The 115,343-nt window shown below is 65.0% G+C and carries 98 protein-coding genes, 2 pseudogenes and 1 riboswitch (1 of these 101 running past the window's edge); of the genes and pseudogenes, 27 read left to right on the top strand and 73 right to left on the bottom strand.

Features of this window, described 5'->3' with window-relative positions; all coding sequences use genetic code 11:
* The 3 genes and pseudogenes from AC628_RS12145 to AC628_RS12135 all read right to left on the bottom strand — a co-directional run.
* A protein-coding gene (locus tag AC628_RS12145) for an amidohydrolase (protein WP_074127039.1) crosses the window boundary here: on the bottom strand, positions 1–1,062 show its 5' portion. Its footprint begins 606 nt before the window's first position; only the first 1,062 of its 1,668 coding nucleotides appear in the window; it begins with the start codon at positions 1,060–1,062; its stop codon lies beyond the left edge, outside the window.
* 173 nt (positions 1,063–1,235) lie between these two features.
* Positions 1,236–1,763: pseudogene (locus AC628_RS12140) on the bottom strand (gamma-glutamyltransferase); the annotation flags it as partial.
* A 369-nt stretch (positions 1,764–2,132) separates the two neighbouring features.
* Positions 2,133–2,807 carry a helix-turn-helix transcriptional regulator gene (locus AC628_RS12135; protein WP_074127038.1) on the bottom strand — a complete coding sequence of 225 codons (675 nt, stop codon included), beginning with the start codon at positions 2,805–2,807 and terminating at the stop codon, positions 2,133–2,135.
* A gap of 222 nt (positions 2,808–3,029) precedes the next feature.
* On the opposite strand from AC628_RS12135, the gene AC628_RS12130 reads away from it, so the two are divergent.
* Positions 3,030–4,232 (top strand): serine hydrolase domain-containing protein, encoded by a 1,203-nt coding sequence (locus tag AC628_RS12130; RefSeq protein WP_074127037.1) that lies wholly within the window; start codon positions 3,030–3,032, stop codon positions 4,230–4,232.
* A gap of 16 nt (positions 4,233–4,248) precedes the next feature.
* Here AC628_RS12130 and AC628_RS12125 read toward each other — a convergent pair whose 3' ends face one another.
* From AC628_RS12125 to AC628_RS12085, 9 genes are all read right to left on the bottom strand, one after another.
* Entirely contained in the window at positions 4,249–5,652 is a 1,404-nt protein-coding gene (locus AC628_RS12125) for an amidase (protein ID WP_074127036.1), read from the bottom strand.
* Positions 5,653–5,738: 86 nt separating this feature from the next.
* Complete coding sequence (locus AC628_RS12120; protein WP_074127065.1) at positions 5,739–6,500, bottom strand: SDR family NAD(P)-dependent oxidoreductase; 762 nt, start codon at positions 6,498–6,500, stop codon at positions 5,739–5,741.
* Between the two features lie 60 nt (positions 6,501–6,560).
* Positions 6,561–7,271 carry an ABC transporter ATP-binding protein gene (locus AC628_RS12115; protein ID WP_074127035.1) on the bottom strand — a complete coding sequence of 237 codons (711 nt, stop codon included), beginning with the start codon at positions 7,269–7,271 and terminating at the stop codon, positions 6,561–6,563.
* The gene (locus AC628_RS12110) at positions 7,261–7,980 is read right to left on the bottom strand and encodes an ABC transporter ATP-binding protein (RefSeq protein ID WP_074127034.1); all 720 of its coding nucleotides are present in this window, start codon (positions 7,978–7,980) and stop codon (positions 7,261–7,263) included. The genes AC628_RS12115 and AC628_RS12110 overlap by 11 nt, the downstream gene beginning before the upstream one ends.
* 3 nt (positions 7,981–7,983) lie before the next feature.
* A complete protein-coding gene (locus tag AC628_RS12105) occupies positions 7,984–9,057 on the bottom strand; it encodes a branched-chain amino acid ABC transporter permease (protein ID WP_074127033.1) in 1,074 nt (357 codons plus the stop codon).
* Positions 9,058–9,070: 13 nt separating this feature from the next.
* Positions 9,071–9,937, bottom strand: a complete 867-nt coding sequence (locus AC628_RS12100; protein WP_074127064.1) for an ABC transporter permease subunit — start codon at positions 9,935–9,937, stop codon at positions 9,071–9,073.
* 94 nt (positions 9,938–10,031) lie between these two features.
* Complete coding sequence (locus AC628_RS12095) at positions 10,032–11,270, bottom strand: urea ABC transporter substrate-binding protein (RefSeq protein ID WP_074127032.1); 1,239 nt, start codon at positions 11,268–11,270, stop codon at positions 10,032–10,034.
* A gap of 36 nt (positions 11,271–11,306) precedes the next feature.
* Entirely contained in the window at positions 11,307–12,302 is a 996-nt protein-coding gene (locus AC628_RS12090; protein WP_074127031.1) for an acetamidase/formamidase family protein, read from the bottom strand.
* Positions 12,303–12,320: 18 nt separating this feature from the next.
* Positions 12,321–13,721, bottom strand: a complete 1,401-nt coding sequence (locus AC628_RS12085) for an amidase (protein ID WP_074127030.1) — start codon at positions 13,719–13,721, stop codon at positions 12,321–12,323.
* Between the two features lie 433 nt (positions 13,722–14,154).
* On the opposite strand from AC628_RS12085, the gene AC628_RS12080 reads away from it, so the two are divergent.
* Together AC628_RS12080 and AC628_RS12075 are read left to right on the top strand one after the other, a co-directional pair.
* Positions 14,155–15,318 carry a transporter substrate-binding domain-containing protein gene (locus tag AC628_RS12080; protein ID WP_074127029.1) on the top strand — a complete coding sequence of 388 codons (1,164 nt, stop codon included), beginning with the start codon at positions 14,155–14,157 and terminating at the stop codon, positions 15,316–15,318.
* A complete protein-coding gene (locus tag AC628_RS12075; protein WP_074127028.1) occupies positions 15,315–15,902 on the top strand; it encodes an ANTAR domain-containing response regulator in 588 nt (195 codons plus the stop codon). Before AC628_RS12080 ends, AC628_RS12075 begins: the two co-directional genes overlap by 4 nt.
* Positions 15,903–16,338: 436 nt before the next feature.
* Here the strand turns inward: AC628_RS12075 and AC628_RS12070 are convergent, their stop codons facing one another.
* From AC628_RS12070 to AC628_RS11955, 24 genes are all read right to left on the bottom strand, one after another.
* Positions 16,339–23,340 (bottom strand): filamentous hemagglutinin family protein, encoded by a 7,002-nt coding sequence (locus AC628_RS12070; protein ID WP_143201558.1) that lies wholly within the window; start codon positions 23,338–23,340, stop codon positions 16,339–16,341.
* A 73-nt stretch (positions 23,341–23,413) separates the two neighbouring features.
* Entirely contained in the window at positions 23,414–28,309 is a 4,896-nt protein-coding gene (locus AC628_RS12065; protein ID WP_168193354.1) for a two-partner secretion domain-containing protein, read from the bottom strand.
* 145 nt (positions 28,310–28,454) lie between these two features.
* Positions 28,455–29,450, bottom strand: coding sequence for a FecR family protein (locus tag AC628_RS12060; protein WP_168193353.1), 996 nt, complete (start codon positions 29,448–29,450; stop codon positions 28,455–28,457).
* Between the two features lie 88 nt (positions 29,451–29,538).
* Positions 29,539–30,042 (bottom strand): RNA polymerase sigma factor, encoded by a 504-nt coding sequence (locus AC628_RS12055; RefSeq protein WP_074127025.1) that lies wholly within the window; start codon positions 30,040–30,042, stop codon positions 29,539–29,541.
* 10 nt (positions 30,043–30,052) lie between these two features.
* Positions 30,053–30,727, bottom strand: a complete 675-nt coding sequence (locus AC628_RS12050; RefSeq protein ID WP_074127024.1) for a secretin and TonB N-terminal domain-containing protein — start codon at positions 30,725–30,727, stop codon at positions 30,053–30,055.
* Between the two features lie 208 nt (positions 30,728–30,935).
* A complete protein-coding gene (locus AC628_RS12045; protein ID WP_074127062.1) occupies positions 30,936–33,224 on the bottom strand; it encodes a nitric oxide reductase activation protein NorD in 2,289 nt (762 codons plus the stop codon).
* A gap of 14 nt (positions 33,225–33,238) precedes the next feature.
* A complete protein-coding gene (locus AC628_RS12040; protein ID WP_275945287.1) occupies positions 33,239–34,051 on the bottom strand; it encodes a CbbQ/NirQ/NorQ/GpvN family protein in 813 nt (270 codons plus the stop codon).
* A gap of 49 nt (positions 34,052–34,100) precedes the next feature.
* Positions 34,101–35,120, bottom strand: a complete 1,020-nt coding sequence (locus AC628_RS12035) for an alpha/beta fold hydrolase (RefSeq protein ID WP_074127023.1) — start codon at positions 35,118–35,120, stop codon at positions 34,101–34,103.
* 34 nt (positions 35,121–35,154) lie between these two features.
* Positions 35,155–36,489 carry a purine-cytosine permease family protein gene (locus tag AC628_RS12030; RefSeq protein WP_074127022.1) on the bottom strand — a complete coding sequence of 445 codons (1,335 nt, stop codon included), beginning with the start codon at positions 36,487–36,489 and terminating at the stop codon, positions 35,155–35,157.
* Positions 36,490–36,570: 81 nt separating this feature from the next.
* Positions 36,571–37,608 (bottom strand): aliphatic amidase, encoded by a 1,038-nt coding sequence (locus AC628_RS12025; RefSeq protein ID WP_016845713.1) that lies wholly within the window; start codon positions 37,606–37,608, stop codon positions 36,571–36,573.
* A 33-nt stretch (positions 37,609–37,641) separates the two neighbouring features.
* Entirely contained in the window at positions 37,642–38,334 is a 693-nt protein-coding gene (urtE, locus tag AC628_RS12020) for an urea ABC transporter ATP-binding subunit UrtE (RefSeq protein WP_074127021.1), read from the bottom strand.
* The gene (urtD, locus tag AC628_RS12015; protein ID WP_074127020.1) at positions 38,327–39,079 is read right to left on the bottom strand and encodes an urea ABC transporter ATP-binding protein UrtD; all 753 of its coding nucleotides are present in this window, start codon (positions 39,077–39,079) and stop codon (positions 38,327–38,329) included. Before urtD (AC628_RS12015) ends, urtE (AC628_RS12020) begins: the two co-directional genes overlap by 8 nt.
* Positions 39,076–40,215: an urea ABC transporter permease subunit UrtC gene (gene urtC, locus AC628_RS12010; RefSeq protein ID WP_074127019.1), complete on the bottom strand. Its 1,140-nt coding sequence runs from the start codon at positions 40,213–40,215 to the stop codon at positions 39,076–39,078. The genes urtD (AC628_RS12015) and urtC (AC628_RS12010) overlap by 4 nt, the downstream gene beginning before the upstream one ends.
* Positions 40,216–40,231: 16 nt before the next feature.
* Positions 40,232–41,101 (bottom strand): urea ABC transporter permease subunit UrtB, encoded by an 870-nt coding sequence (gene urtB, locus AC628_RS12005; RefSeq protein ID WP_074127018.1) that lies wholly within the window; start codon positions 41,099–41,101, stop codon positions 40,232–40,234.
* Between the two features lie 127 nt (positions 41,102–41,228).
* Positions 41,229–42,479 (bottom strand): transporter substrate-binding domain-containing protein, encoded by a 1,251-nt coding sequence (locus AC628_RS12000; RefSeq protein ID WP_074127017.1) that lies wholly within the window; start codon positions 42,477–42,479, stop codon positions 41,229–41,231.
* Positions 42,480–42,607: 128 nt separating this feature from the next.
* On the bottom strand, positions 42,608–43,249 hold the full coding sequence (locus AC628_RS11995; protein ID WP_074127016.1) for an ANTAR domain-containing response regulator: 642 nt from the start codon (positions 43,247–43,249) through the stop codon (positions 42,608–42,610).
* The gene (locus tag AC628_RS11990; RefSeq protein ID WP_074127061.1) at positions 43,246–44,400 is read right to left on the bottom strand and encodes a transporter substrate-binding domain-containing protein; all 1,155 of its coding nucleotides are present in this window, start codon (positions 44,398–44,400) and stop codon (positions 43,246–43,248) included. The genes AC628_RS11995 and AC628_RS11990 overlap by 4 nt, the downstream gene beginning before the upstream one ends.
* Before the next feature lie 274 nt (positions 44,401–44,674).
* Positions 44,675–45,124: a Zn-ribbon domain-containing OB-fold protein gene (locus AC628_RS11985; protein ID WP_074127015.1), complete on the bottom strand. Its 450-nt coding sequence runs from the start codon at positions 45,122–45,124 to the stop codon at positions 44,675–44,677.
* Positions 45,121–46,317, bottom strand: a complete 1,197-nt coding sequence (locus AC628_RS11980) for a thiolase C-terminal domain-containing protein (RefSeq protein ID WP_074127014.1) — start codon at positions 46,315–46,317, stop codon at positions 45,121–45,123. Before AC628_RS11980 ends, AC628_RS11985 begins: the two co-directional genes overlap by 4 nt.
* Positions 46,314–47,597, bottom strand: a complete 1,284-nt coding sequence (locus tag AC628_RS11975; RefSeq protein ID WP_074127013.1) for a CaiB/BaiF CoA transferase family protein — start codon at positions 47,595–47,597, stop codon at positions 46,314–46,316. Before AC628_RS11975 ends, AC628_RS11980 begins: the two co-directional genes overlap by 4 nt.
* A gap of 54 nt (positions 47,598–47,651) precedes the next feature.
* Positions 47,652–48,875, bottom strand: a complete 1,224-nt coding sequence (locus AC628_RS11970) for an ABC transporter substrate-binding protein (RefSeq protein WP_074127012.1) — start codon at positions 48,873–48,875, stop codon at positions 47,652–47,654.
* A gap of 23 nt (positions 48,876–48,898) precedes the next feature.
* A complete protein-coding gene (locus AC628_RS11965; protein ID WP_074127011.1) occupies positions 48,899–49,849 on the bottom strand; it encodes a PDR/VanB family oxidoreductase in 951 nt (316 codons plus the stop codon).
* Positions 49,846–51,165, bottom strand: a complete 1,320-nt coding sequence (locus AC628_RS11960) for a Rieske 2Fe-2S domain-containing protein (RefSeq protein ID WP_074127010.1) — start codon at positions 51,163–51,165, stop codon at positions 49,846–49,848. Before AC628_RS11960 ends, AC628_RS11965 begins: the two co-directional genes overlap by 4 nt.
* A 13-nt stretch (positions 51,166–51,178) precedes the next feature.
* Positions 51,179–51,502: a hypothetical protein gene (locus AC628_RS11955; protein WP_074127009.1), complete on the bottom strand. Its 324-nt coding sequence runs from the start codon at positions 51,500–51,502 to the stop codon at positions 51,179–51,181.
* Between the two features lie 172 nt (positions 51,503–51,674).
* Here AC628_RS11955 and AC628_RS11950 point away from each other — a divergent pair, with 172 nt between their 5' ends.
* Entirely contained in the window at positions 51,675–52,193 is a 519-nt protein-coding gene (locus tag AC628_RS11950; RefSeq protein ID WP_245321134.1) for a MarR family winged helix-turn-helix transcriptional regulator, read from the top strand.
* Positions 52,194–52,201: 8 nt separating this feature from the next.
* On the opposite strand, the gene AC628_RS11945 is transcribed toward AC628_RS11950, so the two are convergent.
* The 4 genes from AC628_RS11945 to AC628_RS11930 are packed head-to-tail and all read right to left on the bottom strand — an operon-like array spanning position 52,202 to position 57,385.
* Complete coding sequence (locus tag AC628_RS11945) at positions 52,202–53,395, bottom strand: CaiB/BaiF CoA transferase family protein (protein ID WP_074127007.1); 1,194 nt, start codon at positions 53,393–53,395, stop codon at positions 52,202–52,204.
* Between the two features lie 10 nt (positions 53,396–53,405).
* Positions 53,406–55,643: an acyl-CoA dehydrogenase family protein gene (locus AC628_RS11940; RefSeq protein ID WP_074127006.1), complete on the bottom strand. Its 2,238-nt coding sequence runs from the start codon at positions 55,641–55,643 to the stop codon at positions 53,406–53,408.
* A gap of 9 nt (positions 55,644–55,652) precedes the next feature.
* On the bottom strand, positions 55,653–56,462 hold the full coding sequence (locus AC628_RS11935) for an enoyl-CoA hydratase/isomerase family protein (protein WP_245321133.1): 810 nt from the start codon (positions 56,460–56,462) through the stop codon (positions 55,653–55,655).
* 56 nt (positions 56,463–56,518) lie between these two features.
* Positions 56,519–57,385, bottom strand: coding sequence for a FadR/GntR family transcriptional regulator (locus AC628_RS11930; RefSeq protein WP_083632790.1), 867 nt, complete (start codon positions 57,383–57,385; stop codon positions 56,519–56,521).
* 15 nt (positions 57,386–57,400) lie between these two features.
* Here AC628_RS11930 and AC628_RS45230 point away from each other — a divergent pair.
* The 3 genes and pseudogenes from AC628_RS45230 to AC628_RS11920 form a co-directional block, all read left to right on the top strand.
* A pseudogene (locus tag AC628_RS45230) lies at positions 57,401–58,030 on the top strand (acyl-CoA dehydrogenase family protein); the annotation flags it as partial.
* Positions 58,031–58,052: 22 nt separating this feature from the next.
* Entirely contained in the window at positions 58,053–58,607 is a 555-nt protein-coding gene (locus AC628_RS45225; RefSeq protein ID WP_245321132.1) for an acyl-CoA dehydrogenase family protein, read from the top strand.
* Between the two features lie 52 nt (positions 58,608–58,659).
* Positions 58,660–59,859 carry an ABC transporter substrate-binding protein gene (locus AC628_RS11920; protein ID WP_502689713.1) on the top strand — a complete coding sequence of 400 codons (1,200 nt, stop codon included), beginning with the start codon at positions 58,660–58,662 and terminating at the stop codon, positions 59,857–59,859.
* A gap of 45 nt (positions 59,860–59,904) precedes the next feature.
* Here AC628_RS11920 and hutU read toward each other — a convergent pair whose 3' ends face one another.
* Genes hutU through hutI form a run of 3 tightly spaced genes read right to left on the bottom strand, consistent with a single transcriptional unit; the run spans position 59,905 to position 64,364 of the window.
* Positions 59,905–61,575, bottom strand: coding sequence for a urocanate hydratase (gene hutU / locus AC628_RS11915; protein WP_074127004.1), 1,671 nt, complete (start codon positions 61,573–61,575; stop codon positions 59,905–59,907).
* 18 nt (positions 61,576–61,593) lie between these two features.
* The gene (gene hutH / locus AC628_RS11910) at positions 61,594–63,153 is read right to left on the bottom strand and encodes a histidine ammonia-lyase (protein ID WP_074127003.1); all 1,560 of its coding nucleotides are present in this window, start codon (positions 63,151–63,153) and stop codon (positions 61,594–61,596) included.
* Entirely contained in the window at positions 63,150–64,364 is a 1,215-nt protein-coding gene (gene hutI / locus AC628_RS11905) for an imidazolonepropionase (RefSeq protein ID WP_074127002.1), read from the bottom strand. Before hutI ends, hutH begins: the two co-directional genes overlap by 4 nt.
* Positions 64,365–64,449: 85 nt before the next feature.
* Between hutI and AC628_RS11900 the strand changes: the two genes are divergently transcribed.
* From AC628_RS11900 to AC628_RS11880, 5 genes are all read left to right on the top strand, one after another.
* Positions 64,450–65,808, top strand: coding sequence for a formimidoylglutamate deiminase (locus AC628_RS11900; protein ID WP_074127001.1), 1,359 nt, complete (start codon positions 64,450–64,452; stop codon positions 65,806–65,808).
* A complete protein-coding gene (gene hutC / locus AC628_RS11895; RefSeq protein ID WP_074127000.1) occupies positions 65,805–66,548 on the top strand; it encodes a histidine utilization transcriptional repressor HutC in 744 nt (247 codons plus the stop codon). The genes AC628_RS11900 and hutC overlap by 4 nt, the downstream gene beginning before the upstream one ends.
* Before the next feature lie 135 nt (positions 66,549–66,683).
* On the top strand, positions 66,684–67,628 hold the full coding sequence (locus AC628_RS11890) for an ABC transporter substrate-binding protein (RefSeq protein WP_074126999.1): 945 nt from the start codon (positions 66,684–66,686) through the stop codon (positions 67,626–67,628).
* Positions 67,628–68,401: an ABC transporter permease gene (locus tag AC628_RS11885; protein ID WP_074126998.1), complete on the top strand. Its 774-nt coding sequence runs from the start codon at positions 67,628–67,630 to the stop codon at positions 68,399–68,401. Before AC628_RS11890 ends, AC628_RS11885 begins: the two co-directional genes overlap by 1 nt.
* Complete coding sequence (locus AC628_RS11880) at positions 68,398–69,183, top strand: ABC transporter ATP-binding protein (RefSeq protein WP_074126997.1); 786 nt, start codon at positions 68,398–68,400, stop codon at positions 69,181–69,183. The genes AC628_RS11885 and AC628_RS11880 overlap by 4 nt, the downstream gene beginning before the upstream one ends.
* Before the next feature lie 116 nt (positions 69,184–69,299).
* Here AC628_RS11880 and AC628_RS11875 read toward each other — a convergent pair whose 3' ends face one another.
* The 7 genes from AC628_RS11875 to urtA form a co-directional block, all read right to left on the bottom strand.
* Positions 69,300–69,650 carry an FmdB family zinc ribbon protein gene (locus AC628_RS11875; RefSeq protein ID WP_050421886.1) on the bottom strand — a complete coding sequence of 117 codons (351 nt, stop codon included), beginning with the start codon at positions 69,648–69,650 and terminating at the stop codon, positions 69,300–69,302.
* 99 nt (positions 69,651–69,749) lie between these two features.
* Entirely contained in the window at positions 69,750–70,979 is a 1,230-nt protein-coding gene (fmdA, locus tag AC628_RS11870; RefSeq protein WP_050400074.1) for a formamidase, read from the bottom strand.
* Between the two features lie 89 nt (positions 70,980–71,068).
* Complete coding sequence (urtE, locus tag AC628_RS11865) at positions 71,069–71,758, bottom strand: urea ABC transporter ATP-binding subunit UrtE (protein WP_074126996.1); 690 nt, start codon at positions 71,756–71,758, stop codon at positions 71,069–71,071.
* Between the two features lie 189 nt (positions 71,759–71,947).
* Positions 71,948–72,703 (bottom strand): urea ABC transporter ATP-binding protein UrtD, encoded by a 756-nt coding sequence (gene urtD / locus AC628_RS11860; RefSeq protein WP_074126995.1) that lies wholly within the window; start codon positions 72,701–72,703, stop codon positions 71,948–71,950.
* Positions 72,704–72,715: 12 nt separating this feature from the next.
* Positions 72,716–73,849 carry an urea ABC transporter permease subunit UrtC gene (urtC, locus tag AC628_RS11855; RefSeq protein ID WP_074126994.1) on the bottom strand — a complete coding sequence of 378 codons (1,134 nt, stop codon included), beginning with the start codon at positions 73,847–73,849 and terminating at the stop codon, positions 72,716–72,718.
* A 17-nt stretch (positions 73,850–73,866) separates the two neighbouring features.
* Entirely contained in the window at positions 73,867–74,793 is a 927-nt protein-coding gene (gene urtB, locus AC628_RS11850; RefSeq protein WP_074126993.1) for an urea ABC transporter permease subunit UrtB, read from the bottom strand.
* A 122-nt stretch (positions 74,794–74,915) separates the two neighbouring features.
* A complete protein-coding gene (gene urtA / locus AC628_RS11845; protein ID WP_074126992.1) occupies positions 74,916–76,178 on the bottom strand; it encodes an urea ABC transporter substrate-binding protein in 1,263 nt (420 codons plus the stop codon).
* Positions 76,179–76,347: 169 nt separating this feature from the next.
* Here urtA and AC628_RS11840 point away from each other — a divergent pair, with 169 nt between their 5' ends.
* Both AC628_RS11840 and AC628_RS11835 read left to right on the top strand, forming a co-directional pair.
* A complete protein-coding gene (locus tag AC628_RS11840) occupies positions 76,348–79,716 on the top strand; it encodes a hybrid sensor histidine kinase/response regulator (protein WP_074126991.1) in 3,369 nt (1,122 codons plus the stop codon).
* The gene (locus AC628_RS11835; RefSeq protein WP_074126990.1) at positions 79,706–80,632 is read left to right on the top strand and encodes a response regulator transcription factor; all 927 of its coding nucleotides are present in this window, start codon (positions 79,706–79,708) and stop codon (positions 80,630–80,632) included. The genes AC628_RS11840 and AC628_RS11835 overlap by 11 nt, the downstream gene beginning before the upstream one ends.
* An 8-nt stretch (positions 80,633–80,640) precedes the next feature.
* Here the strand turns inward: AC628_RS11835 and AC628_RS11830 are convergent, their stop codons facing one another.
* Positions 80,641–81,603 carry an AraC family transcriptional regulator gene (locus AC628_RS11830; protein WP_074127058.1) on the bottom strand — a complete coding sequence of 321 codons (963 nt, stop codon included), beginning with the start codon at positions 81,601–81,603 and terminating at the stop codon, positions 80,641–80,643.
* A 134-nt stretch (positions 81,604–81,737) separates the two neighbouring features.
* On the opposite strand from AC628_RS11830, the gene AC628_RS11825 reads away from it, so the two are divergent.
* From AC628_RS11825 to AC628_RS11815, 3 genes are all read left to right on the top strand, one after another.
* Positions 81,738–82,274, top strand: a complete 537-nt coding sequence (locus AC628_RS11825) for a carboxymuconolactone decarboxylase family protein (RefSeq protein WP_074126989.1) — start codon at positions 81,738–81,740, stop codon at positions 82,272–82,274.
* A gap of 35 nt (positions 82,275–82,309) precedes the next feature.
* Entirely contained in the window at positions 82,310–82,816 is a 507-nt protein-coding gene (locus tag AC628_RS11820; protein ID WP_074127057.1) for a YkgB family protein, read from the top strand.
* 363 nt (positions 82,817–83,179) lie between these two features.
* Entirely contained in the window at positions 83,180–83,371 is a 192-nt protein-coding gene (locus tag AC628_RS11815) for a hypothetical protein (protein ID WP_050421878.1), read from the top strand.
* Positions 83,372–83,398: 27 nt separating this feature from the next.
* Here AC628_RS11815 and cobF read toward each other — a convergent pair whose 3' ends face one another.
* From cobF to cbiE, 6 genes are read right to left on the bottom strand one after another with little or no spacing between them, the layout of a single operon-like run.
* A complete protein-coding gene (gene cobF / locus AC628_RS11810) occupies positions 83,399–84,148 on the bottom strand; it encodes a precorrin-6A synthase (deacetylating) (RefSeq protein WP_074126988.1) in 750 nt (249 codons plus the stop codon).
* A gap of 7 nt (positions 84,149–84,155) precedes the next feature.
* Positions 84,156–84,884 (bottom strand): uroporphyrinogen-III C-methyltransferase, encoded by a 729-nt coding sequence (gene cobA / locus AC628_RS11805; RefSeq protein ID WP_074126987.1) that lies wholly within the window; start codon positions 84,882–84,884, stop codon positions 84,156–84,158.
* Positions 84,881–86,191, bottom strand: coding sequence for a cobyrinic acid a,c-diamide synthase CobB (locus tag AC628_RS11800; protein WP_074126986.1), 1,311 nt, complete (start codon positions 86,189–86,191; stop codon positions 84,881–84,883). The genes cobA and AC628_RS11800 overlap by 4 nt, the downstream gene beginning before the upstream one ends.
* Positions 86,188–86,985, bottom strand: a complete 798-nt coding sequence (gene cobM, locus AC628_RS11795) for a precorrin-4 C(11)-methyltransferase (protein WP_074126985.1) — start codon at positions 86,983–86,985, stop codon at positions 86,188–86,190. Before cobM ends, AC628_RS11800 begins: the two co-directional genes overlap by 4 nt.
* Positions 86,982–87,350 (bottom strand): cobalamin biosynthesis protein, encoded by a 369-nt coding sequence (locus AC628_RS11790; protein ID WP_074126984.1) that lies wholly within the window; start codon positions 87,348–87,350, stop codon positions 86,982–86,984. Before AC628_RS11790 ends, cobM begins: the two co-directional genes overlap by 4 nt.
* Complete coding sequence (gene cbiE, locus AC628_RS11785; protein ID WP_074126983.1) at positions 87,347–88,528, bottom strand: precorrin-6y C5,15-methyltransferase (decarboxylating) subunit CbiE; 1,182 nt, start codon at positions 88,526–88,528, stop codon at positions 87,347–87,349. Before cbiE ends, AC628_RS11790 begins: the two co-directional genes overlap by 4 nt.
* Here cbiE and AC628_RS11780 point away from each other — a divergent pair.
* Complete coding sequence (locus AC628_RS11780; protein WP_074126982.1) at positions 88,527–89,276, top strand: cobalt-precorrin-6A reductase; 750 nt, start codon at positions 88,527–88,529, stop codon at positions 89,274–89,276. The two genes, cbiE and AC628_RS11780, sit on opposite strands and share 2 nt — an antisense overlap.
* Here the strand turns inward: AC628_RS11780 and cobJ are convergent.
* Genes cobJ through AC628_RS11745 form a run of 7 tightly spaced genes read right to left on the bottom strand, consistent with a single transcriptional unit; the run spans position 89,252 to position 97,159 of the window.
* Positions 89,252–89,986, bottom strand: a complete 735-nt coding sequence (cobJ, locus tag AC628_RS11775; protein ID WP_074126981.1) for a precorrin-3B C(17)-methyltransferase — start codon at positions 89,984–89,986, stop codon at positions 89,252–89,254. The two genes, AC628_RS11780 and cobJ, sit on opposite strands and share 25 nt — an antisense overlap.
* Positions 89,983–90,714: a precorrin-2 C(20)-methyltransferase gene (locus tag AC628_RS11770; RefSeq protein WP_074126980.1), complete on the bottom strand. Its 732-nt coding sequence runs from the start codon at positions 90,712–90,714 to the stop codon at positions 89,983–89,985. The genes cobJ and AC628_RS11770 overlap by 4 nt, the downstream gene beginning before the upstream one ends.
* 2 nt (positions 90,715–90,716) lie before the next feature.
* A complete protein-coding gene (locus AC628_RS11765; protein WP_074126979.1) occupies positions 90,717–91,346 on the bottom strand; it encodes a precorrin-8X methylmutase in 630 nt (209 codons plus the stop codon).
* The gene (cobG, locus tag AC628_RS11760) at positions 91,346–92,509 is read right to left on the bottom strand and encodes a precorrin-3B synthase (RefSeq protein ID WP_074126978.1); all 1,164 of its coding nucleotides are present in this window, start codon (positions 92,507–92,509) and stop codon (positions 91,346–91,348) included. Before cobG ends, AC628_RS11765 begins: the two co-directional genes overlap by 1 nt.
* On the bottom strand, positions 92,506–95,754 hold the full coding sequence (gene cobN, locus AC628_RS11755) for a cobaltochelatase subunit CobN (protein ID WP_074126977.1): 3,249 nt from the start codon (positions 95,752–95,754) through the stop codon (positions 92,506–92,508). Before cobN ends, cobG begins: the two co-directional genes overlap by 4 nt.
* Positions 95,754–96,788, bottom strand: a complete 1,035-nt coding sequence (gene cobW, locus AC628_RS11750; RefSeq protein WP_074126976.1) for a cobalamin biosynthesis protein CobW — start codon at positions 96,786–96,788, stop codon at positions 95,754–95,756. Before cobW ends, cobN begins: the two co-directional genes overlap by 1 nt.
* Positions 96,785–97,159, bottom strand: coding sequence for a DUF1636 family protein (locus tag AC628_RS11745; protein ID WP_021082135.1), 375 nt, complete (start codon positions 97,157–97,159; stop codon positions 96,785–96,787). Before AC628_RS11745 ends, cobW begins: the two co-directional genes overlap by 4 nt.
* Before the next feature lie 94 nt (positions 97,160–97,253).
* Positions 97,254–97,468, bottom strand: a riboswitch (cobalamin riboswitch).
* Positions 97,469–97,504: 36 nt separating this feature from the next.
* On the opposite strand from AC628_RS11745, the gene cobO reads away from it, so the two are divergent.
* Positions 97,505–98,158, top strand: a complete 654-nt coding sequence (gene cobO / locus AC628_RS11740; RefSeq protein WP_074126975.1) for a cob(I)yrinic acid a,c-diamide adenosyltransferase — start codon at positions 97,505–97,507, stop codon at positions 98,156–98,158.
* A gap of 11 nt (positions 98,159–98,169) precedes the next feature.
* Entirely contained in the window at positions 98,170–99,618 is a 1,449-nt protein-coding gene (locus AC628_RS11735; RefSeq protein ID WP_074126974.1) for a cobyric acid synthase, read from the top strand.
* A gap of 54 nt (positions 99,619–99,672) precedes the next feature.
* Here AC628_RS11735 and cobD read toward each other — a convergent pair whose 3' ends face one another.
* On the bottom strand, positions 99,673–100,638 hold the full coding sequence (gene cobD / locus AC628_RS11730) for a threonine-phosphate decarboxylase CobD (RefSeq protein WP_074127056.1): 966 nt from the start codon (positions 100,636–100,638) through the stop codon (positions 99,673–99,675).
* Between the two features lie 11 nt (positions 100,639–100,649).
* On the bottom strand, positions 100,650–101,573 hold the full coding sequence (gene cbiB / locus AC628_RS11725; protein WP_143201561.1) for an adenosylcobinamide-phosphate synthase CbiB: 924 nt from the start codon (positions 101,571–101,573) through the stop codon (positions 100,650–100,652).
* 169 nt (positions 101,574–101,742) lie between these two features.
* On the opposite strand from cbiB, the gene cobU reads away from it, so the two are divergent.
* The 6 genes from cobU to AC628_RS11695 all read left to right on the top strand — a co-directional run bounded on the left by cobU (position 101,743) and on the right by AC628_RS11695 (position 105,365).
* Positions 101,743–102,246, top strand: coding sequence for a bifunctional adenosylcobinamide kinase/adenosylcobinamide-phosphate guanylyltransferase (cobU, locus tag AC628_RS11720; protein WP_074126972.1), 504 nt, complete (start codon positions 101,743–101,745; stop codon positions 102,244–102,246).
* A 46-nt stretch (positions 102,247–102,292) separates the two neighbouring features.
* Entirely contained in the window at positions 102,293–102,925 is a 633-nt protein-coding gene (bluB, locus tag AC628_RS11715) for a 5,6-dimethylbenzimidazole synthase (RefSeq protein WP_074127055.1), read from the top strand.
* Positions 102,903–103,247, top strand: coding sequence for a hypothetical protein (locus AC628_RS11710; protein WP_074126971.1), 345 nt, complete (start codon positions 102,903–102,905; stop codon positions 103,245–103,247). The genes bluB and AC628_RS11710 overlap by 23 nt, the downstream gene beginning before the upstream one ends.
* Complete coding sequence (locus AC628_RS11705) at positions 103,244–103,435, top strand: CbtB domain-containing protein (RefSeq protein WP_021082128.1); 192 nt, start codon at positions 103,244–103,246, stop codon at positions 103,433–103,435. The genes AC628_RS11710 and AC628_RS11705 overlap by 4 nt, the downstream gene beginning before the upstream one ends.
* Positions 103,436–103,445: 10 nt before the next feature.
* Positions 103,446–104,183, top strand: coding sequence for a CbtA family protein (locus AC628_RS11700; RefSeq protein ID WP_074126970.1), 738 nt, complete (start codon positions 103,446–103,448; stop codon positions 104,181–104,183).
* 135 nt (positions 104,184–104,318) lie between these two features.
* Positions 104,319–105,365, top strand: a complete 1,047-nt coding sequence (locus AC628_RS11695; protein ID WP_074126969.1) for a LacI family DNA-binding transcriptional regulator — start codon at positions 104,319–104,321, stop codon at positions 105,363–105,365.
* Between the two features lie 13 nt (positions 105,366–105,378).
* On the opposite strand, the gene AC628_RS11690 is transcribed toward AC628_RS11695, so the two are convergent.
* Together AC628_RS11690 and AC628_RS11685 are read right to left on the bottom strand one after the other, a co-directional pair.
* Positions 105,379–105,789, bottom strand: coding sequence for a (R)-mandelonitrile lyase (locus AC628_RS11690; RefSeq protein ID WP_074126968.1), 411 nt, complete (start codon positions 105,787–105,789; stop codon positions 105,379–105,381).
* A gap of 151 nt (positions 105,790–105,940) precedes the next feature.
* Positions 105,941–107,572, bottom strand: a complete 1,632-nt coding sequence (locus tag AC628_RS11685) for a flavin-containing monooxygenase (RefSeq protein WP_083632786.1) — start codon at positions 107,570–107,572, stop codon at positions 105,941–105,943.
* A gap of 175 nt (positions 107,573–107,747) precedes the next feature.
* Between AC628_RS11685 and AC628_RS11680 the strand changes: the two genes are divergently transcribed.
* Positions 107,748–108,974 carry an ABC transporter substrate-binding protein gene (locus AC628_RS11680; RefSeq protein ID WP_074126967.1) on the top strand — a complete coding sequence of 409 codons (1,227 nt, stop codon included), beginning with the start codon at positions 107,748–107,750 and terminating at the stop codon, positions 108,972–108,974.
* 602 nt (positions 108,975–109,576) lie between these two features.
* Here the strand turns inward: AC628_RS11680 and AC628_RS11675 are convergent.
* The 5 genes from AC628_RS11675 to AC628_RS11655 form a co-directional block, all read right to left on the bottom strand.
* On the bottom strand, positions 109,577–110,410 hold the full coding sequence (locus AC628_RS11675; RefSeq protein ID WP_074126966.1) for an inositol monophosphatase family protein: 834 nt from the start codon (positions 110,408–110,410) through the stop codon (positions 109,577–109,579).
* Between the two features lie 57 nt (positions 110,411–110,467).
* Positions 110,468–111,658: a multiple monosaccharide ABC transporter permease gene (gene mmsB, locus AC628_RS11670; RefSeq protein ID WP_074126965.1), complete on the bottom strand. Its 1,191-nt coding sequence runs from the start codon at positions 111,656–111,658 to the stop codon at positions 110,468–110,470.
* Complete coding sequence (gene mmsA / locus AC628_RS11665; RefSeq protein WP_074126964.1) at positions 111,655–113,235, bottom strand: multiple monosaccharide ABC transporter ATP-binding protein; 1,581 nt, start codon at positions 113,233–113,235, stop codon at positions 111,655–111,657. Before mmsA ends, mmsB begins: the two co-directional genes overlap by 4 nt.
* Before the next feature lie 57 nt (positions 113,236–113,292).
* Positions 113,293–114,360, bottom strand: a complete 1,068-nt coding sequence (chvE, locus tag AC628_RS11660) for a multiple monosaccharide ABC transporter substrate-binding protein (protein WP_074126963.1) — start codon at positions 114,358–114,360, stop codon at positions 113,293–113,295.
* Positions 114,361–114,968: 608 nt separating this feature from the next.
* On the bottom strand, positions 114,969–115,343 hold a 375-nt coding region (locus AC628_RS11655; protein ID WP_143201553.1), incomplete at its 5' end, for an HAD family hydrolase.

The raw sequence follows: 115,343 nt of genomic DNA, 5'->3' as shown, positions 1-115,343 counted from the left end.
CGCGCAATGGATCTTCGCCGCCAGGCCGAGCTTCTCGCAACGCCCGAGCCAGCGGATCAGGTCCGGCACGGTCAGCATGGTCGCGCCGCGGAAGCAACAGCCGCGCACGGGATCGGCGACATACGGCTCGTGGAAGGCCGCGGTCTTGGCGCCGGGCACGCCGTCGAGGAACACCTTCACATAGTCCGGCTTCACATGGGCGCCGCGATACTGCTCGCGCAACGCAAACAACTCCTCGCCGGCCTTGCCGAACATGAAGCCGGGCTCGACCACTGGCATCGCGCAGACCGCCCAGGCGGTGAGCTCGCCGCGGTCGTCGAGCCCCTTCAGCGCCGCCATGATCGGCTGCATGCTGGCAGCATCGATGAATGCCGTGACGCCATAGGTATTCAGCACCGAGATCGAGCGCGCCACCGCCGCGCGGTCCATCTCGGCCGTGTAGTGACCGGAGGCGGCGAGCGCCCGCTCCACCAAACCCGAGGCGGCCTCGATCATGATCCCGGTCAGAGTCCCGGTCTTGAGATCGCGGCCGATCTCGCCGTCGGTCGGATCAGGGGTATCGGCCTGCACGCCGGCGAGCCGCAGCGCCGCCGAGCTCGCCCAGCGATTATGATAGGTGTCGTCGCGCAGCACGACGGGGTGGCCGAGGCATGCTGCGTCGAGCAGCGCGCGGGACTGCGCAGTGTTCATCTCGTTCAGCAGATTGTTACCGAACTGCCCGCCGACGATCCAGGCGCCGGGCGCTGCCGCCGATGCGGCCTTGTGCAGGGTCTCGGCGATCCTTGGAATGCTGTCGGCGTTGGAAAAACGAAGCTCGTAGAGATCGGCCTGACCGCCCATCATGATGTGATTGTGGATGTCGACGATCCCCGGCATCGCCATCCGCCCGCCCAGATCGACGGTTGCAGTCCCCTCGCCGATCAGCGACGCGACGTCGCGCTCCTCGCCGACGGCGATGAACCGGCCGGCCTTGACCGCCGCGCATGCCACCCAGGGCTGCCCTCGGTTCGACGTGTAGATCCGGCCGTTGCGGAAGACCGTGTCGGCGAATGTCCTGTTCATGCGGATCAACTTCTCGATTGGGAAGGCCTGAAGCGATCACTGTGCGATGCACAGCGGCCGCACCGCGCACGACACCAGCGTGACGCCAAACGTTCGGCATGTCGGCAATTGGAACAATCCACCGTCCGGTGGATGCTCCGCCGCCTCCCGCAACACGGCTAAGCGGCAGCAGCTTAGAACCCCAGCGCCAGGCCGTCCTTGCGGTGGTCGGAGGCGCCGAACAGAACGCCCCTGGCGTGGTCGATGCGGATCGCCTGGCAGCCGCCGATCGGCTCCTCGGAGAAGCGGGCCTCGTGACCGCGGGCGCGCAGCTCGTCGCGGATATCGGGAGAAATCGTCGTCTCCAGCGACAACGCGCCGTCGAAGGCAAAGGAGCGCGGTGCCTCGGCCGCCGCCTGGATGTCCATCTTCAAATCGAGGATGTTCGAGATCAGATTGGCATGGCCCGCGGCCTGGTAGTGCCCGCCCATCACCCCGAACGACATCACGGTCCTGCCGTCCTTGCGGACGAGGCCCGGGATAATAGTGTGCATCGGCCGCTTGCGCGGTCCGAGCGAATTGAGGTGCCCGGGCCTGGCGCGAAAGCTCCAGCCGCGATTGTGCAGCAGGATGCCCGATTTCGGCGCATAGATGCCGCTGCCGAACGGATAGAACAGCGAGTTGATCAGCGAGACCGCATTGAGGTCGCGGTCGACCACCGAGCGGCCGATGGCCATGAAATCACGCATGCCGCTTCCTCTGATGTTGCGAGCGGCAGCCGCTCGCCAACATTGTCGAATACGACACCGGTCCTCGGGGAACCTTCGGTTGGCGGTGCGGCAGGGAGCAATCCACCTAACGGTGGATCAAGCAGATCACGCCGCAAGAATTTGGATGTATGGCCTACAGACCCTGCGCCAAAATTCGATGTCGTCCCGGCGAAGGCCGGGACCCATAACCACAGATGGTCATTGTTGCGATGGGTGGAACGACGAATCCCGCTCACAATATCCGCTGCGGAGTATGGGTCCCGGCCTTCGCCGGGACGACAGGAGGAACGAGCCGCGGACTCGCAATCTACAACCGACGCTTCAATGCGGCCGCGACATCATCGCTACCACCGCCGACCGCGTCTCGACGCCGAGCTTCTCGAAGATGTGGATCAGGTGCGTCTTCACCGTCGCGAGACCGATGTTCAGGCATTCGCCGATCTCGCGGTTGGTCCGGCCGCAGCACAACAGCTCGACCACCTCCATCTCGCGCGAGGTCAGGCCGTAGCGCGCCGGCTCGTCGGGGTTCGAGGACAGGCGGCTGGTCAGGTTGAACTCGAGATAGTCGTGGATCTTCTCGGCAATATGCATGCTGCTTTCGGGGATCGCGCAGCCCGGCGCCCAGAGCACGCTCATGCCGGCGACGATCCGGTCGTTGCGGCGGAAGAAGAACTCGATCATGTCGGCGACGCCGCATTGGCCGGCGAAGGCGCGGTAGGTCGCCGCCTCCTGGGACGCGCATTGGGCGAGCGCTGTGCTCAGCCGGGCAATCGACCGGTTGCTCGCGGAGCGAGGATGCAGCGGATCGAGCCGGTTCATGCCGGCAAGATACTGGTCGTGGAAACTCGGCGGGACGTTGCTGGAGAGCACAAAGCGGTTGAGGGTCAGATTGCCGTCGACCTCGTAGAACGCGGTCGCGGACCCCTCGAGAATCCCGCGCGCGAACTGAATGGCCTGCGTGGTTGCCGGATCCGGTCGGCCCAGAAGCGCGATCATGACCTACCTCCCGATGTTTCCCGATGGCGAACGTCTGCGCGTCGCATGCCCGGCACGCTGGGGCAGACGCAGGGCGTAGTCAAGCAATTTGCGGGCCAAGCGCACATCCTGGAAACGGTTACGCCGGAGTAACCTCAGACCCCCCTCCACCATCCGGTTGATTGCGGACGGCGCGACCCATGCGGAACTTTCGCACCTCCCCATGTCATCATTGGATCAAGAATGAATTCGCGTCGCATCATGGCCGCCTTCCCGTCGGCGGCCGACGAACAAGTCACCCTCGCCAACTGGCGTCAGCATCCCTATAACGAGTGGGCATTCCGCAATGTCCGCGAGCTGCTGCCGACCGCGAACATCGCACGCGCCGCGGCGCCGGCGCCGCTGTCCTTTGCGCCGCGCTATCTCGACGACGTCAGCTTCGCCGATCCGCGCGGCGAAACGGTCGGCGTCGGCCAGGCGCTGCGCGCCAGCCACACCGACGGCATCGTGGTGTCGCACCGCGGACAGGTCGTGTTCGAATGGTATGCCCACGGCCTTACACCGGACACCCCGCACCTCATCTTCTCCGTCAGCAAGTCGGTCGCCGGAACGCTTGGCGGCATCCTCGCCGATCACGGCAAGCTCGACCCGGACGCGCCGGTGACGCGCTATATCCCGGAGATGGAGGGATCGGTCTATGGCGGCAGCTGCACGGTGCGCCACCTGCTCGACATGAGCGTCGGCATCCGCTTCGACGAAGACTACATGGCGCGCGACGGCGACATCATGAACTACCGCCGCTCGACCGGCTGGGAGCCGCCGGATCCCGCGATTCCGCCAAGCAATCTGCGCGACTATCTGCGCACGCTGCGGCCAAACGGCGCGCCGCATGGCGAGACCTTCCACTACGTCTCGACCAACACCGACGTGCTCGGCTGGGTCTATGAGCGCGCCTGCGGCATGTCCTATGCGAAGATCCTCTCGCAATATCTGTGGCAGCCGATGGGCGCCGAGCACGACGCCTACATCACGGTCGATTCCCGCGGCGCAGCGCGCGTCGCCGGCGGCATCTGCGCGACGGTGCGCGACCTCGCCCGCTTTGGCGAGATGATGCGCAATCACGGCATCAGCAACGGACGCCAGGTGGTGCCGGGCTGGTGGGTCGACGACATCAGGCAGAACGGCAACGCCGAGGCCTGGTCGCGCGGCGACCTGACCAAGGTGTTTCCGAACGGCAATTACCGCAACAAGTGGTACACGCTCGACCGCGGCGAAACGCCGTTCGCGGCCGTCGGCATTCACGGCCAGTGGATCTACATCGATCCGGCCAACGAGACCGTGATCGCGCGCGTGTCCTCGCAGCCGCTGCCGATGGACCTCGATCTCGACCACATGTGGATGCGCGGCTATCGCGCGATCGCGGTCAGGCTTGCCGGCAAGGACTGACCGGTCCACAGTGACCTCATTCGACAGGAGGCCGCCGCGTATGCCAGTCCGTCACCGACTGGAACGCGGCGCCAGCGCGGACCAGCACGTCCTCGGAAAGATGCGGACCAACCAGCTGCATGCTGAGCGGCATCTGGTCCGAGGCCATCCCCATCGGCAGCGTGATGGTCGGGCTGCCTGAGAAGTCGAACACCGCGGTGAAGCGCAGGATGCTCAAGAGCACATTGGGGTCGGCGCCGTACTCGCTCATCTTGGTGAGCGTTGGGATCGGCACCGGCATCGTGGGAATCAAGAGCAGATCGATATCCTCGAACATCGCGGCAAGGCTGCCGCTGAACTTCAGCCGCTCATGATGGATCGCGGCAATGTCGACGCCGCTCATCGCCCTGCCCTGCTCGATCAGCTGCGCGAGGTCCGGCCCGTATTCCGACTTCCGCGACGGGTAAGTGTCGAGATGCGCCTCCGCCGTCTCCACCGAGCACATCGCGATCCACTGGCTGACGAGCTTCTGGTACGGCGGGACATGCACTTCGCGGATGTCGGCACCGAGATCGGCGAGCGTGCGCTCGCCTTGCACCAGGGCGGTCACGACCTGGCGGTCGATACCCTCCTGGGTGTACCTGCGATCAACGCCGATCCGCAGTCCCCTGATGCCCTCGCCTGCCCCGGCCAGATAGTTCGGCACCGGCGCCCGCAACGCGGTCGGATCATCGGCATCGGCACCAGCGATGACGCCGAGCATCGCCGCGGCGTCGGCAGCGCTGCGGCACATCGGCCCGACGTGATCGAGCGAGTCCGCCAGCGGGAAGATGCCGTGCCGGCTGACGCGGCCCCAGGTCGGCTTGATGCCGGTCAAGCCGCAGGTCGCCGATGGAAACCTGATCGAGCCGCCGGTGTCGCTGCCGATCGAGCCGTAGCAGAGGCCGGCCGATGTCGCGACGCCCGATCCGCTCGATGACGAGCCGACCCAATAGTTCACGTTCCACGGATTGAGCGGGGCCTCGACGGCCGGATGGTGGCTGGTGTAGGCGCCCTCCGTCATCTTGAGCTTGCCGAGCGTCACCGCGCCGGCAAGCTCGAGCCGGTCCACGATCGTGGCGTTGAAGGACGGCACGAACTTGGCATGGATCGTGGTGCCGCCCGTGGTCGGCGCAAACGTCGTGTAGCAGAGGTCCTTCAGTCCGATCGGAACGCCGTGCAGCGGGCCGCGCCAGATGCCCCTGGCGATCTCCGCATCGTGCTGTTTCGCCTGCGCCATGGCGCGCTCCGAAAGGACGTGCGCGTAGCCGTGAAACTGCCCATCCAGTTTGGCGATTCGGCCGAGGATCGCCTCCGTGATCTCCGAAGACTTCACCTCGCCGCGGCGGATGAGCCCGGAGATCTCTGTGATCGACTTGTAGTGCAATGGATCCGCTGACATCTGACGCCCTGCTGTTTTCGGAAAATGCCTTCCCGGACCGCCGCTCCGGGCGGCGGTCTCGTCACTGTGCTGACGGCGTGCTGCGCCTAGAACTGGACGCCGCGCGTCAACGCTCCGTCCACGACGAGGTTGGTCCCCGTGATGAAGCTCGCCGCCCTGCTCGCGAGAAATACGGCGGCGTTCGCCATCTCCTGCGGCGTGCCCATGCGGCCGGTCGGGTTGAGCGCCAGCGCGGACTTGTACAGTTCGGGATTGCCGTCCTTGATCATGTTCCAGACGCCGCCCTCGAAATAGGTATTGCCCGGCGACACCGAATTGGCCCGGATGCCCTTGGCGGCGAGCTGGTAGGCAAGCCCCTGCGTGTAGTGGATGATCGCGGCCTTGAACGTCCCGTAAGGACCGCTGGCAAAATCGACCTCGCGGCCCGAAACGCTGGAGATGGTGACGATCGCTGCCGCCTTGCTCTTCTCGAGATACGGCATCGCCGCGTTGACGAGCCGCACCGTTCCCATCATGTCGGTGGAGAATTCCTTCTCCCAGCTCTCCTCGTCCTGTCCGATCGACAGCGCGCTGACATTGGCAACCACGACATCGATGCCGCCGAGCTTGGATGCCATGTCGGCAACCCAGGCCTTCAACACCGGTCCGTTCGAAACGTCGACCGCGCCGCCGAACGCCCCAACGCCCTTGGCCTTGATCGCGGCAACAGCGCTCTCGACATCCGCCTGGTTGCGCGCGCAAATGCCGACATTGGCGCCTTCGGCGGCGAACGTGTCGGCGATGGCCCTGCCGATGCCCTTGGTGCTGCCGGTGACGAGAACCTTTGCTCCCTTGAGTCCCAGATCCATGTCCATTCCCTCCGTTATTATCGATTATGGAAACCGCTATTCACCACATGGCGCAGCCGATCAGAGCAACAGCTGCGCGCGAACATTGTCTTCGTTGACCTCCTCACCGGCCAGCGACCGCGTGATCTTGCCCTTCTCCATGATGTAGCAGCGCTGGGCGACGGCAAGAATCGTGTCGAGGTTCTGCTCGACGATGATGATCGTCGTCCCGAGCTCGGTGCGGAACGACTTCAGCGCTTCGCAGATATGCTGCACGATCGAGGGCTGGATGCCTTCGGACGGCTCGTCGAGGATCATCAAGGATGGATTACCGATCAGCGCGCGGCCGATCGCAAGCTGCTGCTGCTCGCCGCCAGACATGGTGCCCGCGATCTGCCGCCGGCGCTCCTTCAGGCGCGGAAAATACGCGTAGACGAGTTCCGGGAGCTTCTTTCCATCCGGCCCGCCGATCAACTCGCCGACCTGCAGATTCTCCTCGACGGTCATTTGCGGAAACACGTCGCGGCCCTGCGGGATGTAGCCGAAGCCGGCACGCGCGCGGGCATCGGCCTCGAGCTGCGTGACGTCCTGATCCATGAAGGTGATGGTGCCGCGCCAGCTCTGCAGCAGGCCGATCAGGCAGCGCATCAGCGTCGACTTGCCGACGCCATTGCGGCCAATCACGCCGACGATCTCGCCGCGCGCGACCTGCATGCTGACGCCCTGCAGGATCGGCGTCGCGCCGTAGCCCGCCCAAAGTCCCGAGACGTCCAGAATGCGATCAGTGCGCATGGGTCTTACCCAGATAGATTTCCGCGACCTTCTCGTCCTCCAGAATGGCCTCGAGGCTGCCGCGCGCGAAGATCTTGCCGAGATGCAGAACGGTGATGCGCTGCGCGACCTGGCGCACGAACGCCATGTCGTGCTCGACCACCAGCACCGTCATGCCCTCGGCATTGAACGACTTGATCAGTTCGCCGGTCTTGTAGGTCTCCTCCGGCGACATGCCGGCGGTCGGCTCGTCCAGCAGCAGGAGTTGCGGCTGCAACGCGAGCGCCATCCCGATCTCCAGCCATTGCTGCTGGCCGTGCGACAGCGCGCCTGCAAGCTTGCCGCCGTCATCGGCCAGATCGAGCAGCGCCAGCAACCGCTCCTCTTCCTCCATGCGCTCGGCGCCCGAAAGGCGTTCCTGCAGCGCGATCTGGATGTTCTGCCGCACCGGCAGCTCCTTGAACACGCTCGGCGCCTGCATCTTGATGCTCATGCCACGCTGCACCCGCGCGTAGGGACGCTCGGCGGTGATATCGACGGAGTCGAAAAAGATGCTGCCCGTGGTCGGCAGATAGAGGCCGACGATCAGCTTGAACAGCGTGCTCTTGCCGGCGCCGTTGGGCCCGATCAGGCAGTGGACCTCACCGGCATTGACCGTCAGGTCGACATCGGAGACCGCGGCTAATCCACCGAAACGCTTGGAGACGCCTTTCACATCGACCAGTGCCATGGATCAGGTCTCATCCGATTGCAGACGGCTGGTATCGGCAAGCGCAGGAGCCTCGTCTCGCCGCCGGCGCCTGCCCCACCAATCGACCACGAGCTTGCCGATACCGAGCACAAAGCCCTGCGGCGCCAGCATCACGGTGGCGAGCAGCAAAACCCCCATCAGCACCAGCGCCGCCTGCTGGCTGTAGACCGTGATGGTCTGGAAGCCGAACAGCAGCAGGAACGATCCGACGAGGGTTGCGGTCAGATCGTTGCGGCCGGAGAACGCGACCCACACGATCGGCATCGCCGCCGCCGGCAGGCCGATGCTGGACGGCGTGATGAACTGCCCCCACGACGTGTACAGCGCGCCGCTGAGGCCCGCGAGGCCGCTGCCGATCACGAAGGTCAGGAGTTGATATTTGCGGACGTCGTAGCCGAGCATCTCGGCGCGCTGCGGATTTTCCCGCGTCGCCACGATCACGTTGCCGACGCTCGAGTTCACCAGCATCCGCAGCGCGATGTAGACGATCACGATCAACGCGATCATGAGATAATAGAGCGCCGATCCCTCGATGTCGAAGCTGCCGACGGTGAGCGGGTCCATCCCTTTCATGCCGTTGAAGCCGTTCAGCCGCGCCGGGCCGATATGCCATTCCGGCCCGGCCGTCTGCCCGAGGAAGAAGGCAAGGACCAGCGTCGCCGACAGCGTCACGATGCCGAAGAAGATGCCGCTGATGCCGCCCCAGATCATGAAGTAGCCGAGGATCCCCGCTGCGATCATCGCGACGACAACCGAGAGGACAAGCGCGGCGATCGTGGTCGTTCCGCCGCCCATGTTGATGGCGAGCACGCCATAGCCGTAGCCGGCGATACCAAAGAAGAAGGTCTGGCCGAACGACAGCATGCCGCCATAGCCCCACATCAGGCAGAGGCCGAGCGCCATGAATATCCAGATCAGGAAGTAAGCGAAGTTGCCGACGTCGTAGGAATCGGCGAACAAAGGATAGATCAGCGCACCCGCCAGCACGGCAAGGAAGCAGGACCAGAAGATCCTGCCACGTCCGAGCGTCTGCGGACCGTCGAGCAGCTTCAACATCACAAATTCCCGTCTAGCGCCCACGACGCACCAATACGCTGGATAGCCCTTCAGGCAGCACACGTATGATCAGGATCACGGCAAACAGCATGCCGATCTGTCCGATGATCTGGCCATAACTCGCATTGAGCGCCATCCGTATCATCGCCAAGAACACCGCGGCAGGCGCGGTTCCGAGCAGGACGTTGGCGCCGCCGATCACGACGGTGACGAAGCTCTCGACCACGAAGGTCGCGCCCATGGTCGGGATCAGCGTCATGGTCGGTGCATAGAGCGCGCCGCAGAGTCCCGCGAGCGCCGTGCCGATCCCGAAGCTGATGGAATAGATGCGCCCCGTGCGCGCGCCGAGCGCCTTCGCCATCGCCGCGTTCTGCATCGTCGCCCGCGCGATCACGCCGAAGCGCGTCTTCATGAAGATGATGTAGAGCCCCGCCAGCACCGCCACCGCACAGAAGAACAGCACCAGGCGGTAGGTAGAGAACGTGTAGCCGCCGATCGCAAAGCTTCCCTCCGGCGTGCCAATGCCGCGCACTGCGGAGCCGACGGTCAGCAGCATCGACTGGGTCACGATCAGGCTGAGGCCCCAGGTCGCGAGCAGTGAGTCGAGCGGGCGCTTGTAGAAGCGCCGCACGACGAGGTACTCGACGATCATGCCGATGATCCCCGCAGTCAGCGCCGCCAGGATCTGTGCGATCGGCAGCGGCACGCCGAGATTCACGAGCCCGACAGTGACATAGGCCCCGCACATGATGAACTCGCCATGCGCCATGTTGATGACGCCCATCATGCCGAACACGATGGCAAGGCCCGCCGCGGACAGGATCAGGAACGCGAAGACGTCGGCGAACTGATAGAATACCGAGAAGAGTTCAGCCGACATTCCGCTCTCCGTGATCACGGCGCCGCATCATCGCGGCGCCGTCTCGCTTCAAATTCGAGCTGCAAAACACGAGCAAGATTCGTGCCCGTGCGCATCACGATTTGCTGGGAAGATGACTCGGCGTGTACTGATCCTTGTCGTTCTTCTTGGTCAGGTCGCAGCCGATCTCGCCCAACCAATACGGCTGGATCGTGCCGTAGTCCTTCTCGACGGTCACCTCGTGCTTGGGCCCGACCGAGATCAGGCGCATGCGGTGCGAGGTATGCTGGCTCTTCGGATCGATGCACACCTTGCCCTCGGGCGCGTCGATGCAGGCATCGCCTGATGCGATCACCTTGCGCATGTCCTCGAGCTTGGTCGACTTCGCCTTCTCGACCAGCGCCTTGTACATGTAGAGTGCATTATAGGCGTTGTAGCCCATGTCGTTGATGTAGAGCTCATCGGGGAACTTGGCGTGCCAGCGCTTCTTGAAGTCGTTGGCTTCGGGGGTGTCGATCTCCTCGAACCAGTTCGCGGTCGCATGCATGTTGTTGAGCGCCGGCGGCTTGAACCGCTTGTGCTCGAATCCGAGCATGATCTTGATCGAGGACCCCATCGGCAGATTGAGATTGGCCGCGGCCGCCTGCTCGAAGAACGAGTCCTGGGCGGCGCCGACATTGATCGTCAGCAGCCAGTCCGGCTTCGCCTTCTGGATGTTCTGGATCGTCTGCGCGAATTGCGACACACCGAGCGGGATGAATTCTTCTCCGACGACCTCGCCGCCGAGATCCTTCATGATCTTCCGGTTCCACTCCGCCGAGATCTGGCCGAAATTGTAGTCGGCGGCGATGACGTAGACCTTCTTGCCGAACTTCTGGACCATCCAGGGGATCAGGGTCGAGAACTGCTGCTCCGGCACCGCACCCATGCTGATCATGCTGGCGTCGCAGACGCCACCTTCATACTGGTTGGTATAGAAGTACGGCGTGGTGGTGCGATCGACGATCGGGCGCAACGCCTCGCGCGAGGCCGAGGTGATGCCGCCGATCAGCACATCGACCTTGTCGCGATTGAGCAGCCGCCGGCCGAACTCCTGATAGCGGGCGTTGTCGCCCTGGGGATCAAGATGGATCAGCTCGATCTGGCGTCCGAGGACGCCGCCGCTCTTGTTGATCTCCTCGACCGCCAGCTGCGATCCGTGCAGCTTCGGCATGCCCATGAAGGCGAGATCGCCGGAGACGTCCTCCAGCAAGCCGACCTTCAGCGGCGGTTCTGCCGCCTGCGCGCTACCTATTGCCGCGATGCCAAGCACCGCACCAAGCAAAGCCCTTCCAACTATTCGCCCCGAATTCATCGCGATGTTCCTTGTCGTTGAATGATTGTTGGAAGTTCACGCCTTGAGGTAATTCTTCAGGATCGACGCCCCCATCGTGTATTTGGGGTCGACCATGTTGCCGAGCCGCATGCGGCCGGCCTGGCTGAGCAGCATGTAGGCGTCGATCTCATCGAAGCCGTAATCGGCGCTCATCCACCGCACCAGCTCGCGATAGGCGATCCGCGCCGCGTCCTCGAGCGGACGCGCACTGCCGATCGTCATGATGAAGTCGCGCGTCTCGAGCCGCGGCCAGGCAAAGCTCCAGTTCTTGATCAGGTCGATCTGCAGCGTCACGGTGGCGCGCTGTTCGAGCGCGACCCCCGAAAGCTCGCCATCGCCTTGCGTTGCGTGGCAATCGCCGACATAGAGCAGCCCGCCCTCGGCATGCACCGGCAGATAGATGATCGCGCCGGGCGCGACGTCAGGCAGGTCCATGTTGCCGCCGTGATAATCAGGCTGCAGCGAGGAGATCGCCTCGATCTCGGGTGACACGCCGATCGTGCCGATGAACGGCTCGTAGGGCAGCGTGATCTTGTCGTTCCAGCGCACGCCGTTGCGATCGACATGCAGCTTCTTGACGCGCTCCGGCAGCGGCGGATTGAGCAGTGCCGTCGATGCGGTGCCGACCAGGCCGCCGAACTCCGGAATGATGCAGGTGGTTCCGGCCGGCTGCGCGCCGCGGGTCTCGACGTCGCGGATATAGACCGCGAGACAATCGCCCTTCCTGGCGCCCTTGACCGCGATCGGCCCGCATTGCGGATTGAGGTACGGGAAGTTCAGTTTCGCCGTCGGGCTGTCGCTTTCGCTGGTGAGCACGCCGCCGAAGGCATCTTCGGTCTCGACGACGACCACCCCGCCGGGATCGATCGACAAGGTCGGCTTGGCATAGGGTCCATAGACGTAATGGAAACCGCCCTGCTGCTCGATCGTCAGACTGTGGGTCGTGCCCGTCGCGCCCTTGGCGACTGCAAGCTTGGCCATGATGGAACTCTTCAACCAATCTTCGGTCATGCGAACGGGCTCCTCAACTCAGATCGCGGGATGACGCTTGTGCCAGTCGGTGACGCGCTGGAAGGCATCGCCCGCACGAACGAGACTTGCTTCGTCGAAGTGACGGCCGACGAACTGGAAGGCGACCGGACCACCGTTCGGCGCGAAGCCGCCGGGCAGCGTCACGGTCGGACTGCCGGTCATGTCGAACGGACAGGTGAAGCGCAGCAGCCCGGTGATCAGCGACGGGTCCTCACCCAGCACCGCCATCTTGGCCAATGTCGGCGCAGCGAACGCCTGGGCCGGAACCGCAATCAGATCGACGGTCTCGAACAGCAGCCGCACCGCGCCGCGGAACGCCTCGCGCCGCAGCACGATCTTCTGATAGTCCATGCCGGATTGCGCCCGGCCGAGATCGAGCAGGCCAGCGAGCGCCGGACCGTATTCGTCCTTGCGCGCGGGATAGGTTGCTTCGTGCGCGACCGCCACCTCGATGCCGCACAGCGGGAACCAGTCCTCGATGACGGCCTTCGGGTCGGGGAACGTGATCTCTTTGATCTTCGCGCCGAGGTCGGCCGCGACGCGCAGGCCTTCGCTGAGCACCTTGCCCGCAGCCTCGTCGGTGCCCTCGCTGGTCCAGTGCCGATCAACCCCGATCGACACGCCGCGCAAATCCCCCGTCAGGCCTGCGAGATAATCCGGCACGGGCAGCGGCACGGAGGTGGTGTCCTTGGGATCCTGCCCCGCGATCACCGCAAGCATCGCGCCGCAATCGGCTGCGTTGCGTGCCATCGGGCCGATGTGATCGAGCGTCGCCGCGAGTTCGAACGCGCCGTAACGGCTGACGCGTCCCCAGGTCGGCTTCAATCCGGTGATGCCGTTGGCGGCCGAGGGAAAGCGGATCGACCCGCCGGTATCGGTTCCAAGCGAGCCAAAGCAAAGCCCCGCCGCTGTGGCGACGCCGGAACCGCTCGAGGACGCGCCGGACCACAGATCGGCATTCCAGGGATTCTTCGGCGGATCGATCTTCGGGTGATGGTCCGCATAGGCGCCCTCGGTCTGCTGCAACTTGCCGAGGATGACCGCGCCGGCATCCTTCAGCCGCGCGACGACCGTGGCGTCCTCATTCGGACGGAAATCGCGATGAATGGTCATGCCGTGCGCGGCGGGCGCGCCCTTGGCCCAGCACAAATCCTTGACCGCGATCGGCACGCCGTGCAGCGGTCCCTTGATCTTGCCGGATTCGATCTCCTTCTCGGCCGATGCAGCGTCGGCAAGCGCCGCCTCGCCCATCACGTGGGCGTAGCTCTTGAGCTTGCCGTCGAGCTGCTCGATCCGTCCGAGCATCGCCTTGGTCACCTCGACCGGCGAGAGCTTCCTGGCCTGGATTTGCTGCCCGACCTCAATCAGTCCGAGATAGTGAAGATCCGTCGTCGGCATCGTTTCTCATCCCCGCACTTGGCACCGCACTTGGCACGACGCAAGCGCAGGCACTGCCCATCACCGCGCATGCGCCTCCGGCTTGGCGACACGGGCGTGTCGCCAATTTGTTTGGCGGCAAAAGCAAAAAAGCCACCCGCCCCTCCGAAACGAAGGTGACGAATGGCCCAAATGCCGCGGCTATGATCTATCGCAAGGGACCGTGATCGAACGGAGCACTCTGCGCGGCGATCGGGACGTCATCGGCCAGATCGACGCACGCAAGGTTCGACAGGAAGCCCTGTAGGAGAAAATTCTAAGGAGGTGTGCAGCGCGTTGTCAACGAGGCTGGCTGCACAAATTTCGCAAGGTGCATGCGCAGCAAATCGGCATGACGTCTTGCACCGACATCTGCGAAGATGATTTCCTTCGCAAGTCGCCCTGAAAGTCGTCGATGACAAAGCCGTCCATTCCCGTTGGCATTATCTGCTCGCAGCACGGGCCTTATCAGGCCATGGGACGCGAGATCCTGAAGAGCGCCATGATGGCGGTCGACGAGATCAATGAGCAGGACGAGTTCGACTTCTCGATATCGGCGCATGTCCGCGATCCCCGCGGCATCATTTCGGAATACCATACGGTCTGCGACGACCTCATCCGCAATGTCGGGGTCGAGCACATCATCGGCTGCTACACCTCGGCCTCGCGCAAGCAGGTGTTGCCGATCGTCGAGCGCACCGACCGCCTGCTCTGGTATCCGGCGCGCTATGAGGGGTTCGAATGTTCCGACAACGTCATCTATGTCGGCGCCTCGCCCAATCACAACGTGCTGCCGCTGGTGCGTTACGTGCTCGACAATCTGTCGCGCGAGATCTTCTGTGTCGGCTCCAACTATGTCTGGACCTGGGAAACCAATCGCGTCACCCGCGAGCTGGTGACGGCGGCGCGGGGAAAGATCCTCGCGGAACGCCTGCTTGAACTCGGTGAGAGCGCGGTCACGCACATCGTCGACGAGATCGTGCGGCGCCGGCCGCCGGTCGTCTTCAACACGCTGGTCGGCAGTTCGAGCTATGATTTCATCCGCGCCCTCCATGCGGCGACGCTTGCCGCGGGTCTCGACATCCCGATGCTGAGCTGCAGCCTGTGCGAGCCCGAGCTGAAGATCGCGGGCCCCGCATCGGCCGGGTGCATTACGTCGTCGGCCTATTTCGAAAGCATTCGGCTGCCCGAGAACCAGGCCTTCGTCGCGCGCTGGAAGGCGCGTCACGGCGAGCACTCCAGCCCGTCGGTGGACGGGCAGTCCGCCTATGTCGCGGTCTATCTGCTGGCCCGCGCATTGCAGCGCGCCGGCACATCCGACATCGGCGAGGTGCGGCGCGCCGCCGCCGGCTATCGCTACAATTCGCCGCAAGGTCCGGTCTGGATCGACGGCAGCAACAACCACTGCGTCCTGACGCCGCGGCTCGCCGTCTCCAACGCCGAAGGACAGTTTGACATCTTCTGGGAAGCTGAAGCGCCGGTCAGACCGGATCCCTATCTGACGCAGCTCGACATCGCCGCCAGCCCTGCAAGGGACGGAACGTTGCCGAATGCGCCACATCTGCGGGTGGTGAAATGAGCAAGCCGTCGTCGTTCTCGCTGCGCGGACGCAAGGCGCTCGTCGCCATCAAGGACGAGCGCGACGCCATCATCGTGAGGCGCCAGTTCGAGCGCCTCGGGATCGACATCGTCATATGGGATGGCGGCGCCACGATCGACTGCCGGCCGGACGTGACGCTGATCGACGACGAGTTCCTGCCGCTCACCTCACCGGCGCAGCGCGCCTCGCTTGGACGCAGCCCGGTGATCGCCCTGCTGGGCACGGAAACGCCGAGCCGCCTGAAGCTGGTGCTCGACCTCGATCCGGCATCATTCCTGGTCAAGCCGCTGCGCTCGGCCGGCATCTATGCCGCGCTCGTGCTGGCCTTCGAACGACGCGAACGCACCAACGAGCTGAAGCAACAGGTGGTGAAGCTCGAACGGCGGCTTCGATCGCGCCGCGTCGTGCTCGCCGCGGTGCTTCAGGTCATGCACACCCACGCGCTGGCCGAGCCGGCCGCTTTTGCGCTGATCCGGCGCGCCGCCATGGAACAGCGCAAGACCATCGAGGAGCTCTCGGCCGAGATCACGGCCAAGGGCTCCCTGCCCCGGGCGGCCGGTTAGTCGGTGCAGCTACCAAAACAGCGAAAACAACCCCATGCAAAGGAGCTGGCGGCTGCCGTTCGACAGGGCAACTTGACACGTCGGGCAACTCAGGGGTACATTTCCAATATTCCGAAATCGTGCAAGCACCCCTCGCCCGCAAGTGCGGGGCGAGGTGAAGCGGAGCCTGCTCGATTCAGAGACAAGTCATCGCGCGTTAAAGCGGGATGAGTTCTGGTTGAATCGGCTTGTCGCGATCTCGGTTCACCTCTCCCCGTTGGGGAGAGGTCGGATTGCGCTCGGCGATGCGAAGCATCGTCCGGGAGCAATCCGGGTGAGGGCTCTTGCCCTCTCGATAGACCGTAACCCCTCACCCGATTTGCTGCGCAAATCGACCTCTCCCAAGGGAGAGGTGAACGTCCGACGCCGTTCCAGTTCAACCTAATCTCATCATGCTTTAGTTCACCACCTGCTGGCGCTCGTCCGGGGTCAGCTTCTTCAACTGCTCCGCGTTCAACTGACCGTCGCCGATCAACTGAAAGGCGCTGTTCGGGTCGTACTGGCTTTGCTTGTCGCTGCCGCGACGCTTCTGTTCATCGCCACCGTCGCCGCCGCCGTAGCCGAGCACTTCGACGATGATGACGGAGGGTTGCTCGTTGGCGCTCGGCGGCGGCACTGCGGCCTGCTTGGCAGCGGCCCCCGCCGTGTTCGAAGCTTCGCTCAGCGCGCCCATGTTCGGCGCCTGGACCTGCGGCACGCCGATCACGCCGCCCTGCGCCTGGATGTTGGCGGCGTTGACGATATGCAATGCGGCGATGTTGACGAAGCTCGACGCGCGGATGCCGGCCTCGCCCGCATCGACGGTTCCGAGCGGCGCGATCAGATCGACCGTGCCGCGCGGCACCTCCGGGATCGGTTGCAGCGTCGCGATGCCGGCGCCGCTGGACGGCACCACCGGCGAGATCGTGATGTTGCCGTAGCTGTCGTAAGCGCGCTTTGGCGGCGTGTAGAGCACCGTGGTCTTGGCGCCACGGCCGGCGTTGATGTCACCCTCGGCCGACCAGATCACGATATTTCCGCCGAACGTCGTCATGATGCGCGACAGGCCCATCAGCACGCTGTTCTGCGAATAGATCTGGATGTTGCCCGCGCCCTGCGTGATGAGGCCCGCATCGGCGCCCGGCAACAGCCCCTCGGTCCCGATGGTGACGGCACCGCCCGGCGTGAGGAACTGGATGTCGCCACCGAAATCGGTGTGAACGAAGCCGCTTTGGACCTTGTAGTTCGCCGCGCCCGCCGTGCCGGAGGCCGCGGTAAACATCGTGATGTCGCCGCGATATGCGGACGGGTCCGGGAACAGCGCAGCGATCGCCTCGCGTCCGCGCAAATAGGAACCGGCGCGCGGACCACCGGTCTGGTTGTATTCCCGCCCGCTCGCGGTCAGCTCGGCATAGTAGACCTGGCGCAGGAAGATGCGCTGCTGCGCATCCGGCAGTGCGAGGAAGTAGCCAAGCGCATCCGCCTTGGTCCCGCCATAGCCGAAACGTTCTGTGAGCCAGTCATAAAGCTCGTCGCCGTAGGTCTTCGCCACTTTGCCGTGCTGGTCAGCGAGCGGCCCGGCGCCTGCGAGATTGCCCGGAGCGAGATAGAGCCTGGCAAAACCGGTCCAGTCGACTTGTCCAACACCAACATCGCCCGTGCCGACGCCGGCCTGCATGACGACACCAGCGCCGGGCCGCTTGTCGCCGGCGGCGAGAGCCCCGATGCTTTCGACCGTCGCGGTCGATCCCTGATAGATGTTGCCGGCCGCCGTGATTTCGAGCGTGCCCGGGCCGGCGATCAGCCAGCCTGGTTTTGCGCTGGGATCAAGCCCCGGCCAACCTGCATAAATGATGCTGCCACCCGCCGCGATGGTCGAGACATCGTTGGCATCATCGTGCAGGATCAGGCCCTTGGTATCGACAATGCTGCCGCCGGCCAGCATCCGCAGCGGCCCTGCCGCCTCATAGTAAACACTGTCCAAGGCAATGTTGCCAACGTAGCGGCGCACCGTGATGGCCTGCCCGTATGTGATGCTCGTGATGTCACCGTTCACGGCATAGATGCGTGACACATTACCCAGATCCTGCACGGCGCGATCCTTCACCGTGTTTGCATCAAAGACGAAGGGGTGCCCGCCTCGATCCCAGGAGTAGGTGGCTCCGTTGGTGGCTCTATCGTTCACGGCGGTGTAGTCACCCCAATAATTGGAGGCCGTTATGGTCAGCCCCGTGCGGCTGCCGAGCAGACTTGCCCAGCCCGGCCGGAACGGTGTCGCGAGAGCCGACATCGATGTCGTCAACGGACCCATCACGAGTGTGTCGCCAAGGATGGATCCTTGCGCCAGCACCTCGAGCTCGCTGTTTTGTGAGGGCAGCATCATCCCGCCGCCCGGATTGTAGATGTTGCCGTTCGCGGCGATCTGCCGGACGATCGAGGGGAAGAAGCGGGAGTCGCTCGGAGCGTTGGCCGATGCGAGGGAGCCGCCGGCCGCGAACATGTTCGCCGCGGTGCTCCCCGTCCACAGCGTGAACCAGCTCGCACCCTCGCCGCTCGTGGAGCCGCTGCCGATGTCGGTCAAGCCGGTCATGCCGACGATGCCCGGATCGAGAATCGCTCCCATGGCCAGATCGCCGCGCGCACGAAGGTCGATCACGCTGTCGCCCAGTGCAAAATCGCCACCGACAAGCGTCGTCATCGAATAGACAGTCAACGGATTGATCGGCCGCGGATCCGACCCGCCATCGTTGCGGAAATTTGATGCGACCAGGCTGCCGAAATCGCCGGTCGCGATGTCGATCCGTCCACGCAGGTTCACGAATTGATTGCCGCCGGTACCGATATCGCCCGCCTTCACCGACAGCACGCCACCGCCCGTCTGCACCAGACTCCCATCTGCCATCACCCGGCCACTGCCGCCGACGGCGACGATGACGCCGCGACCAACATCGCCGACCGTGCCACCCGCTTGCAGCGTGACGTTGCCGCCGCCGAGCGTGCCGAGACCGGAGAATGCCGATATCCCGAGCGACAGAATGCTGGGGTCGCGGATCTGATCGTAGGTATAGCTGCCGAAATTGATGCCCCAGGCAGTCTGCTGGCCGATCTCCGAACCACCCTGGCGCCATAGCCAGGATCCGATCTGGGTCGATCCCGTCCGCAGCGTGCCCTTAACGTCGCCCTGCGTGACAAGCAGGAAATCGCCACCATGTTCGGGGTAATACATCCGCTCGGAGCCGAGTGTCGGTTCGTAGTTGGCGTTGGCCGAGCCAAGCAAGGTGCCATCGGTCAATCTGCCGCGGCCGAGGTTGTAGGGATCGTTCTGCGCCGTCCCGGTCTCCCTGATCGCGGTGCCGGCCGTGTAGACACCGAATGGGGATTGCTGGTCGTAATTGCCGCCGGCGAGAATTTCGAGATCGCCGGTGCCGGTACGCAACACGCTGACGCCTGATGACGTCGGCTTGTTGACGGTGACGTTGAACGGATCATTCAACACGACGTTGCCCGAGCCGGCGAGCGCGTCGGCGGTCTGCAGCGTGCGGCTGTCGGCGCTCGCAAGATCGGCACCGCCCACCAGCCGGAACGACCAGGATTGCGTGCCAGGCGTGAGCATCGGAGCGATCGCCCAGACCTGGCGGTCGCCCGGCCCGATCAGATTGACGTTTGACATGTTGGCCGGCAGCACCGTGCCCTTGGGAAGCAGCGTATCGGCGGCGAATGTGTACCCGCCGAATACATAAAGGCTGGCGCCCGCCGGCAGCCTCAGCGGCTGGAGAACCAGACTGTTGAACGTATTGATGAAGGCCGGCCCGGTAAAGTAAACACCCTTTTCGAACACGGTGCCGGCCGGAAATTCCGTGTTGGTCAGCAGCGTATCACCTGGATTGTAGGTCCTATCCGGCGTGATGATATGCCCGCCATTCAGCTTCCTGGTCTGAACATTGGGTCCTCTGACGGTGAAGTCCTCCGCCAAGGTGACCGTGGCGGGCAGCGGATGCGCGGCGCTCGGGCTCAGCTTGACCGTGCCGTCAACGAGATCGAGCTCCATGTTGACGGTGGCACTGATCGGAATGGTCGAACCACTGCCGATGACCACACCATCAGTCGTAACGGTGTAGGCGGATGTCAACGTGCCGGTGGCAATCACCGTCACCGCATCTGGGGAAGCGGGCGGTGGTGCGAAGCCGTCATTGATGCTGCCGTTGATCTTGAGATCGCTCGCGGCGCGGACCACGAGCACGCCCGGCTCGCCGGAGCCGCGCACCGCCGGATCGGCATTCGGCCCATAGCGATAACCGGAGAAGTCCAGATCGCCCTTGGTCGACAGACCACCGCTCGAGGTGATGGCAACGCCGGGCCGCAGATGGAAGGCCGAGCCATAAGCCGCGAGCCCGGAAAGGCGATTTCGCAAGTCACTGTTCTGAAGCGCAGCGTTGATGAACTGAGTGCTGTCGACATGCAGACCGTCGAGATAGGCCTGGTCGATGGTGCTGCCGCCCGGCAGGTCGTAGGTGCGGAAGCCGTTCACTGCGATGCTGCTTGCACCGCGAATGTTGAGCGAGCTACGCGCATCGATGCCGATGTCGTTAGCGCCCGCACCGTCTCCGTCGGTGCCCCCACGGCGCGGCGCGCTCAGCTCCAGCTTGCCGCGCGACACGCCATCCGGCGACGTCATGTCGATGGTCGCGCCGGTGGCCAGCGTCATGGTGCCGTGCGTGGTGGTGAGCTCGACATGCGCGGTGTTGTTAGGCTCGATCGCCGCCCCGTAGCTGTCGGTCTGGAGTACGTTGCCATGGACATCGAGCACGGCATTCGACGCGAGGCCGAGATCGCCACTCGCGGACAGGCGGATGGTGCCGGGCTTCGCCCCGCTCGCGTCGATCCGGCCGCCCACCGTGAGGTTGCCCTGATCGACCGAGACGGTCACGTACCGAGCCTTGACGCCATCACCGATGACGAGGCTGCCCTGGCGGAGATCAAAGCTGCGGGCGTTGAAGAAACCGGCATCGTTGAGCTTGGCATTCAGCGCAGCAAACTCGCCGAAATTCTGGGCAGCTACCGTGAACTGGCCGCTATCGAAATCGCCCGTCGATGATCCCTTGAGCGTGCCGGCGAACGAAACCTGCCCATGGGCGGCGTCGATCGCCTTGGCCGAGATCGAGCCAGCCGCATTGTAGGCAGCCGAGACATCGATAACCGAACCCGCACTCTGGATGATATTGCCGGTGCCGGAGCTCAGGGTGAGATCACCGCCCCAGCTGAACTTGGTGACGTCAAAGAAAGCGATGCCGCGGCCGGAGAGGTCAATGGTCGCGTTCGCACCGAGCACGACGTCGTGCGTCGCATTCAGCGTCAGCTTGCCGGACGGTAAGGCGAATGCGGTGTCGACAAGGACGCTGTCGCCGGTGAAAGACAGCGTGCCGCCGAGATCCGTCACGCCATGCGTATCGGAGGAAGCGGCCCCCACCGGCGCGACCAGGCGCAACGCGGCTCCCGCGCTGACATCGAGCTTGGACCCGTTACTCGCCGTGATCAGCGGGGTTGCGATGGTGAGCGCACCGCCCTGCAAGGCGCCGGTGCCGTCCTGGCTCAGCCCCACCTTCAGCGTGCCATTGCTGTTCGCGGTGATCTGTTTCGCCGCGCTTAGCGTGACATCGGAGAAGCCGAGCGCCAGGCGGCCCAGCGTTGCGCCATCGGTCGGCTTGCTCAATGATGCGTCAAAGCCGAACAGAATCTCATTCGCCGTAATGGCGAGATGCCCCGATCCGGTGCCGGGCCCACCGGGCAGGACAGGCCCAGGCGCCTGATTGCCGTACGGGCTCGCGAAAGTGCCGCTGCCGGTACGGATGCCGTTCCAGACCAGCGTGTCGGCGGTGATGCGGGCCGCGTCGCTCGCGGAACCGAGACCATAAATGGCCGGCGTATTCAGAACGAATTTGAGAGAATCGGACGAGGAGCCGCCCTGGCGCGTGGTGTCGAGGTCGACGCTGCCGATCAGATTGAAGGAGCCACTTGCCGTGATGATGAGTTGCTCGAGCGCGGGGGTGCCGGCAGTCGTGGAAGGCCGCAGCAGCTTGTCGAGCACGCCTTGGGTGAGATTCCAGCCCGTTGGCAGTCGGCCGGTCGCCTGCGCCGCAGCAAGCGCGGCCTCGGTGCCGACATTGACCTGCTCCTGCGTGACGTTGAGATAACGCGCGCCGAAATTGACGTCGCCCATAGTGAGCCCGCCCGGCGCGGCGAGCACCACACTGCCATCGGTGAGCAGCGAGGCACCGCTCGCGATGCTGATCTTTCCGGGTCCGACGGCATCCAGAAACTGATACCAGCCATTGGCGACAGCGAGCACGGCCGGACTGTCGGCGGGATTTGCCGACGAATAAGGGCCGATGTTGCCATAGACGTAACCGAGCGTCGAATCCACGATCCCATTGCCCAGTCCGCGCGCATCGATCGTCGCGCCGCCCGACATGCTGATGGCCTTGGCGACCAGGAAAACCTGGCCGGCACGGATGGTGGCGCCATCGAGCAGATTGACGGTCGCGGTCAACCCTCCGTCAAAATAGATCTTGGCGCCGGCTCCCGGATTGTCCTCCTTGTAGTATGTGCTCGTGCCCCCCAGCAGTAGCGTCGGTGCCTTGAAGGCATTGATGTCGTCGCTCGATACGGACGTATGTCCGGCAATCGGCGTAGCCCCTGACGCCGTGATGTCGAGCACGGCAGGGCTCGACGAGACGGTCAACGGCCTGATGATCAATGCACCGTCAATGCCGTCCTTGGCGCCGTCGAACGACGCGGTGCCGGCAAAGGACAGCGATTTGCTGCCATCAAGCGGCATGCGAAGACCGATTTCGAGCACCTTGCCATCGTCCGGCAGACGCAGCCGGAAGCCGCCGAACTTGGCCGCCTGCGCACGCGCGAAATCGGCATAACTGGTCTCGTTGTACTGCGAATAAAGCCGCGTGGTCTGGCCAGGGGTGAGGATCACCCGCGTCGGCAATGTGTCCAGGATCGCCGTATTGGCAACTCCGAGATAGCCCGACGAGACGATGGAGCCGTTGCCTGCCGTCACCGGAGCCATCATGGTTGTTCCGGTCGCGCCAAGCTCGACGCGATAGCCGCCTGGCAGCAGCGCATAGCTCGAGGGCAGCAGCGTGTAGGTGCCCGCGGGCAACCCCGGCACGCCCGTGGAAAGCGTGATCTGCTGGCCGATCGCGGGATCGCCGGCGCCATTGGTCGCGATCGCCGCCGCATAATTCGCCGCATAACCTGGCAGGATGGCGTAGACCTTGTTACCGGTCGCGCTGTAATTGTTGATCGGGTTGGCGTTGACGAGCGCCGTCTTCAGCACATCGACCGAGCCACCGCGGCCGGAGATGAAACCCGTGCCGGTCAGCGTGCCGCCGCCGGTCAGATCGATCACGGCTCCGGCCTCACCCACGAACGATGTGGCACCGATCGAAACGCCGCTCGCGATCTTTGTGTTTCCCGAGGGATCAACAATGGAGGCGCTCGCCAGATTGAGCAAGGGTGCCGTCCGCACCTTGATAGGTGATGCCGTCCGAGGTCCCGCCAAAAGGCATGATCAGGCCGGCAGCGCTCGCGGAGGTGATGCTGCCGCTGCGGAATGTGACATGCGGATTGGGCAAGCCATTGGCGTAGGCTTGAACGTAGTTGTCGAACCAGATGCGCCCCAGCGGCGCGCGAACGACTCCACCCTGGTCAATGGACGGAGCGATGAAGACCAGTTCGCCAAAGACTGAAGCCGGGACCGCCGGCGTCGCGTCGTCATTGCGCCGGATAACGAGACGGGCATCCGGATCATAGGCGGAATCTAGCCCGCTTGAATGAAGCCCAACCTTGATGAGGGCGACTGCGCCGCTCAAGGGATAGACCTGGTCGGCGGTCAGCGCGAGATTTTCAACATCGAGACCTCCGTTGCCGAACCGGATGTCGCCAGTGCTCTGCAACGCGACCTGCTGAAAGCCGCGAGCATCGAATAGAATGCTGACGGGTCGTCCCAAGTTCACGTCGCCACTGCCCTGTTTGCCGGTGGCTCCGAACTGGACGTTGCCGTAGACATCGATGAGATCGCCGAAGACCGTGAAACTGCCGCCGTTCGCCGTGTTGCGAACGTGAAGATCGTTGATCCCGGGCGAATACCCCACCTGCGCTTGCGCCTTTGCCGCGTCGTAGACGCCATCAAAGCGAACATAGGACGCGGACAGGCGGATCGTGCTGTTTGGCGTATCAGGCGCCGCGGCGATGACGCCGCTGGAAAGGTGCAGGCTGCGCGACAGGCTGAGATCGACATTGCCGTCAAAGACGAGAAGATCGCGCGTATAGAGCGAAAGCGATCCAAAGCCGCCCTTCTGGATCTGGTCGACGCCGATGACCGCCCGCCCGAATTGCATGGCCGGATCGGCCTCGCCGGGCAACAGATCGGCGCTCAGGCCACTGCCTGGGGCGCTCTGCACCAGCGTGATATCGCGCGACCGCTGGAAAGCCGCGGGCAGATCGCCCACGGCATAGGGCGCGTTCGCGCTTGGCTGCCCTGCGATATAGCCGCGGCTCGACATGGTCAGGTTGAGCGACCCACCGGAGGCGCCGCTGCCACCGGCCGCTGCGCGCATGGTGCCGTCCAGCGCCATGCCGAAGCTGGAATACAGCGAGATCGTTCCGCCATCGCTCGCGGCAAATGTCGGGATATAGGTCTTGCCGTTCTGGACCTGGACCACCGCAGAGGTACCCGACGCATCGATCAGCGCGCCCGGGCGAACGATCACGAACGCATCGCTGACGACGGGATAACCGTCCGCATCGAGCGCGCCGGTGCCGCCGATGCGGATCGTGCCGCCGTCCGGCACGGCCGCGTAGGAGATCCCCCGCTCGTCGCGCCCGACCGCACCGCGCGCCGAGACGTCCAGCACCGCGTCGTCGCCGATCCAGAACGAACGCGTCAGACCGAACTCGCCGTAACCGGAATTGTACCTGTTGTCGCCGGAGGCGTCCTGCAGGCTCGTGATCAGGATGTTGCCGGCGGGCGCCGTGATCGTGCCGTCGATGACCGTCTGGCGATTGGCGTAGATCGAAACTGAACGCCCCGGATCGACATTGATGGATGCGCCCTTCGCCAGCGTGAAATCATGCAGGCTCCAGAACGTCACATCGGCGCCGATGCGCTGCGTGGCGCCATGCGTGAAGGAGTTGACCGCGAAGCGCGGCGGCGTCCAGAGCGTCGCGGCATCCGCAACGAGGCTGCCGCTGGGCGCGCCGAAGCTGCCCTGGGTGAAGCGATAGACCGGCACCTCGGCGTCCACGCGCGTGCCTTCGCCGATCTGGATGCCGGTGTTGCTGCTGATGTTGTAGGCCGTGAAGCCGGACTGGAAGATCGCAGGATCGAGCACCAGCGCGTCGGCCACGGCCTCGCCGATCGCGATCTCCTGGCCCGCGTTCAGCGTCAGCTTGCCGCCGCCGGCAAAGCCATAGGCGCGGATCGTGCCATCGAGGACGAGCGGATTGGTGAAGAACTGCGTCCAGGTCAGATGCGAATAGTCGTTGGCCACCAGGCTGACATTGCCGCCCTTGCCGCCTTTCGTCTTGCCGGTCGCCAGGATGGCGCCACCCGAGGACACATCGATCAGCGATCCATTTGCAAGCGTGATGCCGCCGGTCGTCGAAACGGTGAAGTTGCCGCCATCCACATGCGCCTGACCGGACACATCGCTTCCGGTCAGTCCGTTGCTCCACAACCCGCTGAGATCGACGGCGACGTTCTGGCCGATCGTGACCTGCGCCTTGCCGTCCGCGTCGCGAAGCGCCCACCATTGCTCGTTCTGGTTCTGGCCGAGCACCGCATGCATGAGATTGGTCAGCATCACGCTGCCGCCATGCACCGTGACGTTTGCGCCGATATCGACATGTGGCGCCGCGAAGATCACCTGCGCGCCGGGCGCGAGCTCAAGCGGCGCCTCGACGAGGATCTCCTTGCTGCTCGCAACATTGAGCCCGCCCAGTTTGGCGGCATTGAGCGCGTCCGAGTTGAAGAATGCGGTCCCGATGCGATCGTCGGGCAAGACCGACGTAACGTTCAGCGCGCCCGATATCTCCGGGGGCCGACCGAAGGCGACCCGCGCCGCGGATGCATCGGTGAGGCCCAGTCCCGAATAGCCGCCGAGCGCGAGCTTGCCCTGCAGCGGGGCGACATTCTGCGACAGCTTGTAGCCATCGGTCGTGCCATCAGGCCGAGCCGTCGTCTGGCGTGAGCTGGTGACGACATCAGCGACGATATCAGCTTCGAAGACCGCCGTCGGCGTCGACAGGATGAGAGAGCCGGCGTCGCGGCCGATGGTGTAGCCGTCCTCCCAGCGGGTCGTCACGCGCCCCTTGCCGAACGGGCTGGTCCAGATTTCGGTCAGGTTGGGTGCAACCTTGCCGCCGAGCTTGTGCTCGCGAATGAAGCCCGCGCCAACGCCGTAGAACTGCATGTCGGCGCGGGCCTGGCTGGCGCTGTAGAGGCGGCCGTCCGCGCCCAGGAAGTTGGTGGTCCGGATGTAACCGCCCTGGAAGCTCACCGAACCGCCGGAGACGTCGAACACGGCCCCCTTCTGGGCCACGACTTCCGGCGCCGACAGCGTGACGCTGCCGCCAACCGCGGCCCATTCGCCGATCCGGTGCGCAGTATTGGCGAGATAGCCGGAAACCTCGAGCAGGCCCCCCGGCGTATAGTAGCGATCGGTCGCATAGCCGCCGGTGCCTGCCGGCACCAGCACCAGGTCGCGGGCATCGATCCAGACATCCGCGTTCTTCAGATTGTCCTGATCGCGGTTGACGGGCGAGTCGCGCAGCTCGTTGCCCTGCACGTTGATCAGGAGGTTGTTGGTCGACATCGGCAGCAGCACGCCGCGCACGCCCGAGACGTCGATAACAGATCCGCTCTCGGCGAAGACGCGGTGACCGGCATTGACCGCCACCTGGCCGCCCTGCGCCTGCGTGGTCGAGCCGGCCTTGAAGTTGACGGTGCCGCCGCTGACGATCTCGATGCGCCCCTGATCGAGCCGGTCGGAGAGCTGCGAAAGATTGTCGAACTGGGCGTTGGCGACCGGGGCGTGGGTGAAGACCTTGGAATCGGCGACCAGTTGGTTGCGTTGGCTGTCGAGCGCGGTGTCACTGCTGTCGAGCTCGGGCAGGATCGCGGTCAGGCTGCCGCTCGCGAGCGTGATGCTGCCCGCGGCATCGGAGGCTGCGTTCAGCAAATGGATCGTGCCGCGGGTGTTGACCGAGGTGGTGGCGACAAGCGCCCCCTCCTGGCTGACGCTGCGGCCCGCGAGCGTGATGTCGCCTTGCTGGGCGAAGATCAGGCCGGAGTTGCCGACGGCCGCGATCGCGTCGCGCACGATCGGCGAGATCTCGTTGCCGCGCGTGGTCGAGCCCTGGTTGGCGTCCGTGCCGTAACCCGGCCGCAGCAGAAAGTCGTTGCCGGCCGCGAGTTGCACCTGGCCTCGCGGCGCGCTGATCGAGCCGGCATTGCTGACCTCGGTTCCCATCAGCAGGACGAAACCACCCCCTTGTGTCACCGAGGACGGCGCGTTGGTCGAGATCAGCGCGCCGGGCTCGATCCTCACCGCACCACGGGCATCCGTGAAGCTCGGCACATATCGGCCGCCGGCCTGCTGCGCGTAGATGCCGCTGGTGAGGAACTGGGTATCGGTGATGGTGGCGGCCGAGGCGATCAGCGCGCCGACATTCACCTGGCTCGCACCGCCGAAGATGATGCCGTTCTGGTTGATCACATAGACCGAGCCGTCGGCCTTGATATTGCCGAGGATCTGGCTCGGCGCTGTGCTGCCGACCACGCGATTGAGCGCCACCCAGTTCGCATTGCCCTGCTGGTCGAAGGTTAGCGTGGTGCGGGCGCCGACGTTGAAGGAATTCCAGTTGAGGATCGCCTGCGCCCTGGTCTGCGCGATGCCGACCTGGGTCTGGCCGGCGGCATCGACCGCCTGCGTCGGCGCGCTCGCTCCCTGCCATCCCGGCGCCGCCTGCAGGCCGCCGGGGGCAAGGCCATTGGGTACGGCAACCTGCGGCAGCGTCACCGAACGCTGCGAGGCCTGCGCCGCGCTGCGCGCCGCGTTCTGCAAGCCCTGGATCGCCTGGATGGCGCGCGTGGCCCGCGCCATTGCATCCTGGCCCTGCCTGGCGGTTGCCGCCGCATCCTGCGCGGCCGACTGCGACGCCGCCATCGCGGCGGCCGACGGTGACACCGTCCAGCTTGACCCAAACGGGCGCGCGACCACCGGCGTACTGGCCAGCAGCGCCACGACGCTGACGCTGCCAAACAATGCGGTGCGAACCGTCGCGCGGGATAGGGATCTGGAGAGGCGGGGAACCATGGGATCGCTTTCTTGCGCCGGGCGGCAACAGCCGAACATTTCGCGTCTCAGCGCCAGCACCGAGACCCTCGCGGCTGAGACGATCCCGAACGGGGCGACCCGCACGCCGGATCGGAATTTTTTTGCCGCCTCGCCCGAAGCCTCCTCAGCTCAGCAGCACAATGCCGCCGGGAAGCGTTTTCGCCTTGACGCCAAATGCTTGCTCGAGCTGCACGAGAACTTCGTCGATCCGGTCGATATGGAAGCGGCCGTTGATCAGATGGGTGTTCAGCCCGGCATTGACGATGAAGATCCGGCCCGATCGGTACCTGTTCACCTCTTCCACCACCTTGGGCAGCGGCGTGTAGCGGAAGACGAGCAAACCCTCTTGCCAGGCCGCTTCGACGGCCGGATCGATCGCAACGATATCGCTCATGCGCCGCTCGTCGTAGGCGATCTGCTGCCGCTCACGAACGGTGCGGGCATTGCCCTGATGCTCGACGCGAACCTCGCCTCCGAGACAGGTGACGCGTACCTCGGCGCCGAGGTAGCGCACGTCGAACGAGGCCTGCGTTGCAACCGCTTGGCCACGCGACGCAATCACAGTCACCGGTCTCGACTGTTGCGGGGTCGTCGCAATCGACGCCTGCCCTGTGATCAACTCGATCCGGCTGCTGTCACCATGATCCGGGCGCAGCGCGATGCTGGTCCTTGTGTCCAGGTTGATCGACACGCTGTCGTTCAGCGCAAGCTTGCGCTGCTCTCCCGTGCCCGTCCGGTAGTCCGCAGCAAGCTCGGACCATGACGGCCAGAGCTCGAGCGGAGGACGCAGCGTCACCGCTCCGACAGCCGCGGCGGCGGTCGCAAGTCCGCCGCCGAGCACCAGCCTGCGGGTCATCACGCGCCTTGCTTCACCATCAAGCAGCGCGCCAACCGATGCCGGGTCATAGCGGAGGTTCTGGCCGGCGCTGCCGACCGTCTCCCAAAGCTTGCTTGCCTTCGCAAACGCGATCGCATGGGCGGCGCTCTGCTCGCGCCACACCTGGAACGCATCGGCGTCTTCGACCGTCGCGTCGCCGGACGTCAAGCGCCTGACCCAGGCATGTGCCTCCCGCTCCATCGCGCCGAGCCCCATCGTCGATTTACCGCCTTTGCTCATCATGCAGGCTTGCCTCGCAGCGCCCCCCCGCCTCCGCAGCCGGGTCGTCCGCTTGTCCATTTGACGTTCGCCATAGCCATCAACCGCACAACTATTTTCCGAGCTTCAGCGCGCAGTGTTCCTGGGCGAGGCGGAGTTCCTTCTCGACCAGGCGCAGCGAGACTCCGAGCCGGCTGGCAATTTCCCGCTGCGGCATGCCTTGGAGCCGTGCGGCCAGCAGGATGACCCGGCGGCGCGGCGTCAGCTCCGCGATCGCCTTCTCCAGGGCCTCGATCTCGAAGCGGGCCTCCGCAATCTGACCCGGCCCCGGCGCATCGTCCACAATATGGAGCAGATCCTGAACCTCGTTGTGCGCCAGGCGCCGCTTCTCGGCCCGCTGCCGGTCCATTGCGACGTTGAAGGCCATCCGGAACAGATACGCGGCCGGGCTTTGTACCGCCCCCGCCACTTCGGCCCGGTCGAGACGCACGTAGGTGTCCTGCAACGCATCGCTGGCAAGCTCCGCCGAGCCCAGACGACGGCTCAGCCGCAGCTTGAGATCATCGTAGCGGGCAGCCAGGAAGCTGCGGAGCATGGTCCGGTTTGCGTCGCTCATCCCGGCACGCTCAGTTCGCCTCGCCGCTGGTGCGGATTGCGTCAATCCCGGCGCAGTCCTGCGTCTGTTCCGGCGGACGCGGCGCAACGACCATCGTGAGGGGTTGCGAGATGCCCTGCGGCGGCGCCTCCTTGATTCTCAATCCACGAAGCGTCGTCTCGATCGCACGATCGATGCGGTCATCGCCGGTCTTGCTCAAAAGCCGGGTCTGTTGCACGGATCCCGTTGGAGCGATCCAGAACTGCACGGCGACCCGATACCGCCCCGGCCGCAACAGGCTGTCCCTGCAGAAGGCGTCCCGAACGCGCTCCTGCACCTGCGCATAGTAACGGGCGCGAATAACCGGATCGCCCTTCTTCGCATCGACGTCAGACGTCGTCGGCTGGCCGGCGGCCGGAGACGAGGGCACCACCACCAGCGCATTCTCCGACGTCAGACGGCCGACCAGGCCGGTGCCATCGAGCAGGATCTGCAAGGCTTCGGACGGCGCGAAAACGCCCCTCACCTCGCTCGAGCGACGGCCGGTCGCAAGCTGGGCGTCATAAAGCACCTCACGCCGCGCCGTGGCGCCGTAGCTTTCCAGCGCGGATGTCAGAGGTTGAGACGGAATATCGAAGGTGATGCGCGCCGCCGAGGCGTTCGGGTTCTCTTGGCCCATCGCGAGGTCGGCGCCGGCGCCCAGCATGCAGAGGCAGATCAAAACGCACAATCGACAAGCGTCTGAGGGGCGCCTTGCCCGGCCCCTCGAAAGATATCCAATGCTCATCGTGTCCGCGTCGATTGTTCCCAGGCGGGCCGCTGTGTCCAATCTGCAACGTTAGCGTCGAAGTGTGACAGCGGTGCGCAGGCGTGTGGACGACGATCTAGGTCGGCTCCGTGACGGCAGGCCCCCTTTATTTCTTCAGTTCGGCGTAGAGCTGCATCACCCGGTGCGGCAACACCTCGATACGCGGCACGCGGAGCGCGTTGCGCTCGCCGAAAATGCGATCGAGCTGGGAAAATCTGTGTTCTCCGACACCGAAAGCAAAAATATCGGTGCCTCGCCGTCGCAATTGCTGTGCGGCCCGGCGCGCGTCCTCCACCAGGTATTGCGGATCGGGCACATCGACGTCGGACGGTTCGCCATCGGTGAGCACCAGCAGCACCTTGCGGAACGCACGTCGTCCCGCAAGGTCGTCCCCGGCATGGCGCAAGGCCGCGCCGAGCCGGGTGGAATGGCTGCTGCCGAGCCCCGCGAGGCGCGAACGCACCACGGCGTCCACCGGCTCGTCAAAGCCCTTGATGCGCAGATAACGCACGCGCTCGCGGCCGTCGGAGCTGAAACCATGCACCGCGATCGCGTCATTGGCGGCCTCGACCGCCGCCGCCATGATCGCGGCCGCCTTGCGCTCGACGTCGAGAACCGTCCGGCCGCGACGGTCACGATCTGCGGTCGATTGCGACAGGTCCAGCAGCAGCAGAATGGCAAGATCGCGCGGTCCCGGCGCATCGCGCTGGTAGACCCTTGGCTCGCTGATGCTGCCGGCGCGACGCTCGATGGTCAGCGCGGTCGCCGCGTCGATATCGAGCGCGTCGCCGTCGCGCTGGCCCTTGTGCCTGATACGGCGGCCGATCGACGCGTCGCGGGTCAATCTCGTGATCCAGCGGGTCGTCTCGGTGTCCGTCGGCAGATCGAACGGCTGCGCGGAGACGGCGGCATCGGCTTCCAGGATCGTCGTCCAGTCCGCTCGCTCGGTCCGCGCGGCGTAGTCCCATTCCGGATAGGTCGCGACCGGAAATCCGTCCAGCAGCGCGACCGCGCTGGCCTTCGCGCGCAGCGTCTCGTCGGGCCTTGCGTTGTCGTCGGTGGACTGTCCATCGGCGTCCTCGCGACGCTCCATATGCACGGAATCGATCGCAAGTTCGATCGTCTCGGTCGGACTGTCCGGCTGATCGCCAAAATCCCAGAGCGCCAGATTGTCGTCGCGGTAAGCGGGCTCGACGACGTAGCTCTTGGCGTTGAACTGCAGCCGCATCTGGCCGATGTCGTTGCCGAGCAGCCCGCCGATCTCGCGGCTGATGGCGGGATCGGTGCAGCGGCCGGCGGCATCGGCGAACAGCGTCCGCCCCTTGGTCACCCACGCATCCGGATCCAGATAGTCCGGATCGATCAGCGCCCGCGCCAAGCGCATCATCAGTCCGGCCGCGGTTGCCTGGCCGGATGGCGTCGCGCTGTGAAACGGCAGCCACAGCCGGCGCATCCCGGGCATCTCGCGAAGCGCCAGCGTCTCGACCCTGGCATCCTCGATCAGCGAGACCAGCGCGATCTGCAACGCCTTCAGCCGCCCCACGGGAAAGCGCACAGTGGAATGCACGAGGTGGGCTCCGGCATGCGCGACCGCCGCGAGATAGATGGTGTCCGCCGCCTCGCCTACAAAGCCGGGAAAGGTCTCGGGCAGACCGATGAAGCCGGCAGCGAGCGAGGTACGCCGCGGCACCGGCGTCGGCGCAGCGGCAAGCTTGCGGAAGCGAGGCCTTCTGTTCCAAAGGGCGATCGTTGTTGCAGCGAGGCGTTTCTCCAGCCGTGCAAAGTCATCGCCGGTCCGCCCCACCGCGAACAGCCGCACCGAAAGTGGATCGTCGAGCGCGAAATAGGCGCGCCGGCGCGATGCGCGACCGCCGCTTGCGCGCAAGCCCGCGGAAACCCAGGCGGAGAAGTCATCGCCCCCGGCATGCGCCAGCAGCGGCTCTAGCCGGCCGATCGCAAGGCCTACCGATTCCGGGCCTGCATCTGCGAGTTGGCGGAGCGCAGCGAGAACGGCGGTGAGTTCTCCAGCACCGGCAAGCCGCGGCAGCACCTTGGACAATTCGGTCAGCAACCCATGGGCGGCGCGGCTTCCGGCGCTGCGGCCGATATCGCCGGCGGTGCGTCCGATCGCGATCAGATCATCGGTCGATCGCTGCGCCGGCCATTGCTCCGACAGCCTTAGAAAGCCCAAAACCACGGCATGGCCAAGATTGGCCCCGAACAGCTCGTGGACGGCCTCGTCCCAGGCCGCGAGGTGATCGATCGACCCTGCGCGCTGCAATGCGGCCCGCGCCGCCTGCACGGCCGAGCCGATCTCATCATGGCCGCGCAGGAGCGCCGCAAGCCGGCGCCCGGATCGGAAGCTATCGAGCGAACTGATTTGCGCGACCGCCACCTGCGAGCGTCCATTCACGCAGAGGCCGAGATCACGTCGCGCAACGTGTTCCTGGTGTCCGCATCGTCGGTCAGCGGGACCACGATCGTGGTCTCGCAGGCTTTCTCGAGGCTGATGCCGCAGCCGATCAGGCGGCCGGCATTGACCAGCATCCGGGTCGACGCGCCTTCATCGAGCCCCTGTCCTTTCAGGTTGCGGCTGTGCTGGGCGATCTTCACCAGGAGGTCGGCAAGGTTCGGTTCGATGCCGGCCTCGCGCGACACCACCTCGGTTTCCGCCGACCGATCAGGGTAGCCGAAGTCCAGCGCGGCGAAGCGCTGCTTGGTGGATTCCTTGAGGTCCTTGATCGCGCTCTGGTAGCCCGGATTGTAGGAGATCACGAGCTGGAAGTCGGAATGGGCGTGGATCAGCTCGCCCCGCTTTTCCAGCGGCAACACACGGCGGTCGTCGGTCAAGGGATGGATCACGACCGTGGTGTCCTGACGCGCCTCGACGATCTCGTCGAGATAGCAGATCGCGCCGAGGCGCACGGCCGTCGTCAGCGGCCCGTCGCTCCACACCGTGCCCTCCGCATCGAGCAGCCAGCGTCCGACCAGATCCGCCGCGGTCATGTCCTCGTGACAGGCGACCGTGATCAGCGGACGGCCGAGCCGCCATGCCATGTATTCGATGAAGCGGGTCTTGCCGCAGCCGGTGGGGCCTTTCAGCATCACCGGCATGCGGTTCGCATAGGCCGCACCGAACAGTTCGACCTCATCCTTGAGCGGCCGGTAATACGGCTCCTGGCGGATGCGGTACTGGTCGAGCAGCAAAGCGGGATTGGACAAGCTCACGCCTCCCATGATCGCGCAGGCAGCCGTTCGCAATCGTTCGAACTCACGATGCGAGCAATTCCTTGAGCTTGGTATCGATGAAGGCGACATCGACAGGGTTGGTCCCCGGCCCGCCCGCGAAGTGGCCCCAGATCGACGGCACCGGCACGAACTTGGCGTTCGGCATGTTCGCGACCTCGTTCTCGCTGTCTTCAGGCGGGAAGTAGAGATCGGTCTGCCCCGGCATGACATAGGTCTTGGCCTTGATCGCCCGCAGCGCGGCCTTGAAGTCGCCGTGGTAGATCTCGTTGGCGCTGATGTCGCCGTTCTGCCAGGTCCACAGCATGGTGAGCAGATTGTTGGGATCCTTCGGCAGGAAGAAACCTTCCCAGAACGCCACCAGGAAATCCTCCAGCGAGGAATAGCCCATCGTCTTGATATCGAGCTGCTCGCGATAGAACGCCTGCGAGAAGCCCCAGCCGGCATAGACCCGTGCGGCGGCGCGCAGGCCGCGGGCCGGCTTGTCGGTGTACCAGCCCTCCTTCCAGGCGGCATCCGCGGTCAGCGCAGCCTTGACGCCTTCAAGGAACACATAATTGTGCCGCGAGCATTTCGCCGAGCCGCAGAACGGCGCCAGGAGATCCATCATGTCGGGATAGAGCGCACCCCAATGGAAAGTCTGCAACGCGCCCATCGACCAGCCGACCACCAGGCGGATGTGCTTGATGCCGAATTTCTCGGTCACCAGCCGGTGCTGGGCACGCACATTGTCATAGGCCGTCACCTGCGGAAACCGCGGCCCGTTATACGGCTCCGGCGTGTTGCTCGGCGACGACGACAGGCCGTTGCCGAGCATGTTGGGGATGATGATGAAGTATTTCGCCGGATCGAGCGCCATGCCCGGCCCGATCAGCCACTCATTGTCGTAGTGCTGGCCGGAGTACCAGGTCGGATAGACGATCACATTGTCCTTGGCCGCGTTGAGCTGGCCAAACGTCTTGTAGGCGAGCTTGCAGTCGCGGATGGTCGCGCCGCACTGCAAGGTCAGATTGCCGAGATCATAGATCTGATAGTCGACGCTCATTGATGTACCCTTCTTGCTTGATTGAGCTGATCGCTTAGGCGGGACGCGCCACCTTCTCTGCCGAAGACTCCACCCGCGCGATCGCCCCGTACACGATGCCGGCGACCAGCGCGGCTGAGATCGCAGTGGACAGCCCCGGCATCAGGTTCTCAACTGCAAAGGCGCACAGCGACCCGATGCCCCAGGCGATGAACGGCTTCGCACGCCAGTCGGTGTCCGCGCGCGCCCCGGTCCGCAGCAGATACTGATCGACCAGGATGATCGCACCGATCGGCGGCACCAGGATGCCGAGCAGCGACAGCCACTGGATGAAGAACGCCCAGACGTTGCCCGCGGCGACGACGATGCCGATGGCGCCGAGGATCACGGCCATTAGCCGCATATTGGTGCCGAGGATGCGCGACCAGCCGGTCGCCGCATTGTACAGGCAGTGCGAGCAGACCGAACCGAGATTGGCGTAGAGGAAGATGAACGCGAGAATGCTGAGCCAGGTCAGCTGCTTGCCGTTCATGAAGCCGAACATGTTGTCGACACCGAACGGATTGGCGTTCGGCACCGCAAGCGCAGCCGTCATCACGCCGCCAACCAGCATCGCCACCAGATTGGCGAACGGAAACGCGCTGAACGTGGCGAACAGCGACGCCCGCGGGCTCGGCGCCCAGCGGTTGAAGTCCGCAGTCACCGTGCCGGCGTCGATGAACAGTGCCAGCACCACGGTGAGGCCGACGCCCATCGACATGCTGGCGACGCCATTATTGCCGGCATAGCTGAAAATCGCGGCTGCGGTAGTGGTCGATGCCGCATCGGCGGCGACCCAGAGGCCGAGGACGACAAACAGCGGCACCGATGCCAGCCCGATATAGTGCAATCCCTTCACACCGACGAAGGTGATCCCGATATAGAGCACGCCGGCGACGATGGTCATCGCCACATAGTTGAGGCCGTAGGTCGATGAGATCAGTGCGCCGGTGATGCCAGTCTGCACCGCATACCAGCCGAGCAGCAGGGTCGACAGCAGGCCCGACGCCAGTACATAGCCCTTCTTGCCGAATACGATGCTCGCGATCAGCGCGAAGTTCATGCCGCGCCTGGTGCCGATCAGGCCAAGCGCGCCGACATAGGCGAACATGATCAGATTGCCGATGATCATCGCCACCAGCGCGTTCTTGAACCCCATGCCCAGCACGAGCAGCGATCCCGTCATCGCGCCGGTGATGATCATCGGAAAGCCCAGCCACACCATGGTGACCGAGAAGGCGCTGCGCCGGGCAGTCATTGGCACCGGCTCGTGCTCGAATTCATGACCGAGAAGGTCGTCGATCTGTCCCTCGGCCTGATGAACCAGTCCGTTATTCGCTTGGCTGCTCATGGTAACCCCCGTTTCCCCTTGCAACAGTTTCAGAACCGCGCCGGCGCAAATGATCGCGCCGGCGCAGCTCGAGTTCTCCGATCAACGATGTGCGACTTTCTGGTTCGGAATGCCCTCGATCGGACATTCGTCGGTCCCGACGGTCGGACGGGTCATGGCCTCGACCATCTCCCGCGTGCCTTCCGGGTCCGTGATCCAGTTCTTGTAGAAGGTGTACGGACAGACCGCGTGGCCGCGGTCGCCGTCTCCGGAGTTGATCAGGCCGGTGTAGCCGCGGTGCATCAGCTTGAAGAGATGGTTCTGCGACTGCATGTTGCGGCGGGCGTCGCGGATCAGCGACACCGAAAGCTGCGCGTACTGGATGCCGTTCTCCTCAGTGCCGCACTCGCCGAGCGTCCGCCCGTCGAAACCGATCAGCGCCGAATGGCCGAAGTAGGAATAGACGCCGTCGAAACCGGATGCGTTGGCGACCGCGACGTAGCAGTTGTTGGCCCAGGCCATCGACTTCGAGATCTGGATCTGCTGCTCCTTGGCCGGATACATGTAGCCCTGGCAGCGGACGATCAGCTCGGCGCCGCGCATGGCGCAGTCACGCCAGATCTCCGGGTAGTTGCCGTCGTCGCAGATGATCAGGCTGATCTTCAGGCCCTTCGGCCCCTCCGAGACGTAGGTGCAGTCGCCCGGATACCAGCCTTCGATCGGCACCCACGGCATGATCTTGCGATACTTCTGCACGATCTCGCCCTTGTCGTTCATCAGGATCAGGGTGTTGTACGGCGCCTTGTTGGGATGCTCCTCATGGCGCTCGCCGGTCAGCGAGAACACGCCCCAGACCTTGGCCTTGCGGCAGGCGTCGGCGAAGATGCGGGTCTCCTCGCCCGGTACCGACGACGCCGTCTCGTACATCTCCTTGGAGTCGTACATGATGCCGTGGGTCGAGTATTCCGGGAAGATCACGAGGTCCATGCCCGGCAGGCCGAGCTTCATGCCCTCGACCATCTTGGCGATGTTGCGCGCGTTATCCAGCACCTCGGCCTTGGTGTGCAGACGCGGCATCTTGTAATTGACCACGGCAACGCCGACCGTGTCCTTGCTGCTCGATATATCTCCATGCAACATGTCTCGACTCCCTTTCCTGAACGATAATTCCCGCTACACGGCCATGTGCAGCTGGATGAGATCATCGGTGAGTTCACCGATCGCGCCCTTGGCGACGACGCGTCCCTTTTCGAGCAACGCGAACCGGTGCGACGCGCGCCGCGCGAACGCGACATTCTGTTCGACCAGCACGACCGTGATGCCGCGCTCGCGGTTGAGGCGCGTGATCACGTCCTCGATCTGCTCGACGATGTTCGGCTGGATGCCTTCGGTCGGCTCGTCCAGCAGGATGACCTTGGGCTGGGCCAGCAGCGCGCGCGCGATCGCAAGCTGCTGCTGCTGCCCGCCGGAGAGATTGCCGCCGTAGCGATTGAGGAAATCCTTGAGCACCGGAAACAGCTCCAGCACCCACTCCTCGATGCCACCAGCGGATTTCGCCGCGAAAGTCCCAAGCGTCAGGTTCTCCCGCACGGTGAACTTCGGCAGGATGCCACGGCCCTGCGGCACATAGGCGATGCCGGCCTTGGCGCGCTGATAGGTGCGGAGCGGCGAGATGTCGGCGCCGTCGAGCGACAGGCGTCCGGTGACCCGGTCCATCAGGCCGAGGATGCTGCGCATCAGCGTGGTCTTGCCGACCCCGTTGCGGCCGAGCACCGAGAGGAATTCGCCATTGCCGACCAACAGGTTGATGCCCTGCAGCGCCCGGCTGTTGCCATAGAAGGCGTCGACGTCGGTCAGCTCAAGCATGGCTGATGCCTCCCGATCCCAAATAGGCGCGCCGCACCTCCGGATGCGCCTCCACTTCCGCGGCGGTGCCCTCGGCCAACATCTGGCCCATATGCATCACCGAAATGATGTCGCCGATCGCTTTCACAAAACCCATGTCGTGCTCGACCACGATCAGCGTGTGCTTACCCTTCAGCCGCGCGAACAGCTCGGCGGTCTTGCGGGTCTCCTGCGCCGTCATGCCTGCGGTCGGCTCGTCCATCAGGATCAGCTCGGCGTCCTGCGCAACCAGCATGCCGATCTCCAGCCACTGGGTCTGGCCGTGCGACAGATAGGCGGCCGGCCGGTCGAGTTGCTCGGTGAGCCCGACCAGTTCGGCAAGACGTTCGATGTCTTCGCGCCCCCCATTGCCGATATTCCAGCGCAGATTGCCGAGCACAGAGGTGCGGCGGGCCCGTGCCACGTCAAGATTCTCGCTGACCGAGAGCTCGCGAAATACGCTCGGCACCTGGAACTTGCGGCCGACACCGGCGCGGGCGATCTCGTATTCCTCGAGATCCTGCAGTGCGGTGCCGTCAAAGCTGACGGTGCCGGCGCTCGGCTTGACCTTGCCGCAGATGATGTCCAGCGCCGTGGTCTTGCCGGCGCCGTTCGGCCCGATCAGGCAGCGCAGCTCGCCCTTGCGCACGCTCATGTTGAGCGCGTTGAGCGCCTTGAACCCGTTGAAGCTGACCGAGACGTCGCGGAGATCGAGATGCGAGCTCATGTGCTGCCCTCCGTCTGACCGACGCCTTGCGCAACGCCGCGGCCCGCGGCCTGGCGGCGCTGCACGATCCAGCGCAGCACGACCTGCGCGAGACCAGCGAGCCCCTTCGGCAGGAACAGCACGACGAGCACGAACAACGCGCCCATCACCAGCGTCCAGGTTTCGAGGAACGCCGCGGATTCCGACAGCGCGCCCTGCATGCCCGCGACCAGCACCGCGCCGAGGAACGCGCCGACCAGGCTCTGCCGGCCACCGACCGCGCACCACACCACCACCGAAAGCGAAAGCTGCACGCCGAGGAAGGTCGGCGAGGCAAACTCCATCACGACCGTGTAGAGCATGCCGGCAAGGCCCGCGATCGCGGCCGACAGCGCGAACACGAAGATCTGGTAGAGCGCGACGTCGTAGCCGAAATAGCGCACCCGGCTCTCGTGATCGCGGATCGCCTGCACGATCAGGCCGGCCTTGGACTTCGTGAAGGCAAAGGCGACCAGCAGGCTGAGCAGCACGCAACAGGCGACGAGATAATAGGTGGCGCGGCCATAGGCATCGAAGGCGACGCCGAAGATCTCGAGCTGGGCGAGATCGGTGATGCCGTTGAAGCCGCCGGTGTAGCTCTGCTGGTCGATGATCACGAGATTGATCACCACCATGGTGGCGAGCGTGATGATCGAGACGTAGACCCCCGTCACACGGCCGCGGAACATGAACCAGCCGAGCGCCGCCGCGACCAGCGCCGGCACGATCAGGCCCGCGGCAATCGCAAAGGTCAGCGAGCGGAACGGCTGCCAGAACCACGGCAGATGCTGGACGTTATTCCAGACCATGAAGTCCGGCAGGCCACTTGCTCCGGTGTGCACAGGAACGGTCTTGAGCTTCAGCGCCATCGCCATCGCGTAGGAGCCGAGCCCGAAGCTCATCGCCTGGCCGAGATTGAGGATGCCGCCGAAACCCCAGGACAGCCCGAGCGACACGGTGAGGATGCCGAGCACCAGGTAGCGCGCGACCTTGTTGAGCAGGAAGTCGTTGTTGAGCAGCACCGGGAGCGCGAACACGATCGCGCAGACGATCAGCAGAGGTGCGAGCTGCGCGATCAGGCGCTGCAATCTGCTGGAGTTTGGAGCATTGGACGGCATAGATGAGCGATCTGTCTCAGGCCCGCACGCGTGCGGTGAAAAGCCCTTCGGGGCGGAAACGGATGAGGACGACGATGGCGAGCAGCACGATCGCCTTGGCCACCGTGTCGTTCTGCAGGAAGGCGATGCCGCCGGAGAGCTCGCCGAGGATGAAGGCGCTCGCCACGGTGCCGGCGAGGCTCTGCACGCCGCCGAGCACGACCACCATGAAGGCATCGACCACATAGCCGGTGCCCATGTCCGGCGACACGCTCTTGAGCGGCGACACCAGCGCGCCGGCCAGCCCCGCAAGGCCCGCACCGTAGGCAAATGTCAGCGCATAGACCCGCTTGGCGTTGATGCCGAAGGAGGCGGCGACCGAGCGGTCCTGGATGATGGCGCGCAGCTTCATTCCGACCGGGGTGCGGTTCATCAGCAACCAGGTCGCGCCGAACAGCGCGATCGACACCACGAACAGGAACACCCGATACGACGAGACCGGGATGCCGAACACATCCATGCTGTCGGACAGCGCCGGCGGCAGCTGCACGTAGCGCAGCTCGCTACCGACCGACAGCCGCACCGCCTGCTGCAGCATGATGCCGACGCCCCAGGTCGCGAGGATCGTATCCAGCGGCCGGTTGTTGAGCAGGCTCAGGACGTAGCGTTCGATGACCCAGCCGAACGCGGCAACCACGAGGAAGATCGGAATCAGGCTCGCCAGCAGGCCGAGCCCGAGATAGGTGTGGAACACCCAGGCGGCGTAAGCGCCGAGCATCACGAACTCGCCATGGGCGAGATTGATGATGCCCATCGAGCCGTAGATGATCGACAGGCCCAACGCGACCAGCAGCAGGATCGATCCGATGCTGAGGCCGGTGACGATTTGTTCGATGAATTGGTCCACGTCGGGATCCGCTCTTCAATGTTCGTTTGCTGCGCCCTGCCCTCACACAATGGGTGCGAGAAGCAGCATTCGTTGCGGGTGGCTGGCCGCCGGCGCCGCACGCCGACGGCCTCGTCAGCCCCCGTCGTCAGCTCTTCTCGACCAGGCCCTTCTCGGTGCAGGACTGCCCGGGATAGGCGGCGTAAGGCACCGGCTTCAGCCAGTCCTTGGCCTCGACGAGAATCTCGAACTGGCCGTTTGATTTGGCCTGCGCGATCTTCGGCCACAGCCAGGTGTGCAGGTTCTCCGGCTCGATCTCGACCTTGCCCTGCGGCGCAATCATGCTCTGGCCCTTGACCGCGTCGCGGATGTTCGGCGGCGTGAGGTCGCTGGTCGCAAGCTTCTCGACCGCCTGCTTGAACAGATAGGTCTGGAAGTAGCAGGCCTCCGAGACGAAATGCGTGACCTTGTCGGCGCCCCAGCGCTTCTTGTAGGCCTCGACGAATTTCTCGTTCTCAGGCGACTTGTGCACCATGAAGTACGGCGCCGAGGTGAAGTGACCGGCGGCGGCCTCTCCGCCCATCGCCGCGACCTCGTTCTCCGACGTCGTCAGGCTCGCCATCGGCATCTTTTCGGGATCGAGACCGGCGGCCTTGTACTGACGGTGCAACGCGACCACGGAATCGCCGACCACGGTGGAGAAGATCACGTTCGGCTGGGTCGAGCGGATCTTGTTGATGACGGAGGAGAATTCGGAATGGCCGAGCGGCACATATTCTTCCGCCACGACCTCGCCGCCGAGCTTCTCGAGCAGCTTCTTGCAGTAGTTGTTCTCTTCCTTCGGATAGATGTAGTTGGAGCCGATCAAATAGAACTTCTTGCCGAACTTCTTGACCAGCCACGGCACGAACTCGTCCTGCTGCTGGTTCGGCACCGCGCCGGTGTAGATGACGTTCTTCGAGCACTCGCGGCCTTCGTAGAGCGTCGGATACCAATAGAGATTGTTCTGGCGCTCGAAGACAGGGAGCACCGCCTTGCGGCTTGCCGAGGTGTAGGAGCCGAACACGCTGACGCATTTGTCGCCGACGACGAGCTTGCGCGCCTTCTCCGAGAACGTCGCCGGATCGGATGCGGGATCCTCGACGATCGGCACGATCTTGCTGCCCTTGATGCCGCCGGCCGCGTTGATTTCCTCGATCGCGAGCAGCGTCGCCTTGTTGAGCGATTCCTCGATGATCGCGGTCGTTCCGGTCAGCGAGAACAGCACGCCGACCTTGATCTCGCCGCCGCCGGCGTAAGCGAGGTCGGCGTTCTTGATCCAGATGTGCGGCAGTCCGGCGCCGGCAAATGCGCCAAGCGCCGCGGTATTCCTCAGCAAAGTCCGCCGTGAAATGCTCATCCCTTAGCTCCCTTCAGGACTGAAAAAACAAAAAGCCCTCCCGATGCGCGCTTACGCGAGCATTGGGAGGGCTTTGTTGCCGGTTGTGTCGAAGGCGGCGCTGTCGCCGCCGGCCCCGCTATTGGGGCTTACTGTTGATGATCGTAGCCAAGCAGTTCGAACGAGTCAACAATCGCCGCGGCGACTGCGCTTGCCGACACGCGGCGATCCATCGCCTGTCGTCTGATGAAGCCATAGGCTTCGGTTTCCGGCATCTGCCGCGTCGCCATCAGGATGGCCTTGGCGCGCTCTACCGTGCGCATCGAGCGCAGATTGTCGTCGAGCTTCTCGATCTTGCTGCGCAGCCGCCGCTCGTAACCAAACTGGCTGCGCGCCAACACGAGGCTCGACAGCACCGCATTCTGCGTGAACGGCCGCGGCAGCACGGCGTTGGGCGTTGCATGACACAGCGCGTCGGCGTGAACGGCTTCCGTCGCCGGCAGGATCACGACCAGCGCGGAACGCGCATCGCCGGGAATCCACGGCAGGCGCCGCGCCAGGTCGGGCGAATATTCGCAATACACCACATCGGCGTCGGCCGGCACGCTTTCCGGCATCGGCCAGACCTGACGCACCCGCATCCTGAAGCGCTGCAATTCGCGCAGCAACATGCCGACCTGATCGTCGACCGGTGCGACCACGACCGCCGAGAGATCGGCAAGTTCCTGAACCATGGTCTTGCGTCCGCCGACGTCTCGGCTGAGCTGCGGCTTACGCGACATTTCGTTCATTGGACGCTTCCTGTTTGCGTTGCACGACCATATCCGATCAGGAACGGATCCGCATGCACCGGCTCTTTTGATTGGCTGACGACATCGAACTGTCCCTGGCGGTTGGCGCGTCCGATCCGGGTCCACAGATCGGTATGACCCGACATCGGGTTGACCGTGACCGCACCTTGCGGTGCATCAAAGCTGGTGCCGAACACCATGGAGCGGAGCACTTCGGTGTCGAGCGAATTGACCTGCTCGAGCGCTTTCGCAAACAGATGCAGCTGGAAATAGGACGCCTCGGCGCACATGTTGGTCGAGATGTCGGCGCCGAACCGCTTCTTGAAGCGTTGCACAAACGCGCTGTTGGCGCTGCCCTCCACGCCCTGGAAATAGGATGCCGCCGTGACGTGTCCTTCGCCGACATCGAAGCCCATCGCGGCGATTTCGGCTTCCGTCGTGGTCAGGCTGGCGATCGGGACCTGCTTCGGATCGAGCCCGACATTCGCATAGGCCTGATAGAGAAACACCGTGCCCTCGCCGACGACGGTCGAGAAGATCACGTCGGGCCTGACCCGCTTGATGTCCTGGATGATCGGTACGAAGTCCTGCCAGCGCGCGTAGACATTGACGTAGCGCTCGCCAACGACCGAGCCGCCGTTGCTCTTCAGCAGCTCGCGCATCACCCGGTTGGACTCGCGCGGATAGATGTAGTCCGAACCCACGAAATAGAATCGCGTTCCGAACGTATCCATCAAATAGCGACACAGCGCGAGGCTGTTCTGATTCGGCGAGGCGCCGGTGTAGATGACGTTCGGCGACGCCTCGAACCCCTCATAGAGCGTCGGGTACCAAAGCAGGCCATTCAGCCGTTCGACGACCGGCAGCACCGCCTTGCGGCTCGACGAAGTGTAGCAGCCGAATATAGTGCTGACCTGATCTTCGACCATCAACCGTTTGGCGTAGTGGCCATAGGCGGCCGAATCCGAACCGGGATCGTAGGCGACGGGAACCAGTTCGCGGCCGCAGACGCCTCCCGCCTCGTTCACCTCCTCGATCGCAAGCTGCGTGCCCTGATACTGGGTTTCCTCGATCACCGACATGAAGCCGGTTCGCGAAAACAGGACTCCTATCCGCCACGGAGCGGAGGTCGCTTGGGTAGGATTCGACATGATCAGGCCCTCGACAGAATTGGAGGGACGAGAGGGATTATTGTTCTTGTTGCTCTCGAACGGCATTGCCGGGAGCGGAAGATTGCATGTCATCTGCCGCGAGACAAGGACCCTCGCAGCTCATCCTGTCAGCGACGCTGACGCGAAAGCGGGCAGACCGGATGTCACCCGCGGCGGATCACAGGTGCAGCGGACCGTGGACCAGCTATCTCCGGTAGACGCGCGATCGATTGCCCGTATCAGGCGCAGGGATGGATAGTAACTCCGGGGAAACCTACAGCCGGCGCCATTGCAGCAAGGAGTAAGGCGGATCCTGCTCCGGGTGATGCTCGAAGACGCCTTCGACATCGGCGCCGATGGCAACCGTCTGTTCGGGATCGCCGAGCAGATTGCCGACCATGCGAATGCCGCCGGCATGCGGCAGTTCGACAAGCACCGCGATGTACGGTCCATGCCCTTTGAGCGCCGCATGCGACGGATGCCATGCACGTTCCCAGCTGAAGATCCGGCCGCGCGGCTCGACTTCGATCCAGGCCGGGTCGAAGGCGTGGCAGCGATGGCAGAGCCATTCGGGTCCGAATTGCCACGTGTTGCAGCGACCGCAGCGTTGCACCAAGAGCTTGCCCTGACGCAATCCTTCCCAGTAAGGCGCAGAGAGGCCGTCAGGTTCTGCAACCGGGATCGGCAGACCTGCCGGGAGATAGCGCGTGCCCGGGTTGCTCATAACGTGGCCTCCGACCCCAGAATGAGATTGCTCGCGGGAGAGACCATCGGACCTCCGATGACCAACGCGACGTCGCTGCGCCGAGCCTGGCTGGTCGACACGCCACGCACCTGGCGCACCGCCTCGAGGACGAGCTCGAAGCCGTGCATGTAGCATTCGGCGAGATTGCCGCCGCTGGTGTTGAGCGGCAGCCGCCCGGACGGCGCGATCAGGTTCTCGAAGGTCAGGAAGTCGTTGGCCTCCTCCGGTTCGAAGAAGCCGTGCTCCGCCAGCGCCATCACGACGCCACCGGTGAAATTCTCATACGCCTGCACCACGCCGACATCAGACGGCCCTAGCCCGGCCATGCGGTAGAGATCGGGAGCAACAGTGTCGAAACTCGCAGTGGCGTAGAGCGGCGCGTTGTGCGCCGTCGCCGCCGCGCGATGTCCGGATCCGAAGGCCGCGCCGAGCAGATAGGCCGGCTTGCGCCGGAATTCCGTGGCACGCTCCGCCGATACCAGCACCAAGGCCGCTGCGCCGTCATTTTCCATGCAGCAATCGTAGAGATGGAACGGCTCTACGATCCAGCGCGAGGCATCGTACTTGTCGACGTCCAGCGGCTTGCCGTGCATCACGGCACGCGGATTGGCCTGGGCATGGTGATAGGAGGCGAGCGCAATCGCGCGCAACGCCTCTTGCCGGACGCCGTGATCGTGCATGTAACGCTGCACCCGCATGGCAAAGCGCTGCGGCGGCGCCAGCACACCATAAGGCATCAGGTAGGATCGTTCGCCTGAAACGGTGTGGATGCCGCCCGCCTGCCCGAAGCGACCATACTGGCCCTGCGCCAGCGAGCGGAACACCACGACGCAATCGGCGAGGCCCGCGATGATCGAGGCAGCGGCATTGGCAATCGCGGCACAACATCCGCCGCCGCCTCCACCCCATTGCATGGTGGCGGAGCGCAAGCGATGCGTCCCCAACGCCGCAGCGAGCCGCGACGCCTCACTGCGATCGTCGCTGTAGGACGAGTACCCGTCGATCTCGCGCGGATCGAGTCCGGCATCCTCACAAGCCGCCAGAATGGCTTTGAGCGCGAGCTTGAACTCCGGGTCGGGCGACGCACCGTGGCGATAATATTCCGTTTCACCAATCCCGATGACGGCCACACGGCCTCGCAGCGTCCGCTCGTCGCGCCCGCGCCCCGTCACGGCTTGGCATCCTGTCGCAAGGGCTGGCCGCCGAACGCCCCGCCCTTGGCAAGCCGTGCGATCTCCGCATCGTCATAGCTGAGCAAATCGCGCAGTACGTTTTCGGTGTGCTGACCGACGGCCGGTGCCGCGACGGGATCGACGATCGGCGTCCGCGAATAGCGGATCGGCAGGTTCACGTTCGGCACCCAGCCCACCGCCTCGTGCGGGATTCTTGTGACGATCCCGCGCTCCCGCGCTTCGGGTGACCGGATCGCCTCGCCGACGCTGCGTACCTGGCCGCAGGGCACTCCGGCTGCGCGCATCCGCGACTGCCAGTGCGACCAGGGCTGGCGGGCAAAGGCATCGCCGAGAATCGCGAACAACTCCTCGCGCCGACGAATTCGGTCGGGGCCGGTCGCATAGATCTCGGCCGCCGCGAGATCCTCGCGCTCGAGCACCTGCGCCATCAGCCGTTGAAAGATCTTGTCATTGCCGCAGTTGATATAGAACGAGCAATCGCTCGCCAGGAACACGCCCGACGGACAGGTGTCCGGGCTGGTGTTGCCGCTTCGCTTTGGATCCGCATTGTTGAAGAGCGACTGCATGGTCGCGTAGCCGGTCATCAGGACGGCATTCTCGAACAGCGACACCTCGATGGCCTGGCCATGCCCGCTGCGCTCGCGCGCGAACAACGCGCTGAGGATCGCATTGCTGGCCATCATCGCGGTGCTGATGTCCATGACCGGCGACAAGGCCCGCACGCCCTCCCGGTCGGCATAGCCGTTCATCGAGACGAAGCCGCTCTCGACCTGCGCGATCGGGTCGAAGCCGAGCCGGTCGGAGAACGCGCCGTCGCGGCCATAGGCCGACACCGAGCAATAGATGATCTCGGGCTTGATCTTGCGGCAGCTCTCGTAGTCGAGCCCGAGCCGCGCCATCACGCTCGCCGAAAAGTTCTCGACGAGAACGTCCGCCGTCGCGATCAGCTCACGCGCGACCTTCAGGCCCTCGGGCGACTTCAGATCGAGGGCGACGCTGCGCTTGTTGCGGTTGGTCCAGAGGAACGGCGCACCGTGCCTGAGATCGGAATGCACCGGGGGATAGCGGCGCAAATCGTCGCCGCGGCCGGGCGCTTCGATCTTGATCACCTCGGCGCCCATATCGGCGAGAATCATGGTGGCAAACGGTCCGGCGATGAAATGCGAGAAATCGATCACGCGGATCCCCTCCAGCGCCTTCGGCGCACCGAGAGGACGAGGCGTGTGCTCGGGGAAGTCGGCTTCAAGCTGATCCAGCATTGGGACGTCCGTCAGTTTGAGAAAGTGTTGATCCGCGGATCGCGGCCGTCGTCGTCAATTGCTCTTCGATGACTCGACGAGCGAGCAACCGCCCTGGTCGAGCGGCCGGAACGCTTCCGGCCCGGACAACACGCCGACCTGCTCCAACAGATCCCGCTTGCTCTTCGACGCAGTCGGGCTCTTCACTTTCAGGATGTACATGTTGTGAATGGCGCGGCCGTCGGCGCGCACCACGACCGGCCCGAACAAGGCGTCGTCGATCGGCGTCTCCTTCAGCTTCTGGATCACCGCCGGCGCGTCGTTGGTTCCTGCCGCCAACGCCGCGTTCAGATAGGCCAGCACCGAGGAATAGACGCCGGCGTGGAACGCGGTCGGCGATTGCCCGTGTTGCCGCTCGCTGAACCTGGCCGACCAGGCACGGCTGGCATCGTCGAGGTCCCAGTAGAACGGCTGGGTGATGATCAGTCCCTCGCCGACCGCAAGGCCACTCGACTCCACGTCGTTGGTGGTGGTGAGCAGCGCTGCGAAAGTGCGTCCGCTCTGCTTCAGCCCGAACTCGGCGGATTGCTTGATCAGGCTGACGGTGTCGCCGCCGGCGGTCGCGAACGCGATCACGTCGGCGCCCGAACCTTCGGCCTGCAAAATGAACGAGGCATAGTCCGCATTGTTGATCGGCACATTGACCGATCCGAGAACGGTCCCGCCACCGGTGCTGATCACCGCCGTCCCGTCGCGCACCATCGACTTGCCGAGCGCATTGTCGGTGGCGATGAAGTACCATTTCTTGCCGCCGTGGCGCACGAGATAGGCGCCGATGGTATGCGAGGCCGCCCAGGTGTCGAATGTCCATTGGATCGTGTTGGGCGAGCAGTACTTTCCGGTCAGGTCGGAAGACGCCGCACTCGAGGCAATCAGCGCCGCCTTGGTGCCGCGCACGACCTCGTTGACGGCGAGCCCGACGGCCGAGTTCGGCACGTCGGCGACCGCGTCGACCTTCTCCTGATCGATCCAGCGGCGCGCGATGGCGGCGCCGACATCCGCCTTGTTCTGGTGATCGGCCGCGACGATCTCGACCTTGAAGTCCGGATGAAGCCGCATGAAATCCTCGGCGGCCATTTTTGCCGCCGTCACCGAACCTTCGCCGGCATTATCCGAATAAGGGCCGGACCCGTCGTTGAGCACGCCGATCTTCAAGGACCGTGCAGGGTCCGCCGACGCCGGCGAACCGGCGCAAAGGACCAGAAGAGATATTCCGACAACACGCGAAAGATACTTCATTGGTTCCACCCGTGGATTTGTTCTTAGAGATCGAGCACGAGTGTGCGGGATCTGGCGCCCGAGCAGCAGATCATGACGCTCTTGTTCGCCGCCTGCTCTTCCTCGCTCAGAAACTGGTCGCGATGGTCGGGTATGCCCTCGAGCACGCGCGTCTCGCAGGTGCCGCAGACCCCCTCGGTGCAGGAGTAATTCGCGGCGATCCCGGCCTCCAGCAACGCATCGAGGATGGTCTTGCCGGCCTCGACCGCAACGGTGCGATTGCTTCGCGCAAGCTTGACCTCGAAGCCGCCTTCAGTCGCCGGAACTTCCCGCGCCTTGAAATATTCGACATGCACGCGATCGGCCGGGCGACCAGCCGTCGCCGCCTCGAACGCCTCGAGCATGGGCACCGGACCGCAGCAGTAAAGATGCGCGTGAGCCGGCGCGTTTTTGACGATAGCCGCAAGATCGAACACACGACCCGATCGCTCGTCGTCGAAATCGAGATGTACCTTCGATCGAAACGTGCCGAGCTCGTCGAGAAATGCGGCCGCGGCGCGCGTCCTCGCGGCATAGAACAGGTCCCAGCGGCGTTCGAGCGCATCCAGACGCCGGATCATCGATAGCAGGGGCGTGATGCCGATCCCACCGGCGATCAGGATCGAATGCTCGGCCTCTTCATGAAGCGCGAAGTTATTGCGCGGCATGGAGATCGTCATGACATCCCCGACCCTGACGGTGTCGAGAACGAAGCTGGAGCCGCCGCGGCTCTCGGCATCCTTGTTGACCGCGATGACGTAGCGATGCCGCTCGCGCTGGTCGTTGACCAGTGAGTAGCTGCGGATCATACCGTTCGACAGATGCAGGTCGATATGACTACCGGCCGTAAACGGAGCCAGCTCGCTGCCGGTCCGCGCAATCAGCTCGTAGGAGTGGATCCGCTCGGCCTCGTAGCCGATGCGCTTGACCAAGACCTCCTGGTTCGATGCGTTCACAGCTCGTACCCGAAATCGGCACCGAGCTTTGCCCGCATGAACGGTGCGCCGACATCGACCCAGGAATCCTCCGGCGGCAGCCGCAGCGACACCGCTCGCACCAAGAACACGTCGGGATCCAGGACCCCCTTTGGCTTGATCGCGTGATCACGATAGGCGCCGAGCGCCTCCAGAATGAAGCGCCGCGTCATCGCGATGCCGGTATCGCTAGAACAGAGTGTCTCCTTGGTGCGATCGAAGATCGGCGAGACGCCGCTCTGGCAGGCGCCGTCCTGCACCCAGAGCCCCGGCAGGCCCGAGAACCAGGTGGTCCGCTGCGCGTCGTAGTCGAATTGAAAGCCGTTCTGCGGATTGTATTTGGTCCAGTAGCCGGCATACGGCACCGTCGGCGGATGCTGCACCAGCGCGTGGCGGCTGGCATGACCGCTCTCGCGGCCCTTGTGTCCTTCGGCGAACACCTGCCGCGTTTTCTCCAGCAGCGGCTCCGACGGATGATAGGAGAACATGATGCAGAGCGTGTTCTCGTCGTCGATCGGCACCCAGGCATGCCCGCTCAGATCCGGGAACGGCGAGAGCGGAGGCACCAGCGTATAGAACGGCAGCAGGAACTGGTTGACCCGCCAGTACAGCGTGTTGGCATCGTAGTTGCGCCGCGCCGCGATGCTCATGCCAAAATCCTGCTTGATGCATTCGAAGGTCGGCCGCAGGTCGCGCTTCTGGATCCAGGCGCTCGTGGTGCCCTGCGCATCCAGCCGGCCGTGAAGCAGCGGCGCATGCGCCGAGTCGATCTCGCCCTCGACGGCCTGCAACCAATTGCACTCCTGGACGCGAACCGAGATGTGCACCTGCTCGGCCGGCACCAGATTCCATTCGAGGTTCGGCAGCGGCGGCAGTTCGGCCTGATCTGGACCCATATAGGTCCAGATCATTCCGTTACGCTCCTTGCAGGGATAAGCCTTGATCCGCACCCGCTCCTTGAGGCGGCTGCGCATCGGCTCTGCCGGCATATCCGTCACCGCGCCGGTGACGTCGAACTTCCAGCCGTGATAGACGCAGCGCAGCCCGCAATCCTCGTTTCGTGCGAAGATCAACGGCGCGCCGCGATGCGGGCAGGCCTGATCGACCAGCCCGACGCGTCCCTCAGTGTCGCGGAACGCGACCAGATCCTCGCCGAGCAGCCGGATGCGCTTCGGCTGTCCGTCCTTGGCGAGGTCCGCCGACGGCAGGAAGGGAATCCAGTACAGGCGAAAGAGGTCGCCGAGCGGCGTGCCCTTGCCGACCCTCACCAGGCGTTCATTGTCTTCGCGCGAGAGCATGGGTTTGCCTCCTTCAATTGCGTGCAGTCGGGGCCGCCGCGCCGAGAAGCGCGGCGACACGGTCGGACAGTCCGAGATCCCTTGCGGTCCAAAGCGGATCGGATGCGGTGAGCGGCTTGCGTGGAATCGGTGGCTGCTTGCCCTGCTCCACCAGGCCGACGATCAATTCGATGCGACGCCGCTCGAGCTCCCGCAATGCGTCCTCGACGACGGCGGCTTCCGCCGTGCATCCCGGCAGCTCCGGATAGGCAAGCCGAACCCGCCACTGCCCCGGCTCGGTTTCGACCGCCTCGGCCTCAAGCAGATAGGGAATCGACAGCAGCTCACGCAGGTCCAACAGCAACCTCCCTGAACGACGTCTTCGCGTCCATTTGATACGTATACGTACTACGTTGTCGGATAGCTGACAAGGACCGAAAACAATTGCACCGTGCTGGGAACAGGCTGGGGTGCGATTTACCGCAGGGTTGAGGACGTCAGGCCAAGCTGCTAACGGCTAACGCGAATTCGTGAAATCGGGGTCCAACGACGGCATGGCAGCCGACAAGGCGAAGAAGACCGGCTCGGCCGCAGACGTTGCGCGCGACTGGCAACTTGAAGGCGGCGTCGGATTTCTGCTGCGGCTGCTCGAGGCCCGCTACGACGGGCTCTACCAAAGCATGACGCGCCAGAGCGACATCACGCCGCGGCAGTTCGGCGTGCTGATGGCGCTGTACCAGTTGGGTCCGCTCACACCCTCGGTGTTGGCGGAGCGGATCAGTTGCGACCGCAACACGCTCAGCGAGATGCTGAAGCGCATGGTCGCGCGCAAACTGGTCTCAAAGAAGGACAATCCGGACGATCGCCGCTCGCTCCAGGTGCAGATCACCGCCAAGGGCGAGGAAGCGCTCCTGGCCGTCATTCCGGCTGCGGCCGAGTTGCAAAACATCATGCTGGCTCCCCTGCGCAAGGAAGACCGCGCGCATTTCCTGAAATGCCTGCTGGCGATCGCGAAGGCTCCGCCGCCGGAGGCTCCGTCCGATACCTGAGATCGCGGCTAGGCCTGGGCTCTGCCGAACGTGCCCGCAGCCGCGAGTGCCGCGATTGCGTCCGGCGACAATCCGAGGATCCGCGACAGCACATCGTCCCGCTGCGCGCCGATCCCGGGGACCTGACTTCCCATCGGCGTGTCGGCCCCGGACATCTGCCATGGCGCATTGACGCCGACGAAGTCGCCGGCGCCATCCGAGACCGTCGCAAACACACCACGCTCGCGCAAATGGGCATCGGTCAGCGCCGCGCCCGGCGTCCGGTATTCGGCGCATGGGACGCCGGCGCGATCCAGCGCCGCGATGCATTCCGCGACGGTGTGGCGCTCCGTCCATCGCTCGATGACCTGCATCATGGCGGTCCAATTGGCGCCGCGCGCCGGAATGGACGCAAAGCGCGGATCGTTCGCCAGCTCTTGCTGTCCGGTCACCTCGCAGAGCGCCGCAAAATTGCGCGGTGTCACCGGGGCGATCAGGATATCGCCGTCGCGGGTGCGAACCGGCCCGTAGGTCGGACGCGGCGCGCGGATCGGGAATTGCGCTTCCTGAAGCTCATAGACCAGCAGATTGAGCATGCAGTCCATCAAGGCCACATCGACACGCTGCCCCTTCCCGGTGCGCTCACGCTGGACCATCGCGGTCTGAATCGCGGAATAGCCGAAGATGCCGCCGAGGATGTCCGCGACAAAGATCGCCCCTGCCGCGGGACGCTCCCGGTCGCCGGCATAGCGCATCAGCGAGGTATCGAATCCGCTCTCGGCATGCACGATCATCGCATAAGCCGCGCGCTCGGCAGCGGGGCCCGTCTGTCCATAGCCCGAGATCGAGCAATAGATCAGGCGCGGGTTGATCTCGCGGAGCGCCTCATAGCCGAGGCCGAGCCGGTCCATGACACCGGGGCGGAAGTTCTCGACGACAATGTCTGCTTCCGCGACCATGCGATGCACCAGCTTGATGGCGTCGGCGTTCTTCAGGTCCAGCGCCAGGCTGCGCTTGCCGGCATTGAGCTGGCCGAAATAGGTGCTGTGGCCGTCGCGCAGCGGCGTCCGCAGCCGCATATCGTCGCCCTCCGGCGGCTCGATCTTGATGACCTCGGCGCCGACGTCGGCGAGCAGCCGCGCGCAATACGGCCCCGCCACCATGATGGAAAAATCCAGCACCCGCACCCCGGCGAGCGGCGCCCTGTCGCCATCCTTCTGCATCCGATCTCTCCTATCTCGGCAGCCCGAGCGCGCGTTGCGCGATCAGGCTGCGCTGGATCTCGTTGGTCCCGATGCTGATCACCCACATCAGCGAATGCCGCAGGTTCTGCTCGAAGCGGCCATTGTCGATGGCGCCCGGCATCTGTTCGGACAGCGCGGCGCGCATCCCGAGAATGTCGAGCGCGGCCTCGCCGAAGCGTTCCATCAGCTCGCCGGAAAACACCTTGCTGATCGCGCCATACTCCGGCGGCGTCGCGCCATCGGCGGCGAGCTCGGCACAATGCATCATCAGGAGACGGCCGATCTCGATCTCCGACGCCAGGGTCGCCATTTTGTCGCGGACGATGGGATCATCGGCGAGCGACCGATCACCGTGCTTCGCCATCACGTGCGAACGGAGCTGCTCGAAGGCGTGCGCCACCTTCAGAACGATGCCGCCGCCGACCAGCCCGCGCTCGAAGGCCAGCGCGCCGGTCAACACCTTCCAGCCGCCATTGACCTCGCCGACCAGGTTCTCGGCGGGAATCCTCACATTGTCGTAGAAGATGTTGGCGAAGGTACCGTCATACATCGTGGCGGACGGCCGGATCGTGATGCCCGGCGCATCCATCGGCACGATGAACATGCTGATGCCGGCATGCGGCGGCTTTGCGTCCTTGTCGGTCCGCGCGGCGAGGAACATGTATTTGCCCCACCAGGTGGTGGTCCAGATCTTCTGGCCGTTGATCACCCAGTGATCGCCGTCCCTGATCCCACTGGTGCGCAGCGCCGCAAGGTCCGAGCCCGCCTGCGGCTCGCTGTAACCCATGCCGTGCATGGCTTCGCCGCGCAGGATCTCCGGAAGATATTCTTGTTGCTGCTCTGCCGTGCCGAACATCATCAGCGCATTGGCCTGGATCGCAGCGCCGATCCGCGGCGCCTCGCCCTGCTCCATCGTCTCCATGAAGGCGATCTGCTCCAGCGCAGAGCGGGCCTGACCGCCGAATTGCTCCGGCCATCCGAGGCCGATCCATCCCGTTTCGCCCATATCGCGGGCGAAGCCGGCATCGAACTCGCGCTTGGCGAACGGCCTCCGGTCGAACGCCTGCTTGGTATCTCCGGTCCAGTTCTGCGCGAGCCAGAGCCGGACCTGCTCACGAAACGCATTTCCGGCGGTCCCGAGGTCGTATTGCGGCAGCCCGTCGCCGCCGGCATCCAGGAGCCGCGCGGCCAACCTGCGTTTTGCATCCGACGCGCCGCCGAGCGCGATCGTATCGAGATGCACGCGCTTGAAATGGATCGGCGCCTCGTGCTCCTCGGCATAGCCGATCGCCCCGAACGTATGCTGGATCTCCAGCGCGACCTGCCGCAGCGCATTGCCGGAGAACGCCGATGCGCAATCGGCGAAATAACGCCAGTCGGCGTCGCCGCCATCGTGCAGTCTGGCGGTATGCGCAAGGATCAGCCTGACGCCTTCGAGCGCGATCAGGCAGTTGGCGAGCTTGTGCTGGATCGCCTGGAACTTGCCGATCGGCTGCCCGAACTGGTGCCGCTCCTTGGCGTAGTCCACGGCGAGCTCAAACGCACGCCGAGCCGCGCCGTAAGCGCGCGCGGTCAGCGCGACCTTGCCCGCGATGCGGAGATCGTCGAGGTCGAGCGTCCCCAGGGGAATGCGCGTGAGCGGCGCCGCGTTCAGCCTGACTTCGTAAGATCCCCAGGCCCCCATCGCGCGCGACGCGACGCGTTCGATACCGGGACCGCCGAGATCGATCAGCGCAAGATGGGCCCGATCGAGCGCGACCAGAAGATGCGTCGCGCTCCCCGCAGCCTCGACAAAGCGAAGCACGCCTGTTGCCCCGAAGTCGGCGACCTCAACCGAGCCCGTGCCGACGTCGGGATCCAGAGCGCCGAACGAGAAGGCGACGATTGCCTCCCCCGAATGCAACCGCTCCACGAGATCCGCCGCGATCTCGACCTTTGATCCGGCGATCGCAAGATTGGTGAGCGCGGCGGACCACACCGGCGCCGGGCAGCCGGCGCGACCAAGCTCCTCCATGACGACGAGGATTTCGGCCAGCCCGCCTTCGCCACCATCGGCACCGAGCGCGGCCACGCCCTGCCCGACCAGCTTGCGCCAGATCGCCGACACCTCGTCCGGCAAGGACGACGCCGTTACGCCCAGCGGACGCCAATGCTCGTCCAGGAATCCGCGCAAGGAGTCGCGCAGCATTCCCGTGACATCGTCGCTCGACAATTCGGTCGCCGCCATGAGCCCGGCCTATGCCTGGCCGAACCTGGGCTTGCGCTTCTCCTTGAACGACATGGTCGCTTCCTTGTGGTCGGCGGTCTCGAACGTCACCTGCTCCAGCGCCATCGAGGCCTCCAGCAGCATGTTGACGCGCTCCTTGACGATCTGGTTGATCGACAGCTTGGTCCAGCGAATGGCCCAGGTCGGACCGTTGGCGAGTTCGACCGCGATCGCACGGGCCTTGGCCGGCACCTCCGCGCGCGGCGCGACGTGATTGACCAGCCCAATCCGCTCCGCCTCGTTGCCCTTCAGCAGCGTGCCGCGGATCAGGAATTCCTTGGCCTTGTTGATGCCGACCAAGAGCGGCCAGATCACCGTGCCGCCGTCGCCCGCGACCAGGCCGACGCGCGAGACATGGGTGTCGCCGATCCGCGCATCCTCCGCCATCACGGTGATGTCGCAGAGCAGCGCGTGGGTCGCCGCGAGGCCGATGGCATCGCCATTGATCGCCGCAATGATCGGCTTGTCGAGCTCGAGCTGACGCGTCACGCCACGCCGGCTGATCATGGGATCGTGCACCTCGCCCTCTTCGAGCACGTCGCCGCCCGGCCGCTCCGACATCGCCTTCACGTCACCGCCGACGCTGAAGAAGTCTCCGGCGCCGGTCAGCACCACGGCATTGACAGCATGGTCGTCGGCGAGGTCGTCCCAGATCGTCCGCAACTCGCGGATCAGCTTCTGATTGATGGCGTTGCGCGCCTGCGGGCGATTCAAGGTTACGGTCGCGACCTTGTCCGCGACCTCGACCGTCAGGCATTCATACTTGGCGTAATTGGACACGTTTGCCTCCGTTGTATTGCTGTTTGAGTTGTTGATTGACTGAAAGGGTTGGTGCGCTACCGGCGCATCCCGGGCTGCACGTCGGCCAACGCGACGTGCAGCGACATCGCTCCCGGATCCTGTTCCAGCATCCGCTGCACGGATTCCAGGTGCGACCGCAGCAGCCGGCTTGCCAGCGCCACGTCTCGCTCGCTGAGCGCCGCCAGGAATTGCCGCCGCTTTTCCGCCAGCCGCGCCATCGCGACCCCGCTCGAGGCCACCTTGGCGTAGACGAAGCGCATGTGGATCTCGGTGACCGAGTCGACGATCATCGCGATCACCTTGTTGCCGGTCGAGGCCGCAAGAAGCTTGTAGAACTCGCGCGAGCATTCGACCCGGTCGAGCAACCGCCCCTCCCTGGTCGCAAGCTCGGTCCGCTCGATATTGGCTTCCAGCGCATCGAGGTCGGCCCGGCGCGCGTTCGCGCAGGCCAGCTGCACCACGAGGTCTAGCACGTGGACCCGCGCCTCCGACAATTCCCGCACCGAAATCGTCCCGAGGCTCAGCATGTCGCGCATGACCTCGTTCATGCGGCGGGTATCGCCCTGCTGGATGAAGGCGCCGCCCTTGACGCCCTTCTGCAGCCGCAGCACGCCGGCCATCTCCAGGCTGCGCAGCGCTTCCCGCAGCACATTGCGGCTGACGCCGAGCTGCTGCGCCAGCTCGCGCTCGGCCGGCAATTTGTCGCCTGGCTTCAGCACGCCGAGCGCCAGCTGCTCGCGAATCCGCTCGCAGATCTCCTCGAACGTCCGCCTGGTGTGGATCGGCTTGAATGTCGGCGCGGCCGCGGCGCCGGCCGCCCGATGATCGACGGCCCGCTCCCGCCGGTTCGGCGAGGCGGTGCGGGAGCGCTGCGGCGCGCGAGGGCTTGACTTGGTGCTCATGCGGTGAATTATTAAATGGATCACCCATTCAATGGAAGCCCCTTTTTGGCATCCAGCAAAGAAAACGTAACGGGAGCCGGTATGAGTTTTTCCGAGGAGCAGGTCGCGTTCCGCGACAATGTGCGCAGGATGGTCGCGAGGCACGTGGCGCCGATCGCCGCCGAGATCGATGAAACCGACCGCTTCCCGCTCGAGCTGGTCAAGCTGTTCGGCGAGATGGGGCTGATGCAGCTCTGGGTGCCGGAGCGCTATGGCGGCCCGAACGGCAACCTGACCATGGCCTGCATCGCGCGCGAGGAGATCTCGAAGGTCTCGCCCGCTTGCGCATCGATCGCGGCGCTCAACACCATGTTCATCATGCCGCTGCTGCATTTCGGCTCGGAAGAGCAGCGCCAGAAATACTTGCCGATCATCGCCCAAGGCGGCGTGGTCACGGCGATCGCGATCTCGGAGCCGCAGGCCGGCTCCGACGTCGCCGCGCTCAACACCCGCGCCCGGAAGGACGGCGACAGCTACGTCCTGAACGGCCGCAAGCAGTGGTGCAGCTACGGCGTCGTCGCCGACTACATCGTGGTGATGGCGCGGACCAGCGACGGCGCCGGCGCCGATGGCATCAGCGCCTTCATCGTCGAACCGAAGACAATGCCTGGCATCACCTTCGGCCGCCATGAGCGCAAGATGGGCTTTCGCGGCGCCCCCCAACACGCCGATCTTCTTCGACAATGTCCGGGTCCCGGCCGAAAATCTCGTCGGCGAGGAAGGCAAGGGTTTCCGCGCGTCGATGCGCGCGCTCGACCTCAACCGGCCGACCATCGGCGCCCAGTCGGTCGGCCTTGCGCAAGGCGCGCTCGATGCCTGCATCGCCTACGCCAAGGAGCGCAAGCAATTCAAGCAGCCGATCGCCGAGTTCCAGGGCGTGCAGTTCATGCTCGCCGACATGGCCATGCAGATCGAGGCGGCCCGCGCCCTTGTCTATGAATGCGCGCGCGCCGGCGATGCCGGCGACTGGAAGCGGCTCAACGTGCTTGCCAGCATGGCGAAGTGCGTCGGCAGCGACATGGCCATGAAGGTCACGACCGACGCGGTCCAGATCTTCGGCGGCTACGGCTACACCATGGACTACCCGGTCGAGCGCATGATGCGCGACGCCAAGCTGACCCAGATTTTCGAAGGCACCAACCAGATCCAGCGCGTGGTGATCGCCCGCGAGCTGCTGCGCTAGCGCAGATTTCAACAAGAAACGAATTACAGGGAGAACGACCTTGAACCACCTCATCGACCGGGCGCTGGCAGTTGTCGCGCTGTCGGCCCTACTGGCGGCGCCTGCCTATGCGCAGAAAGCCTACGGTCCCGGCGTCAGCGATACCGAGATCAAGCTCGGCCAGTCGACGCCGCTGAGCGGCCCGGCCTCCGCCTTCGGCGCAGGCGCCGGGCGCGCCGTGGTCGGCTATTTCGAGATGCTGAACGCGAAGGGCGGCATCAACGGCCGCAAGATCAACTTCACCCAGCTCGACAACGCCTACAGCGCGCCGAAGGCCGTCGAGCAGTCACGCAAGCTGATCGAGGACGTCGGCGTCCTGGCCGAGGTCGGTACGATCGGCACCGCGCCGAACGTCGCGATCCAGAAATATCTCAACGCCAAGCAGGTGCCGCAGCTCTTCATCACCGCCGGCGGACGCCGCTTCAACGATCCCAAAACCTTTCCGTGGACGATTCCGCTCTACCCGGACTTCGAGACCGAGGGCCGCGTCGTCGCCAAGTACATCCTGACCGCAAAGCCCGACGCCAAGATCGGCGTGCTCTACCAGAATGACGACTACGGCAAGGATTATCTCAAGGGTCTCCGCGCCGGCCTCGGTCCCAAGGCCGAGCTGATCGTCGCCCAGGCCTCCTATGAGCTCTCCGACCCGACGATCGACTCGCAGATCGTGCAGCTGAAGGCCGCCGGCGTCGACACGCTGATCGAGCAGTCGTCGTCCAAGGCCGCCGCGCAATCGATCCGCAAGGTCTACGAGCTCGGCTGGAAACCCCTGCACGTGATCGGCGGCTCGACGGCATCGGTCGAGACCATCCTGAAGCCGGCGGGGCTCGAAGCATCGAAGGGGCTGGTCACCACGCAATTCCTCAAGCAGCCGGGCGACCCGGCCTGGGCCAATGACGACGAGGTCAAGGCCTATAAGGAGTTTCTCAAGACGTACGCATCCTCAGCGAATCCAGACGACTACTCCGTACTCGTTGCCTATATGAACGTGCACGCCCTGGAGCTGGCGCTGCGCAAATGCGGCGACGACCTGACCCGCGAGAACCTGATCAAACAGGCGGCCTCGCTGAGCGGCGAGCGGCTGCCGATGATGCTGCCGGGCGTCTCGATCGGCACCCGGCCCGGCGACTACACGCCGTTCAGGACCTTGCGGATCGCAACGTTCGACGGCGAAAGCTGGTCGCTGACCGGTGAGCCGCTGTCGGCCGACTAGGCCGGTTGGCGAGAACCGTCTTCGGCGGCTCTCGCCAACATCACCTCACGCGCGCAAGCTCGGCAGATCGAGCCCATTGGCGCGGGCGCATTCGATCGCGGTCTCATAGCCGGCGTCGGCGTGGCGCATGACGCCGGTCGCAGGATCGTTCCACAGCACGCGTTCGAGCCGGCGCGCCGCCTCCGACGTGCCGTCTGCGACGATCACCATGCCGGCGTGCTGCGAATAACCAATGCCGACGCCGCCGCCGTGATGCAGCGACACCCAGGTGGCGCCGCTCGCGCAATTAAGCAGTGCGTTGAGCAACGGCCAGTCGGACACCGCATCGGAGCCGTCGCGCATCGCCTCGGTCTCGCGGTTCGGGCTGGCCACCGAGCCGCTGTCGAGATGATCGCGGCCGATCACGATCGGCGCCTTGAGCTCGCCCCGCGCCACCATCTCGTTGAAGGCGAGGCCAAGCCGATGGCGGTCGCCGAGACCGACCCAGCAAATTCGCGCCGGCAATCCCTGAAACTTGATGCGCGCCTTCGCCATGTCGAGCCAATTATGCAGATGGCCATCGTTGGGCATCAGCTCCTTGACCTTGGCATCGGTCTTGAAGATGTCCTCGGGATCGCCCGATAGCGCCGCCCAGCGGAACGGACCGACGCCGCGGCAAAACAGCGGACGGATATAGGCCGGAACGAAGCCCGGAAAATCGAACGCCTGCTTCAGGCCCATGTCCTTGGCCATCTGGCGGATGTTGTTGCCGTAGTCGAGCGTCGGGATTCCCTGCGCGTGGAAATCCAGCATGGCCTGGACGTGATCGACCATCGAGGTCTTGGCCGCAGTCTCGACCGCCTTCGGATCGGCGGCGCGCCGCGCTTCCCAATCGGCGAGTGTCCACCCCTTCGGCAAATAGCCGTTGATCGGATCATGGGCGCTGGTCTGGTCGGTGACGATGTCCGGCCGCACGCCGCGCCGCACCAGTTCGGGAAAGATCTCGGCCGCATTTCCGAGCAGACCGACCGAGACAGGCTTCCCGCTCTTGGTCGCGTCGGCAATGATCGCCAGCGCGTCATCGAGCGTCGCCGCCTGGCGGTCGAGATAGCCCGTGCGCAGCCGCATCTCGATGCGGCTCGGCTGGCATTCGACCGCGAGCATCGAGGCGCCGGCCATGGTCGCGGCCAGCGGCTGCGCGCCACCCATGCCGCCGAGGCCGGCCGTGAGGATCCATTTTCCGGCAAGGCTGCCGCCATAGTGCCGGCGGCCGACCTCGACAAACGTCTCGTAGGTCCCCTGCACGATGCCCTGGCTGCCGATATAGATCCACGAGCCTGCCGTCATCTGCCCGAACATCATCAGGCCCTGGCGATCGAGCTCGTTGAAGTGGTCGAGCGTCGCCCAATGCGGCACCAGGTTCGAGTTGGCGATCAACACGCGCGGCGCATCGGCATGGGTGCGGAAAACGCCGACCGGCTTACCGGATTGCACCAGCAGCGTCTGGTCGCCTTCCAGCTTGCGCAAGGAGGCGGCAATCCGGTCAAAGCTCTCCCAGTCGCGTGCCGCGCGGCCGATGCCGCCATAGACCACGAGCTCGCTCGGACGCTCGGCGACGTCGGGATCCAGATTGTTCATCAACATGCGCAGCGGCGCTTCGGTCAGCCAGCTCTTCGCGCTGATGTCGCTGCCGCGGGGAGCACGGATGATGCGTTCGTTATCCAGTCGGCGGTTCATGACGGGTGTCCCTGTCGGCTAAGCAAGTTTTGGAAACGGATCGATCGAAAGGGCCGCGATCGCGACGACGGGCAACGCGTCGGCTTCGATCAGCGACGCGGCCCGCGCGAGGTCGTCGGCCATGTAGCGGTCGGCGGCGAGTGCCGGAACCTGCGCGCGCAACGCGGCAATCACTGCGGCGAGCGGTGCACTCGTTGAGTGCGGCGCGCGCAGCGTGATGCCTTGTGCGGCGACCAGCAGCTCGATGCCGAGGATCGCCGCGAGATTGTCGGCCATGTCGGACAGCCGGCGCGCGGCGTACGCGGCCATCGAGACGTGATCCTCCTGGTTGGCGCTGGTCGGCGTGGAATCGATCGAGCACGGCATCGCGCGCTGCTTGTTCTCGGCAAAGAGCGCGGCCGCCGTCACTTCGGCGATCATGAACCCGGAATTGATGCCGGGATCGGGCGTCAGGAACGGCGGCAAGCCGAAGTTCAAGGCGGGATCGACGAGGGTCGCGATCCGGCGCTCGCTGGTCGCGCCGATCTCTGAGAGCGCCAGCGCGATCTGATCGGCGGCAAATGCCACCGGCTCGGCGTGAAAATTGCCGCCGGACACGATCTCACCGGTCTCGACCAGCACCAGCGGATTGTCGGTGACGGCATTGGCTTCAATGGTCAGTCCGCGCGCGGCTTGCGCGAGCAAATCGAGCACGGCGCCCGCGACCTGCGGCTGGCAGCGCAGGCAGTATGGATCCTGCACGCGCTCGTCGCCTTCGAGATGCGACTGCCTGATGTCGCTGCCGTCGAGCAGCGCGGTCAAGGTCGCAGCCGCGGCGATCTGGCCGTCATGGCCGCGCAAGGCTTGAATCTCGGGACGGAACGGCACCGTGGAGGCCATCGCCGCATCAACCGAAAGCGCACCGGTCACCAGTGCGGCACACACCAGCCGATGCGCGCGCAGCAGGCCGGAAATCGCATAGGCAGTCGAAAACTGCGTGCCGTTGATCAACGCGAGCCCCTCCTTGGGACCGAGCGTCAGCGGCGCGAGACCGGCAGCAGCAAGCGCGTCTCGACCCGACACGACCTTGCCATCAAGGATTGCCTGTCCCTCCCCGATCATGACCGCGGTCATATGGGCGAGCGGCGCAAGATCGCCGGAGGCGCCGACCGAGCCCTGCTGCGGCACCAGCGGCGAGACGCCGCGCGCCAGCATGCCCTGCAACTGCTCGATCACGTCGCGCCGCACGCCGGACGCGCCGCGCCCGAGCGAGATCACTTTCAACGCCATCATCAGGCGCACGATCGGCTCAGGCGTCGGCGCGCCGACGCCGCAGCAATGCGACAGGATGAGGTTACGCTGGAGCAGCGCCGTCTGGTCAGGCGCGATGCGTGTCGATGCCAGCTTCCCGAATCCGGTATTGATGCCATAGACGGGAACATCGATGTGCGCGGCCTTCGCCACGATCGCCGCAGCAACCTCGACGCGCGGCCAAAATGATGGATCGAGCTCGATTGTCGCACCCGCGAGCACGCGCGCCAGGACGTCGAGCCCGACCGTCCCGGGCGTGACGATATCAGGCGCGTTGGAAGCGCTCATTGTCCCCTCCACACCCGACGGCGCAGCGGATTGAAGCCGATCCGGTAGACCAGCTCGGCGGGGCGCTCGATGTCCCAGATCGCCAGATCACAATATTTGCCGGCTTCGAGCGTACCGGTCTCGGCGAGCATGCCGAGCGCGCGCGCTCCTTCCCGCGTCACCCCGGCGAGGCATTCGGCGACCGTCATCCGGAACAGCGTCGCGCCCATGTTCATGGCAAGCAAGAGAGAGGTCAGAGGCGAACTGCCCGGATTGCAGTCGGTCGCCAGCGCCATGTGCACGCCGTGCTTGCGGAACAGCTCGACCGGCGGCTTCTGCGTTTCACGAATGAAATAGAACGCGCCGGGCAGCAACACGGCCACTGTTCCCGCCTTCGCCATCGCAGCGGCGCCGGCTTCATCGGTATGCTCAAGATGATCGGCCGACAGCGCGGAGAATTGCGCGGCGAGTGCCGCGCCGCCGAGATTCGACAACTGGTCTGCGTGCAGCTTCACCGGGAGCCCCAAAGCGCGCGCCGCCGCGAACACGCGGGCCGTCTGCTCTCCGGAAAATGCGATGCTCTCCATGAACGCGTCGACGGCATCGGCAAGGCCGGTCTTCGCCACGGCCGGAAGCATCTCGTTGCAGACCAGATCGATGTAGCGGTCCTTGTCGCCATTGGCCTCTGGCGGCAGCGCATGCGCGCCGAGAAACGACGTGCGGACCGCGACCTGGCGCAGGCGGCCGAGGCCGCGTGCCGCCGCAAGCTGCCGCATCTCGGTCTCGACATCAAGGCCATAGCCGGACTTGATCTCGACGGTGGTTGCGCCCTCGCCGATCAGCGCGTCGAGCCGCGGCAGCGCGCCGGCGACAAGCTCGGCTTCGGTCGCCTTGCGCGTTGCCGCAACGGTCGAGACGATGCCGCCACCTGCGCGCGCGATCTCCTCATAGCTCGCGCCCTTCAGGCGAAGTTCGAATTCGTGCGCGCGATTGCCGCCGAAGACCAGATGGGTGTGGCAGTCGACCAGTCCGGGCGTAACCCAGCGGCCGGCGCAATCGATCCGTTCGACGGCATCCGCATCCACAGGAAAATCCGCCTGCGCGCCGGCATAGACGATGCGGCCGTCGCGCGCCGCGATCAGGCCCTGCTCGATCTCGCCGAGATCGGCGCGGTCGCCGCGCATCGTGGCGAGTCGGGCGTTGTGCCAGATGCGGTCGAAGCGCTCTGCCATGCGATCGTCCCCTCAAGGTGGGATGCTTGACTTATATGTCTAGACATATAATCGTGTCACGGTTCTGTCCAGCCGGCATGGAAAAATGACCCGACTGCATTTCGCATTCGCGCTGCTGCCCTCGGGCTGGGCCAATGACGTGCGGGTCGAGCTCACCGGCGGCGCGATCGCCTCGGTGACGGCAGGCGTTGCGCCAGCCGCCGGCGATGAACGTCACCAATTGGCGGTTCCAGGACTGGCGAGCCTGCACAGCCACGCGTTCCAGCGCGGCATGGCGGGCCTGGCCGAACAGCGCGGCGATACGACGGACACGTTCTGGACCTGGCGCGAGACGATGTATCGCTTCGCGCTCACAATGACGCCGGACGACGTCGCCGCGGTTGCGACCCTGCTCTATGTCGAGATGCTCGAGCGCGGCTTCACCCGCGTCGGCGAGTTCCACTATCTGCACCATGATCGCGACGGCTCGCCTTACGCCAATCCGGCCGAGATGGCGGTGCGCATCGCGGAGGCGTCCGACGCCTCCGGCATCGGGCTCACGCTGCTGCCGAGCTTTTATGCGCACAGCACGTTCGGTGGCGCGGCACCGCATGCCGGACAGCGTCGCTTCATCTGCTCGGTCGATCAATTCGCCGCGCTGATGGCGGCCTCTCGCGAGGCGATCCGAACACTCCCCGGCGCCAACATCGGCATCGCCCCGCACAGCCTGCGCGCCGTGGCGCCCGATGAGCTCACGGCGATCATCCCGCTTGCCGGGGCGGATCCAATCCACATCCACGCCGCCGAGCAGGTGCGCGAGGTCGAGGATTGCATGGCCTGGTCGGGGCAGCGGCCGGTGCAATGGCTGCTCGACAACGCCGCGGTCGACCAGCGCTGGTGCCTCATTCACGCGACTCACACGACGGAACAGGAAGTCACGGCGCTCGCCGGTAGCGGCGCAGTTGCCGGCCTCTGCCCCATCACCGAAGCAAGCCTCGGCGACGGCATCTTTTCCGCGCGCGAATTCCTGGCAGCAGGCGGCCGCTTCGGCATCGGGACCGATTCCAATGTGCTGGTCGGGGTCGCTGAAGAACTCCGTCAACTCGAATACGGCCAGCGGCTCAAGCACCGCGAGCGCAACGTGCTCTCGGGGCGTCCCGGCGCATCCACCGGCCGCGCTTTGTTCGATCATGCGTTGGCCGGCGGCGCGCAAGCTCTGGCACAAACCAAGGTTGGGCTGATGCCTGGCGCACGGGCCGACATCGTCACGCTCGACACCGCGCATCCATCCCTGGCGGGGCGATCGGGCGATGCGGTTCTCGACGGCTGGCTGTTTGCTACCGGCAGCGACGCGATCGATTGCGTGTGGGCCGGCGGCGACAAACTGGTCGCGGGCGGACGGCACCGGCTGCGCGACAAGGCGCGCGAGCGATTCAATGCCAGCGTCCGGAGGCTCGTCGCATGAGCCTCGCTTCCGATCGCGCCAAGCCGCGCGCAGCCGAAAAGCCGACGCTCTACAAGCGCATCCGGCTCGATATCGAGACACGGATACTGACCGGCGAATGGCCACCGGGCCACCGCATCCCGTTCGAGCACCAGCTGATGGCACGCTATCGCTGCTCGCGCATGACCGTGAACAAGGCGCTGTCGGAACTGGCGCAGGCCGACCTGATCGAGCGGCGACGGCGTGCCGGCTCATTCGTGCGCCGTCCGCAGCATATGTCCGCGGTGCTCAAGATCGCCGACATCAGGGCCGAGATCACCGCGCTCGGCCGCAGCTATGGCTATCAGCTGATCGATTGTCGGCGGCGCACCGCGACATCGGCCGATCGCGCCCGGCTCGGCGTGAGCACGGCCGGCAAGGTGATCGCGATCGCCTGCCGCCACAGCGCTGACGATGTGCCGTTCGCCGTCGAGGACAGGCTGATCGATCTCTCCACCGTTCCGGAGGCCGCAACCGCGGATTTTTCGCGCGAACCGCCGGGATCATGGCTGTTGCATCACGTGCCGTGGACCGAGGCTGAACATACGATCAGCGCCGTTGTCGCCGACGATCGCACGGCGAAGGCGCTCGACATCGCAATCGGCGCGCCCTGCCTCGTGATCGACCGCTACACCTGGCGCAGCGCGCGCACGGTGACCGCGGTGCGGCTGCACTATCCGGGCGAGACGCACCGCCTGGTGGCTCGCTTCAAGGGAGGTTGAGGACGTCTTGCGCGGCATAATTCATGCAATGCATCATAGGCCACCATCCACCAACGTTCTTGATGCGGCAATCCGCCGCGACTGACGTGAAAGCAATCAACAGGGTTCAATCCATCGTTCAAGGGGTCAACTATCATGCGTTCCTTCAAGCTATTGCCCGCAATGGTCGCGTTGCTCGCGTCCACCGCTGCGTTCGCGGATGACGTCAAGGTCGGCGTCGGTATCTCCGGATGGACCGGGTTCGCGCCGCTGACGCTCGCCAAGGAGGCTGGCATCTTCAAGAAGAATGGCCTCGACGTGACCTTGAAGAAGATCCCGCAGAAGGACCGCCACCTCGCGATCGCCTCGGGCGATATTCAATGCGCGGCGACCACGGTCGAGACCTGGATCTCCTGGAACGCCAACGGCGTCGCGACCAAGCAGATCTTCCAGCTCGACAAAAGCTATGGCGCCGACGGCATGGCCGTGCGCAACGACGTCGCCGCGATCAAGGACCTCAAGGGCAAGACGGTCGCGGCATCGGCGCCGGGCACTTCGCCCTATTTCGCGCTGGCCTGGATGCTGAAGAAGAACGGCCTCTCGGTGAAGGACGTCACCGTGGTCAATCTGGAGCCCGCCGCCGCCGCGCAGGCTTTCGTCTCCGGCCAGAACGATGCCGCGATGACCTACGAGCCCTATCTGTCGACGGTGCGCGCCGCGCCCGACAAGGGCAAGATCATCGCCACCACGCTCGACTATCCGATCGTGATGGACACCTTCGGCTGCACGCCCAAATTCCTCACCGACAATCCGAAGGCGGCGCAGGCGCTGGCCAACGGCTATTTCGAGGCGCTCGACATGATCGCCAAGGACCAAGCCAAGGCCTACGAGATCATGGGCGCTGACGTGAAGCAGTCCGGCGAGCAGTTCGGCAATTCGGCCAAGTACCTGCGCTGGCAGGACAAGGCCGCCAACCAGAAATTCTTCGCCGGTGATTTCCTCTCCTTCAACAAGGATGCTGCGGAGCTGCTGCTGGAGGTCGGCATCATCAAGGCCGCGCCGAAGGTCGAGGACATCTACGACGCAAGCTTCATCAAGTAATGCGTCCTCTCGAGCCCACCACGTCGAAGCAGCGCGTGGCCTATGGCCTCGCGTTCTTCGTGCTGTTCGTCGCGCTCTGGTCCTGGGCGACGTTCGGCGGCCATGTGTCGAAGACCTTCCTCGCCAACCCGCTGACCATGGTGCAGGAAGGCTATGAGCTGCTCGCCAAGCAAGGCTTCCTGTTCGACATCGGAATGACGATCTGGCGCGTGATCGGCGGGTTTGTACTTGCCGCCGTGATCGCGGTGCCGCTCGGCGTGCTGATGGGTGCGTACAAGCCGGTCGAGGCCTTCCTCGAACCGTTCGTGTCCTTTGCCCGCTATCTGCCGGCTTCCGCCTTCATTCCGCTGCTGATCCTGTGGGCCGGCATCGGCGAACTGCAAAAGCTGCTGGTGATCTTCATCGGCGCGGTGTTCCAGATCATCCTCATGATCGCCGTCACCGTCGGCGCCACGCGGCGCGATCTGGTCGAGGCCGCCTACACGCTCGGCGCGCGCGACAGCGGCATCATCCGCCGCGTGCTGCTGCCCTCCGCCGCGCCCGAGATCGCAGAGATCCTTCGCCTGGTGCTCGGCTGGGCCTGGACCTACGTCATCGTCGCCGAGCTGATCGGCTCGTCGTCCGGCATCGGACACATGATCACCGACAGCCAGGCGCTGCTCAACACCGGCCAGATCATCTTCGGCATCATCGTCATCGGGCTGATCGGCCTGATCTCCGATTTCCTGTTCAAGGCGTTCAACGCCTGCATATTCCCTTGGAAGCTCGCATGACGCTGCTTCGGATCGATCGGGTCTCGCGAACCTTCCCCGCCCGCGCGGGCAACGCGCCGACCCGGGCGCTGGAGCCGACCACGCTCGATGTCGGCGACAACGACTTCGTCACCATCCTCGGCCCGTCCGGCTGCGGCAAGTCCACTTTGCTCCGGATCATCGCAGGGCTCGACCGGCCGACCAGCGGCCGCGTCACGCTCGACGGGCGCGAGGTCACCGGCCCCGGCGCCGACCGCGGCATGGTGTTTCAGTCCTACACCCTGTTTCCCTGGCTGACTGTGCGCGAGAACATCGCCTTCGGCCTGCGCGAGCGCAGCGTACCGGAGAAGAAACGCCACGAGATCGCCGATGCCTTCATCCGCCGGGTCGGGCTATCGGGGTTCGAAAATCACTGGCCCAAGCAGCTGTCGGGCGGCATGCAGCAACGCACGGCGATCGCCCGGGCGCTGGCCAATGATCCAAAGATCCTGCTGCTCGACGAGCCGTTCGGCGCGCTCGACAACCAGACGCGGGCCTTGATGCAGGAGATGCTGCTTGGGATCTGGGAGCGCGACCAGAAGACGGTGCTGTTCGTCACCCACGACATCGAGGAAGCGATCTTCCTCGGCAGCCGCGTCATCGTCATGAGCGCCCGTCCCGGGCGTATCAAGGCGGAGATCGCGGTCGACCTGCCGCATCCCCGCTCCTACAAGATCAAGACCACGCCCGAATTCGTCGCCCTGAAGGAGCGGCTGGTCGAGGAGATCCGCACCGAGGCGCTGAAGGTCGCCGAGCAGGCGTGACGAGCAGCCCCGCCTCTAGAGCCCCGTTCCGATCAGATCGGAACAGGGCTCTAGACTTTTGTTTTGACGCGTTTTCTTAACGCGAACCGGCATCCACTTCGCTCGAAAACGCTCTTCTAGTGGCTGATCATCCAGGGGCGCGCCGTCGGAAAGCCCTTGGCGCCGCTCCTGGTCTTGGTCATCAGCCGCGCCGGCTTCTTCTTTCCCGAGGAAGAGCAACAGCCGCAGCCCGGGCCGTGCGCGGCCTTGTATTGATCGAGCGTCTTCGGCGCGTGCCGGCTCTGCTCGTTGGTGGCGTGCGCCTTGCGCTTGTCCGATGGCATGCAGAAGAATGCCGGCGCGGTGAGGATCACGCGCGGCGACGTCGTCTCGCATTGCGGGCAATCCTGCGGTAGATCGCATTCCGCCATCGGGCGCATGTCGGTGAACGGGCCGCAGTCGTTGCAGAGATATTCGTAGATCGGCATTTTCTCAATCCTTGCGCAGTCGTGTGACATCCGGCGATGGATGCGGGGCGGCCAATACGCAGCCGTCCCGCACCCTTCGCGCAGGGATCACTCAAAGCATCACTTGTCGGGCGAGATCGGCATCTGCACGTCACCCTTGATGTGCTTGATCGGCCCCGCCGACGACGGCATGACGTCGAAGTCAAAGATCTCCGTCGGCAGCCATAGCGTGGCGCAGGCGTTGGGCACGTCGACCACACCGGAGATATGGCCCTGGCACGGCGCGGTGCCGAGGATCGAATAGGCCTGGGCGCCGGAGTAGCCGAACTTCTTCAGATATTCGATCGCGTTCAGGCAGGCCTGGCGATAAGCGATGTGGACGTCGAGATAGTGCTGCTTGCCGGCCTCGTCGACCGAGATACCCTCGAAGATCAGATAATCCTTGTAGTTCGGCGTGATCGGCGACGGCTTGAACACGGGGTTCTTGATGCCGTATTTCGAGACGCCGTCCTTGATGACGTCGACCTTGATGTGCAGCCAGCCGGCCATTTCGATGGCGCCGCAGAAGGTGATCTCGCCGTCGCCCTGGCTGAAGTGCAAATCGCCCATCGAGAGCCCGCCGCCCGGCACATAGACCGGGAAATAGATCTTCGAGCCGCGCGACAGATCCTTGATGTCGCAATTGCCGCCATGCTCGCGCGGCGGCACGGTGCGGGCGCCCTCAAGACCGATCTTGGCCTTGACGTCACCCTTGGCCTGGCCGGCATGCGCGGTCGGCGCGAACGGCGGGTTGGCGAGACCCGGCACGCGGGTCGGGTTGGTCGCGATCAGCTCGGCCTCGCGCGCATTCCAGGCCGCCAGCATCTTGGCGTCGGGCAGACAGCCGATCAGGCCGGGATGGATCAGGCCGGCGAAGTTCACGCCAGGCACATGCCGCGACGAGGTGTAGAGGCCCTTGATGTCCCAGATCGACTTCTGCGCCAACGGGAAATGGTCGGTGAGGAAGCCGCCGCCATTCTGCTTGGAGAAGAAGCCGTTGAAGCCCCACAGGCTCTCCTTCAACGGACCGACGTCGAGCAGGTCGACGACGAGGAGATCGCCGGGCTCGGCGCCCTTGACGCCGATCGGGCCGGACAGGAAGTGCACGATCGAGAGATCGATGTCGCGCACGTCATCGGCGGAATCGTTGTTCTTGATGAAGCCGCCGGTCCAGTCGACCGTCTCGATGATGAAGTCGTCGCCGGGGCTGACCCACTCGACGATCGGAACCTCGGGATGCCAGCGGTTGTGGATCTTGTCGTTTTCATAGGCCGACTTGCTGAGATCGACCTTGATCAGTGTATCTGGCATCGCATTGCTCCCCTTCGTTTACTAGGTTGAAAGTTGAGCGTGATCTTGTCGGAAAACCGCTTCACGCTTTTCCGGATCACGCTCTGTAGTTACACAGACAGATATTTCGAGATCTGCGCGGCATCGACGCTGTCGCGCGGATCGTCGCGGACGATCTCGCCGTTCTCGATGACCAGCACGCGGTCGGCGATGTCGAGCGCGAAGCTCAAGACCTGCTCGGAGACGACGATCGACAGCCCCCGCTCGTCGCGGATGCGTTTCAGGGTGCGCGCCATGTCCTTGATGATCGACGGCTGGATGCCCTCGGTCGGCTCGTCGAGCAGCAGCACCTTGGGCCTGGTCGCAAGCGCACGGGCGATCGCGAGCTGCTGCTGTTGCCCGCCCGAGAGATTGCCGCCGCGGCGACCCTTCATCTCGAGCAGCACCGGGAACAATTCGTAGATATCGCCTGGCACCTCGGAGCCGCCGGACACCACGAGCCCGGTCTCGATGTTCTCCTTCACCGTCATGGTGGAGAAGATCATCCGGCCCTGTGGCACGTAAGCGAGCCCCTTCGCCACCCGCTCGTAGCTCTTCATCGCGCCGAGCTCGGTGCCGTCCATGGTCACCTTGCCGCTCTTGGCCGGCAGGATGCCCATCAGGGACTTCATCAGCGTGGTCTTGCCCATGCCGTTGCGACCCATGATCGCGACGATCTCGTTGGCCGCAACGGATACATTCAGGCCGTGCAGCACCTCGCTCTGGCCATAGGCGACATGAAGATCATTGATTGCCAGCATCGGTCGCTCCTAAACGTACGTGCTTGTCTTCACCTCTCCCCCTCGGGGAGAGGTCGGCGCGCAGCGCCGGGTGAGGGCCTTCAGGTCCCACGAGAGAGCGAAACCCCTCACCCGAATTGCTTCGCAATTCGACCTCTCCCTCTGGGAGAGGTGGATCGAGTTCGTGGCTCGATGTCGCGCGATCATCGATCAATGTCCCAGATAAACTTCGATCACCTTGGGATCGTTCTTGACGTGCTCCATCGTCCCCTCGGACAGGATCTGTCCCTGGTGCAGCACGGTGACCTTGTGCGCGATGTCCTCGACGAACTTCATGTCGTGCTCGATCACCAGCACCGAGCGGTCCTTGATGATGCGGTTGAGCAACTCGGCGGTCTTGGCGCGCTCGGAGACGCTCATGCCGGCGACCGGTTCATCGAGCATCAAGAGGTCCGGGTCCTGGATCAACAGCATGCCGATCTCGAGCCACTGCTTCTGGCCGTGGCTGAGCTGGTCGGCATAGGTGTTGAGCCGGTCTTTCAGGAAGATCATCTCGGCGACCTCCTCGACCCGCCGCTTGACCGTGTCGTCGCGCTGGAAGGTCAGCGAGCCGAACACGGTGCGGCCGCGCGGGAAGGAGATCTCGAGGTTCTCGAACACGGTGAGGTCCTCGAACACCGACGGCGTCTGGAACTTGCGGCCGACGCCGGCCTGCACGATCTCGTTCTCGCGCAGCCGAGTCAGCTCCTGGCCGCGGAACTGGATCGAGCCTGACGTTGCGCGCGTCTTGCCGCAGATCAGGTCGAGCACCGTGGTCTTGCCGGCGCCGTTCGGGCCGATGATGACGCGGATCTCGTTCTCCTCGACATAGAAGGAGAGATCGTTCACGGCCTTGAAGCCGTCAAAGGACACGGTGAGGCCGGAGACCGCGAGCAGGAAGTCTTTTGGTTGATGACCGACGAGCATGATGGTCCCTCCTCACTCTGCCGGTGCGCCGTCGGCGATCATGCCGGCCGCCGATTTCGATTTGCGTGATGCCAACAGGCGGTCGATGCGGGGCTGGACGTGGTCCGCCCAGATGCCGGACAGCCCGTTCGGGAAGGCGAGCACCACCGCGATGAACAGCGCACCCAGGCCGAACAGCCAGAGCTGCGGGAAGGATTCCGAGAGGCTGGTCTTGGCGAAGTTGACCAGCAGCGCGCCCCAGACTGCGCCGAAGATCGACATCCGGCCGCCGACCGCGGTGTAGATCACCATCTCGATCGACGGCACGATGCCGACAAAGGACGGCGACATGAAGCCGACCTCGAGCGTGAACATCGCACCGCCGATCGCAGCGAACACCGCCGCGGCACAGAACGCGAAGATCTTGAAATTGGCGACGCTGTAACCGGAGAAGCGCACACGATCCTCCTGCTCCCGCATCGCCACCAGGATGCGCCCGAGTTTTGTCAGCCGGATGAATTGCGCGGCGACGATGCATCCGAACAGCAGCACAACCTCGACGAAATACAGAATGAACTTGGCGTGATCGGTGCGGATGTCCCAGCCGTGCAGCGTGCGCAGGTCGGTAATGCCGTTGATGCCGCCGGTGTAGCCCTGCTGGCCCACGATCAGGATGGTGAGGATCGCAGCGATCGCTTGCGTGATGATCGCAAAGTACACGCCGCCGACCCGGCGCTTGAACATCGCGGCACCGATGATCAGCGCGAAGAACGCGGGAACCAGCAAGATCGCCAGCAGTGTGATCGGGAAGCTGTGGAACGGCTTCCAGAAGAACGGCAGCGAGGTAAGCTGGTTCCAGTCCATGAAGTCCGGGATGCCCGGCGTCGACTGGATCTTGGTGTTCGCGACCGAGGACGCCTCGAGCTTGAGGTACATCGCCATGCAGTAGCCGCCGAGGCCGAAGAACACGCCCTGCCCCAGGCTCAGGATGCCGCCATAGCCCCAGCACAGCACGAGGCCGATGCCGACGAAGGCGTAGGTCAGATATTTGGCGACCAGGTTGAGGCGGAAAATATCCAGCGATAGCGGCAGGATCAGAAACAGCAGCACCCCGAGCGCCAGGAAGCCGAGCAGTTCGGAGCGATTGAAAAAGCGCGAGTTGATCATGACCAGCCTGCTTGTTCTTATTTGCGGACCTTGAGCGCGAAGAGCCCCTGCGGACGCACCATCAGGATCGCGACGATCGTGAGCAGCGTGATCACCTTGGCCATCGATCCCGACAGGAAGAATTCCAGCGTCGACTGGGTCTGCGAGATCGAGAAGGCGGAGGCAATGGTGCCGAACAGCGAGGCGGCGCCGCCGAACACGACGACCAGGAAGGTGTCGACAATGTAGAGCTGGCCCGCGGTCGGCCCGGTCGAGCCGATCATGGTGAAGGCCGATCCCGCGATGCCGGCGATGCCGCAGCCGAGGCCGAAGGTGTAGCGGTCGACCTTCTCGGTGTTGATGCCGACGGCGCCCGCCATCACGCGGTTCTGCACCACGGCCCGCACCTGCTTGCCCCAGCTCGACCAGAACAGGATGTAGAAGACGACGATCGTGATCAGGATCGTCAGCGCCATCACGAACATGCCGTTGATCGGGATCTGGATCGAGTCGGTCGCCTGCCAGGAGCCCATCATCCATTCCGGCAGTTCGACGCCGACCTCGCGCGCGCCGAAGACCGAGCGATAGGCCTGCTGCAGGATCAGGCTGAGGCCCCAGGTCGCGAGCAGCGTATCGAGCGGCCGCTTGTAGAGATGGCGTATCAGCGCCCACTCAACCAGCATGCCGAGCGCGCCGGAGGCGATGAACGCCAGGATCATTGCAATGAAGAAGTAACCGGGGAACAGCCATGGCGCTGTGTGCTGCACGGCGTTCGACGTCATCCAGGTGACGTAGGCGCCCAAGATCATGAACTCGCCATGGGCCATGTTGATGACGCCCATCTGGCCGAAGATGATGGCAAGCCCCAACGCCATCAGCACGTAGACGGAGAACAGGATGAGCCCGGCAAATCCCTGCATCGCAAGGATGGCGCCGAGATCGCTGATCGAATAGTCGCCGAACATCTATCGTCCTCCAGTCCAAGGGCATACGCCGCAGCGGCGCCGCGACGGCGGATCGTGGGCGTGGACCGCTGCGTCCACGCCGCGATGCGTTTGAAGTGAGGCTGCGCTTTACGCGAAGGAACTCACTGGTAGCCCTTGGGGAACGGATCCGGCTCGACGAGATCGGCGGTCTCGTAGATCAGCTCATACTGGCCGTCGGCCTTGGCGCGACCGACGCGGGTCTTCGACCAGAGGTGATGGTTCTCGTGGATCCGGACGTAGCCTTCCGGCGCGCCCTTGAACTCGACGCCGGGCGATGCCGCCGCGATCTTGTCGATGTCGAAGCTCTGCGCCTTCTCCACCGTCAATTTCCACAGCCACGGGCCGAGATAGGCGGCCTGCGTCACGTCTCCGATCACGGTCTTCTCGCCCCACATCTTCTTGAATGCGGGCACGAACGCCTTGTTGTTCGCATTGTCGAGCGACTGGAAGTACTTCATGCAGGCATAGGCGCCGGCGATGTTCTCGCCGCCGATGCCGTCGATCTCGTCCTCGGTCACCGAGATCGTCAGCAGCGTCTGCTTGGACAGGTCGATGCCGGCCGCCTTGAGCTGCTTGTAGAACGCGACGTTCGAGCCGCCGACGATGATCGCGTAGATCACGTCGGGCTTGGTCAGCTTGATCTTGTTGATGACAGAGTTGAACTGGGTCGAGCCGAGCGGGAAGTATTCCTCGCCGACCACCTTGCAGCCCTGCAGATGGTTCTCGATGTGCTTGCGCGCGATCTTGTTCGAGGTGCGCGGCCAGATGTAGTCCGAGCCGAGCAGATAGAAGCTCTTGGCGCCTTTGGTCTTGTTGACCCAGTCGAGGCCGGCAATGATCTGCTGCGTCGCCTCCTGGCCGGTGTAGATCACGTTCTTCGACTGCTCGAGGCCTTCATAGAAGGTCGGGTAATACAGCATGCCGTTGTACTGCTCGAACACCGGCAGCACCGCCTTGCGCGAGGCCGAGGTCCAGCAGCCCATCACGGCCGCGCATTTGTCGTTGACCAGGAGTTTCTTCGCCTTTTCTGCGAAGGTCGGCCAGTCGCTCGCTCCGTCCTCCTGGATGAACTTGATCTTGCGGCCGAGCACGCCGCCGGCAGCGTTGATCTGCTCGATCGCGAGCTTCTCGGCCTCGACCGAGCCGGTCTCGGAGATCGCCATGGTGCCGGTGACGGAATGCAGGATGCCGACCGTGACTTCGCTATCGGTGACTGCAAGACCCGTGGTGTTGACCGCGGAGGTTGCGGGAACGTCGGCAAATGCCGGACGGCCCAGCATCGAGACGGCCGGCAATGCCGCCATTCCCATCAAGAGCTTGCGCCGGAGCGGAGACTTCAGGCCTGGTTTGGTTTCGTCTGACATGAGCACCCCATCTGGTTCGAGAACGCTTATTGATGAGGCGAGGATTGCTTACTTTTGTGCAGCGCACTGATACGTGAGATCGCGTATACTGCACCGCAAAATAGCGACGTAGGTTTTTGGTACGGGATTTGCCCGCGATCAGCGCATCGTGGACCAGGAGTAAGAACGAGTGGCAGGGCGGCAGCGGATAGACCGCGTCAGGCGCCAATACAATCAATGGGTCGCCAACCAGACGCTGGAAGACTACGCGCTGCGCTTCACCGCCAAGAGCGCGCGGCGCTGGTCCGCCGCCCGCGTCGCCAACACCGCGCTCGGCGCGATCTCCTTCCTCGCGCTGGAGGCGATTGGCGGCACCATCACGCTGAACTATGGCGCGATCAACGCCTCCGCGGCGATCCTGGTCGTCAGCGTCATCATCTTCCTGTGCGGGCTGCCGATCGCCTACCATGCCGCGAAAAGCGGCATCGACATCGACCTGCTGACTCGCGGCGCCGGCTTCGGCTATATCGGCTCGACCATCACCTCGCTGATCTACGCCTCCTTCACCTTCATCTTCTTCGCGATCGAGGCGGTGATCCTGGCCAGCGCGCTCGACATGTGCTTCGGCATTCCGCGGCCGATCGGCTATCTGATCAGCGCGGTCGTGATCATCCCGCTGGTGATCTACGGCATCACGCTGATCAGCCGCTTCCAGCTCTGGACCCAGCCGCTGTGGATCATCCTCCACATCATGCCGTTCGCGGCGATCGCCTGGGCCAATCCGCATTCGTTCACCGAGTGGCGCAAATTCGCCGGCGATCACGGCGATCCCGCAGGGAATCTCGATCTGCTGCTGTTCGGCACCGCGGCCTCGGTGGTGTTCGCGCTGGTGGCGCAGATCGGCGAGCAGGTCGACTTCCTGCGCTTCCTGCCGCGTGACCGCCGCACTTCGCGCAAGGCCTGGTGGATCGCGCTGCTCTCCGCAGGTCCCGGCTGGATCGTGCTCGGCGCGCTCAAGCTGCTGGCCGGCTCGTTCCTGGCCTTCTTCGCGCTCAGCCACGGCGTCTCTGCCGAGCACGCGGCCGAGCCTGCGAACATGTATCTCGAAGCCTTCCGTTATGTACTGTCGCAGCCGGATCTCGCGATGGCGCTGACCGGGACGTTCGTGATCCTGTCGCAGGTCAAGATCAACGTCACCAACGCCTATGCCGGCTCGATCGCCTGGTCGAACTTCTTCTCCCGCCTCACCCACTCGCATCCTGGCCGCGTGGTGTGGCTGGTGTTCAACGTCGTGGTCGCGCTGCTGTTGATGGAGATCGGCGTCTACAAGGCGCTCGAGCAGACGCTCGCGCTCTACTCCAACGTCGCGATCGCCTGGGTCGGCGCGCTGGTGGCCGACCTCGTCATCAACAAGCCGCTCGGCCTGCGCCCGCAGCACATCGAGTTCAAGCGCGCCCATCTCTGCGACATCAATCCGGTCGGCGTCGGCGCCATGACGATTGCGACCGTGGTCTCGATCAGCGCGTTCTACGGCCTGTTCGGCCCGACCGCGAAGGCGCTGTCCGCCTTCGTCGCGCTCGCGGTTGCGTTCATCGCGGCTCCCCTGATTGCATGGGCGACCGACGGCAAGTACTACATCGCCCGCAAGCCGAAACGGAGCTGGCAGAACATTGAATCGATCCAGTGCTGTATCTGCGAGCATGCATTCGAGCCCGAGGACATGGCCGCCTGCCCGGCCTATGCCGGCCCGATCTGCTCACTGTGCTGCTCGCTCGACGCACGCTGCCACGACCTCTGCAAGCCGCACGGGCGGATCGGCGCGCAGGTCTCGGACGCGCTGGGCAAGGTGATGCCGCAGCCGATCTACGCCCGCATCAATTCGCAGCTTGGCCATTACCTCGGCGTATTCGTGGTCTCGGCCGGCCTCGTGGCGCTGGTGCTCGGCCTGATCTATCTGCAAACCACAGCGGCTGTGCATGCCAACGAATTGTTGGCCGACGTGCTGTGGAAGGTGTTCTTTGCGCTGACCCTGATCATCGGCGTCGTCGCCTGGCTGTTCGTTCTGGCGCAGCAGAGCCGGCGCGCCGCCGAAGCCGAAACCCGCCGGCAGACCACGCTGCTGATCCAGGAGATCGACGCCCACAAGCGCACCGATGCCGAACTGCAGCGCGCCAAGGAAGTCGCGGAGTCGGCCAATCTTGCGAAGAGCAGATATGTCGTCGGCCTCAGCCACGAGCTCCGCTCGCCGCTCAATGCGATCTCCGGCTATGCGCAGCTGCTGGAGCAGGACGACAGTCTGCAGGTGCGGCCGCGCGAGCAGGTGCGCGTGGTCCGCCGCAGCGCCGACCATCTGTCGGGCCTGATCGACGGCATCCTCGATATCTCCAAGATCGAGGCCGGCCGCCTCTATCTGTCGCGCGACGAGGTGCGGCTGAACGATTTCCTCGAGCAACTGGTCGGCATGTTCCGACTGCAGGCGGCAGCAAAAGGCATCGACTTCGTGTTCAAACGGCCGGCCGTGTTGCCAATCGTGGTCTATGCCGATGAGAAACGGCTGCGGCAGATCCTGATCAACCTGCTCTCGAATGCGATCAAGTTCACCCAATCCGGCCAGGTGCAGTTCGTGGTGCACTACCGCAGCCCGGTCGCCGAGTTCGAGGTGATCGATACCGGGCCCGGCATCCAGCCCGACGACCTCGAGCGGATCTTCGCCCCATTCGAGCGCGGCGCGCTCGGCGTCACCCAGCCGCAGACCGGCACCGGGCTTGGCCTCACCATCAGCCGCCTGCTTGCGGGCGTGATGGGCGGCGACATCAAGGTCTTGAGCACGGTCGGCACCGGCAGTACATTCCGCGTCAAGCTGCTGCTGTCCGAAGTCACCAATCCGCGCCGCGATGCGCCGGTCGACGCTCCCGTGTACGGCTATCACGGCCCGCGCAAGACGATCTTGATCACCGACGACGACCCGACCCACCGCGACCTCTTGCGCGAAATCCTGGCGCCGCTCGGCTTCATCCTGCTCAGCGCGCCGGACGGACCGGGCTGCCTTGCGCTGGCGCAGCATTGCCGTCCCGACATGTTCCTGCTCGACATCTCGATGGCGGGCATGGACGGCTGGACCGTCGCCGAAACCCTGCGCTCCGAAGGCCATCACCAGGCGCGAATCCTGATGATCTCGGCAAGCGCGCTGGAGGCCCACGGCGCGCCGCTGGCGCAACCGTTCCACGACGGCTATTTGATGAAGCCGATCGACATCCCGCGGCTGCTCGAGACCATCCGCCAATTGCTCAAGATCGAGTGGCAATATGAGGCCGAGCCGGCGCCGCCTCCGCAGTGGAGGCCTGACAGCGGCTCGCGACCGCCGGTGAAACATGTCGAAGAGCTGATCAGCCTCGGCCAGCTCGGCTATATCAGGGCGATCCAGCTCAAGCTCGACGAGATCGGCAACGAACATCCCGAACATGCCGATTTCGTCGGCCAGATGCGCACGCTGATCGACCGGTTCGATCTCGATCAATATATGGCGACGTTGAAGATATTGCACAGCTATGACCATTGAACAGAGAAAGCGCGACGTCGCGCTCGTCGTCGACGACTCGCCCGAGACGTTGCGCCTGCTGACCGACGCGCTCGACGGCGCCGGTATGACCGTGATGGTCGCGCTCGACGGTGCCTCAGCAATGCGCATCGTCGACCAGATCACGCCTGATATCGTGCTGCTCGACGCCGTGATGCCGGGCATGGACGGCTTCGAGACCTGCCGGCGGCTGAAGCGCGATGCCGGGCTCGACGGCGTCCCGATCATCTTCATGACGGGCCTCGCTGAGACCGAGCACATCGTGCGCGGGCTGGAGGCCGGCGGCGTCGACTACGTCACCAAGCCGATCGTGGTCGAGGAGATGCTGGCGCGCATCCGCGTCCACCTCGCCAATGCGCGGATGACGCAAAGCGCCCGCGCCGCGCTCGACGTCTCCGGCCGCTATCTGCTCGCGGTCAACAGCGCCGGCGCCCTGCTGTGGGCGACGCCGCAGGCGCAGCGCCTGCTCTCGGATACCCTCGCCGATGCCGCTGACAACTTCGTGCTCCCGGAGCCGATGCCGCAATGGCTCGAGCAGGCGCACAAAGGTGGGGCGGGAAAGAAGACCGCGACCGTCGCGTCATTCCCCGGCAATGAGCAGCTTCGGCTGCAATATATGGGCAAGCTCGGCCCCAACGAATTCCTGCTGCGGCTGGCCAAGGACACCAGCGGCGACATGCCGGCCGAGTTCTCCAACGAGCTCGGCCTGACCACCCGCGAGGGCGAGGTGCTGTCCTGGCTCTCCAAGGGCAAGACCAACCGCGACATCGCGCAGATCCTCGGACTCAGTCCGCGCACGGTCGATAAGCATCTTGAGCAGATCTACGCCAAGCTCGGCGTCGAGAACCGCACCGCCGCCGCCGCGATCGCGGTCAACGCCAAGCATCGCAAGTCGTAGCGTCCGGATCAACTGGCGCGGGCAGGCTCCAACGACACGTCCTGCTCCGGCGGCTGCGCTTTTCGCCACTGCGCCGGGGTTACGCCCATGTGGCTCTTGAACGCCCGCTGAAAGGCGGCCTCGGACTGGTAGCCGACGGTCTCGGCAACGGCGCCGGTCGAAAGCGATGAACTCCGCAACTCGTTCGCCGCAAGCGTCATCCTGATATCGGTGAGCAGATCGCTGGCCGATCGCCCGAGCTTGTCCTGGAACTGCCGGGCCAGCGTCGCGCGCGACATGTTGCACAGACGCGCGAGCTCCGGCAGCGACCATGCGCGTGCGGGCTCGTTGAACATGGCGGCCACCGCCGGCGCAAGGCGAGGATCACCGGCCAGCGCAAGCAGGCCGCGTGACGTAGCGTCGCTCTCGCTCGCGAGCCGCAGTACCAGCGCAAACATCGCCGTGGACAGCGCGTTGAGCATGGCGCGCCCGCCGAGATGATCGTCCGCGGTTTCGCCGCGCATTAGCGACACAAGTCCGGCGAGCTGTGCGGCCGTCCCCTTTCCGATCCGCGGACCGGCATGCACGACAAGACGCGGCGGAAGGTAGCTGCTCAACAGACGGTCGTGCGGAGGTGCAATCGCGAAGTGTCCGCACAGCAGGTCGAGCCGTTCGTCCGAACCCAGGTTTTCGCTGATCGTGAAATTCTGCGCCGCCCGGTTGCGCGGCGACAGCGGTGCCGCTCCGCTGCCGTCATGCATCACGTGTCGCGGGTTGCCCGGCAGCAGAAGAATGTCGCCGGTCTTCAGCAGCAGCGGCCGACCATCCGCGGGATCGTCCAGGATCGCCGAGCCGGCCAGCACCGCATGATAGGGGATCTCGTTGGTCGCGCCCGGACCCTGCTCGATACGCCAGGGGACGCTGTAACTGCAGCGAATATCGAGCCGCCCGCGCACCGGCATCATCTCGAACAGCCGGCTGAGCCAATCCATGGCCGATCCTCCCTTCAGAGGCTTCATGAGACGATCGAGCATATAATCGAGATATATGAACATTCAATGTCTCAGACCCCGCTCCTATTGTCCACTCCGCAATCGTCCCACCAACCCCAACAAGGAGTGCCACCATGTCCCGTCTCTCAGTCCCCAATCTCGAAACCGACACCGGCCCGTCGGGCCAGATCTACGCCCAGATCAAGAAGGCGGTCGGCAGCGTCCCGAATGCCTATGCAGCCATCGCCGCCCACGGCCCGGCCGCGCTCAAGGCGATGGTCGCCGCCGATGCGGTGCTCGCCGGCGGCAGCCTGTCCAAGCGCGATCGGGAGATCATCAAGATCGTGGTCAGCGCCGCCGGCGGCTGCGATTACTGTGTTGCCGCGCATTCGCACCTCGCCAAGCTCGTCGGCGTGAAGGCCGACGTGCTCAAGCAGATCCGCGACGGCGAGCCGACCGGTGATGCCAAGTACGATGTGCTGATCGATTTCGTTCGCAAGCTCGCCCAGTCGAGCGGCACCGTCAGCGACGAGGATTTCGCCGCGATCAAGGCTGCCGGCTACAGCGATGCGCAGCTGGTCGACATCAGCCTGGCGTTTGCGACCATCGTCTTCACCAACGTCTTCAACCGCATCAACGACACCGACATCGACTTTGCCGCCGTCGCATGACGCGGCCGGGTCAGTCGAATGGAAGGATCGCGACCATGACCACGCTTTCCAGCACCCAGCAAAGTCCACTTGTCCGCGCGCTCTACCGATCCGGCCTGCTCGCGGAGGATCTCGACTACCACGTCGTCCGGGCCGCGATGGTCACCATGTTCCTGTTCTTCGGCTACCAGAAATGGTTTCCGTACGAATTCGAACGCCTGGTCCCGTTCATCAGCAACGGGCCGCTGATCTGGTGGCTGTATCCCGTGTTCGGCCACGCCGGGGCCAGCTACTTCCTCGGCGCCTCGGAATGGACGTTCGGCTCGCTGCTGCTCGCAGGCTTCTGGAACAGGCGGCTCGGCGTTCTCGGCGCGCTCGGTTCGACCGGTACGTTCATCGCGACGGTCACCATCATCCCGTTCATGCCCGATGGCTGGGACGTTGCCGCGGGAGGCTTCCCCGCGATGACCGGCAACGTGCCCTTCCTGATGAAGGACGTCGTTCTGCTCGCGGTCTCGCTCTATTTGCTGAGGCAGGACGTGGTTCGCCTGACGCGGCCATAGGTGGCATCCGCCGATGGCGATGGATCGCCGGCGAACCCTGCGCTCGCCGGCGATTACGCGTTCCCGAGCAATTGAGCAGACGCAACATCTGTCTCGAGCGCCGCAACATGGTAGCCATTATCGCCGCGCAAATCCGATCGCCTAACTCCCTTTAAGGCCACGCCGTAACCCATTGCCGAATTTGCGGAATGCCTTGAAATTGACCACCCGTTCAGCGCGATCGCTCGCGCGGTCTCCCGCTCGACGCGGACGCATCGTTTATTTCCCATGCAGGAATGATCCGTGGTTCTCCGCCCGTGAACATAGTTCCGCCGCGCAGTCTGCGCTAAAGAAGGATCGCCGGTGTTGTTCTGGGGTAAGTTGATGAAGAAGGACGACGTCACGTGTCCGCGCTGCGGGGCCGGATTCCGACGCCTTGAGCTGGCATCCGGATCGGCAAGCAAGGGCGAGTATCGCTGCCCGGTCTGCGAGACGACACTCGAGCAGTTTGACGGTGACAAGCTCGTCGCCTACCGCCTGACCATCCAACCCTCGATTCGCGGGTTGAAGACCTAGCAGCACCTGCTGCGGGCAGTTTCTCGATCATGATCTCCGCTTCAGGACATAGCTGTCCATGATCCAGCCGTGCTGTTGGCGCGCATCCCGACGCACCGCGACGATGCGGGGGCCGACCTCCGCGAGTTCCCCCGCCATGATGATCTGATCGGGCATCCCAAGATAGGCGCCCCACCAGATCTTTAAGCCGGCAGGATCGAGCGTCTGGAAGGCGGTGCCGCCGTCGAGCATCACGACGACGGTATTGACGCCGGCGGGCCAGCCGCCCTCGCGCAGCCGCCGGCCCGTCGTGACCAGGAACGGCTCGCCGATCTCGTTGAGCGGCAGCGCATGCGCGGCGCACAACGCCTGGATCGACGTGATGCCCGGGATGACGTCGATCGACGGCAGCGGATCGAGCCGTTGCGCAATCCGCAGGCTTGAATCGTACAGCGAAGGATCGCCCCAGATCAGCAAAGCGACGCGCCCCTCGCCGCCGAGATGCCGCGCGATTTCCCGCGACCAGGTCGATGCGATCGCGTCATGCCAATCGTCCACGCCCTTGCGATAGTCCTCCTCGCCGGCGTCGCGCACCGGCAGGTCGAACTCCGCAATGCGCGTGCGGTCGTTGCTCAATGCCTCCGCGCAGATCGTTCGGCGCAATTCGGCGAGGTCCGACTTCGCAGTCCCCTTGCGCGGGATCAGGATCAGGTCGGCAGCGTTGATCGCGTCGATCGCAGCGAGGGTGAGCTGCCGGGGGGCGCCGCAACCGATACCGATCAGGGACAGCGTCAACATGGCCGCATCACTTTTCTTCCGGTGCCAGCGCGCCGAACAGAATAATGGAAGCCGCCGTGGCAGCGCCGGCATGCGCGAGCTGTTCGGCCAGCCCTGCGATCGTGGTCCGATGAAGCTGCTCGTCGGCATGACCGAGGGACTCCGCCAGCAGCGCCGGCGTGTCGGGGGCGAGACCATGCGCGATCAGCCCTGCGGCCAGAGCCGCGAACGTGCGCCGCCCCATATAGACGACCGTGGTCGCTTCCGGGTCGGCGAGCGCCGCCCAATTCAGATCCGCAGGCAACTCGCCCGTGACATCGGCGCCGGTCACGAACTGGACCCGGCGCGAGGTCAGCCGTCGCGTCAGCGGAATGCCGGCCTGCGCGGCGGCAACCGAGGCCGAGGTCACGCCGGGAATGATCTCGTAGCCGATGCCGGCAGCGCGCAGCGCCTCGATCTCTTCTTCGAGCCGCCCAAAGATGCCGGCATCGCCGGATTTCAGCCGCACCACCCGTACGCCCGCCGCCGCGTAATCGACCAGCAGCCGGCTGACATGATGCTGCTTCGCCGAGAGACGGCCGGCGCGTTTGCCGACCGCGACGAGATTGGCGCCGGAGCGCGCGAGATCGAGGATCGCGCCTGAAGCGAGATCGTCGTACAGCACCACGTCGGCCTCGCGCAGCCGCGCGGCCCCCTTCATGGTCAGGAGCTCGGGATCGCCGGGACCGGCCGAGACGAAGGAGACGAACCCACTCATCGGTCCTCCGTAATCAGATGGAAGAATGTCCCTGTTGCGTTACCTCGCCGCGATCCGGTTTCCGCAACGATCGCGCCGGTCGCATCGCGCACCACCGCAAGCGGCGTGTCCGGCTGCGCGATGATCGTCGAATAGTGAAACTCATGGCCGCGCAGGCGCACGCCTGGACCGTGCCCCGGCATCGGTGCAGCAAGCTCGGCGATCCGGTAGCCCAGATGCATGCGACGCTTGGCATAGCTCGTCTCGAGGCCGAGCAGCCCCGCCATCGCATGGCGCACGCCGTCGACGTCGGTCAGCGCGGTGCCCAGCACCATGTAGCCCCCGCATTCGCCATGCACCGGCTTTGTTTCGGCGAAGGCGCGCAACCCGTCGAGGAATCGCCTGTTGGCGGCAAGACGGCCGGCATGCAGTTCAGGGTAGCCACCGGGCAGCCAGCACACATCGGCATTCGCGTCGGGGCCTTCGTCGGCGAGCGGCGAGAACGTCACGATGTCAGCGCCGGCCGCGCGCCAGGCTTCCAGCATATGCGGGTAGACGAAGGAGAATGCGGCGTCGCGCGCCAGCGCAATGCGCTGACCGGGCGGCGCGATGTTGAGGCTGCTCGCGGCCGGTTGCGGTGACCAGACCGGGGCCGATTGCAGCACGGCATCGAGATCGACATGCGCGGCGACGAAGCGAGCGGCCTCGTCGATCAGACCGTCAATCTGAGCCTGCTCTTCGGCCTGCACCAGGCCGAGATGACGCTTCGGCAAGGCGATCTCGGCGTGGCGCGGCAGCGCACCCAACACCGGAATGCCCGCGCCTGTCATGGCATCGCGCACCAGCGCTTCATGACGCGCGCTGGCGACACGGTTGAGAACGACGCCGGCAAGCCGCACGCCGGTGCGAAAATCGCGTAGTCCCGCCGCGATCGCCGCCGCCGTCTGGGCCTGGCCGGAGGGATCGATCACGAGCAGCACCGGCCATCCCATCATCTCGGCGATATCGGCGGTGGCCCCGGTGCCCGAGACACCGCGCGCGGCGACGCCGTCGAACAATCCCATCGAGCCTTCGGCGAGCACGAGATCGGCATCCGCGCCACGGCCTGCCAGAGATGCGATCGCATCCGATGCCATCGCCCAGCTATCGACGTTGACGGAGGCGCGTCCAGTCGCGACGGCATGAAAGGCCGGATCGATGTAATCAGGTCCGCTCTTCAGGCATTGCACCTTCAGCCCGCGACTGCGATAGGCGCGCGCCAACGCCAGGGTCAGTGTCGTCTTGCCGACACCGGATGCGGGTGCCGAGATCACCAGCCCCGCGGTCATTGCGATGATTCCGGCGCTGATTCCGGAAAGCGCGGCGCTTCACCCACCGGACGGTAGCGGCGGTCATAGTCGGCGGCGTAGAGACGGCTTTCGGCGAAGTCGCCGGCGCCGAGCGTCTTGCCGACCAGGATCAGCGCAGTGCGTTCCAGTTCGGGGCCGATTGCCGCATCGAGCGTCGCGAGCGTGGCGCGCACGATACGCTGGTCCGGCCAGCTCGCGCGCCAGACGATCGCCACCGGGCAGTCGGCGCCATAATGCGGCACGAGCTCGGCGATGACCTTGTCGAGCAGATGGATCGAGAGATGGATCGCGAGCACCGCGCCGGTCGCAGCAAACGCCGCCAGCGTCTCACCATCAGGCATCGCGCTCGCCCTGCCCGGCGTGCGCGTCAGCACCACCGATTGCGCAAGACCAGGCAGCGTGAGCTCGGCCTCCAGTGCCGCTGCGGCTGCCGAGAACGCCGGCACGCCGGGCGTCACCGAATACGGAATCTGCAATGCGCGGAGCCGGCGCAATTGTTCCCCCATCGCCGACCAGATCGAAAGATCGCCCGAATGCAGCCGCGCGACGTCCTTGCCCTCGGCATGCGCCGCGGCGATCTCGGCGATGATCTCGTCAAGCGACAGCGATGCCGTGTTGACGATGCGCGCATCCTCTGGGCAATGCGCCAGCACGCCTGGAGGCACCAGCGATCCGGCATAGAGACACACCGGGCAAGCGGCGATGAGATCGCGTCCGCGCAAGGTCAGGAGATCGGCGGCGCCTGGCCCTGCGCCGATGAAATGCACCGTCATTCGCCGTCTCCTTCCGCGATCGCTGCGGTCGCCATCCGATCCTGCGACACGGCCCTCGCGGAGATCAGGCGCGCGCCACGCCCTGCCGCCGCGATCGCCGCAGCTTCGGCGATGGAACCTGTACCAAACGCCGCACGAACCAATTCTGATTGCGTCACAGTTTCGACCTCCGCCAGCGCGTCGGCGGGAATACCCCGGATCAACAGTCCGAGTTCCTGCGCCAGGAGTCTCAACGCCGTTGCATCGGTCTTCTCACTCACCGTTGCAAGCGCCGCAAGGCCTTCGGCCCCGCCCGCCGCGTCGAGGGCTTCGCGTAGGGACGCGACACTGGCCTCGCGCCTGAATCCCAGACCGGCGACCTTCATCTGATCACGCTCCATTGCACGATCGGACGCGCCGCCTTCCAGGAGCGATATCGGCCGAGCGGCTCGGCCTGCGCGATCTCCACACGCATCAATTCCCCGCCATGGCGCTGGTGCAGATCGGAGAGCAACGCCTCGGTTTCCAGGGTCACCGCATGCACGACCAGCCGCGTGCCCCGCGCGATCCGCGACCAGATCGCATTGAACATATCGGCATCGAGGCCACCGCCGATGAATATGGCATCGGGCACTGCGATATCCGATAACGCACCGGGCGCCTCGCCTTCGATGACGGCGATCCGGTGCATCAGGCCGAAGCTCGCCGCATTGCTGCGGATGCTGGCAGCACGTTCGCCGCGCGCCTCGACCGCAATCGCTGTTCCGCCGCAGAGCGCCCATTCGATCGAGATCGAGCCGGAGCCGGCGCCGATATCCCACAGTCGCTCACCGGGCCGCGGCGCAAGCGCCGATAGCGCCAGCGCGCGGACCGGCCGCTTTGTGAGTTGCCCGTCATGCACAAACAGCGCGTCGGGAAGACCCGCGCTGCGCGCGATCCCTTGCGATCCCCTCGCCTCCAGCGCAACCGTGACCAGACTGTCGCCGGGATCGCCTGCATATGTGTCGGCGCGATGCTCCGTGATGGATTCGCGCGGTCCGCCAAGCGCAGACAGCGTCCACATCGCCGACGATCCCCAGCCATGGTCCGCAAGCCAGCGTGCGAGATCGGAACCCGCCTTGCCGTCACGCACCAGGCAGACGATCCGTGCCCCGCGCGCGAGGTGCGGCAACAGCCGTTCGAACGGCGCGGCATGAAGGCCGAGGCAGACGACATTCTCTAGCCGCCAGCCCAGACGTGCAGCCGCCAGCGAGAATGTCGACGGCGCGGAATGCGCGATCCATTCACCGGCCTGCAGCTTCTCGACAAGGCTTCCGCCGGCGCCGTGCCAGAACGGATCGCCCGAGGCGAGCACAACGGTCGGACGACCGCGGCATTCAGGCACGATGTCCGCATCGAACGGCACCGGCCAGGCGCGGGCCCGATCCGTGATCCCGGCCAGCGCAAGGTGCCGTTCACCGCCGAAAACCACCTCCGCTTCATCAAGCGCCTTTCGACTTGCGTCTGACAGCCCCGCAAGGCCATCTTCGCCGATGCCGATGATGGTCAACCAAGGATTACCCATGATGCGCGCCCTGATCCTGGGCGGAACGGCCGACGCCAATTTGCTTGCCGCTGCGATCGCGCACGCCGGGATCGACGCCGTCTATTCCTATGGCGGCCGCACCGCCGCCCCTGCCGAACAACCTTTGCCGACCCGGATCGGCGGCTTCGGCGGCATCAGCGGTCTTGCCGATTATTTGCGTGGCGAACGCATCACGCATGTGATCGACGCGACGCATCCCTTCGCGGCCGAGATGAGCCGCAATGCGATCGCCGCCTGCGCGCAAACCGCAACGCCGCTGATCGCGCTCGAACGCGCGCCGTGGGATAAAACCTCCGGCGATCATTGGATCGAGGTCGCGGACGTCGCAGCCGCGGCCGCGGCCTTGCCGGACGGCCGCGCCAATGTGTTCCTCGCGATCGGCCGCCAGCACATCGCGCCCTTCGGCGCCCGGCCGCAGCACGCCTATACGTTGCGTTTCGTCGACCCGCCCGCAGAAACGCTGCCGTTGCACGATGCGGACGTCATCGTCTCGCGCGGACCATTCACGCTCGAGGGCGAGCTCGAAATGATACGCACGCGCAATATCGAATGGATTGTCGCACGCAATTCCGGCGGGAGCGGCGCGCGCGCCAAGATCGACGCTGCCCGCAAGCTTGGCCTTCCCGTCATCATGATCACGCGGCCGCTGCTGCCAGAAAGGCCGCGGGTGGAAAGTGTCGGCGACGTGATGCAATGGCTCGGTCATCGGACCTGCCTCGGCGCATAGACCCAGCGGCCGACCCGGCGCGTCGCCGAATTGCCGACAATCACGAGCGTCCGCATGTCGGCCATCTCGGGACGTGCGTCTCGGAGTTCGACCGTCTCGATCCGCTGGTCGGGCGTCGAGACGGCGCGCGCGAAAATCACGATCCGCTCGTCACAACCCGCTTCGCGCAAGATATCGAGCGCGCGGCTAAAACCTTCCGGCCGGTTGGCCGAGCGCGGGTTGTACATCGCGATCGCGAAGTCTGCTTCGGCTGCGAGCCGCAAGCGCTTCTCGATCAGCGGCCATGGCTTGAGATTGTCCGAGAGGTTGATCGCGCAGAAATCATGGCCGAGCGGCGCGCCGGCGCTCGCAGCCGCCGCCAGCATCGCCGTGACGCCGGGCAGCACACGGATCGGCAGGTCATGCCATTGCGGCATGTCCTCGAGCGCTTCGAACACGGCGGATGCCATCGCGAACACCCCGGGATCGCCCGACGACACCACGACGACCTGTCGCCCCTCGGACGCGAGCCGCAGCGCCTCGCCGGCGCGCTGCAATTCCACACGATTGTCGGACGGGTGCAGCGTCAGGCCGGCGCGCGGCGGCACACGCGATACATAGGGGGCATAGCCGATGATGTCGGTCGCCGTCGCGAGCGCAGCGGAGACTTCCGGCGTGATCAGCGCCTCGTCGCCCGGCCCCAATCCCGCGATGGTCAGCGTGCCGGTCATGGCGCCGCCTCCCGGCGCCGCCCCTGCCCGTGCACCAGCACGATCGCAAAATACGGACAGTCGGCCTCGGCGATATCAGCGAGCCTGATGACCCGCTGATCCGGCATGGTGCCGCGCTCGACGAGCCACGCATCGTCGAGACGGCCCGCGGCAGCGAGCGCGCGGCAGATCTTCGGAAGATTGCGGCCGGTCTTCATCACGACCAGCGCATCGGAACTGCGCACCCGCTGCGCGAGCTCTGCCTCCGGCAGCGTGCCCATCAGAACGGTAGTCACATCGTCAGCGAGCGCGATCGGCCGGCCGACCGCATTCCAGCAACCGACCATGCCGGGAATGCCGGCGATCACCTCGATCTCGACACGCCCCTGCAGGCGCGCATGCAGATGCATGAACGAGCCATAAAAATAGGGATCGCCTTCGCAAAGCACGACGACGTCGATCTCGCGCGCAAGACGGGTCAGCCGCTCGGCCCATGCATCGTAAAAATCGGCCAGCAGCCGCGCGTATTCGGGGTTGTCGAACGCAATCTCCGTGGTGACCGGGTACTCCATCGGATATTCGTTGACGTCAGCGGCTAGCAGGCCTTCCACGATGCGCCGCGCCTGCCCGAGTTGCCCCTTCTTACGGAAATGGGCGACATGCTTCGCCGCGCGCACGATCCGGTCGGCGCGCACGCTCATCAGGTCCGGATCGCCAGGGCCAAGCCCGCAGCAAATGATGCGCCCCATCGCTATTCGCTCCAGCTCGCCAGCGCATTGACGGCGGCAACGGTGATCGCCGAGCCGCCGAGACGTCCCTCGACCGTCAGCGCCGGCACGGGCGGCTCAGCCATCAATGCCGCCTTGGACTCGGCCGCGCCGACAAAGCCGACCGGACAGCCGATGATCGCCGCCGGCCTTGGGCAATCGGCATCCTCCAGCATGTTGAGCAGATGAAACAGCGCCGTCGGCGCGTTGCCGATCGCGACGATCGCCCCGGCCAGATGCGGCCGCCACAGCTCCAGCGCAGCGGCCGAGCGCGTGTTGCGCATCGATTGCGCGAGCGCAGGAATCTTGGCGTCTCCGAGCGTGCAGATGATTTCGTTGCGAGCCGGCAGCCGGGCGCGCGTAATTCCCTCGGACACCATGCGCGCGTCGCAGAGGATCGGCGCGCCCTCCTGTAAGGCTGCTCGCGCGCGTGCGGCCATGCCAGGCGTGAAGCGAATATGGGCTTCCAAGCCCACCATGCCCGCGGCATGGATCATGCGCACCACCACCGGCTCCTCGTCCGAATTGAAGCGAGCAAGGTCGGCCTCGGAGCGGATCGTGGCAAAGGACTGGCGATAGATAGCCGCGCCGTCGGTCTCATAGACGTGCGGCATCAATGAGCTCCCGACAACAGCGAAGGATTTGCAACGAGGTCCGAACCGGTCAGTCCCCGCATGACCGGCGTATCCCGCGTCGTACCGCGGCGGATGAGGTCAAAGCCTTCGCGTGACGCAACGAGGGTGACATCGGCAGCGCCGGAATGGGCGCAGCCCTTGGCGCAGCCGGAGACGTGAAGCCGGGCATCGGGTGGGATATGCCGTGCGAGCGCCGAGGCTAACGCACGCGTATCCGCATACGCATCGCGGCAGCGCGGTGCGCCGCTGCAGGCGATCACACGGAGCGCCGGGTCATCTGGATCACTAACGAGGTCCACGCCGCGGGGCATCTCGCGCATCCCCTCCGCCAACATCATCCGCCACGGCGTCATGCGAAGCGCCTGCGCGCACATGGCGAGACGGCCGAGCGTGTGGTGCGGCATCTGCCCGAAGGCAACGCCAACCATTGCACCGGTCGGAGTGAGGCCGGGTACAGGGTTTGCTGATCGAGCCACGGGCTCAGCGTCGCCCCGAAGCGACTCGGGAAGGCTCGCACCGGCGGTCAGATGCGCCGCCATTCGTCGCTTCTCACCCCTGGCTCCGCCCGAGGCAATGAACCATTCGGCCAGCGCCAGCGCAACCTGCACGGCCCCGCTCCGCGTAACAGAAAGCCCGAATTGTGCGCCATCGGCACGCACCAGCAGTCCTCGGTTGCGATCGCGTTCGATCCTGATATCCGCAGACGCGCCGGCCAGTACCCGCTGGTGGCCATCATCGATCGCGAAACCGAACTTGGTTGGAAGATCGAGCGAAGCACCGGCGAGCGCTTGTTCTAGCTCGGCCGCAAGCGGGCGCGTATCGTCAGCGGCGGTCCAGAAAGGCGTCACCAGAATGTTGCGCTGCGCCTCGGTTTCCGAATCTGTGTCCAGTAATCCGAGTTCGGCGAGCCCCTCGATCAAGGCCGGATAACCGTCTTCGCTGACGCCGCGGATCTGGAGATTGGCGCGGCTGGTCAGATCGATCAGGCCGTTGCCGTGTCGCGCGGCGAGATCAGCTATTCCTGCCGCCTGCATCGCGTCCAGCCGACCGCCGCGCGGGCGAACGCGCACCACAAGGCCGTCGCCCGACTGCATCGGCCGCAGCGCGCCGGGACACCAGCCCTTGATCGCCACCGCGCTCATGAGGCCTCCTGCAACGCAGCCGCAATCGAGTTGCGCCGCGTTTGCCAGAGCGAGGCGTCATGCAACCGGGTGAAGCAGGTCTCGATCGCAGCCAGCGCCGCCGGATTCTCGCGCACCATGAAAGCGCGAACCTCATCATTGCCGAGCGTCGCGTCGTAATAGAGATCGAACAGATGCGGGGGTACTGCACCCGCAAGATGGGCGAACGCTGCCATGTGCTCCAGCGTTGCCGTGATCTCGGCAGCGCCGCGGAAGCCGTGGCGCATCATCCCCGCGATCCATGCCGGATTGGCGGCGCGCGCGCGCACCACGCGCGAGATCTCCTCCGTCAGCGATCGCGCATGCGGCTGATCCGGCCGCGTCGCATCGAGGTGATAGAGCGACGGCGCCTTTGTGCCGAGCCGGCGGGCCGCGGCGGCGATGCCCGCCTCATGCGCGGCGTAGTCCGCCGCCAGCAGCAGATCGGTCTCCGGCAGGTCCTGGCTATGGACGAAGCTGTCGGCCGCGGCGAGCCTGGCCTCGATGCCGGCGCGATCCGGCCGGATCTCGCCGTCGGCCGCGATAGCCCAGGATGACGCCGACAGCCAGGCTTCGCCAGCCGCCTCGCGCGCCTCCGCTGTGAAGACATCGGGGACAGCGGCAATGCCGGCGCCATAATGCCCGGGGCGCGGACCGAACACGCGCGCGATGCGCAGCCGATAGGGATTCTCGTCCGCCTCCTCGCTGCGTTCGGACAGCGCCTCCGTCGCAGCTTCGAACAATTGCGCAAGCCCCGTAAAGACGTCGCGGAACAATCCCGACACACGCAGCGTCACGTCGATGCGGGGACGGCCGAGTTCCGCCGGCGCGATGATGTCGTAGCCCGACACCCGGCCCGACCCGTGATCCCAGCGCGGCGCGATGCCGGCGAGGTGCAGGGCCATCGCAAAGTCCTCGCCGGCGGTGCGCATCGTCGACGAGCCCCAGAGATCCACGACCAGCCCTTTCGGCCAGTCGCCATGATCCTGCAAATGACGGCGCAACAGCTCCTCGGCGAGCTTCACGCCCTGCGCATGCGCCGACGGCGTCGGCACCGCGCGCGGGTCGACCGCGAACAGGTTGCGCCCGGTCGGCAGCACGTCGCTGCGCCCGCGATAGGGCGAGCCCGACGGCCCCGGCGCGACACGCCGGCCGGCGAGTGCGTCCCGCAAGGCTGCCTTCTCCGCATCGCCGCAGGCTCCCTGTCCGAAGACGTGCAGCCCGTCGCCGAACTGGCTTTCCTTGAGATCGCAGACGAAGCGGTCGATCTGCGGAATGGCCTCGGCCGCCGAGACCGACGCGGCGAGACCGAGATCGTCCTCCAGTCCGGCAATCCGCGCTTCCTCGCGGATCGCGGCAATCAGCCGCTGCCGCCGCGCCGGATCGAGACCGTCCGCAGTCGAATATTCATCGAGCAAACGCTCGAGCCGGCGCAACCCTTCCGGCACCGCTGCCTGCGCCAGCGGCGGCGGCAGATGGCCGATCGTGACGGCACCGATCCGGCGCTTGGCCTGCGCGGCCTCGCCGGGATCGTTGACGATGAAGGGATAGACGACAGGCAGATCGCCGATCAGCGCTTCCGGCCAGCACGCCGATGACAGCGCAACCGACTTGCCGGGCAGCCATTCCAGCGTTCCATGCGCGCCCATGTGGACGACGGCGTCGATGCCCTGCTGCCGGAGCCACAGATAGAACGCGACATAAGCGTGGCGCGGCGTACGCGAGAGATCGTGATAATCGGCATCGCGATGGCCGGCATCGCCGCGCTCCGGCTGGACCGCGATCACCGACTTGCCGCACCGGATCGCCACGAAATGGAATACCCCGTCGCGGCAATCAGGATCATCCTCCGGCGGACCCCAGGCGCGCGCAAGGTCGTCCTGCAACTGCTGCGGCAGACTGGTGATCGCCGCGCGGTAGTCGCTGACGCCCCATGTCAGATTGCGGCGCAGGAGCAGATCGCCCAGCGACGCCACCGGCTCAAGGTCAAATCCTGCGGCCGCAAGATCGGCCAGCAACGCCTCGACCGAAGCAAGTGCATCGAGGCCGACCGCATGCGCGATCTGGTGCGGGCGCCCCGGATAGTTCGAGAGCACGAGCGCAAGCTGCTTGTCTTGCGCCGGCTTGCCGGCAAGCCGGTGCCAGGCGGCGACGCGCGCGGCAATCGCCGCGACGCGCTCGGCGTCCGGCCGATGCGCAAGATGCGCGAATTGCAGATCAGGATCGCGCTCGCCGGGCGACTTGAAGCTCACGACGCCCGTGAACAGGCGGCCATCGACTTCCGGCAACACCACATGCATGGCGAGATCGCCGGGCGACAGGCCGCGCAGCGACTCCGCCCAATCCTCGCGCCGCGCCGTGGACAGCGCGACCTGGAAAACCGGACACGACACTGCATCGAACGGTGTCGTGCCGTCGTCACCGGCCGCGGAGAACGCAGTCGCGTTGACGATGACGGCAGGCGGGCATTGCTCGAACTGAACGCGCAGCCAATCGGCAACGCCTGCCGCCTTCAGCGAGGTGACGAAGACACCGTGGGCATCAAAGCCCCTCTCACGCAACGCATCGATCAATGCATCGACCGGCGCGGTGTCGCCGGCCGCGAGATAAGAACGATAGAACGTCACCAGCGCCCGCGGCCGGCCATCCGGCGCCGGCAGCGCCGCGACGGCACCGCGCCGGGAATCGTAGACGCCGATCTCGGGAAGATCGATCTCGCCGACCACAGGCCCGGCATAGAGCCCGGACGCCAGCGCCAGTTGCGCGATCACGGCCTGCGCGGCAACGGGGCCGCCCTTGTCGCACAGCACTTTCAGACGGCGCAGCGTCGAGACCGGCAAGGTCGAGAACTCATCGAGTCGCAGATCGTCACGGCCATCCGCCGGCAGCACAACCAGAGCGATGCCGCGCTCCTTCGCCAGCCGATGCACTGCGGCAAGCCCGTAGGACCAATAGGGTTCGCCGCCGATCAGCCGGATCAGGATGCCGCGCGCGTGCGACAGCGTCCGCTCGATATAGGTGTCGACCGACAGCGGATGGCGCAGCTCCGCGAGATTGGCGAGCCGCAGCGACGGCAATGCAGCACGGCCGCGCCGCCAGCCGGTCGCGAACGCCGCGAGATCACTGTCGGAAAACGACAGCACCACGAGATCGGCCGGATCCTGGCCGAGGTCCCTTGGTATCGCGGTCTCCTCAAGGCCGCGGCTCTCGCGGAAGATGACGTGCATCAGACACCAAGCCGTGCCCTGATGGCGGCTTCATCGATATCGCCGTGCTCGCCGATCACGACGAGCTTCGACTGTCTCGTCCGCGCGCCCCAGGGCATGTCGAACTGATGCCTCACCCGCTCGCCGACCGATTGCACCAGCAAGCGCATCGGCTTGCCTTCGACCGCGATGTAGCCCTTGGCGCGCAGCACGTTCTGCTCGCGCGCCAGGCCCTTGATCGAGGCGACCAGCGCATCGATGTCGACAATCTCCGGAAGATCGATCACCACCGAATTGAAGTCGTCGTGCTCGTGCTCCTCTTCGCCGTCATGATGCGACGGGCGCGCCGCGAGGTCATCCTCTGCCGCGGCGCCGAGGCCCAGGATCACGCGCGCATCGATGGTGCCGTCGACGATGGGCAACATCGGCACCTCGCGCGGCATTTCCGCAGCGATCACCTCCTTGGCCGCCTTGATTCCCTCCGCGCCGGCGAGATCGGCCTTGGTCAGCAGCACGATATCGGCACAGGCGATCTGGTCCTCGAACACTTCGGACAGCGGCGTCTCGTGATCGAGATTGTCGTCCGCGGCACGCTGCGCGTCCACCGCGGCCGGGTCCGGAGCAAAGCGGCCGGCGGCAACCGCCTCGGCATCAGCCAGTGCGATCACGCCATCGACGGTGATCCGCGAGCGGATCTCCGGCCAGTCGAACGCCTTGAGCAGCGGCTTCGGCAGCGCGAGCCCCGAGGTCTCGATCACGATGTGATCGGGCTTCACCGGGCGCGCGAGCAACTGCTCCATCGCCGGGATGAAATCGTCGGCGACGGTGCAGCAGATGCAGCCATTGGCGAGCTCGACGATGTTCTCGGTTGGGCAATTGGCGTCGGCGCAGGATTTCAGGATATCGCCGTCGACACCTTCGCTGCCGAATTCATTCACCAGCACCGCGAGCTTCTTGCCGTTGGCATTGCGGATCAGGTGCTGGATCAGCGTCGTCTTGCCGGACCCGAGAAAGCCGGTCACGACGGTAACCGGAACCTTAGCGAGTGTGGTCATTCTGCGGCCTCCGGCACGACGGGAAGAGGTGGAATGCGGGCAAGCGATTGCTTGCGGAAAACCTCCGGGCGGCTGCGCCACGGCACGATGCCGTCAGGTGCCGCCGCGTAAGCGGAGGCGCCGGCGATCACATCCCCGGCATTGGCTTCGGACAGGCGCCCATAGACATAGGACCACCGGCCGGGCGCGCTGAGCGCGACCGAGCAGCCTTGGCTGCAAGCCGACAGGCATTCGACCGGAACCAGATTGACGCCGTCGGGCACACCGGCCTCGACGAGCGCGGCATGCAGGCGCGCACCGGGCGCGACTTCACCTTCCGCCAGCGTTTGGCCGGCGCGGCAGGTGATACAGACATGAAGGGTAACGCTCATCGGCCTTCCTGGATTGACAGCGGGAAGCGATGAGGCACACGAACCGATCTTGCAGCGGTTCGTTCCCCGTCGCGGAACACCCCGTCCGCCGGTCTCACAACATGCTGCGTTGGCAGGTCTCCCGGCTTGCGGAGTAGGATTTTTCCTTTGATGCCCACCTTCCCGACTCCTTACGGAATCAGTGGCTTGGGCATCTCTCCGGTCACGGTCGCGGGGGCGGCTGCGTTTCGGGCCGACCTTGCGGTCTCAGCCCTATCGCATTCCCTGTTCGCCTGTCGTAGGACAGGAACCAACGCGGGCCCACCATTCGTCCAAGCCTCGCACTTGTCAAGCCGAAGGAACGCGATGATTTCTGATGGAAACGACGCTGAGGACGGCCCCGTCGGCGCCGACCCATCGCTGGACGCGCGCCATGCTGACAAGATGGCGAAGAAGAAGGCCGCCCGGGATCGCATCATGGCGACCAAGAGCGGCGAAAAGGGTCTGATCATCGTTCATACCGGCGCCGGCAAAGGAAAATCGTCCTCCGCCTTCGGCATGATCGTCCGCTGCGTGGCGCACGGCTTTCCCTGCGCCGTCGTGCAGTTCATCAAGGGGGCCTGGGATACCGGCGAACGCCGCCTGCTCACCGGGCATTTCGGCGAGCTCTGCCAATTCCACGCGATGGGTGAAGGCTTTACCTGGGAAACGCAGGATCGCGCCCGCGACATCGCGGCGGCCCAGGCCGGCTGGGAAAAGGCCAAACAGCTGATCGCAGACCCGAGCCTGCGCATGGTGGTGCTCGACGAGATCAACATCGCACTGCGCTACGACTATCTCGCGGTCGCCGACGTGGTGGAATTCCTGACGACGTCCAAGCCGCCGATGACGCATGTCGTGCTCACCGGTCGCAACGCCAAGGAGGAGCTGATCGAGATCGCCGACCTCGTCACCGAGATGACATTGGTGAAGCATCCGTTCCGCTCCGGCATCAAGGCGCAGCCGGGCGTCGAATTCTGACAGACATCGCCATGGCGCGCGCATTGATGATCCAGGGAGCCGGCTCGGACGTGGGCAAGTCGCTCATCGTCGCGGGGCTTGCGCGCGCCGCCACGCGGCGCGGCCTGCGCGTGCTGCCGTTCAAGCCGCAGAACATGTCGAACAATGCGGCCGTGACCGTCGATGGCGGCGAGATCGGGCGCGCGCAGGCGTTGCAGGCGCTCGCCGCCGGCGTCGAGCCGCATACCGACATGAACCCGGTGCTGCTGAAGCCCGAAACCGATGTCGGCGCCCAGATCATCGTGCACGGCAGGCGCATCGCGACCGCCCGCGCGCGGGAATATGCCGGCATGAAGCCACAGCTGATGGGCGCGGTGCTGGAGAGCTTTGCGCGGCTGAAAGAACGCGCCGACCTGGTGCTGGTCGAAGGCGCCGGCAGCCCGGCCGAGGTCAACTTACGCACGTCCGACATCGCCAATATGGGCTTTGCGCGCCGGGCCGACGTGCCCGTGGTGCTGGTCGGCGACATCGACCGCGGCGGCGTGATCGCGCAGCTCGTCGGCATCAAGACCGTGATCGATCCCGACGATGCCGCGATGATCCAGGGTTTCGTCATCAACAAATTCCGCGGCGATCCCTCACTGTTCGACGACGGCTACCACCTGATCGAGGACCGCACCGCCTGGCGCGGCTTCGGTGTCCTGCCGTGGTTCGCCCGCGCGGGCGAATTACCTGCGGAAGATGCGCTCGGGCTCGGCGAGACGCGCAAGCCCGGCCAGTGCAAGATCGCGTTTCTGGCGCTATCGCGGATCGCCAATTTCGACGATCTCGATCCGCTCAAGCTCGAGCCCGGCGTCGATCTGGTGATGGTGCGTCCGGGCGAAGCCATCCCCGGTGATGCCAGGCTCGTCATCCTGCCCGGCTCGAAATCGACCCGCGGCGACCTCGCCTTCCTGCGCGCGCAAGGCTGGGACATCGATCTCCTGGCGCATCATCGCCGCGGCGGCTATGTCCTCGGCTTGTGCGGCGGATACCAGATGCTCGGGCAGCGCGTCGCCGATCCCGATGGGATTGAGGGCGCTGCCGGCGAGACGCGCGGCCTCGGGCTGCTCGATGTCACCACCACCATGACCGAGCAGAAGACGCTGACCCGCGTCAGCGCGGTGCATGCCGCGACCGGTCAGCCGATCAGTGCCTATGAGATCCACATCGGGCGCACCGAAGGCCCGGATCGCGTGCGGCCGTTTTCAATGCTTGACGGCTCGCCGGAAGGCGCCAGGTCGCGTGACGGACGCGTTCACGGCAGCTATCTGCACGGCCTGTTCACCTCAGACGAATTTCGTAAGGCGTTCCTTGCGCAGCTCGACATCCCTGCGGCGGATCAGCCTTACGGCGCCAGGGTCGAAAGCGCGCTCGATGCGCTTGCCGAGCACATCGAAGCCCATCTTGATGTCGACGGCCTGCTCGCGCTGGCGCGCTAAAGCGCTTTCGAGCCAAGTGGACACCGGTTCGCGTGAAGAAAACGCGTCAGCAAATCAACGCGACAACACGGCTGAAAGCCGGGACCATTCGGCTTCATTGCCCGGCAGGCCGAGGCGCAGCCATCCCGGTTTTTGCTGGAAGACGCGCGACCAGATCCGTCCGCCGGCGAGCGTCTCCTGCGCGGCGAGCGCATCGCCGGTCTCGTAGAGCCGGAACAGCGGCGTGCCACCGACCAGCGTCCAGCCCCGCGATTGCGCCGCTGCGTCGAGCTTGACGCAGTCGTCCGCTAACCGCGCGGTCGTTGCCCTCGCCCAATCGCGATCGAGCAACGCGCGCCGCCCGATCGCAATCGCAGCCCCCGAAACCGGCCATGGCCCGGTCATTGCGGCAAGCGCGGCAATATCAGCTTCGCCGCCAACAGCGAAGCCGAGCCGCAAGCCGGCAAGCCCGTAAAACTTGCCGAATGAGCGCAGGATCACGAGCCCCGCGCGCCCTGCTTCTGCCGCAAGCGAGATGCCGGGTACGGCGTCCGCAAAACTCTCGTCGATCACGAGCCGGCCAACGCGTGGCAACAGCGCAAGCAACTCGTCCCGATCATGGCGCCTGCCATCCGGATTGTTCGGATTGACGACGACGGCAACATCAGCTCCCGCCAGCGCCGCAAGCTCGGACACCTCGGCAACGTCCCAGCCCGCCGCCGACAACACGCCGGCATACTCATTATATGTCGGCGCCAGGATGCGCGCCCGCCCGCGCGACGCCAGACTAGGCAGCAACTGAATGGCGGCCTGCGCACCGCCGATCGCCACGATCGGCGCACGGGTAGCGTAGGCCTGCCGCGCAGCGTCGTGCAGGGATTCGATTTCGGATCGCGACGGCAACGCGCCCCATTGCCGCGGCTCCACGCCGACGTCAGGATAGGGCACCCGATTGATCCCGGTCGACAGGTCGATCCAGTCTTCCGCAGTGCCGCCGTAGCGTTGCCGGGCGACATCGAGATTCCCGCCGTGCTCACGCATGCGCCGCTCCTTCACGCCAGCGCCAGGGCCACGAAGGCCGCGGCCAGCAGCATCATGGCGTAACGATAGAGTTTCAGCCCGGTGAGGACATCAGCGGCAGCCGGATCGCGCGCGCCCTCGTTCAGCCAAGGCTCGTCCGCGATGCTGCCGTGATAGATGCGCGGCCCGCTGAGCCGCACGGCGAGCGCGCCGGCCATCGCCGCTTCCGGCCATCCGGCATTGGGCGAGCGATGCCGTCGCGCATCGCGCAGCATGCATGACCACGCCTGCGAGCGGTTTGGCGCGAGCAGCACGAACAAAACACCGGTCAGCCGCGCCGGAATGAGATTGGCGAGATCGTCGATCCGCGCCGCGGCCCAGCCAAAGGCTTCGTGCCGCTCGGTGCGATGGCCGATCATGGAGTCCAGCGTATTGATCGCCTTGTAGCCAAGGATTCCCGGCAGCCCGAACAGCGCGCCCCAAAACACCGGCGCCACGATGCCGTCGGACGCATTCTCGGCAAGGCTCTCGATGGTCGCGCGCGCGATGCCGGCGTCGTCGAGCGTGGCCGGATCGCGCCCGACAATCTGCGCGACTGCTGAACGCGCGGCCGCGATGTCGCCGGACGCGAGCGGATGGGCCACCGCGGCGACATGGTCATGCAGCGAGCGCAGCGCCACCAGCGGCCATGCCAGGACACCCGCAACAACGACATGCACCCATCCCGATGCGAGCGCGGACTGAACGGCCCACCCCAGCGCCGTAGCCAGCGCGATCACCAGCACGGCCGCTGCAACACCGGCGGCGCGACGCAGCGCGGGCGGATCGGAGGCCCGGTTCCAGCTGGTATCGAGGAGATGGATCAACCGGCCGAGCCAGGTCACGGGATGGCCGACGCGGGCAAACAGCCACGCCGGCCAGCCGATCAAGGCATCCACAGCCATCGCCACCGCCATCGCTCCCGCAAATCCCACTTAACCCTCTCCTCGCCGCGATCCCCCTGATGCGCAAGACATCGAGCGAGCGCAAGCCCTCCGCGGGCGGATTTCGGCTTTGTGTTTTACCGCGATTGGTGGTTAGAGCGTTTTCGAGCGAAGCGGGTCCCGGTTCGCAGCAGGAGACCATATGACCGTCATTCTGATCACCGGCGGAGCCCGGTCCGGAAAGAGCCGGCGCGCCGAACTTCGCGCGCGCAGCTTTCCAGGTCAGCCGGTCTATGTTGCGACCGCCGAAGCGCTCGATGCTGAAATGGACGAACGGATCGCCAGGCATCGCGCACGGCGCGGCGGCGACTGGATCGAACGCGAGGTGCCGCTCGATCTGGTCGACGTGCTGTCCGAGACCGATCGCGGCGGCGCAAGGCTGGTGGATTGCCTGACGCTGTGGCTGTCCAACCTGCTGCATGCGGAGCGCGACTGGTCGCAGGAAGTGACACGCCTTGCGGATGCGTTGCCGCGCCAGCACAGCCCGGTCATCCTGGTCACCAACGAGGTCGGCCTCGGCATCGTGCCCGACAACGCACTGGCGCGGATCTTCCGCGACGCCGCGGGTCTCATGAACCAGACCATCGCCGCTGCAGCAGACGAGGTCGAGTTCGTCGTTGCAGGCCTGCCGATGAAGCTTAAGTAATGAAGCTTAAATGAACTCCGAGATCGATCCTGCCAAAGGCCCCGCGATGATCTCATTCGACGATGCGTTTCGCCGGCAACTGCACGAGCTGTTCGTGTGGCGGCGCGACGTGCGGCGCTTCCGGACCGATCCGCTGCCGGATGGGTCAATCGAGCGGCTGATCGAGATCGCCTGCCTGTCGCCGTCGGTCGGATTGAGCCAGCCCTGGCGATTCGTCATTGTCGACGATGCAGCACGGCGCCGCGCCGTGATCGACGACTTCAAGACCTGCAACGCCGAAGCGCTGCGCTCCTATTCCGGCGAGCGTGCCGCAAAATATGCCGCATTGAAATTATCTGGCCTCGAAGAGGCGCCAGGCCACCTCGCCGTCTTCGCCGAGAAGAGCGACCAGATCGGCTCCGGTCTCGGCCGTGCGACGATGCCGGAGACGTCTGAATATTCCGTGGTGGCCGCGATCTGCTCGATGTGGCTTGCCGCGCGTGCCGACGGCATTGGGCTCGGCTGGGTATCGATCCTCAATCCGGGCCGTGTGCGTGAGATCCTGGAGATACCGGACGGCTGGAAATTTATCGGCTACCTCTGCATCGGCTACCCCCAGGCAGAGTGTGACCGTCCCGAGCTCGAGCAAGCCAAGTGGGAATCGCGGCGAGGTCCCGGTGAATTCACCATCCGGCGCTGACGAATCTCCGACCGGCAGCGGCGCCGCAAACAGCGCCGCCCACTGGCGCGCCGACATCGCCTCCCTGGCGTTTCCCGTCCCGGAGCACGGTGCGATCTGCGCAGTGCATCGGGGTGCGTTTCGGACTCTGCTTGGCGCAGAGCCGGTACCGGAGGCCTGCATCGGCTATTACGAGCGCCATACAGGCGCATTCAGGGCCGCGGCCCACGCCAAGATCCTGCGCAAGCGCATCCCCGTTGGAACAAATCTGCATCTTACCAGTCGCGACATCGCCCGAAAGCTGTTAGAAGCCGACCAAATCGAACGTGGAGAACGATCATGAGCCAGTCCCAGACCGCGCAAGCCCAGCATCTGCCGGTTGCCACCCGACAGGTCGGCCGGCTTGCCCAGTCGCTGATGGCGATGACGCTCGGCCTGTTCATCGTCGGCGTGGTCGGCTTCTCGCACATCGACGTGATCCACAACGCGGCGCACGATGTGCGCCACTCCAACGCATTCCCCTGCCACTGACCTCGTCGGCATGAGCACGTTTCGCTCGATCGTCTTCTCGTCGGTCATCGCCGGTTTCATCGTCGGCCTGATCGTCACCGCGGTCCAGCAGTTCGGCACCGTTCCCCTGATCCTCAGGGCCGAGGTCTATGAGAAGGCGGCCGAGCACAAGCACGAAGCTTCAGCGCAGCCGCAGGCCATCCTCGTCCACGATCATGCCGATCATGATCACGGCGCCGAGGCCTGGGAGCCGAAGGACGGGCTGGAGCGCAACCTCTATACGGCGGGCGCGAACATCCTGACCGCGATCGGCTTTGCGCTTCTGCTCTGCGGCTTCCTCGCGGTCCGCAGCGGCGCGACCGGCGAGCCGATCTCGTGGCACCAAGGCCTGATGTGGGGCCTCGCAGGCTTTGCCGTCTTCACCATCGCCCCCGGCCTCGGGCTGCCGCCTGAATTGCCGGGCGTGCCCACCGCTCCACTGCTCTCGCGTCAGATCTGGTGGACGATCGCGGTGCTGGCGACAGCAGCGGGCCTCGGGCTGATCGTGTTCCGCCGCTCGATGCCGGCTGCGATCGCCGGCGTGGTCCTGATCATGCTGCCGCATCTGATCGGCGCGCCCGAGCTCGAGCATGTCGAGACCAACGTGCCGTCGTCATTGTCGCATCAGTTCGTGGTCGCGGTCACGCTCACCAGCCTGGTGTTCTGGTCACTGCTCGGCAGCCTGACCAGCGCCGCGTTCGCCTATTTCGACCGGCCCGCGTCGGCCTGACGCCACGATCGTAGCGGCAGGAATCATTTGAGATTCGTGGCGGAGCCTGATTAGGTTCGGTCATGCCGTCCGCTCCGCGCCGCAACTGGCGCACCTGACGACGGCAACGCCCGAACCGACAGGACGCGACCACGAATGACAAAGGCGCGACGGACACGACCGACGATTCGTGACGTCGCGGCGGAGGCCGGCGTGTCGGTCTCAAGCGTCAGCCGCACGCTCAACGGCGGCATCTATACCAGCGCGGAACTGCATGCCCGCATCATGCGCGCGGTGAAGCGCCTCGGCTTCGAGCCGGACCAGGCGGCGCAGGCGCTGCGCTCGCGGGCCTCCAACACGATCGGCTGCATGGTGGCCGACTTCTCCAATCCACACTACACCGGCATGGTGAGCGCGGCGGAGGAGGAATTCCAGCGCGCCGGTTTCCTCCTGATGCTGGCCGCGACCAAGCACGAGGAGGCGCGCGAAGCGGCGTTCCTGTCGGCTGTGCGGCGGCGCCAGATGGATGGCTTGCTGCTGTTCGCCGGCGACAATTCGCACAAGGATTTCATGAAGGGGCTGGCGACGCTCGACCTGCCCTGCGTCACCGTCGACCGCGATGTGCCAGGCAGTGTCCCGGTTCGCGTCGACCACCGCGGCGGCGCGCTGGAGGCGACGCGCTATCTGATCGGCCTCGGCCATCGCCGGATTGCGTTGCTCACGGGCAGCGCCGCGGTGCTGCCGAGCTCGGAACGGCTCGCGGGCTACCGGCAGGCACATCAAGAAGCAAAGATCGAGGTCGATCCAGCCCTGATCCGCCCGCATATGCAGGGCGCCAACACCGCCTTCAGCTCGGTGTGCCAACTCTTGCAAATGACAAAACCGCCGACCGCGATCATCTCGCTCGGCACCAGCATGCTGGCCGAGGTGCTCGAGGCGATCACCAGCAACGGCCTGCGCTATCCGCAGGACGTCTCGATCGTGTGCAGCGGCGACACCGACCTCGCCCGCCATGCGACGCCCGCGATCTCGGCCTTGAGCTGGGACATGAACGAGGTCGGCCGCACCGCCGCGCGGCTGTTGCTGGAGCGGATCCGCGACGACGACAAGCCCGCCAGCAACGCGCCGGTGTTCCTGCCGACGCGCCTGATCCTGCGTCACTCCTGCGCCGCGCCGGCGACGCCCGCGCGGGGTCGAAAGTAGCGTCGCGCGCCGATCAATCCGCCTGCGGCGCCGCCGCGTATTGCGCGTCGGAGACGTGCTCCATCCAGGTCGCATAGTCGCCGTCGAGCGCTTCGTGGATCGCGATGTGGCTCATGCCCGTGGTTGGCGCGGCACCGTGCCAATGTTTCTCGCCCGGCGGAATCCACACCACATCGCCCGGACGGATCACGCGGATCGGACCGTCCCAGCTCTGCACATACCCCGCGCCGGCGGTGACGTAGAGCGTCTGGCCGAGCGGATGGGTGTGCCAGGCCGTGCGCGCCCGCGGCTCGAACGTGACCCGCGCGGCCTGTACCCGCGCCGGTGCGGGTGCGTTGACGATCGAGTCCGCCCAGACGGTGCCGCTGAACCATTCGGCGTTGCCGCGGCGACTCGGGACCGTTCCTGCACGCTTGATGTCCATCTTCTGTCCTCCAACTCTTCCAATCTGGAAACGGTTCCAATTCTATCCGTCATTGCGAGCGAAGCGAAGCAATCCATCCCTCCGCCCACACGGAGCGATGGATTGCTTCGTCGCTTCGCTCCTCGCAATGACGGAGAGCAAAGCGCCAGCTTCAGCGCAACTCAAATCCCTCGTACCCGCGCTGCGCGATCTGCGCGATGCGGTGGCGATAGCCCTGGCCGACATAGGGCATGAACACCCGCGGCTTGCCGGCGATGTTGGCGCCCTGGTACCAGGAATTGGCCTTCGGATAGAGCGTGCGGCTGGCAGCATCCGCGACATGCGCCATCCAGGCGCGCTCGGCATCGCGATCCGGCTCGATCCGCGTCTGTCCCTTGGCGCGCATGCTGCCGAGGCAGGCCGTGATCCACTCGACATGGTTCTCGCAGGCGTGGATCACGTTGCCGATGACGGACGGGCTGCCCGGCCCGGTCACGACGAACAGGTTCGGAAAGCCCGACACCATCAGGCCGAGATAGGCGCTCGGCCCATCGGCCCAGGCCTCGTTCAAGGTCGCACCGTCGCGGCCGCGGATTTGCATCGCGGCGAGCGCTCCGGTCATCGCATCATAGCCGGTCGCCAGCACCAGCGCATCGAGCGCGAAGGAGCGCGTCGCGGTCTCGAGGCCGGTCGCGGTGACCGCCGTCAGCGGTTCTGTGCGCAGATCGACCAGCTCGACATGCGGCAGATTGTAGGTCGCAAAATAACCGGTATCGATGCAGATGCGCTTGACGCCGAGCGGATAATCCTTCGGCGACAGCGCCTCCGCCGTCGCCGCGTCGTTGACGATGCCGCGGATCTTGTCCCGCACGAAGTCGCAGGCGACGTCGTTGACGCCCTCATCGGTCAGGATGTTCGGGAACGCGGTCAGGATGCCGCCGCCGCCCTGCTCCCATAGCTGTTCATAGCGCGCCCATTGCACGTCCCGGTCGGGCACCGCGGCGTCGAATGCGTTGGCGGGCACCCGCCCGAATTCCGGCGTCTCGAGGCTTTCGCGATATTTCGCGATCAACGGCTCGGCGGCCGCGATATCGCTGTCGGACAGTGGCGCGTTGCGTGCAGGCACCGAGTAGTTCGGCGTGCGCTGGAAGACGGTCAGGCGGCTTGCCGCCTTGGCGACCATCGGGATCGTCTGCACGCCCGACGAGCCAGTGCCGATCACCGCGACACGCAAGCCCGAAAAGTCGACCTGTTCATGCGGCCACTGCCCGGTGTGATAGACCGGCCCGCGAAATCGCTCCAGCCCCGGCAGCTTCGGCTTGTTGGGCACGGAGAGATTGCCGGTCGCCATCACGCAAGTTGATGCGACGATGCAATCGCCGCGATCGGTGCGCACCGTCCAGCTCTCGCCGGCCTCGTCCCAGTCGGCGCTGGTCACGCGCGTATCGAAGCGGATCAGGGAGCGCAGCTCAAACCGGTCGACGACATGCTGCGCATAGCGCAGGATCTCCGGCTGCGCGGCGTATTTCTCGCTCCAGCGCCATTCCTGCCGCAGCTCCTCCGACCAGGTATAGGAATAGAACAGGCTCGGTATGTCGCAGCGTGCGCCGGGATAGCGATTCCAGTACCAGGTACCGCCGACATCGGACGCCGCCTCGATGCCGATCACCTTCAGCCCGAGCTCGCGCAGCCGGTAGATCGCATACAGCCCGCCGAAGCCGGCCCCCACCACGACGGCATCGCATTCGGCGACCAAAGGCGGCCGCGCGCCATGGTCCGGGCTCGTCTGCTCCAGTCTGCTCATTTGTCACATCTCTCCGGCCGCAGGGAATATTGCCATCGGTGGGAACACGCGCTAGTCTGGAAACGTTTCCAGATCGGAAGCGCATACGATAATTGTTGCCGGGCGTCAACGCGCGGGCCCTCAGGTCCGCGCACGTCACAAGGCGATCAGCGAATAATCAGGGAGTGAACGAGGGATGTTGGACGGATTTTGTCTTCGCGCGTGGCTTGCGGTCGCAGCGACGCTCGGTGCGCTGTCGCCGGCGCTCGCGCAGAAGAACTACGGCCCGGGGGTCTCGGATGCCGAGATCAAGATCGGCAATATCATGCCCTATAGCGGCCCTGCTTCCGCCTACGGCGCGATCGGCCGGACCGAAGCGGCCTATTTCAGGATGATCAACGACCAGGGCGGCATCAATGGGCGCAAGGTCAATTTCATCAGCTATGACGACGGCTTCTCGCCGCCGAAATCGGTCGAGCAGGCACGCAAGCTGGTCGAAGGCGACGAGGTGCTGCTGGTGTTCCAGCCGCTCGGCACCGCGCCGAATGTCGCGATCCAGAAATATCTGAACGGCAAGAAGGTCCCCCACCTCTTCATCGCATCGGGCGCGACGCGCTTCGGCGATCCCCAGGCCTTTCCGTGGACGATGGGCTGGCAGCCCAACTACCAGAGCGAAGGGCGGATCTACGCCAAATACATCCTCGACAAATTTCCGAACGGCAAGATCGCCGTGCTCTGGCAGAACGACGATGCCGGCAAGGATGCGCTCAAGGGACTGCGCGACGGCCTCGGCGACAAGGCCAGCAGCATGATCGTCGCCGACAAGTCCTACGAGCTGACGGATCCGACGCTGGATTCGCAGATCGTGGCGCTGCGCGCCTCGGGCGCCGACATCCTGTTCACCTGGGCTGCCCCGAAGGGCGCGGCGCAGACCATCAAGAAGGTCGCCGAGCTCGGCTGGAAGCCGACCTTCTTCCTGACCTCGACCGCAACCTCGGTCGCTTCGGTGATGCGCGCCGCGGGCGTCGAAAACTCGCAAGGCATCATCTCGGTCGCCTACCTCAAGGATCCGACCGACAAGATCTGGAACAATGATGCCGAGACCAGCGAATGGCGGGCGTTCATGGACAAATACATGCCCGACGGCGACAAGACCAACGGCAATCACGTCTATGGCTACGCGGCCGCGCAGACCCTCGCGCAGGTGCTCAAGCAGTGCGGCAACGACCTGACGCGCGAGAACGTGATGAAGCAGGCCGCCAGCCTGAAGGACTTTGCGCCGAAGATGATCCTGCCCGGGATCAGGATCAACACCAGCGCGACCGACTTCCGTCCGATCGAGCAGTCGCAGCTGATGCGGTTCGAAGGCGAGAGCTGGACGCTGTTCAGCAAAGTCATCACCGGCGAGGTCGGCAGCGAATAGCGCTTCCGTGCGTCATGCCCGGGCCTCCGGGCATGACGCTCGCGATCGTGCCCCAGTCAGCCAGGCATGTCGCGAGAATGTAGAGCTGCGGCCCACCGCCCCGCGCAACACACTCGGTGTCGTCCCTGCGAACGCAGGAACCCATAACCACCAATGCAGGTTGTTGCGCAGCGGCGGAACGACGAGTCGCGTTCACAATCTCCGCCGCGGAGTATGGGTCCCTGCTTTCGCAGGGACGACGCGCAGAGGGGACCTTGTCCCACCCACACCTTTCATCGCCGGCTTGATGTGCGGACCAGGCGATCCAGTACGCCGCGGCCTCTCGGCTCAAGCACAGGCGCCTCTTGAATAATGGATCACCCGCCTTCGCGTGGGTGATGACACCGCGTGTTTGTCATTTTGAATCGAGAACCATCCTCATCGTCGTCCTGGCGAAAGCCAGGACCCATTACGCCAGTTGCCAATTGTTGCACGACGCTGGGGCGACGATCCCACAACTTGCTTCGGTGGTTATGGGTCCCTGCTTTCGCAGAGACCACGCGTGGAAAGCGTCGTTACGCGGGTGATGACACCGAGCAAGCTGTTTGACAGTTGCGACAGAATTACTCGGTCCGCGTCAGGATCGCCTGCTGTGCTGCGTGCCAGCTCTCCTCGTCCGGCGCGCAGAGCAGGCCGCCGGTCAGATTGACCGGCTTGTAGGGTGATCCGTCGAAATGCGCGCTGTAGCCGCCGGCCTCGCGATGCAAGAGCCAGCCCGCGGCATGATCCCACGGCATCAGCTTGTTGTAGAACAGGAGATGGCAATGGCCGGATGCCGCCATGCGATACTCATGCGCGGCGCATCTGAGCCAGGCGCTGACGCCAAGCTTGGACAGGTTGCCGGCAACGATTGGGCGCAGCGCCTCGGGCAGGAAATTGACGCCGATCACCGCGTCCATCTGATGGACCGGCACCGCCGCGGCCACCTTCAGGTCATGCCGCCGGCCATCAGGCATTTCGAGCCAGGCGCCCTCACCGCGCAGCGCGAACGCGGTGTCGTTGCAGACGGGATCATGGATCGCGCCGAACACGATCTCGCCGCGCATCGTGGCGGCCACCATGGTGCCGAACAGCGGCAGGCTCGAGGTGAAGTTCCGCGTGCCGTCGATCGGATCGATGATGAAGGCGAGCTCCGCGGATCCGACCTGATCGAGCGCGGCCGGATCGCGCGATGTCGCTTCCTCGCCGATCACGGCCGCATTCGGAAACGCCCTGAGCAGCGCCGCCGAGATCGCCTGCTCGGCCAGCTCATCGGCTTCGGTGACGACGTCGAATGCCGATGTCTTGGTGCGGACCTCGATCTCACGGACGCGGCGAAACCGCGGCATGATCTCGGCGCGGCCGACCTCAGTGAGGATGTTTCCGATGGTCAGCGCATCGGCATGGGACAGTTTCACGCGGCATTCTCCTGCGTTGCGCAGGCATCATATCGTGAAGTCATGACCGCGCGGCAATCACCGGCGCTGGTTGTAGACATCGATGCAGACGGCGCCGAGCAGGACGAGGCCCTTGATCACCTGCTGATAATCGATGCCGATACCGAGGATCGACATGCCGTTGTTCATCACGCCCATGATCATGGCGCCAACCACCGCGCCGCCGACCCGGCCGACGCCGCCATAGGCCGAGGCGCCGCCGATGAAGCAAGCGGCGATCACGTCGAGCTCGAAGCCGAGGCCCGCCTTCGGCGTTGCGGTGTTGAGCCGCGCGGCGAACACCAGCCCGGCGAGCGCGGCCAGCACGCCCATGTTGACGAAGGTGAAGAAGGTCAGCCGCTCGGTCTTGACACCCGACAGCTTCGCGGCCTTGGCATTGCCGCCGACCGCATAGATCTGCCGGCCGATCACGGTCCGCCGCGTGACAAAGCCATAGGCCGCGATCAGCACCGTCATGATGACGAGCACGTTCGGCAGGCCGCGATGCGAGGCGATCAGATAGGTGAAATAGAGCACGGCGCCCGCCAGCGCGATGCTCTTGGCGATGAAGAACGCGTAGGGCTCGACCTCGATGCCATGCGACTGCTCACGCGCCCGGCTCTTGGCGCTCGCCAGCACCAGCGCGAACGCCAGCACGACGCCGATCAGCAGCGAGGTCGGATACAGCGTGCCGGCGCTCGGGAACAGTTCGGGGATGAAGCCCGACGACAGCTTCTGGAAGGTCGGCGGAAACGGCCCGACCGACCGGCCCTGCAGCACCGCGAGCGCAAGGCCCTTGAACACCAGCATGCCCGCCAAGGTCACGATGAAGGACGGTATCTTGAAATAGGCGACCCAGTAGCCCTGCGCCGCGCCGATCGCGGCGCCGATCAAAAGACAGGTAATGAAGGCGATCGGGTAGTCGACATGGTAGGTCACCATCAGCACCGCCGCGACCGCGCCGACGAACCCCGCGACCGAGCCGACCGACAGGTCGATATGCCCGGTGACGATCACCAGCAGCATGCCGAGCGCCATGATCACGATGTAGCTGTTCTGCAGCACGAGGTTGGTGAGATTGACCGGCTGCAACAGCGTGCCATCGGTCACGATCTCGAAGAACAGCATGATCGCGAGCAGCGACAGCAGCATGCCGTAGTTGCGCAGATTGTTCTTGATGAAGCCGGAATGCTTGGGGGCCTCAGGAAGTGACACTGTCTTGTCGGTCATTGTGCTCCGCCTCCCGCCCGCGCCTCGCCGGCAGGGACGCCGCTTCCGGACATCCTGACATTGCGCATGATGGCGCGCATGATCTTCTCCTGCGTCGCATCGTCCCTGGCGAACTCGCCGACGAAGGCGCCGTCATTCATCACGCAGATCCGGTCGCAGATGCCTAGCAATTCCGGCATCTCCGACGAGATCACCACGACGCCCTTGCCGGCCGCCGCGAGCTCGTTGATGATACAATAAATCTCGTATTTTGCCCCGACGTCGATGCCGCGGGTCGGTTCATCCAGCAGCAGCACCTGCGGATCGGTCATCAGCCATTTCGACAGCACCACCTTCTGCTGGTTGCCGCCCGAGAGCTGCCCGGCCTCCTGATAGACATCGGAACAGCGGATCCGCATCCGGTTGCGATAATCGCTCGCCGCCTTCAGCTCGACGACATCGTCGATCACGCCGCGATCGGCGACCTGGCGAAGGCTCGCCAGCGTCACGTTCTTGCGGACGTCGTCGACGAGGATCAACCCGAGCTGCTTACGGTCCTCGGTGACATAGGCGAGGCCGGCGTGGATCGCAGCCGGCACACTGGCAAGGCTCGCCTCGCGTCCGTCAAGGCTGACCTTGCCGGTGATGTTGTAGCCCCATGCCCTGCCGAACAGGCTCATGGCGAACTCGGTGCGGCCGGCGCCCATCAGGCCGGCGATACCGACCACCTCGCCGCGCCGCACCTTGAAGTCGACGTTCTTGATCACCTGCCGGGCGGTGTGCAGCGGGTGATACACCGACCAGTTCTCCACATTCATCACGGGATCGCCGATCGCGACGTTTCGTTCCGGGAAGCGATGCGCGAGATCGCGGTTGACCATGCTACGAATGATCCGGTCCTCGTCGACCGCTTCGGTCCGGCAATCGATGCTGTCGACGGTGCGGCCGTCGCGCAGCACCGTGATGCGGTCGGCGACACGTGCGACTTCGTTCAGCTTGTGCGATATCAGGATCGAGGCGATGCCCTGCTCGCGGAAAGCCAGCAGCCGGTCGAGCAGCGCGGCGCTGTCGGCCTCGTTGAGGCTCGCGGTCGGCTCGTCGAGGATCAGAAGGCGCACCTGCTTCGACAGCGCCTTCGCGATCTCGACCAGCTGCTGCTTGCCGACGCCGAGATCGGTGACCAGGGTGTCCGGCGATTCCCGCAGGCCGACTTGCGCCAGCAACTCCGCGGTCCGCCGGTACACCGCGTTGCGGTCGATCACCCCGTACCGCGACGGCGCGCGCGAGAGAAAAATATTCTCGGCGATCGACATCAGCGGGATCAGCGCCAGTTCCTGGTGGATGATGATGATCCCCAGCGCCTCGGAATCGTTGATATCGCGGAACCGGCGCTCCGCGCCGTCGAACAGGATCGACCCCTCATAGCTGCCGGCGGGGTAGACCCCGCTCAGCACCTTCATCAGGGTCGACTTGCCGGCACCGTTCTCGCCGACCAGAGCGTGAATCTGGCCGGCTTCCACGGACAAGCTGACGTCGCGCAACGCCTGCACGCCGGCAAAGCTCTTGCTGACGCCGCGCATCTCAAGCATTGCCGTCATCGGATCATGTCTCGCAGCGTCGATCGGCCTCGGCGGGGGGCGTCCGGCTCACCCGCCTTAGTCGAATTGCGAGCGCTTATAGTAGCTGCTGTCAATCAGGACTTTCTCCCAATTGGTCTTGTCCACCACCACCGGCTTGAGCAGATAGGACGGAACCACCTTGACCCCGTTGTTGTAGGTCTTGGTGTCGTTGACGCTGACCTCCTTCTTGCTCAGCACGGCATCGACCATGTCGGCGGTGACCTTGGCGAGATCGCGGGTGTCCTTGAAGATGGTCGAGTATTGCTCGCCGCGCAGCATCGCCTTGATCGACGGCACCTCGGCATCCTGGCCGCTGATGTAGGGCATCGGCTGGTCCTTGCTGCCGTAGCCGACCCCCTTCAGGGAGGAGATGATGCCGATCGACAGACCATCATAGGGCGACAGCACCGCATCGACCCGCTTCTTGCCGTAGAAGGCGCTGAGCAGATTGTCCATCCGCGCCTGCGCGGTGGCGCCGTCCCAGCGCAGGGTCGCGACCTTGTCCATGCCCATCTGGCCGCTGGCCACCACCAGTTTGCCGCTGTCGATGTACGGCTTCAGCACCGACATCGCGCCGTCGTAGAAGAAATAGGCGTTGTTGTCGTCGGGCGAGCCGCCGAACAGCTCGATGTTGAAAGGCCCCTTGCCGTCCTTCAGGCCGAGCGCATTCACGATCGAACTCGCCTGCAGAACACCGACCTGGAAATTGTCGAAGGTCGCGTAGTAGTCGACATTCGGTGTATCCCGGATCAGGCGGTCATAGGCGATGACCGTGATGCCTTGCGCCTTGGCCTGCTTCAGCGCGTCGGACAGCGTGGTGCCGTCGATCGCCGCGATGACCAGCACCTTGGAGCCCTTGGTCACCATGTTCTCGACCTGGGAGAGCTGGTTCGGGATGTCGTCGTCGGCATATTGCAGGTCGGTGCCGTAGCCGCGCTCCTTCAGCACCTTGACCATGTTGTTGCCGTCGTCGATCCAGCGTGCCGAGGATTTGGTCGGCATCGCGATGCCGATCGTCGGCTTGCTCTGCGCGAGCGCATCCGGTGCGGCCGCGGTGAGACCTGCCAACGCCAGTGCAATCAACGAGACCTTCAATCTGAACATGCGTCACTCCCTTGGTTTTTTGAGTTGGCTACCGTTGCATTGGTCGGCATCAATCGACCGCCATCATTCGTTGGATGGTCGCAAATCTACGGCGACCGCGGATCGGCGCCGGGGCCGTCACGAACCGAAATCACGCAAATGTCGATTAGACTCGTCAACAGCGCCATGCTCGCTCCGCACGATCAACCATATCGATCCTGCAATGCCGAGGTTACCCGCAAGTCATGCCGTAGGACGAATGAGCCGTAGCAATGACGTGGAGGATCATCAGGCGCTGTCTCCCGGAATTGTTGGCAAGCGCCAGCATCCCCCATAACCTTTGGTGGCTTTGCACGGCCTCTGGCAACCTTTGGTAGACCGTGCCCTCGCCGTTCTCCGGATGCAAGCACCATTTATTAAATCACCAGAATAAATTTATCGGAGACACGGAGGGTCACGAGGCGCAATCTCCCGAAATTGTTGGCAGTCACCACCTCCCGCCAGAATTTCCGGCGGGCTGGCGCTGTTCTGGCCGAAGATGCCCCTACTGCGCTATGGAAGCAAGCGCGATTTATTTAATCTACCGAAGAAATTATTCGGAACAGCCGGCCCGGCGGGAGCTGCAGCCTTTAGTCGTCGATCTCTGAGAGATCATCGACAACCAGAAGCGCCTCGGCGAAATCATCATCGCTGAAATAGGTGCTGCGGGTGATGACCACGGGGATGCCGGCCCGCGCGGCGGCGGCGAGGCCGTTGCCGGAATCCTCCACCGCGATGCAATCCGCCGGTCCGAGCCCGAGCCGCGCCAGGACCTCGAGATAGACGTCCGGAGCCGGCTTCTTCCGTGGCACGTCGTCGCCGGCGACGATCGCCTCGAACAGATCGGCCCAGCCCAACCCCAGCGCAACCGACAGCAGCGCATCGATATTGCCATGCGAGGTCGTGGTGGCGATCGCCAGCCGTTGGCCGCGGCGGCGCGCACCGGCGAGCCAGGCCCTCACGCC

Source organism: Bradyrhizobium sp. NAS96.2, from assembly GCF_001908235.1.
GTDB lineage: Bacteria > Pseudomonadota > Alphaproteobacteria > Rhizobiales > Xanthobacteraceae > Bradyrhizobium.
The sequence above is the reverse complement of the archived record's forward strand: the minus strand, read 5'-3'. Positions and strand labels throughout refer to the sequence as shown.

What these genes read in the sequence shown, in the direction of transcription:
- AC628_RS12055 (WP_074127025.1), bottom strand. Translation starts at nt 30,042, where the DNA reads ATGAGCGACGCAAACCGGACCATGCTCCGCAGCTTCCTGGCTGCCCGC.
- AC628_RS11930 (WP_083632790.1), bottom strand. Translation starts at nt 57,385, where the DNA reads ATGAGCACCAAGTCAAGCCCTCGCGCGCCGCAGCGCTCCCGCACCGCC.
- AC628_RS12095 (WP_074127032.1), bottom strand. Translation starts at nt 11,270, where the DNA reads ATGAATTCGGGGCGAATAGTTGGAAGGGCTTTGCTTGGTGCGGTGCTT.
- AC628_RS12065 (WP_168193354.1), bottom strand. Translation starts at nt 28,309, where the DNA reads ATGGTTCCCCGCCTCTCCAGATCCCTATCCCGCGCGACGGTTCGCACC.
- cobD (WP_074127056.1), bottom strand. Translation starts at nt 100,638, where the DNA reads ATGCGTGAGCACGGCGGGAATCTCGATGTCGCCCGGCAACGCTACGGC.
- AC628_RS12085 (WP_074127030.1), bottom strand. Translation starts at nt 13,721, where the DNA reads ATGCCGACGACGGATCTTCACTATCTCGGACTGATTGAGGTCGGGCAG.
- AC628_RS12090 (WP_074127031.1), bottom strand. Translation starts at nt 12,302, where the DNA reads ATGACCGAAGATTGGTTGAAGAGTTCCATCATGGCCAAGCTTGCAGTC.
- AC628_RS11890 (WP_074126999.1), top strand. Translation starts at nt 66,684, where the DNA reads ATGCGTTCCTTCAAGCTATTGCCCGCAATGGTCGCGTTGCTCGCGTCC.
- AC628_RS12100 (WP_074127064.1), bottom strand. Translation starts at nt 9,937, where the DNA reads ATGTCGGCTGAACTCTTCTCGGTATTCTATCAGTTCGCCGACGTCTTC.
- AC628_RS11885 (WP_074126998.1), top strand. Translation starts at nt 67,628, where the DNA reads ATGCGTCCTCTCGAGCCCACCACGTCGAAGCAGCGCGTGGCCTATGGC.
- mmsB (WP_074126965.1), bottom strand. Translation starts at nt 111,658, where the DNA reads ATGACCGACAAGACAGTGTCACTTCCTGAGGCCCCCAAGCATTCCGGC.
- AC628_RS11995 (WP_074127016.1), bottom strand. Translation starts at nt 43,249, where the DNA reads ATGAACGAAATGTCGCGTAAGCCGCAGCTCAGCCGAGACGTCGGCGGA.
- AC628_RS12050 (WP_074127024.1), bottom strand. Translation starts at nt 30,727, where the DNA reads ATGCTGGGCGCCGGCGCCGACCTCGCGATGGGCCAAGAGAACCCGAAC.
- AC628_RS11975 (WP_074127013.1), bottom strand. Translation starts at nt 47,597, where the DNA reads ATGCTGGATCAGCTTGAAGCCGACTTCCCCGAGCACACGCCTCGTCCT.
- AC628_RS12075 (WP_074127028.1), top strand. Translation starts at nt 15,315, where the DNA reads ATGAGCAAGCCGTCGTCGTTCTCGCTGCGCGGACGCAAGGCGCTCGTC.
- AC628_RS12080 (WP_074127029.1), top strand. Translation starts at nt 14,155, where the DNA reads ATGACAAAGCCGTCCATTCCCGTTGGCATTATCTGCTCGCAGCACGGG.
- hutH (WP_074127003.1), bottom strand. Translation starts at nt 63,153, where the DNA reads ATGAGCGCTTCCAACGCGCCTGATATCGTCACGCCCGGGACGGTCGGG.
- AC628_RS11680 (WP_074126967.1), top strand. Translation starts at nt 107,748, where the DNA reads ATGTTGGACGGATTTTGTCTTCGCGCGTGGCTTGCGGTCGCAGCGACG.
- AC628_RS12125 (WP_074127036.1), bottom strand. Translation starts at nt 5,652, where the DNA reads ATGTCAGCGGATCCATTGCACTACAAGTCGATCACAGAGATCTCCGGG.
- AC628_RS11940 (WP_074127006.1), bottom strand. Translation starts at nt 55,643, where the DNA reads ATGGCGGCGACCGAATTGTCGAGCGACGATGTCACGGGAATGCTGCGC.
- AC628_RS12060 (WP_168193353.1), bottom strand. Translation starts at nt 29,450, where the DNA reads ATGATGAGCAAAGGCGGTAAATCGACGATGGGGCTCGGCGCGATGGAG.
- AC628_RS12025 (WP_016845713.1), bottom strand. Translation starts at nt 37,608, where the DNA reads ATGTTGCATGGAGATATATCGAGCAGCAAGGACACGGTCGGCGTTGCC.
- AC628_RS11985 (WP_074127015.1), bottom strand. Translation starts at nt 45,124, where the DNA reads ATGAGCAACCCGGGCACGCGCTATCTCCCGGCAGGTCTGCCGATCCCG.
- AC628_RS11875 (WP_050421886.1), bottom strand. Translation starts at nt 69,650, where the DNA reads ATGCCGATCTACGAATATCTCTGCAACGACTGCGGCCCGTTCACCGAC.
- AC628_RS11745 (WP_021082135.1), bottom strand. Translation starts at nt 97,159, where the DNA reads ATGAGCGTTACCCTTCATGTCTGTATCACCTGCCGCGCCGGCCAAACG.
- cobG (WP_074126978.1), bottom strand. Translation starts at nt 92,509, where the DNA reads ATGAGCGCGGTGGCGATCAAGGGCTGGTGTCCCGGCGCGCTGCGGCCG.
- AC628_RS11945 (WP_074127007.1), bottom strand. Translation starts at nt 53,395, where the DNA reads ATGCAGAAGGATGGCGACAGGGCGCCGCTCGCCGGGGTGCGGGTGCTG.
- hutC (WP_074127000.1), top strand. Translation starts at nt 65,805, where the DNA reads ATGAGCCTCGCTTCCGATCGCGCCAAGCCGCGCGCAGCCGAAAAGCCG.
- AC628_RS12120 (WP_074127065.1), bottom strand. Translation starts at nt 6,500, where the DNA reads ATGGATCTGGGACTCAAGGGAGCAAAGGTTCTCGTCACCGGCAGCACC.
- AC628_RS11695 (WP_074126969.1), top strand. Translation starts at nt 104,319, where the DNA reads ATGACAAAGGCGCGACGGACACGACCGACGATTCGTGACGTCGCGGCG.
- urtE (WP_074126996.1), bottom strand. Translation starts at nt 71,758, where the DNA reads ATGCTGGCAATCAATGATCTTCATGTCGCCTATGGCCAGAGCGAGGTG.
- urtD (WP_074126995.1), bottom strand. Translation starts at nt 72,703, where the DNA reads ATGCTCGTCGGTCATCAACCAAAAGACTTCCTGCTCGCGGTCTCCGGC.
- cobN (WP_074126977.1), bottom strand. Translation starts at nt 95,754, where the DNA reads ATGCACGTCATCTTCCGCGAGAGCCGCGGCCTTGAGGAGACCGCGATA.
- AC628_RS12035 (WP_074127023.1), bottom strand. Translation starts at nt 35,120, where the DNA reads ATGAGCGTCGACTATCAGATCTATGATCTCGGCAATCTGACCTTGCAG.
- AC628_RS11900 (WP_074127001.1), top strand. Translation starts at nt 64,450, where the DNA reads ATGACCCGACTGCATTTCGCATTCGCGCTGCTGCCCTCGGGCTGGGCC.
- AC628_RS12130 (WP_074127037.1), top strand. Translation starts at nt 3,030, where the DNA reads ATGAATTCGCGTCGCATCATGGCCGCCTTCCCGTCGGCGGCCGACGAA.
- AC628_RS11800 (WP_074126986.1), bottom strand. Translation starts at nt 86,191, where the DNA reads ATGACCGCGGGGCTGGTGATCTCGGCACCCGCATCCGGTGTCGGCAAG.
- urtB (WP_074126993.1), bottom strand. Translation starts at nt 74,793, where the DNA reads ATGTTCGGCGACTATTCGATCAGCGATCTCGGCGCCATCCTTGCGATG.
- mmsA (WP_074126964.1), bottom strand. Translation starts at nt 113,235, where the DNA reads ATGACGGCAATGCTTGAGATGCGCGGCGTCAGCAAGAGCTTTGCCGGC.
- AC628_RS11960 (WP_074127010.1), bottom strand. Translation starts at nt 51,165, where the DNA reads ATGCTCTCGCGCGAAGACAATGAACGCCTGGTGAGGGTCGGCAAGGGC.
- AC628_RS11770 (WP_074126980.1), bottom strand. Translation starts at nt 90,714, where the DNA reads ATGGGGCGCATCATTTGCTGCGGGCTTGGCCCTGGCGATCCGGACCTG.
- AC628_RS45225 (WP_245321132.1), top strand. Translation starts at nt 58,053, where the DNA reads ATGAGCGCAAGATGGGCTTTCGCGGCGCCCCCCAACACGCCGATCTTC.
- cobF (WP_074126988.1), bottom strand. Translation starts at nt 84,148, where the DNA reads ATGTTGACGCTGTCCCTGATCGGTATCGGTTGCGGCGCCCCCCGGCAG.
- AC628_RS12115 (WP_074127035.1), bottom strand. Translation starts at nt 7,271, where the DNA reads ATGCGCACTGATCGCATTCTGGACGTCTCGGGACTTTGGGCGGGCTAC.
- urtA (WP_074126992.1), bottom strand. Translation starts at nt 76,178, where the DNA reads ATGTCAGACGAAACCAAACCAGGCCTGAAGTCTCCGCTCCGGCGCAAG.
- AC628_RS11835 (WP_074126990.1), top strand. Translation starts at nt 79,706, where the DNA reads ATGACCATTGAACAGAGAAAGCGCGACGTCGCGCTCGTCGTCGACGAC.
- urtC (WP_074127019.1), bottom strand. Translation starts at nt 40,215, where the DNA reads ATGCCGTCCAATGCTCCAAACTCCAGCAGATTGCAGCGCCTGATCGCG.
- AC628_RS11685 (WP_083632786.1), bottom strand. Translation starts at nt 107,572, where the DNA reads ATGAGCAGACTGGAGCAGACGAGCCCGGACCATGGCGCGCGGCCGCCT.
- cobA (WP_074126987.1), bottom strand. Translation starts at nt 84,884, where the DNA reads ATGAGTGGGTTCGTCTCCTTCGTCTCGGCCGGTCCCGGCGATCCCGAG.
- AC628_RS11690 (WP_074126968.1), bottom strand. Translation starts at nt 105,789, where the DNA reads ATGGACATCAAGCGTGCAGGAACGGTCCCGAGTCGCCGCGGCAACGCC.
- cobJ (WP_074126981.1), bottom strand. Translation starts at nt 89,986, where the DNA reads ATGACCGGCACGCTGACCATCGCGGGATTGGGGCCGGGCGACGAGGCG.
- chvE (WP_074126963.1), bottom strand. Translation starts at nt 114,360, where the DNA reads ATGTTCAGATTGAAGGTCTCGTTGATTGCACTGGCGTTGGCAGGTCTC.
- cobU (WP_074126972.1), top strand. Translation starts at nt 101,743, where the DNA reads ATGACCGTCATTCTGATCACCGGCGGAGCCCGGTCCGGAAAGAGCCGG.
- bluB (WP_074127055.1), top strand. Translation starts at nt 102,293, where the DNA reads ATGATCTCATTCGACGATGCGTTTCGCCGGCAACTGCACGAGCTGTTC.
- AC628_RS12030 (WP_074127022.1), bottom strand. Translation starts at nt 36,489, where the DNA reads ATGAGCAGCCAAGCGAATAACGGACTGGTTCATCAGGCCGAGGGACAG.
- AC628_RS12105 (WP_074127033.1), bottom strand. Translation starts at nt 9,057, where the DNA reads ATGTTGAAGCTGCTCGACGGTCCGCAGACGCTCGGACGTGGCAGGATC.
- AC628_RS11990 (WP_074127061.1), bottom strand. Translation starts at nt 44,400, where the DNA reads ATGTCGAATCCTACCCAAGCGACCTCCGCTCCGTGGCGGATAGGAGTC.
- AC628_RS12135 (WP_074127038.1), bottom strand. Translation starts at nt 2,807, where the DNA reads ATGATCGCGCTTCTGGGCCGACCGGATCCGGCAACCACGCAGGCCATT.
- cobW (WP_074126976.1), bottom strand. Translation starts at nt 96,788, where the DNA reads ATGACCACACTCGCTAAGGTTCCGGTTACCGTCGTGACCGGCTTTCTC.
- cobM (WP_074126985.1), bottom strand. Translation starts at nt 86,985, where the DNA reads ATGACGGTGCATTTCATCGGCGCAGGGCCAGGCGCCGCCGATCTCCTG.
- AC628_RS11765 (WP_074126979.1), bottom strand. Translation starts at nt 91,346, where the DNA reads ATGCCGCACGTCTATGAGACCGACGGCGCGGCTATCTATCGCCAGTCC.
- AC628_RS11820 (WP_074127057.1), top strand. Translation starts at nt 82,310, where the DNA reads ATGACCACGCTTTCCAGCACCCAGCAAAGTCCACTTGTCCGCGCGCTC.
- AC628_RS11780 (WP_074126982.1), top strand. Translation starts at nt 88,527, where the DNA reads ATGATGCGCGCCCTGATCCTGGGCGGAACGGCCGACGCCAATTTGCTT.
- AC628_RS11700 (WP_074126970.1), top strand. Translation starts at nt 103,446, where the DNA reads ATGAGCACGTTTCGCTCGATCGTCTTCTCGTCGGTCATCGCCGGTTTC.
- AC628_RS12000 (WP_074127017.1), bottom strand. Translation starts at nt 42,479, where the DNA reads ATGAGCATTTCACGGCGGACTTTGCTGAGGAATACCGCGGCGCTTGGC.
- AC628_RS11815 (WP_050421878.1), top strand. Translation starts at nt 83,180, where the DNA reads ATGAAGAAGGACGACGTCACGTGTCCGCGCTGCGGGGCCGGATTCCGA.
- hutI (WP_074127002.1), bottom strand. Translation starts at nt 64,364, where the DNA reads ATGGCAGAGCGCTTCGACCGCATCTGGCACAACGCCCGACTCGCCACG.
- AC628_RS11830 (WP_074127058.1), bottom strand. Translation starts at nt 81,603, where the DNA reads ATGGATTGGCTCAGCCGGCTGTTCGAGATGATGCCGGTGCGCGGGCGG.
- AC628_RS11880 (WP_074126997.1), top strand. Translation starts at nt 68,398, where the DNA reads ATGACGCTGCTTCGGATCGATCGGGTCTCGCGAACCTTCCCCGCCCGC.
- hutU (WP_074127004.1), bottom strand. Translation starts at nt 61,575, where the DNA reads ATGAACCGCCGACTGGATAACGAACGCATCATCCGTGCTCCCCGCGGC.
- urtD (WP_074127020.1), bottom strand. Translation starts at nt 39,079, where the DNA reads ATGAGCTCGCATCTCGATCTCCGCGACGTCTCGGTCAGCTTCAACGGG.
- AC628_RS11790 (WP_074126984.1), bottom strand. Translation starts at nt 87,350, where the DNA reads ATGAAGGTCGCCGGTCTGGGATTCAGGCGCGAGGCCAGTGTCGCGTCC.
- AC628_RS12110 (WP_074127034.1), bottom strand. Translation starts at nt 7,980, where the DNA reads ATGGCACTGGTCGATGTGAAAGGCGTCTCCAAGCGTTTCGGTGGATTA.
- AC628_RS11970 (WP_074127012.1), bottom strand. Translation starts at nt 48,875, where the DNA reads ATGAAGTATCTTTCGCGTGTTGTCGGAATATCTCTTCTGGTCCTTTGC.
- urtE (WP_074127021.1), bottom strand. Translation starts at nt 38,334, where the DNA reads ATGCTTGAGCTGACCGACGTCGACGCCTTCTATGGCAACAGCCGGGCG.
- fmdA (WP_050400074.1), bottom strand. Translation starts at nt 70,979, where the DNA reads ATGCCAGATACACTGATCAAGGTCGATCTCAGCAAGTCGGCCTATGAA.
- urtC (WP_074126994.1), bottom strand. Translation starts at nt 73,849, where the DNA reads ATGATCAACTCGCGCTTTTTCAATCGCTCCGAACTGCTCGGCTTCCTG.
- AC628_RS11735 (WP_074126974.1), top strand. Translation starts at nt 98,170, where the DNA reads ATGGCGCGCGCATTGATGATCCAGGGAGCCGGCTCGGACGTGGGCAAG.
- AC628_RS11705 (WP_021082128.1), top strand. Translation starts at nt 103,244, where the DNA reads ATGAGCCAGTCCCAGACCGCGCAAGCCCAGCATCTGCCGGTTGCCACC.
- cbiB (WP_143201561.1), bottom strand. Translation starts at nt 101,573, where the DNA reads ATGGCGGTGGCGATGGCTGTGGATGCCTTGATCGGCTGGCCGGCGTGG.
- cobO (WP_074126975.1), top strand. Translation starts at nt 97,505, where the DNA reads ATGATTTCTGATGGAAACGACGCTGAGGACGGCCCCGTCGGCGCCGAC.
- AC628_RS11825 (WP_074126989.1), top strand. Translation starts at nt 81,738, where the DNA reads ATGTCCCGTCTCTCAGTCCCCAATCTCGAAACCGACACCGGCCCGTCG.
- cbiE (WP_074126983.1), bottom strand. Translation starts at nt 88,528, where the DNA reads ATGGGTAATCCTTGGTTGACCATCATCGGCATCGGCGAAGATGGCCTT.